Raw genomic sequence first — 113,119 nt, forward strand, 5'->3', positions numbered from 1 at the left:
GAACCGCCGTCGGGTCTCCACCCGCTTGAACCTCCAGGCCACCCGGCCCACCAGATCCTCCAACATCGTCTGCCACCGGCCAGGGTCTACGCTGGGCCCAGCGGCCACCACGCGATCTTCGGTTGTCCTCACAAACACCCATGATCACGCGGTGGCCGTCTGCATGCTCCAGCACCCCCACCAGCAAGATCACGACTTACCGCTGGAGTACTAGGTGTCATAGTAAATTCTGCCCCACCACCGGAACGGCGTGTTCTGGGGCCCGCCGCCGAACGTGGCGCAGATCTTGAAATCCCAGGTTCCGTGAAGCAGCGCGACCTGCCTGAAACCGCTGTTCGGAACCGAGAACCAGCCCGAATAGCCGTCGGCCTTGCCGGTGCTCGGATCGATGACCTTGAACTGCATCGTCTGACCCTGCCCGTTGAAGTCAGAACCCTGGACCCAGATATAAACCCACCCTGATGACGTCGGTGTACCGGGCATCGTCTTGATGGCCGAGTCTGGTTCACACCAGTAATTCCCACCGGCATAGCCGTACCCCGAGATCGGGCCTTCGTCAGCATGCGCGGTGCCAACGCCCGAGGCCGTGAGGCCTGCGGTCATAGCCGCGACCGCCACGGCGTTGACGAGCGTGCGTACGCGTTTCACATGATCCTCCAGCTGGCGGGCCCGTCTGCCGATGTCCCGTGGGCCATTTGCGTCCTGAGTACCTGGATCGGACTATCGGTCCGCTATCAGGCACCTGTCAGCCCAGGTCACCGCTAAGGCACCACGAGCCGGGCCACGTCGCGCAGTCGCTGTCTTTCTCAGCCGAGGAAGTTTCGTCTGGAGGCCCGCGACACCTTCGACCCGGCGACACCCGCGTTCCAGGATCGGCTCGCCGACCGGTCGCACAAATCCCGCCAGTCCGGTGATGGCGACCAACGTCCAGTGCTTCGGGCTCGCTTCCTGGACGCGCCGGATGGTCAGAACCTGGTGCGGCACGCCATCCGGCAGATCGCCGGACGGCACGGAGGACGGGACGCCACTCGGCGTGCAGACGATCGTCGTGGCGCACGCGATCGCGACGGCCGGCCACACCCGGGGACCCCTTTCACCTTCGTCACCGAAGGCGGCGTCTCACCTTCGTCACCGAAGGCGGCGTCGAGTCGGCCGTGGAATCGGCCCTCTCGGGAACGCGGCGGGACCATCGCAAGAATGAACCACGCGCAGGGTGGCGATAAGTGCTCGCGCCCCTACAATGCGGAACCATGTCACATCCTCCTCCATACGGTCATGGCCCCCAGGGGCCTCCCCCATATGGCCAGGGCCCACAAAACCCTCCCCCATACGGCCCAGGGCCGCACAATCCTCCCCCTACCAGGGAAGCGATCCCTATCAGCAGCCCCGCCGAGGCGACTACCGCCCGCCGGCGCCGCAGCGCCGTGACGGCGCCGGTGCCGTCGCCGCGGTGGTTCGCCTGGTCACCGGCTTCGTCGCGGCGGTCTTCGCGTTGCACATCGTGTTCGTCGTCTTCGAGGCCAACCAGGGCAACGGCTTCGTCAACGGCGTCTACGACCTCGCGAAGGTCCTGGTGCTCGGCCTCGGCGACGTCTTCACCCCGGACGACGCGAAGCTCGGCGTCGTCCTGAACTACGGGCTGGCGGCGCTGCTCTACCTCGCCGTGGGCCAGTTCGTCATCCGCATGATCAGCCGCCCCTGACCACACGGAGGCCGCCGGTCCGGACGTCGTCCACCATGCCCGGACGACGCCGAGATCGGCCTTCGCGACGCCGGAGGCCACGCGCCCTAGCGCCGTTTGATCCCCTCCACCAGTGCGGCGAACTGAGCAACGGTCAGGCTGAGATGCCCACCACCCGGGTCCTTCGAGTCGCGCACCCCGATACCCGGCGCGAGTCGTCCCAGCTCAACGCACTGGTGGTCATTGGTGCCGCCGCTGTGGCTGCTCTTCCGCCAATGAACGATCATGAGTACTGCTCCAAGTAATGCTCGACGAGGGCGCGCGAGGCATCTTCGGGGAGGGCCTTCGCGCCGATACGTTCGAATCTAGTCGAAAAGTCCCTCACCTCTAGGGGGCTCTCGATCAAGCGTCCGCCGTGTTGGGCGCCGGCGTAGGCGACGTCCCGCTCTTCCAGACAGATAACTTGGAACGGCCCATCGAATCCTTGGTGAGCGCCAGCCGCAGTCGGCACGATCCGCATAATGACGTTCTGGTGGCCCGCCACGTCGAGCAGGTGCTCCAGCTGGTGCTTCATGACCTCGGGACCACCGATGGGAGATGCCAGAACGCTTTCATCCACGAGCATCCACAGCGTAGGTGCGTCTGGGCGCTCCAGGATCAAGCGCTGCCGCTCCACACGCATGGCGATCCCGGCCTCGATGTCCGTGGTCGTCTCCGTTTCAAGGAGCGCGCGGATGTAGCCCTCGGTCTGGAACGGTCGCGGGATCGCCTTCCCGTGGTAGGTCTTGATCGCCGTGGAGCGCTTCTCGTACTCCATGCACTGGCGGGCCCAGTCCGGGTCGTGCGCCATTCGGGCAAACCAGAGAATGAGCTGAAAAAGCAGACCTGTCCCGTAGTGCTTGTCGAGCAGTCGCATGTGATCGTCCTGAGGACGGCGCCTGCCCGCCTCCAGGTTGGAAACAGTGGACCGGGCAGTCCCGATGATCTCACCGCACTGAGTGAGCGACAGGCCGGCCTTCTCCCGCATGAAACGCATGAAGAAGGCCAGGAAGTGCCACATGGAGACCCGAGGGTCCAGGGGTTCGCGAACGGGGGGCACCGCGTCTCCTTGGTTTCAGATTGGGCGAGTACACCAGAAGGGTAAACATCTCTCGTGATCCTTGTCGCGGGAAATCGGAAACCGAGGCAAGGACGGGACGATGGTGACGACGGCGACCGGGGACTTGATCATCCCCCTTATGGGCACACCGGCCTCAGTGGGACTCGCGCGCACCCTTGTCGACGCGCGAATTCGCAAATGGAACTACTTTCATATTCTGGACAATGCGCTTCTCGTCGTCTCGGAGCTCGTCACCAACGCGGCCGAGCACACACCGCACAAGGAGCTGCGGCTCCAGCTCAGCCGGGACGCTCACGGGATCATCATCGCCGTCTGGGATGGCAGCCCCGAGCTGCCGCGGGTCAAGCCCAAGGCCGACCTCACCCTCGAAACCCTCGACCTCTCCGAGGACGCGTTCGACGACAACGGCGGCCGGGGCCTGCACATCGTCCGGGCGCTCTCGGCCGCCTGCGATGTGACTCGCGATCCCAATGGCGGCAAATGGGTATGGGCCCGAATCGTCCCGTGAAATGAAGTCACTTCAGTAGGTTGGCGGGATGAGCGTTGATGACAGGCTCTCTCAGGGGATCGGGCCGGCGGCAGTGATCGCGCTGAAGCAGGCGGCGGCCGAGGACGACACGAACGCCGCACCCGCCTGGTGTGCGCGGCTGGCCCGGTTCGGGCTGGTCGAGGCGGCGCAGGACCATTTCCGTCCGGCGGCCGAGAGCGGCGACCTCGCCTCGATCAAGTGCATGGTGTGGCTCGCCTGGGAGGTGGGCCAGGAGAACGACGCCGTGACATGGCTCGGCCGCGCCGCCCAGGACGGGGACCCGTGGGCGATGTACGAACTGGGACGGTCCCTGCCTCAGGAGGCCGAGCGCTGGTATCGCCGCGCCGCCGAGGCGGGCCACGCACCGGCGATGAACAACCTCGGTTCCCTCCTCAGCCGCGCCGGACACCGCGACGAGGCGATGGACTGGTATCGGCGCTCCGCCGAGGCCGGCTTCGATATCGCGATGAACAACCTGGCCATCCAGTACGTCCTCCAGGGGAGCAACACGGACGCCGAGCGGTGGTTCCGTGAGGCCGCCACCGGCGGCAGCGTCGATGGGATGGCCAACCTGGGACGCCTGAAGCTGGAGGCGGACGACCTTCCGGAGGCCGAGTCATGGCTCACCGCCGCAGCCGAGAAGGGGCACGCGGGCGCCGTGGAACTGCTCGCCGACCTGCTCACCCGGACCGGCCGCGCGGACGAGGCCGCGGCCTGGCGGACACGAACGGCCCCCGGACCATGATGATCAATGTGGATCGCGGCAGCGTCGCCATGGGCGACGATGCCCTCCCCCATGCCGAGACGATCGATCTCCCGCCCGAGACGTCGCTGGCCGACGTCGTCTCTTATCTCTTGGACCGGCACTTCCTCGCCTCGATCGCGAGCGGCCGGGCCACGTGGATTCTCGTCGCCGACCGTCCCCTCGCGGTCGTGGCGCAGCAGTGGGACGAGCCCCGCTTCCTCGTCGACGCGTCACGGCCGATCAGCTCGTTCGGCGCAGACGGGAACGGCGTCTCGCTCATGTTCCGGTACTGGAAGCAGCGCGACCCCGACCATGTCTTCGAGGAACTGGCCGCCGGACGCGAACCCGAGCGCTGAACGACCCCGCACGGCCACTCACAGTGTGCGAAGGGAAGCAAAAGGTCACTGCAATCCGGTCGGCGGCCGAGCTACGGCCGAGTGTTGTGGGTAGGGCTACAAATTACGGTGCGGCGGACCGACGGGGGGGGACGCTCGATGCACGACACCGGCGAGCGTGCGATGGGATGGCTTGCGCTGGAGGCGTTCGATCCGGCGCCGGTCGCGGTCGCACTGACCATCGGGCCGGAGCACCGGCTGGTGTACACCAACCTCGCCTACCGGGCCTATGTCGGAGACCGTCCGCTCGGCCAGCCGATCGGAGACGCGTTCGGCGGTCAGGCGCAGCGGGACTACGGCGGCCTGTTCGACCACGTGCTGGCCACCGGGGAGCCGGTCAACCTGGTCGAGGCGCCGGTGAAGCTGGCCCCCGCGGGCGCGCCCGGCGAGGAGCGGTCCTTCTCCTTCAGCCTGTCCCGGTTCGACCACGACCGGCCCGGGGTGCTGGTGATCGCGGTGGACGTCACCGAGCAGGTCGTCGCGACGCGGCGGGCGGACCGGACGACCGAGGAGCAGCGGCGCTGGCGCCGCCGGTTCGAGAGCCTGGTGTGGATGAGCGCTCAGATCGTGTGGGCGGCGGATCCGGCGGGCGGGGTGATCGAGTCGAGCGGTGGCTGGGAGCGCGTGACCGGGCAGAGCCGGGAGGAGTTCAGCGGCGACGGCTGGTCGGACGCACTCCATCCCGACGACCGCCTGCCGGCGCTCCGGTCGTGGCACCAGACGCGCCGGCAGGCCCGTCCCTGGCACTACACGTACCGGGTGCGGACGCGGGACGGCGAGTACCGGCACTTCGAGATCCATTCCGCGCCGGTGTACGAGAACGGCACGGTGGTCGAATGGATCGGCACTTCCAGCGACGTCGAGGAGCAGTGGCGGCGGCAGCAGCGCCAGGAACTGCTCGACCGGGCCGCGGGGGCGGCCACGGAGCAGGCCGGACTGGCCGAGATGTTCGCCGCGCTCGCCGACGTGCTCGTTCCCGCGCTCGCCGACGGCTGCGGCCTGCACCTGCTCCCCGATCTCATCGACCATCCCCCGGGCGCCCCGATCATCGCCCGGCGCATCGCCACCGCCGCGCGGGACGGCCTGCCCCGCCAACCCCCGGCCGGTGAGGAGCGGTTCGCCCCCGACAGCGGGTTCGCCCGCGCGCTGCGGCAGCGCCGGCCGCTGTACCGCACGTTCCCGCCGGGCCGGCCGCCGGCCGATCTGCTGCCCAGGAGCACCTCCGCCTGGCTGGCCGAAACCGAGGCCACCAGCGTCGTGCTGATGCCGGTCATCGTGGACGGCACCGCGGCGGCGGCGGTCACCGCCGCCCGGCGCGACGACCGCGCGCCCCTCGGGCCCGACGACATCGCCCTCATGAGCCAGGTCTTCGAGTACACCCACGACGCGCTGAGCGGCGCCGTCCGGTTCCATCGCACCCAGCAGGTGGCCCTGGCCCTGCAGCACGGCCAGCTCGCCGACCCGCCCGAACTCCCCGGCCTGGACATCGCCGCCCGGTACCGGGCCAGCCCCGCGGCGGCCGAGGTGGGCGGCGACTGGTACGACTCGTTCGTCCTGCCCGACGGCGCGACGGTGCTGGCCATCGGCGACGTGGCGGGCCACGACCTGGCCGCCGCCGTCGGGATGAGCCAGCTGCGCAACATGCTGCGGGCCCTGACCGCCGACCGCGTCGCCCCTCCCGGCGAGATCCTGCACCGGCTCAACACCGCCATGGAAACGGTCGCCCCCGACACCACGGCGACCTGCATCCTGTCCAGGATCGAACAGCCCGAACCCGGCCGGTGGCGGTTCAGCCACGCCGCGGCCGGACATCTCCCGCCGCTCCTGGTCACGCCCGGCGGCCGCGGCCGTTTCCTGAAGGGCGCCGCCAACCCCCTGCTGGGCGTCCCGGTCGACCAGCCGTACCGCAGCGCGACCGAACCGCTGCCGCCCGGCGCCACCCTGCTGCTCTATACCGACGGCCTCGTCGAACGCCCCGACGAACACCTGGACGCGAGCCTGGACCGCCTCCGCCGCCGGGCGTCCGCCCTCGCGCCCAGGCCCCTGGAGCACTTCTGCGACGGCCTCCTGGAGCACCGCCCGCCGGCCGGCACCGACGACATCGCCATGATCGCCCTGCGCGTCAATGGCCTCCAAGGCCGGCATGTGGTCGCCGGCAGGCGGGCTTGACCGGCCGCCCCGGCGCTCCCCCGCCCCGCGCGGGCGGGCTCAGGTGGCCGCCGTCTTCCTGCTCTGGAGGGTCCTGAGCGCCTCGATGAGGTAAGGGCGGAACGCGGCATGGTTCTCGCTCATCGGGAAGTGCCCGATCTTCTCCATCTTGATGAAGGTGCCCTTCTCGATCGCACCGGCGGTACGGGCGCTGTCCTCCGGGGTGGTCAGGTAGTCGTACTCGCCGGTGAGCATCACGACGGGACACCGCTCGCCGTCGATCTTGCCGAGATCCTCCCGCAGGTCGTGGTCGACGGAGTAGAAGTGCAGATCGCCCTTGAACGCCTCGGAGCCCTGGGAGTAGTAGAACCAGGTCTTCCAGCGGTCGGCGTCGGGCGACTGGGGCGCCATCAGGTCCCACACGCCGCTCGCGCAGACCTGGGCGGCGTTGGCGTGCGGGTGCTGCCACCAGTCGAGGTAGAACCCGGGCGAATAGTCGGCGCCCTCGACCGACAGGACGCCCGCGAACCGGTCGGGCCGCCGCAGCGCGAGCTGGAGCGCGACGTTCCCCCCGAACGAGGAGCCCATGAAGATCGGATCTTCGAGTTCGAGCGCGTCGCACAGCGCGACGATGAAGTTGACGAAGTGGTCCGCGGTGAGCTTGTACTCCTCCTTCCACCACTCGGTGTTCTCGGGCGGGTCGGACTTGCCGTGGCGGGGCAGGTCGTAGGCGATCACCCGGTAGTTCGAGGTGATCTCATCGTCTTCCAGGAGGCCGCGCCATTGGTGGTTGTGGCATCCGGCCGTGTGCTGGCAGACGAGGGGCTGCCCGGTGCCGTTCTCCAGGTAGAAGACCTTGTACTCCAGGCCGTCGGCCTCGACGGTCACGTAATGGCCGGTGACCGGGGAAATCCTGCTCACGGTGATCTCCTCTCTCAGACGGGCGGGCCGACGACGCGAAGCAGTTCGATCTGCCGGGTGAGGCAGCGCAGGTTCTGCATGAGGACCAGGACGTCGCCTTCCAGCCGCATGTCGCGCTGGAAGGTGGCCGCCCAGATCCCGTGGTACATCGGCGCCGGCACCCGCTCCCCGAAACCGCGCCATGTCTCGGCGCTCGCCCTGATCGCGAACTGGTAGGGCACATCGAGCGGCCCCGGATCCACCGTGACCTGCGTGACCCGCCCGGACTCCACCTTGACCGCGTAGCCGCGGTCGGTGGCGTCGAGGAGGTAGGTGCAGGTGAAGTACTTCCCGTGGGCCTGAATCTCAGGGTCGTCGTTGCTGGCCGCGGTGAACGCGTCGGCCCACTCCTGGGCCGGCACGGCCCGAGGTGGTGCAGTCATGATCAGAGCCCCTCTCCGCACTGGACGACTCGGCCGTCAGCGGCCGCCATACCCATTCGCCCCGGACCCATCGGATCCGCGACGGCCAATATCCGGCCAAGTCAGGCGGGACGCCGGTACGGCGTCACCGGGCGTTGCGCGGGTCGTCGCCGGCCGGCGGGTGGTGGGGGAGGAAGTCGACGTCGAGGCGGGCGACGTGCTCGGGGTCGGCGATGATGTCGATCGCGGTGATCTCGCCGCCGGCGATGGTGAAGGCGAACACCACGCGGATCGTTCCGCCGGTGGTCCAGGCGGCGCCGGCGGCTCCGTCGACCAGGGCCGGACGGGCGGCCTGGGCGTGGCCGGACAACCGCCTGGCGATGCCGGTCGCACCGCTGAGCTCGGCCTTCGCGCCCATCTGCATGGCCGTCCGGTCGGCGCGCAGGACGGCGTCGGGGTGCAGCAGTGCGAGCAGTTCGTCGAAGTCGCCGTCGCGGGAGGCGGCGAGGAAGGCGCGGACGATGTGCTCCTTGCGGACGGGATCGGTGTCCGGGATGCCGTCGGCGGACTGGATCCGGCGGCGGGCGCGGCTGGCGAGCATCTTGGTCGCGGACGGGGTCCGGTCGAGGATGGGGGCGATCTCCCGGTAGGGCACGGCGAACATGTCGTGCAGGACCAGCGCGAACCGTTCGGCGGGCGTCAGCGTCTCCAGCACGACGAGCAGCGCGACGCCGACCGAGTCGGCGAGCAGCGCTTCGTGTTCGGGGCCGTCCGCCGAGGCGCCGGCCGTCTCGGGGAGCCGGGCGTCAAGGGGCTCCTCCCGCCGCGCGGTGCGGGAACGCAGCATGTCGAGGCAGACGCGGCCGACGACCGTCGTCAGCCACCCGCCGAGGTTGTGCACGCCGGTGACGTCCGTGCGGTGGAGCCGGAGCCACGCCTCCTGGACGGCGTCGTCGGCCTCGCTGACCGAGCCCAGCATCCGGAAGGCCACCGCCCGCAACCGGGGCCGGTCCTCTTCGAAGCGCTCCGTCAGCCACTCGTCCTCCACCATCGTTACCTTCCTCCCCCGCCGCCCGTCATAACGGTGACGAACCGGATGCGGCCGAGGTAACACCGGGCCGGGCGAGGAGAACCACCGATGACGGAGCCGATCATCGAGGCCGACGGCCTCACCAAGCGGTTCGGGAAGGTCCAGGCGCTGGCCGGGCTCGACCTGACGGCGCAGCGCGGGCAGGTCACCGCCGTTCTTGGGCCCAACGGCGCGGGGAAGACGACCTTCGTCCGCGCGGTCGCGACGCTGATCCGCCCGGACACGGGACGGCTGCGGGTGGCGGGCGTCGACGTCGCCCGCCACCCGGAGCGCGTACGGCGGATCATCGGTCTGGCCGGGCAGTACGCGGCGGTCGAACCGACCATGACCGGGCGCGAGAACCTGCGCATGGTGGCGCGCCTGTTCGGCCGGTCGCGCCGGGAGGCGGCCGTGAGCGCGCGGGACGTCCTGGCGCGGCTCGGCCTGGAGGACGTGGCGGACCGTCCGGCCAAGACGTACTCCGGCGGCCTGCGGCGAAGGCTCGACCTGGGGGCGACCCTGGTCGGCGCGCCGCGGCTGCTTCTGCTCGACGAGCCGACCACGGGCCTCGACCCGCGCAGCCGCAACCACCTGTGGGAGACCATCCGCGACCTGGTGGCCGAGGGCACCGACGTGCTGCTCACGACGCAGTACCTCGACGAGGCCGACCGGCTCGCCCACCAGGTGGCGATCATCGACCACGGGAAGGTCATCGCGCACGGGCGGCCGGACGAGCTGAAGGCCCTCACCGGACGCGACATGATCGAGGTCCGCGCGCGCCGCGCCGCGGATCTGCCGGCGATCGCGCGGGCGCTGGCGCCCGTCGGCGCCGAGGAACCGCGTACCGACGCCGGCGGGAACCGGGTGACGGTGCCGGTCGCCGGGGGGCCGCCGGCGATCACGGCCGCCGTCCGGGCACTCGGCGGTCTCGGCCTCGAAGTCGACGACATCGGCCTGCGCCGTCCGACGCTCGACGAGGTGTTCCTCGCCTTGACCGGGGCGCCGGCCGAGTCCGGCCACGCCGAAGTCGCATGAGCGGACGAACCCGAGGAGGAACACCATGACCACCGACCGTGTCGTCGCCGTGAGCGTCGAGGCCCGTCCCGCCGCGCCCGGCGCGAGCGCGGCCGCCACCATCGGGCAGGTGGCCGCGCGCACTCTGCGCAAGTACACGCGCTCGCCCCAGTTGCTGGTGGCCGGCATGGCGGCGGGCGCGATCTTCATCGTGCTGTTCCGCTACATCTTCGGCGGGGCCATCGACCTCGGGACGGTCCCGTACGTCGACTTCCTCATCCCCGGCATGGTGCTGACCAGCGTGCTCATCACGGGGACCGGGACGGCGGTCGGCGTCGCGGAGGACGGAGACCAGGGGGTCTTCGACCGGCTGCGGTCCCTGCCCGTGCCCCGGAGCGCGCTGCTCGCCGGGCGGGCGCTGGGCGAACTCGTGATCGTGGCGTGGGGAACCGCCGTCACCGTGGCCATGGGGTTCGCCGTCGGTTTCCGGCTGCACGGCGGCATCGCCGAGGCGCTGGCCGCGTTCGCGCTGTGCATGGTGTGCGGCTTCGCGTTCCTCTGGATGTTCATGTGCATGGGACTGGTGTCCGCCAACGCGCAGGCCGCGCAGGGCACGTCGATGGTCGTCTATCCGGTCATCTTCGTGTCGAGCGCCTACGTGCCCGTCGGGACGCTGCCCGGCTGGATGCAGCCGATCGCCGAACACCAGCCCGTCAGCGTCATGGTGAACGCGGTGCGTTCACTCGCCCTGGGCGACCCCTCTGTGGCCAGCCTCAGCCACACCACCGGGTACTGGGTCGCGCTGTCGCTCATCTGGGCGGCCGGAATCCTGGCCGTCTTCGCTCCGCTGGCCGTCGTCCTGTACCGGCGCTCCACCTGACCGCCTGCGAGCGACCTGCTCAGAGGGTGTCGAGGTCGGCGGACGGGAGTCCTCCCGAGAGTTCCCGGTAGCCGGGGCCCCGGTCGAAGAACGGGGTGGGGGTGCGTTCGGCACGTAGGCGCGTGCGCAGGGTCGCGGTCGCTTCTTCGTCGACGTGGCCGTCTGCAAGTACGACGCCGTAGTCGGCGCGGGCGCCCTCGGGCGAGACCTTGCCGTCGCGGACGTCGTCCGCCACGCGGGACGGGTCCCGGTTCAGCGGGTCGCCCCAGCCTCCGCCGCCCGTGGTCCGGATGCGGATGATCTGGCCGGCCTTGACGGGATGGTCGTCCACCAGGCCCTCCATCTCCTCGCCGTCGATGTCGACGCGGAACGGCCGTCCCGCCCGGCCGCCGTTGACGCCCCAGCAGGACAGGATCGAGCGGTCGGCGATCGACATGTAGTGGGCGTCGCGGAGCATCCGCAGGTGCTTGTCGTAGCCGAGGCCGCCCCGGTACTCCCCCGGCCCGCCGGAGTCGACGGCCAGGCCGAGGCGTTCGACGACGAACGGCCAGCGGGCCTCGGCGAACTCGGCGGGGATGTTGCGGGAGTCGGGGACGACGTGGATGGTGTCCTCGCCGTCGGCGTAGTAGCGGCCCCCGGAGCCGCCGCCGAGGACCTCGCGCATCAGGTAGGGGCCCCGGTCGTCCTCGCCGTAGACGCCGGTATAGCGGATCGTCTCCTGGTCGGCGGGCATGCGTCCGCCCGTGGCCTTGGCCAGGACGCCCGCGAGGACGCCGAGGAGGCGCAGGATGACGAACGTGCGGGCGTTGGTCGGAGCCGGGAAGACGGGGGTGAGCAGCGTCCCCTTCTCCGGGAAGCGCATCTCGATGAGCGGCACGACGCCCTCGTTCACGTCCAGTTCGGCGGCCCGTTCGGGGGTGTCGGCCAGGTTCCGCAGGACGGGCGCCAGCCACTTCTTCAGGAAGACGCCGCCGGCGTAGTCGCCCGCGTGGTTGATGGGCCCCTTGGCCTGGGGCGACGTGCCGGTGAAGTCGATGACGAGCGGGACGTCCGCCGCCTTGTCGACCGTCAGCGTGATGCGCTGGGCGTGCAGGCGGGGCGGGTCCACGCCGTCGTGCTCGGCATAGTCCTCCCAGACGAACGTCCCGTCCGGGATCTTGGAGAGCAGTTCGCGGCGGAACGTCTCGGTGGTCTTGTCGATGACGGCGTCGAAGCACGCCTCGATGTCCGCGCGGCCGTAGCGGGCGAACAGGTCGCCCAGGCGGCGGGCGCCCATCAGGCAGGCCGAGCATTCGGCGTCCAGGTCGCCGGCGAGGGAGTCGGGCATGCGCGAGTTGCGGGTCATGATGGTCAGCGCCGCCTCGTTCGGGACGCCCCGATCCCAGAGTTTGATCGGGGGGACCATCAGGCCCTCCTCGAACGCGCTGCGGGCGTGGCTCGGCATCGAGCCGGGGACGGCGCCGCCGATGTCGTCGTGGTGGCCGAACGCCTGCACGAAAGCGACCACCTCGCCGTCGTGGAACACGGGGACGGTGACGCACAGGTCGGGAAGGTGCCCGATGCCGCCTTCCGACAGGTACACGTCGTTGTGGAAGAACACGTCCCCGGGACGCATCTCCTCCGGCGGGAAGTCGCGGGCGACCGGCTGGACGAGGGCGGAGTAGGAGCGGCCGGTCAGCTTGCGGAGGCGGCGGTCGTGGATGCCCGCGCGGAAGTCGTGCGCGTCCCGGATCATCGGGGAGCGGGCCGTCCGCGCGATGGCCGTCTCGACCTCGCGTTCCACCGACGCGAGGGTGCCCTCGACGATCTCCAGGAGGATCGGGTCGATCATCGGGTCACCACCAGGTTGCCGTAGCCGTCGAGTCTCGCGGTGAAGCCGGGGTGCAGCGGCAGCGTCGAGCCGAACTCCTCGATGACGGCCGGTCCCCCGATCGTGTCGCCGGGGGCGAGTTTCTCGCGCCGGTAGACGGCCGTCTCCTCCCAGGCGTCGAAGCAGACGGCCCGCGTGCCGGTGCGGGCGCGCGACGGGTCGCCGTCGCCGGGCGGACGTTCCGCCAGGCGGGGGCGGGCGATCGGGCCGATGCCGGAGACCCGCAGGTTGACCCATTCGACCGGGTGCCGCGGGTCGTCGCGGTAGCAGTACCCGTAGAGGGCCTCGTGGGCGTCGTGGAACCGGCGGACGACCTCGGCGCGGAACGCCTCGTCCGGCGACCCGGCGGGCGCGGGGACCCGGACCTCGAACGCCTGCCCGTAGTACCGCAGGTCGGCGGAGCGGGCGAAGCGGCGCCCGTCCTCCGGGAACCCCTCGCGTTCGAGGGCGCCCGCCGCCTCGTCTTCGAGGTCGGCGTAGACGCCGTCCAGCAGCGCGGGGTCGAGTTCGGCGTCGCGGACGACGCGCGTCCGGACGTAGTCGTTCTTCACGTCCACCGTGAGCAGCCCGAACGCCGACAGGTTGCCGGGGTTCTCGGGGATCACGGCGGCGGGCAGGCCGAGCACGTCGAGCAGCCGGCACGCGAGCAGCGGCCCGGAGCCGCCGAACGCGACGAGGGGGTAGTCGCGAACGTCCAGGCCCCGCTTCACGGTGATCTGCCGGATCGCGTTGGCCTGGTTCCACGCCGAGATCTCCAGGACGCCGGCGGCGGCCCGCTCGAAGGACAGGCCCAGTTGTTCCGCGAGGGTTTCGACGCCCCTCCGGGCGGCGTCCACGTCCAGCGGGACCTCGCCGCCGAGGAGGTGCGGCGGGATGCGGCCGAGGACGGCGTGCGCGTCGGTCACCGTCACCTCGGTGCCGCCGCGCCCGTAGCAGAGCGGGCCGGGGTCGGCGCCCGCGCTGCGCGGGCCGACCTTCAGCGCGCCCTCGGGCGACCGCCACGCCACCGAGCCGCCGCCCGCCCCGACGGTCACGATGTCGATCATCGGGATCTTGACGGGATGGCGCCCGATCGTCCCCTCCGTCGTGAGCGTCGGCTCGCCATCGAGGACGACTGCGACGTCGGTGGACGTGCCGCCGCCGTCCAGCGTCACGACGGAGCCGCGGCCCCCCGCCTCGCGGTGGGCGACGACGAACGCCGCGCCGAGCGCCCCCGCCGCCGGGCCGGACAGCACGGTCGTGATCGGCTGCCGGGCCACCTCCTCCGCCGACAGCACTCCCCCGTTGCTCTTCATCACCAGCAGGCGGGCGGCGACGCGTTCGGCGATCCGCGCCAGGTAGCCGTTCATCGCCGGTTTGACGGCGGCGTCCACGAGCGTCGTCACCGACCGCTCGTACTCGCGGTACTCGCGCAGCACCTCGCACGACAGCGACACCACCGCGTCCGGGTGCTCGCGGGCCAGCACGTCCCGCATCGCCAGCTCGTGCGACGGGTCGGCGTAGGAGTGCAGGAAGCACACCCCGATCGCGAGGATCCCCGCGTCGCGGAACCAGCGGGCCGCCGCGACCGCCGACTCCTCGTCGAACGGGCGCAGTTCCGCGCCGGTGTGGTCGAGCCGCCCGCCGACCGTCCGCACCCGGTGCGCGGGGACGATCCGCGGCGGCTTCACCCAGAAGTAGCTGTTGCCGTAGCCGTCCGGGACGCTCTGCCGCGCGATCTCCAGGATCGACTCGAACCCCTCGGTCGTGACGAACCCGAGGTCGTCGATCCGGTCCTCCAGGAGCCGGTTCGTCGCGACCGTCGTGCCGTGCGACAGCGCCGCCACGTCCTCCGGTTCCGCGCCGAGAAGCCCGAGCACCTTCCCGACGCCCGCGGCGAACCCCTCCGCGGGGTCGGCGGGCGTCGAGGGCGTCTTGGTGGTGACGAGCCCCCCGCCGTCCCCGGTCGCGTCCATGTCCAGCGCGACGACGTCGGTGAACGTCCCGCCCGTGTCGATCCCGATCCGCAGCCGCCTCGCCATGGTCAAGGGTCTACCGGACGCGCCCCACCTGCGGAACCGTCGTGATCTGCCAATGGAGGCGATGTTCTTTCGTCAGACCGCGTTGCCGCTAGGCTGGGCCGTTCCAACCGACCGACGCATTCCACGAGACCGCTGGAGCCCGTTCATGGCGCTTGAACGCCCCGAGATCGACTTCCCCGAGGGCCAGCCGCCCGCGTACCTCGACATCACCGACATCACCGAGGGTGACGGCCCCGAGGCCGCCAAGGGCTCGAACGTGTCGATGCACTACGTCGGCGTGTCATGGTCGACCGGCGAGGAGTTCGACGCGTCCTGGAACCGGGGCTCGACCCTCGACTTCGAGCTCGGCTCCGGCCGCGTCATCAAGGGCTGGGACATGGGGCTCGTCGGCATGAAGGTCGGCGGCCGCCGCAAGCTCGTCATCCCGCCGCACCTCGCCTACGGCGACCGCAGCCCGAGCCCGGCGATCAAGCCCGGCGAGACGCTCATCTTCGTCGTCGACCTGATGGCGACCAGCTGACGCTCGCGACCGGCGGGCACCCCGGGGCGATCGATCGCCCCGGGTGTGCCCGCCGTCGTTCTTCAGCGGGTGCGGGACCGGCGGCCCAGCAGGTAGCCGAGCGCCACGCCGGCTAGCGCGACGGCGCCGCCGGAGGCGAAGGCCGCCGCCATCGGCCATGCGACGGACGCCCGCTCCGGCTCGGCCGCGGCGCGTCCCGCGTAGACCGCGCCGGTCGCGGCGGGTGCGCCGGTCGCGGCCGGCGCCGGCGGCGCGGCGGACTCCGGTTCCGCGGCGGCGGCCGCCAGTGCGGCCAGGTCGCGTTCGACGGCGGCGAAGAACTCGCCGGCGGTGCGTTTGGCGACGCTGCCCAGCATCCGCTGGCCGACGCCGCCGACCATCCCGCCCACGACCGCGTCCGCGTCGTAGTCGATCTGGGTCGAGCCGTCGCCGCCGGTGAGCCGCACGCGGACCGTCGCGTCCACCGTGCCGGGCGCGCCCTGCCCGCGTGCGCGCAGGACGAACGAGCGCGGCGGATCGGGTTCGGCCAGTTCGACCCGCCCCACGTACGTGCCCTGGATCGAGGCGACGCCCGCCGTGACGGTCATGCGGTAACAGTCGGGTCCCGTCTCCTCCAGGGAACGGCACCCGGGGATCGTCCTGGCCAGGACCGCCGGATCCTGGAGCGCGTCCCACACGCGGGCGAGCGGCGCGGCGACGGTGGCACTGCCGTTGAGCTGCATGACCCGACTTTAGGTAATGGCGCCTCCGCGCCGAACGGCAACATCTGCCGAGTCCACGCCGAGGTTTGGGCGAAGCTACCCGGATGGCACCTGGAAATGGTCAGATATGTCCGGCAGGTTCCGTCGGTTGCGAACTCCCGTCGCCACCGGCGCGTCAACCGAGACGCAAGCCCCCGAACGACCTGACCCCTTCCGACCGAACGGAGTACGCGGCAGATGCGAGGGAAGACGCCCGTCATCACCATGGTGGCCGCCGGAGTGCTCGGCGTGGCCGCGGGCGGCTGGCCCGTCGCGACCGCCCTCGCGGGCGACTCCGGACCGCCGATGCGCACCCAGCTCGCCTCGGTGCTCGGCGACCAGAAGTGGGCGACGCCGAAACCCGGCTCCTGGACGATGCCCGAACCCTCCAAGGACGGGCTCCCCCCGGTCATCAAGAGCATCGAGACGCAGGACCGCGTCGTCTTCCTCACCATCGACGACGGCTACACCTACGACGCCGAGTTCGTGAACCTCGTCCGCAAGGAAAAGGTTCCCATGATGACGTTCCTGACCTCGACCTACATCAAAGGCCAGGGACAGTACTTCTGGGCCATGCGCAACGCGGGCTCGGTGATGGAGAACCACACCGTCAACCACCCCAACATGGCGACACTCGGCCCGGACGCGCAGAAGAAGGAGATCTGCCAGGCGTCCGACGAGATCCAGAAGCAGTACGGGCGCCGCCCCGAGATCCTCCGCCCCCCGTTCGGCAGCTTCAACGAGACCACCCGGCAGATGGCCAAGGAGTGCGGCATCAAGTCGATCCTGCTGTGGTCGGCGGAGTTCTACAACGGCACGTCCGGCCCCGGCGTCGGCTTCAACGGCTTCGCGCGCAGCGACGGCGGCAAAGGCTTCAAACCCGGCGACATCGTCCTCATGCACTACCGCAAAGGCCTCGCCCAGCAGCTCCAGATGATCCTGGACTGGATCGAGCAGGCCGGCTTCCGGCCCGCCGCCGTGGAGAACTACCTGCCGAGGTCCCTCGGCGGCACCGTCCCCGACAAGCCGACGCACGGCTGAAAGCCGACCTTCCCGGAGGAATCCCGGTTACGCCGAACGCGATGGCGGCCCTTCACTATCGTCAACACGCTGGCGGGGTTGAGGTCCCCCGCAACCCGAGCCAACCCCGCCAGCACCACTCGTCAACCTGCGCGGACGCCCTCCCGGAGGCGTAGCGCCGGGTCCCTCGCGGCGCGCCGCCGGAGCAGGTAGAGCTCGTCCGGGGAGATCGGCATCGAATCCACGCGGACGCCCTCCGCGTCCTCGATCGCCGAGGCGATCACCGCCGACACCGGGATGACGCCCGCCTCCCCCGCGCCCTTGATGCCGAGGGGGTTCAGCGGCGACGGCGTCTCCAGATGGTCGGTCTCGATGCGCGGGATCTCCGTCGCGTACGGCATGAGGAAGTCCATGAACGAGGCGTTGAGCAGCTGCCCGGACTCGTCGTAGACCATCCGCTCGTACAGCGCGCCGCCGATGCCCTGCGCGACGCCGCCGTGGATCTGCCCCTCGACCACCATCGGGTTGATGAGCCGCCCGCAGTCGTGGACGACCGCGTACCGCAGGACGGCGATCTCCGCCGTGTCCGGATCGACCTCCACGATCGCGGCGTGCGCCCCGGCGGCGAACGTGGACCGGACGGGCGAGTAGTAGTCGCGTCCCTCCAGCCCCGGCTCGTCCCCGGCCGCGACGGGCGGCTCGGTGACCGGGCGGCCGACCGCGAACTGCGTCGCCGCCGCGGCCTCCTCGTCGAACGCGTACCGCAGCGGGTTCGACAGCACCGCGACCGTCCGCAGCGGGACCGCCGACGACGAGTCGCCCTTCACGTGCACGACGCCGTCGGTGATGTCGAGGTCGCGGGGGTCGGCTTCGAGGGCCTCGCCGGCGATGCGCAGCGCCTTGTCGCGCACCTTCCGGGCGGCGAGCGCGATCGCGTTGCCGCTCATGACCGCCGCGCGGGACGCGAACGTCCCGACCGCGTACCCGAACCGGCGGGTGTCGCCGGTCGTCACGTGCACGTCCTCGATGGGGACGCCCAGTTCCGCTGCGGCGATCTGCGCGAACACGGTCTCGTGCCCCTGGCCCTGCGAGGTCAGCCCGGTCGAGACGTGCACCCGCCCGGCGGTGTCGATCTCGACGTGCCCGCCCTCGTAGGGGCCGACGCCCGTGCCCTCGACGTAGACGCCGAGGCCGATGCCGAGGCGGCGGCCATGGGCCCGCGCGGCGGCGCGCTCGGCCTCGAAGCCGTCCCAGCCGATCAGGTCCCGCGCCTTGCGGAGCAGCTCCGGGTAGTCGCCCGAGTCGTAGATGAGGGGGCGGCCGTCCTGGAACGTCAGGCCCTGGTCGTAAGGGAACTCGTCGGGCTGGATGAAGTTCGCGGCGCGCACGTCGGCGCGGTCGCGGCCGAGGTGGCGGGCGACGCGGTCCATCGTCCGCTCCATGCAGAACACGCCCTGCGGGCGGCCCGCGCCCCGGTACGGGGTGACGATCAGGGTGTTGGTGTAGAGGCTGACGACCTCCGCCCGGTACGCGCCGATCTTGTACGGGCCGAGGAGCTGGGTGGACGTGACGATCGGGATGATGATCCCGTACGGGGTGTAGGCGCCGTGGTCGTGCCGGATCCGGACGTCCAGGCCGAGGATACGGCCGTCGTCGTCGAACCCGACCCGCACGTCCTGGAGCTGGCCGCGCTCGTGGGCGGCGGACACGAAGTGCTCGCGGCGATCCTCGGTCCACTTGACCTCGCGGTCCAGCAGCCGCGCCGCCCACGGGACGAGGATCTCCTCCGGCCACGGGTGGACGATCTTCACGCCGAAGCCGCCGCCGACGTCCGGCGCGACCACCTCGACCTTGCCGTTCGGCAGCCCGAGCCGCGCGGCGATCGCGGCGCGCACGCTGGTGGACGCCTGCGTGGACGAGTAGACGCGCAGCGACCCGTCGTCGGCGTCCCACCGCGCGTAGACGCCGCGCCCTTCGAGGGGCATCGAGGCGCTGCGCTCGATCGCGAGGCTGAACTCCAGCACGTGCGGGGCCGCGTCGATGGCGGCCGCCGCGTCCCCGTTCTCCTGGACGAGGACGGCGCCTGCGTTGCCCGGCACATCGTCGTGGACGAGATGCTCGGCCCGGGAGGCCGCCTCGATGCCGACGACGGCGGGCAGCGTCTCGTACTCCACGCGGATGCGTTCGGCGGCGTCCTCGGCCAGGTAGCGGTCACGCGCGACGACCATCGCGACGGGCTCGCCGACGTGCCGGACGACGTCGCGGGCGAGCGGGTAGCCGGTGCGGCCGTGGGTGAGGGACGGGTGCGGGATCAGCAGCGGCAGCGGCTCCCCCACCCGGCCCGGCAGGTCCTCCCAGGTGTAGATGGCGACGAGGCCGTCGACGTCGATGGCCTCCGACACGTCGATGTCGGCGATCCGGGCGTGCGCGTGCGGGGACCGGACGAACGCCGCCGCGAGGGCGTCGTGCCCGAGGTCGTCCAGGTAGCGGCCCCCGCCGGTGAGGAGCCTGCCGTCCTCGCGGCGCTCGACCGGCTCGCCGAAGACCCGCGTCCCCATCTAGCTCTCCCCTTCTTCGGCCTGCCGGGCGAGCAGGTCGGCGGCGCGGTGCACCGACTTGACGATGTTCTGGTAGCCGGTGCAGCGGCACAGGTTCCCGGAGATCCCCTCAAGGACCTGGTCCTCCGTCGGACGCGGCGTCTCGCGCAGCAGCGCCGTGACGGTGCAGAGGAACCCGGGGGTGCAGAAGCCGCATTGCAGGCCGTGGCATTCGCGGAAGGCCCGCTGGACCGGCGACGGCGTCCCGTCCTCGGCGGCGAGGCCCTCGACGGTCGTGATCTCGTGCCCGGAGGCGGTGACGGCGAACATCAGGCACGACCGCACCGGCTCGCCGTCCAGCAGGACGGTGCAGCAGCCGCAGACCCCGTGCTCGCAGCCGACATGCGTGCCGGTGAGCCCGAGGTCGTGCCGGAGCAGGTCCGACAGCAGCCGCCTGGCGGGGACGCGCGCCGTTCGGTGCGTCCCGTTGACGGTCAACGCGACCTCGAAGGACGTCTCCATCACTCTCCCGCCTTCCGCAGCGCCTCGGCCGACGCGGTCGTCAGGGCGCGCTCGGTGAGCACGCCGGTCAGGTGCCGCCGGTACTCGGCGCCCGCGTGGATGTCGGGTTCGGGGTCGACGCGCTCGCGGACGTGCGCGGCGGCCGCCGCCCAGTCGCCGTGCGGGCCCGCCGGGCCGGTCAGGTCGAGGACGAGCGGGACCTCGCAGACGCCGAGGTATCCGGCGCGGGCGGCCGACACCCGCAGGTCCTCGTCCAGGGTGACGACGGCGGCGACTCCGGCGAGCGCGTAGTCGCCGTGCCGCCGGGCCGTCTCGGTGAACGCGGTGCCGGTGCGCGGCGGCGCGGCGGGGAAGAACGCGGAGACGGCCAGCTCGCCGGGTTCCAGCGCCGACTCCAGCGGCCCGCCGAAGAACTCGGCGGCGGGGATCGTCCGGCGTCCCCGCGCCGACGCCGCCTCGACCGTCCCGCCGAGGACCGCCAGCACGGCGGGCATCTCCCCGGCGGGATCGGCGTGCGCGAGGCTCCCGACGACCGTGCCCCGGTTGCGGATGACGGGGTGCGCGACATGCCGGAGCGCCTGCGCGAGCAGCGGCTGGACGGCGGCGGCCTCCGCCGAGCGCTCCACCCGCGCGTGCCGGGCGAGCGCGCCGACCCGCACGCCCCCGTCCCCCGCGTGGACGGTGTCGAGTTCGCCCACGCGGTTGATGTCGACGAGGTCGGACGGGGCGGCGAGCCGCATGTTGAGCAGCGGGATGAGGCTCTGGCCGCCCGCGAGCACCTTGCCCGACGGTGCGGCGGCGAGCGCGTCCAGTGCCTCGTCCAGGGTGGCCGGGGCGTGGTAGCCGAACGGCGGTGGCTTCACTGCGCGGTTCCCCTCAGCCCGCCTCGGTGCCGGGCGCGTCCTTCTTCGGGTGGCGGACCGGGCCGCCGATCTCCTTCTCCGACGGCGCGATGATGCCGCCGCCCGCCCCGCTCGGCCTCCGCATCGCGTTCAGGACGTGGTAACCGAGCAGAACGGCGATGGTACCGAGCGCGATGCCCTGCAGCGGGAAGTCGTCGGTGATCTGGAGCGTCACGTTCCCGATCGCCAGGATGATCGCGGCCGCCACCGGGACGAGGTTGACGGGGTCGGCGAAGTCGACCCGGTTCTCGACCCAGATCTTCGCGCCGAGCAGCCCGATCATCCCGTACAGCACGACGGTGATGCCGCCGAGGACGCCGCCCGGCGTCGCGGCGACCAGCGCGCCGAACTTGGGGCACAGCCCGAACAGGATCGCAACGATCGCGGCAACGTAGTACGCGGCCGTCGAGTAGATCCGGGTCGCGGCCATCACGCCGATGTTCTCGGCGTAGGTGGTGGTGGGCGAGCCGCCGACCGAGGAGGCGAGGACGGTGCCGAGGCCGTCGGCGGCGATCGCGCGGCCGAGGACGGGGTCGAGGTCGTCACCGGTCATCGCCGACACGGCCTTGACGTGCCCGGTGTTCTCCGCGATCAGCGCGATGACCGCCGGCAGCGCCAGCAGGATCGCCGAGGTCTTGAAGTCGGGGCCGTGCAGGCTCGGGAACCCGAACCAGCTGGCCGACTCCACGCTGGAGAAGTCGACCCGGTCATGCGCGAACGCGGTCGCCACGCAGTAGGGCCCCTCCGCCGCGCAGGGCTGGCCCGACGCGTCCAGCAGGTTCTGCCCCGGCAGCACCGACGTGATGGACCCGACGACCTTGTCGAGGACCCACGACAGGACGTAGCCGAACACCAGCGCCAGCAGGATCGTGATGCGCGCCCAGAACCCGCGCAGCAGCACCGCGCACAGCACGGCGAAGGCCAGCGTCGCCAGCGCCACCCACTGGTCCTGCGGCCAGTAGACGGTGGCGACCACGGGCGCCAGGTTGAACCCGATCAGCATGACCACCGCGCCGGTCACCACCGGCGGGAAGATCCGGTGGATGACGTCGCCGCCCACGAAATGGATCAGTACGCCGACCGCCCCGAGCACGAGGCCCGCGACGAGGATCGCGCCGGTCACGGTGGCGCTGTCGCCGCCCGCCGCGCGGATCGCCGCGACGGCGCCGACGAACGACGCGCTCGTGCCGAGGTAGCTCGGCACCTGACCGCCGACGATCAGCAGGAACAGCACCGTCGCGACACCGGACATCATGATGGCCAGGTTGGGGTCCAGGCCCATCACCACGGGGAACACGAACGTCGCCCCGAACATCGCCACCACGTGCTGGGCGCCGATGCCCGCGGTGCGCGGCCACGAAAGCCGCTCGTCGGGTCTGACGACCTCACCGGGCGGCGGCGTGCGTCCGTCGCCGTGCAGCTTCCAGCCGATCACCATCGGGGGCCCCTCCCTGTTCAGCCGGCCGCGTTCAACCGGCCGCGTTCATGCGGGCAAGGTAGATCTACCCTGTTGGGCGGGCATCGGCGACATCTGCCAAAGCCCGCGCCCTCGTTTGGGAGGACCGGCCCGTGCGGCGGCGGGCGCGGCCGCCGCCCCGGCGCGCCGGGGCGACGCGCCCGAGACGATGGCACTACTCTCAGATACCGCGCATGCGCAGTACGTGAAGGGCGAGGGTGAGGTTGAGCCGCAGATGCGCGTCCTCGGTGAACGCCCCGAGCATCCGTTCCAGCTTCCCGATGCGATAGCGCAGCGTGTTGTAGTGGAAGTGGAGCCGGCGCGCGGTCTCGGCGACGTTGAGGTTGGTCTCCAGCAGCACCTGCAGGGTGCGGCGCAGGTCCACCAGCTCCGGCTCGTCGTCGGCGGCCAGGTCGCCCAGCGTCTCCCGGACGAAAGCGTGCAGCTCCTCCGGGTCGGAGACCAGGCTCAGCAGCCGGTACACGCCGAGCTGGTCGAAGTGCGCCCGCGCGCCCGCGCCGTTGAGCTGGCGGCCGACCCTGACGGCCTTCACCGCCTGCTCGTACGCCTCGGGCAGTGCCGTGGGGGACGACACCATCCGGCTGATGCCGGTGGAGAACGTCCGCCGCACCGGAAGATGCTCCGCGAAGATCGACGAGGCCTCCTTGAGCATCGCCTGGACCGGTCCCGCCGTCAGCTCGGCCGGATCGCCGCCGTCGGCGCCGACGATCGCCACGACCTCGTGCGCGAAGCTCGCGACGGCCGCGCCCCGGTCGTGGCGCCGGACGGCCGTCGTCCACGCGGCGGCGAGGCGCTCCTGGGCGGAGCGTTCCTCGATGCCGCGGCCGCCGCGCGTCCCGCCGTCGGAGTCGGCTCCCTTCCCGCGGCCCTTCCCGTCGTTCTCGGGGGCCGTGGCCGGAACCGGCCCGCCGGTGCCGCGCGGGCGGCCGTCGAGTTCGGCGACGATCACCATGACCGGGCGGTCCAGGTCCCAGCCGAACCCGTCGCAGTGCGCGATGACCCGGTCGTCGTCGCCGGCGCGTCCGGCCAGGATGTCGCGCAGGAAGTCGGCGCGGTACTTGCTCTCGACGGCGGCGACGGCCTGCTGCTTGGTCACCACCAGCGCGGCGACGGTCGCGGCCCGTTCCAGGATGCCGAGGTCGGTGCCGCGCAGCGTGCCGTCCGGGCTGAACGCGACGATGCGGCCGTGGTCGAAGCCGCCCGCCATCACGGGCACGACCAGGTGGTCGCCGGTGCCGTGCGCGCCGATGATGCCGCAGCCGCCGCGCCCGCAGGCCGCGTGCCGGCCCGCGTCGAACGCGCGCATCGCCTCGACGTGCTCGTCCGGCCCGGCGCCGGCGAGCACGCGCTGCTCGCCGTCCAGGACGACGACCGCGACCTCCAGCAGCGTCGCGACCTCGTCCACGACCTCTTGGAGGCCGCCGCCGCACAGCACGATGTGCACGAGCGCCCGGTGCACCTCCTCGGTGCGCGCGAGCACGGCCGCCTGGCGGTTCAGGATGTCGGTCAGGACCTGGTTGAGGATGTCGTCGAAGCCGACGTCGTTGGGGAGCAGGATCAGGGGGAAGCCGCGCCGGTCCGCCTGCGCGATCATCTCGGCGGGCAGCGAGTCGAGGTAGCGGCCCAGCTTGATGGCCAGGGCCGCGAGGCCGCGCTCGTCCAGGTCGGCGACCAGGTTGCCGAGCGACTGGGGGGTGTTGCGGAGGGGGTAGCCGGTGGTCAGGAGCAGCTCGTTCGGTTTGACCCACGACAGGATGTCGGGGACCTCCATCACATTGAGCCGCTGGACGATGCGCTCGAGTCCGGCCCGTCCCGCGATGAGGCGGGCGCCGTTGAGGGTGCTGACGCCGAGGACCTCGCCGACCGACAGGCCATAGGTCAGTGTTCCGGTGCTCGCGAGCCTGAGAGCCGGTGGGCCCGGGTCCGCGCTGGTGTAACTCATGCCAGGGGTCACCTCGCCTTTTGGTGCGTACATCGCCCGTTACGGCGTGATCGCTACCTGTTCCTGATCAACACTGACAACAAAGACGAACGATGACAACCATCCTTGGCAGCTTTCCCCATACGTCCGCCGCGGGGGCCGTTCTAACGTCTCCGCAGAGGCCGGTCCGACCGCGTGCCGGACGGCAACCCCAACCGGCCTCGGGAGGATCCGTGACTGCCCTCGTCCGCGACCCGATCCCGCTCCCGGCACGGCCCGGCGGGCGGCCGCCCGCCGCCGGCGCGGCGAGCCTCGCGCTGCGGCCGCTGCTGGACCCGCCGCGCCGCGCGGCGCGGGTCATCGCCGTCTTCCCGTCGGCGCTGTACCTGGAGATGCGGGGCGGCCCCGAGCCGCGCGTGCTCGCCGTCGTCAGCTCCGACGCGCACCGGCTGCCGAACGCCGTGGTGGTCGTCGCGACGCGCCGCGAGCACCCGTTCCGCTCCGTCCGCGAAGGCGGCGACGCCTTCGTCGGCGACGGCCGGGTCGAGGCGGACGGGCTGCGGGTCCGGATCCGCCGCTGGTGGGACCCGTCGCCGGCGCTCGGCGCGTTGCAGCCCGCCGCGCTCGCGGCCGGCCTGCGGTCGCTGGAGGCCGCGTTCGCCGACGCCGGGATGACGGGCGGCGGCCTCGCCGGCCACCCCGACCCGGACGCGCTCGCCGCGTGCTGCGCCGCCGGCGACCTCGCGGGCGCCGTCGAGGCGGCGGAGCGGATCGTGGGCCTCGGCCCGGGGCTGACGCCGAGCGGCGACGACATCCTGTGCGGCCTGCTGGTGTCGCTGCGGCTGGTCGGCGACGCGGTCCGGCACGGCCGGGCGGCGGCGCGGCTGGCCGACTGGCTCGGCGCCGCCGTCACCGCCGACGCGGGCACCCGCACGACTGCGCTGGCCGCGACGCTGCTGCACTGCGCGGCGGCGGGCGGCGCGGGCGCCGAGGTCGCGGCGGTGCTGCGCTGCGTCGCCGGGCACGAACCGCCGACCGCGGCCGTCCGCCGTCTCCTCGCGGTCGGCCACACCTCCGGAACCGACCTCGCGCACGGCGTCCTCGCCGGCTGCCGCGCCACCCTCGCCCTCACCGAGCATGCCGCGCGCACTCGCCGCACCCCGAGGGTCTCTGCATGAGCGCAGCGAACCGGGGGGTGTGGGGGGTCGTCCCCCCACAAAGGACAGGCATGAGCGCAGCGAACCGGGGGGTGCCGGGAGTCGTCGTCCCCCCACAGAGGACGGGCATGAGCGGCGCGAACCGGGGAGTGTGGGGAGTCGTCGTCCCCCCACAGAGGACGGGCATGAGCGCAGCGAAACGGGGGGTGTGGGGAGTCGTTCCCCACAGGAGGCGGGCATGAGCGACTGGGTCGAGGTGCGGCGGGGGAGCTACCACGATTCGGTCACGCTCATGCGGGTGAGCCGGTCGTTGTCGGAGCGTCCCGGGGTGGCCGGGGCGATGGTGGCGATGGGCACCGAGCTCAACCGCGAGATGTTCGGGCGGATGGGCTTCGAGGTGCCGGCGGACGCGGGGCCCGACGACCTGGTCGTGGCGATCCGGGTGGACGTGCCCCGGGAGGACGGGCGGGGCGTCGACGAGGCGCGCGAGGCGCTGGACAAGCTGCTGCGCGACGCGTCCCGGCCGCCCGCCGGGACCGGAGTGCTGGGCGCGCCGGCGCCGGCGCGGACGACCGGGTCGGCGGCGGCCCGCGCGGACGCGACCGTCGCGCTGCTGTCGGTGCCGGGACCGCACGTGTTCCCGGAGGCGATGGACGCCCTGGACGCCGGGCTCAACGTGATGGTCTTCAGCGACAACGTGCCGCTCGCCCAGGAGATCGCGCTGAAGGAGGCTGCGGCGCGGCGCGGCCTCATCGTGATGGGGCCCGACTGCGGGACGGCGATGATCGGCGGCGCGGGCCTCGGGTTCGCGAACGCGGTGCGCCCGGGGCCGGTGGGGATCGTCGCGGCGTCCGGAACGGGCGCGCAGCAGGTGATGTGCCTGCTGGACGCGGCCGGCGTCGGCGTCACCCATGTGCTGGGCGTCGGCGGCCGGGACCTGTCGCCGGAGGTGAGCGGGCGGTCGGCGCTGGCGGCGCTGGCGGCGCTGGACGCCGACCCGCGCACCGAGCTGATCGTCCTGGTGTCCAAGCCGCCGGCGCCGCAGGTCGCGGACCTGATCCGGGAGGCGGCGCGGCGGCTGGACACCCCGGTCGTGTTCGCGCTGCCGATGGCCGGCGAGGACGATCTCACGCAGGCCACGGAGAAGACGCTGAAGATGCTCGGCCGGGCCGTCCCGGAGTGGCCGCGCTGGGCGGCGGACCGGCGTCCGGTCCCGGTCGCCGGGCGGGCGCTGCGGGGGCTGTTCGCGGGCGGGACGCTGCGCGACGAGGCGGAGATGATCGCGCGGGGCGCGCTGGGCTGGGATCTGGAGGCGCGGGGCGCGCACGCACGCGGTCACCGGTTTACCGACTTCGGCGACGACGCCTACACGCGGGGCCGCGCCCACCCGATGATCGACCCGACGCTGCGGCTGGAGGCGCTGGCCGCCGAGGCGTCCGGCGGCGAGTGCGGCGTCCTGCTGCTGGACGTGGTGCTCGGGCACGGCGCCGAGCCCGATCCGGCGGCGTCGCTGGCCCCGGCCGTCGCCGCCGCGGTGAAGGACCGTCCCGACCTGGCCGTCGTCGTGTCGCTGTGCGGGACGCCCGCGGACCCGCAGGACCGCGACCGGCAGGCCGCGGCGCTGTGCGGCGCCGGCGCGGACGTGTTCGCCTCCAACGCCGAGGCGACCCGGCACGCCCTGTCGATGGTGGAAGAGGGGCCCGGATGAACGACCAGCGGCACCTGCTCGGCGGGCTGCTCACGCGCGACCCGGCGGTCGTCGCCGCCGGGGTGGAGATCCTCGCCGGCGCGCTCGCCGAACAGGCCGTCCCGGTGGAGACGGTCGACTGGCGGCCGCCGCCCGCCGGGACCGAGCAGGCGCTCGCGGCGGTCCTCGGCGACCCGGGGCACGCCGCCGCCAACGCCCGCGCCGTGCGGCGCATGCTGACGGCCCGCCCCCACCTCGTGGACGTGCGCCCGGCCCGCGAGGTGCTCGGCCTGGACGCGGGAACGTTCCTGCACGCGGGCCCGCCGCTGGAGTGGGAACGCGCGTCCGGTCCGATGCGCGGCGCGCTCATCGGCGCGATGCTCCTGGAAGGGCTGGCGGAGACGCCGGTCGGCGCGGAACGCGAACTGGAGCGCGGGGCGGCGACGTTCGAACCGTGCCATCACCACGCCGCCGTGGGGCCGATGGCCGGTGTCGTCAGCCCGTCCATGTGGATGTGGGTGGTGGAGGACACCGAGCACGGCGGCAGGTCGTACTGCTCGCTCAACGAGGGTCTCGGGAAGGTCCTGCGGTACGGGGCGTACGGGCCGGAGGTCATCGAGCGGCTGACGTGGATGGGCGAGGCGCTCGGGCCCGCGCTGCAGGCGGCCGTGCGCCGGCACGGCCCCCTCGACCTGATGTCGGTCATCGCGCAGGCGCTGCAGATGGGCGACGAGCTGCACAACCGGAACCGGGCGGCGACGTCGCTGCTGCTGCGCGAGCTGGCGCCCGACCTGGCCGCCGCCGAGGACGTGCCGCGCCGCCGGGCCGCCGAGGCGCTGCGGTTCGCGGCGGGCAACGAGCACTTCTTCCTGAACCCGGGGATGGCGGCGGCGAAGGCGTGCGCGGACGCGGCCCGCGACGTCCCCGGCTCCAGCCTCGTCGTGGCGATGGCCCGCAACGGCACCGACTTCGGCATCCAGGTGTCGGGGACGGGCGACCGCTGGTTCACCGCCCCGGCCGGGGTGCCGGACGGCCTCTACCTGGGCGACTACGGCCCCGGCGACGCCAACCCCGACATCGGCGACTCGACGATCACCGAGACGGCCGGGATGGGCGGGTTCGCGCTCGCCGCCGCGCCCGCGATCGTCCGGTTCGTCGGCGGCGAGGTACCGGACGCGGTGGCCGCCACCCAGCGGATGTACGAGATCACGCTCGCCGAGCATCCGTCGCTGCAGATCCCGCTGCTGTCGTTCCGGGGCACCCCGGCCGGGATCGACGTCGCACGCGTCGTCCGCACCGGGATCCTGCCGGTCATCGACACGGGTATCGCGGGACGGGAGGCGGGCACCGGCCAGGTCGGCGCCGGCCTGGTCGAACCGCCGGCGGAGATCTTCACCGACGCCCTGCACGCCCTGGCGGAGAGCGCGCGCGGGCCCGCGTAGCGGGCATGGCAGCGGGTAGCGTCCCGGACATGAGCGAGTCGATCACCGGGGAGCAGTACGCCCTCAGCGCCGGGCCGTACCAGGCGGTCATCACCGAGTCGGGCGCGAGCCTGCGCGAGCTGACGCACGAGGGGCGGCCGCTCGTGCTGTCGCACGGCGCCGACGAGCCCGCCCCGGCGGCGTTCGGGCATCTGCTGATCCCGTGGCCGAACCGCATCGACCGCGGCCGCTACGACTACGGCGGCGTACCGCACCGGCTCGACATCTCCGAGCCCGACCGTGACTGCGCCATCCACGGCCTCACCCGCTGGGCGCCGTGGCGGGCCGCCGTGCACGAGCCGGACCGGGTGAGGCTGACGCACCGGCTCCTCGCGACGGCCGGGTACCCGTTCCGCCTCGACCTGGAGGCCGAGTACTCCCTGGACGCGGCGGACGGCCTGCACGTCCGCGTCACCGCCCGCAACGCGGGGACGGCGACCGCCCCGTACGGCCACGGCGCGCACCCCTACCTGACGGTCGGCGAGCCCATCGACGCGTGCGAGGTCATGCTCGGCGCCGACCGGTACGTCCCGGTGGACGAGCGGATGATCCCGTCCGGGCCGTCCCTGGACGTCACCGGCACCAAGTACGACCTGCGCGCCGGCCCGGTCCTCAGCGACCGGCGGATCGACACCGCGTTCACCGGCCTGAACCGCGGCGGCGACGGCCGCGTCTGGGTGACCCTGGCCGGCAACGACCGGACGGTGCGGCTCTGGGCCGACGAGGCACACCCCTGGATGATGATCTACACCGCCGACAACGCCCCGTCCCCGCGCGAGGGCCTCGGCGTCGAACCCATGACATGCCCGCCCAACGCGTTCGCGACCGGCGAGGGCGTCATCGACCTGAAGCCCGGTACCGGCTGCACCGGCACCTACGGCATCGTCGCGGGCTCCTGACCCTCGGCGGGTTCCCTAGCCGGGGCGGGTTGGGGGATCATGGCCGGGTGAACTTCAGCGTCTCCTCGTTCGACGACCTGTCCGCGCGCATCGCCGCCGTCCGCGACGAGCACGGCGAGCGCCATCCCGGCGGCGCCGACGGCCGGCAGCCGGTCCACACGGTGTACGTGCCGGCCGACCGGTTCTCCCGCTCGACGCCGGCCGACTTCGGCGCCGAGGCGCTGCGGCTGCTGAACACGCACACGCCGGGCGCCGGGTCGTTCGGCGCGGCGTTCGGGCTCGATCCGGAGATCGCCGGGCTGGTCCGCGAGCGGGTCGCGGCGAAGCTGTCCGCCGAGCCGGTCGAGGACGTGCGGATCGACTTCGAGGACGGCTACGGCGTGCGGCCCGACGCGGAGGAGGACGCGCACATCGAGCAGGTCGTCGAGGCCGTCGCCGCGGCGTACCAGGTCAAGGGCCTCCCCCACTACTGGGGCGTGCGGATCAAGTCGTTCGCCGACGGCGGGCACGATCGTGCGATGCGGACGCTCGACGGGTTCCTCACCGCGCTGCGCGACCGCCTCGGGCGGCTGCCCGGCGGGTTCACCATCACGTTCCCGAAGGTGGTCGCGGCCGAGCACGTCGCGCTGTTCGTGGAGTACCTGGACCGGCTGGAGACCGCGCTCGGCCTGCCGTCCGGCATCCTGCGGTTCGAGATCCAGGTCGAGACGCCCGAGGCGATCCTGGACGGCGAGGGCCGGACCGCGCTGCGCGGCATCGCGGCCGCCGCCGGCGGCCGTCTCACCGCCGCCCACTTCGGCGTGTTCGACTACACCGCCGCGCTGGGGCTGCCGCCGCACGAGCAGCGCCTCGACCATCCCGCCTGCGACTTCGCCCGGCACGTCATGCAGGTCACGTTCGCCGGCACCGGGGTGCGGCTGTCGGACGGCTCCACCAACGTCATCCCCCGCAACGACGGGCCCGACGAGGTCAACGCGGCCTGGGCGACGCACGCCGCGCACGTCCTGCACTCGCTGCGGCACGGCTTCTACCAGGGCTGGGACCTGCATCCCGCGCACCTGCCGAGCCGCTACGCCGCCGTGTACGCCTTCCACCTGAGCGGCGTCGACGACGTCATCGGGCGGGTCCGGGCGTGGCACGAGCAGGCGGCGGGCGACCCGGGCGTCCTGGACGAGCCCGCCACCATCAAGGCCCTCACGTCCCGCCTCCGCCGCGCCGTGGACTGCGGCGCCCTCGACGAGAGCGTCCTGCCCGCCTCATGAGCGCGGGCGGGGCGACCGGCGGCTGAAGGCGTCCCGTTCGTAGCTCAGCAGGTCGTCGGGGGTGTCTATGTCGTCGGGCGCCGCCACGTCGTCGCAGGGGACGTGGGTGATCCGGTCGGGGTGGGCGCGCAGGTAGGCGCGTGCGCCCGTGTCGCCGACCGCGGTCTCGGCGACGGCGGCGAAGTGCCCGGCGCGCAGGAGGACGGGGTTGCGCGGCGCTCCCCCGTAGGTCGCGACGGCGATCTCGGCGCCCTCCTCGTAGGCCGTGATCAGCCGCGTCACCGCCGCCGAGGTGACGAGGGGCTGGTCGACGAGCGCGACCACGACGGCGGGGCAGGCGGGCGGCAGCGCGGCGAGCCCGGCGCGCAGCGACGAGCCCATGCCGACGCGCCAGTCCGCGTTGGGGACGACGACGGCGCCGATGACCTCGACGGGTTCGGCCCCGGCCACCACGAGGACCGGGGAGCAGCCCGCGTCCCGCAGCATCCGCACGCCCCGGTCGACCAGCCGTTCACCGTCCAGTTCGAGCGTCGCCTTCGGACGCCCGAGCCGCCTGCCCTCCCCCGCCGCGAGCAGCAGGCCCGCCGGGGACTCCGCACCGTGCCCAAAAGACCGCACCGTCATCCCGTGAGGGTAGTCCGGTCACGGCGCGTCGGCGTGGATCCTGCCGGAGGTGTCGGTGAGCGGGCGCCCGGATCCGCCCCAGCGGAGCTGGACGAGCTCGGCCGCGATCGAGACCGCCGTCTCCTCCGGGGTGCGGGCGCCGAGGTCCAGGCCGATCGGCGAGCGCAGCCGCCCGAGCTCGGCCTCGGTCATCCCGGCCTCGCGGAGCCGGGCGAGACGGTCGTCATGGGTGCGGCGCGAACCCATCGCGCCGACGTAGCCGGCGTCGGTGCGCAGCGCGACCTCCAGCAGCGGGACGTCGAACTTGGGGTCGTGGGTCAGGACGCAGATCGCCGTCCGCTCGTCGATGTCGGCCGCCGTCTCCTGCAGGAACTTGTGCGGCCACTTCACCACGACCTCGTCCGCCTCCGGGAACCGCTTGGGCGTGGCGAACACGGGCCGCGCGTCGCACACCGTCACGCGGTAGCCGAGGAACTTCCCGACCCGGGCCACGGCGGCGGCGAAGTCGATCGCGCCGAACACCAGCAGCCGGGGCGGCGGGGCGTAGGAGTGCACGAAGACGGTCAGGTCGTCCAGCCTCCGCTCCCCCGCGGGCCCGTAGTGGCGCTGCCCGGTGACCCCCTGGGCGAGCATGCCGCGCGCGTCGTCGTCGGCCGCGGCGTCGAGGCGGGCGGCGTGCGGGGCGCCCGGCGCGAGCGACCCGGACGCGCGGTCGGTCCAGATGACGCGGCGGGCGCCGATCCGTCCCGGTCCGGCGACGACGGTGGCGACGGCGACGGGTTCGTGCCGCTCGATCGACGCGGCGACGTCGGCGAACTCCGGGAACGTGGCGGGGCCGACCGGCTCCACCAGCACGTCCAGGATCCCGCCGCAGGTCAGGCCGACGGCGAACGCGTCGTCGTCGCTCACCCCGTACCGCTGCACGACCGGCTCGCCGGACTCCAGCACCGACTGCGCCAGCTCGTAGACGGCGCCCTCGACGCAGCCGCCGGACACGCTGCCCGTCACCTCCCCGCCCGGCGACACCGCCATCGCCGCGCCCGGCGGGCGCGGCGCGCTGCGGAAGGTGTTCACGACGGTCGCGAGCCCGAACGTCTCCCCCGACGCGTACCAGCCGGCGATGTCGCCGAGGACGTCACGCATGTGCGTTCCCCTTCCCGGAGTTCCTTGGTCGCCGCCCGCCGCCGGCCACGAGACGGGCCAGCTCTTCCAGGGCCGCGAGGCTGTGCCCGGACGTGAAGTCGTCGACGTGCGGGAGCGCCGCGGCCATTCCCGCGGTCAGCGGCTCGTACCCGGGACGCGCCTTGTGCGGGTTCGCCCACACGACCCGGTGCGCGAGCCGGTGCAGCCGTGCCATCTGCTCGCCGAGCAGCGCCGCGTCGCCGCGCTCCCAGCCGTCCGACGCGATCACCACGATCGCGCCGCGGGCCAGGCCGCGCTGCCCGAACCGGTCGAGGAACTCCTTCAGCTCCTCGCCGAGCCGGGTGCCGCCGCTCCAGTCCGGGATGGCAGCGGACGCCGCCGCCATCGCCGCGTCCGGGTCGCGGTGGCGCAGTTCCCGGGTGAGGCGGGTCAGCCGGGTGCCGGCGCTGAAGACCTCCACGTCCCGTCCGCCGGAGCGGGCGGCGGCGTGCGCGAACCGCAGCAGCGCGTCGGCGTACGGGCTCATGGAGCCGCTGACGTCCACGATCAGGACGACGCGGCGCGGACGGGTGCGGTGCGTGCGGTGGCGCAGCAGGGACGTCTCACCGCCCCGGCGCAGCGTCTCCCGGACCGTCCTGGCCGGGTCGAGGCGGCCCGTCGACGACGGCGCGAACCGCCGGGATCTGCGCCGCTCGGCCCCCGCGTTCAGCACCGCGATCAGCCGGGCGACCTCGGCGCGCTCGGCGGCGCCGAGCCGCGCCATGTCGCGGTCGCGCAGCACCTCGACCGCGCTGGCGGTGACGGCCTTCAGCTCCCCCGCCTCCTCAGCGCCCGCCTCCGCGCCCGGGTCGGGCATCGTCATCCGGCGGACGACCACGGGCGGCGGCGTGCGGCGCCCCGCGCGGGCGGTCGCGCCGGAGAAGTACGCGGCGAAGCACCGGTCGTAGCGGGCGAGGTCGTCGGGGTCGGCGCACAGCGTCAGGCGCCCCGCCCAGTACACGTCGGACGGGTCGAGGACGTCGAGGTGGTCGAGGGCCGCCAGCATCGCCTGCACCCGCTCGGGGTCGGCGGCGCCGCCCGCGGCGCGCACCGTCCTGGCGAAGCCGACCATCGTCTCGGTGACGTCCCGCTCCACGCCGGCTCACCCCCCGTTGAGCAGGGCCTCTAGGCCGCCGCCGAGCACCCGCTGCTGGTCCTCGCGGTACTTCAGGACGGCGCCGAGCGTCACCGCCGCGGTCCCCGGGTCCAGCTCGCGGACGCCGAGCGCGACGAGGGCCTCGGTCCAGTCGAGGGTCTCGGCGACGCCGGGCGGCTTCAGCAGGTCCGTCTCGCGCATCCGCTGCGCGGCGCGGGCGACCTGCCCGGCGAGCCGTTCCGCCGCACCCGGCAGCCGCCGCCTGATGATGGCGACCTCGCGGTCGAACGACGGGTGCTCCAGCCAGTGGTACAGGCAGCGCCGCTTCAGCGCGTCGTGGACCTCGCGGGTGCGGTTGGAGGTGACCACGACGACCGGCGGGCGCTCCGCCCGGATCGTGCCCAGCTCGGGGACGGTGATCGTGAAGTCGCTGAGGACTTCGAGCAGGAACGCCTCGAACTCGTCGTCGGCGCGGTCGAGCTCGTCCACCAGCAGGACGCTCGGCGAGGTTTCGAGTGCCTGGAGCAGCGGCCTGGCCAGCAGGAACCGCCGGTCGTACAGCTCGCCCTCCAGCCGGGTCACGTCGTTGACGCCCGCGGCCTCGGCGGCGCGCAGGTGCAGGAGCTGGCGCGGGAAGTCCCAGTCGTACAGGGCCTGGGACGCGTCCAGCCCCTCATAGCACTGCAGCCGGATCAGCGGCGCGCCGAGCCCCCGCGCGAGCGTTTTGGCCAGCTCGGTCTTGCCGACGCCCGCCTCTCCCTCCAGGAAGAGCGGCCGCCCCATGCGCAGCGCGAGGAAGCACGCCGTCGCGAGCCCCTCGTCGCACAGGTAGGCGTGCCTGTCGAGCAGGCCCGCGAGATCCGCGGGCGATCCGACCTGGTCCATCGTCATCGGCGCCGTCTCCCCCACGGCTCTCAGGCTACTCAGCCCGAGGCGCAACTCACATGCCCGGAGCCCTTGCGTTTTCGCGGTCCCCCTCCCGTGAGGACCATTTTCATGTTAAGACGGTAGGGAATGCCTTCTATGCCGTGTCACCGGACGGCGAGCAAGCCATGCCGTTCTGTAACGGCCCGTGGACATTCCGCCGCTCCGGTTGGACGCTGGCCATGTCTCGGCATCGGCCGCTCATCGCCTGAAGGGACCACCATGGCACTGTGGAAGCCAGACCCGACGTTCTACGCTTCCCCCCGCGACGCCGCCTCCGCCCCGCCCGAGAAACTCGCGTACGTGGCCGCGTTCGACCGCGCCGCCGAGAAGCCCGACGCGATCGCGGTCCTGGACGTCGACCCTGACTCGGGCTCCTACGGCTCCGTGGTCGGCTGGACCGACCTCCCCCACCTCGGCGACGAACTGCACCACTTCGGATGGAACGCGTGCAGCAGCGCCCTGTGCCCAGGCTCCCCGCATCCCCACGTCGAACGCCGCTACCTGATCGTCCCCGGGCTGCGGTCGTCCCGGGTCTACGTCATCGACACCAAGGACGACCCCACCTCACCGCAGATCATCAGGACCCTGGAACCGGACGAGCTGGCCAAACGCGCCGGATACTCGCGTCCGCACACCGTCCACTGCGGGCCCGAGGGGCTCTACCTGACGGCCCTCGGCGGCGCCGACGGCGAGGACGGGCCAGGCGGGATCGCCCTGCTCGACCACACCTCGTTCGACGTGCTCGGACGCTGGGAGGTCGACCGGGGCCCGCAGTACTTCGCCTACGACGCGTGGTGGCACATCGCCCACGACGTCCTCATCACCTCGGAGTGGGGCACGCCGTCCATGGTCGAGGACGGCGTCGTCGCGGAACTGCTGCTGGGCCGCAAGTACGGGCATTCGCTGAACTTCTTCGACCTGCGCAAACGCAAGCACGTCCAGACCGTCGACCTCGGCGACGAACACCAGATGGTCCTGGAACTGCGCCCCGCGCACGACCCGACCAGGCTGTACGGGTTCGCCGGCGTGGTCGTCAACGTCGAGGACCTGTCGGCGTCCGTGTGGGTCTGGCACCGCGACGGCGACTCCTGGGCCGCGAAGAAGGTCATCACCATCCCCGCCGAACCCGCCGACGCGTCCGGCCTGCCGCCCGTCATCCAGCCGTTCGGGGCCGTCCCGCCGCTGGTGACCGACATCGACCTGTCCGTCGACGACCAGTGGCTGTACGTGTCGTGCTGGGGCACCGGTGAGCTGAGGCGCTACAACGTCGGCGACCCGTTCAACCCCGTCGAGGCGGGCTCGGTGCGCATCGGCGGCATCGTCGGCCGGACGCCGCACCCCGCCGCCCCGGACCGGCCCCTCGCGGGCGGCCCGCAGATGGTGGAGATCAGCCGCGACGGGAAACGCGTCTACGTCACCAACTCGCTCTACGGCTCGTGGGACGACCAGTTCTTCCCCGACGGCGTCGGCGCGTGGATGGCCAAGCTCGACGCCACCCCGGACGGCATCGCGTTCGACCGGCGGTTCTTCCCGAACGGCGACGCGTTCCGGGGGCGCCGCCCGCACCAGACGCGCCTGCAGGGCGGGGACGCCTCCTCCGACTCCTACTGCTACCCGTGACGTGAACGACGGTTCGCTCGCCGCCCTCGTGGCGCTCGGCGCGTTCCACGGCCTCAACCCCGCGATGGGCTGGCTGTTCGCGGTGGCCCGCGGCCTCCAGGAGCGCAGCAGGTCTCCGGTCCTGCAGTCGCTCCCGGCCATCGCCGCGGGCCACGCCGCGTCCGTCGGCGCCGTCGCCGTCCTCGTCGCGCTGACCCGCTCCGTCGTCGCGACCCGGGCGGTCGCGATCGGCGGCGGCGTCGTGCTCGTCGGCTTCGGCCTCTGGCGGCTGCTGTCCCGGCGCCACTTCCGCTGGGTCGGCATGCGGATCTCGCTGTGGCAGCTCGCCGGGTGGTCGTTCCTGATGTCGTCGATGCACGGCGCCGGGCTCATGCTCCTGCCCATTCTCACCGCGTCGGGGACGGCCCCGGCGGGCCACGATCACGGGCTGGCGGCGTCCTCCGGAGGCGCGCTGTCCACCGGCGTGTTCGTCACCGCCGTCCACACCCTGTCGATGTTCGCCGTCGCGGGCGTCATCGCGGTGCTGGTCTACGAGATCGTCGGCCTGGCGATCCTCCACCGCGCCTGGTTCAACCTCGACCGCCTCTGGGCCGCCGCCCTCATCACCGCCGGCACCGTCACCCTTCTCACCTCGCTCTGAAACCCGCGGCGGCTCTGCGCCGGGCACCTTCCCGGCCTCCGCCGCGGCGTTCAGCGGGGGTCGGGCGCTTCGCCTCGGGCGTGGAGGAGGGTTTTGAGTTCGGTGAGCTGGCGGGTGGCCAGGGTCTTCTCGGCGCCGTTGATGCCCATCGCGCCGATGGACGTGCCGTCGGCCAGGTCGAGGGTGGGCCAGGGTTCGCCGACGGACATGGAGACGTCCACGACCTCCGCCCATTCGAAACGGCGGGTGCGGAACGCGTTGACCACGGTGAGGCCCGCCTCGTCGGCGACGACGCGGCAGCGGGCGAGCATGTGCAGGATCCACGCGATGAGGGCGCCGAACGCGACCATGAGGACGCGGTCGGACAACTTGAACTGGGGCGCCACCACCACGGCGAGCACGATCAGGCCCAGCACGATCACGCCCGCCGTGATGTAGGCGACGATCCGCGTGGTGCGCGGGCGCCACACGGTCGGCAGTGCCGGAACCTCAGTCAACGATCTTCGCGATCGGGATTTCGAGGATGTCGTGGGCGCCGGCGGCCTTCAGCGCCGGGATCAGCGTGTTGACGCCGCGCTTGGCGACCACGGACTCCACGGCGTTCGACTCGCCGCCCGCCAGGGACGTCACGGTGGGCGACGCCATCGCGGGCATGATGTCCAGGACCTTCTGCAGGTCGCCCTCGGCGACGTTCAGCTTCAGCAGCACCTTGCCGCGCGCGCGGATCGCGCCCTGCAGCAGCAGGGAGACGTCCTCCATCGCCGCGCGCTTCTCCGCGTCCTCGTAGGCCTCGCGGTTGGCGACCAGCTCGGTGTAGCTGGTCAGGAGCGTGTCGAGGATGCGCAGGCCGTTCTTGCGCAGGGACGAGCCGGTCTCGGTGAGGTCGACGATCGCGTCCACGATGTCGGGGACCTTCGCCTCCGTCGCCCCGTAGGACGGGACGACCGTGGCCTTGACGCCGTGCTGGTCGAGGAACCGCTTGGTCATCGCCGGGAACTCGGTGGAGATCCGGACGCCCTCCGGCAGGTCGGACACCGTCTGCCAGGGCGCGCCGTCCGGCACCGCCATGATCACGCGGACGGGGTTGGACGTCGCCTTGGAGTACTTCAGCTCGCCGAGGCTCACGACGTCCGCGTCGGTCTCGGTGATCCAGTCGCGGCCGGTGATGCCGAGGTCGAACAGGCCCTGCTCGATGTAGGTCGGGATCTCCTGCGGGCGCAGGACGCGGACCCGGTCGATGCGGGGGTCGTCTATGGAGGCGCGGTAGTCGCGGTCCGACGCGCGCTGGACGGTGAGGTCGGCGGCGTCGAACAGCTGCATGGTCGCCTTCTCCAGCGACCCCTTGGGCAGGACTAGTGACAGCACGGAATTGCCTTTCGGTTGAGATGAGAGTGAGGTACCGAGTCGGTTCAGGAGCCCGAATGCGCGAGTCGCTTCAGGGGGCGGAGCCCCTGGACCCCTACATATGCTCCGGGCCGTGCCCGGCGTGACCGTGATGCCGCAGACCTCGCAGGGTCAGTGCCGTGTCGAGTGCGGCCACAGTCGCCTCCCATCCCTTGTCCTCGGAGCTGTCGGGCAGCCCGCTGCGTTCCAGTGCCTGTTCAATGGTGTCACATGTGAGGACCCCGTTGCCCACCGGAGTCGCCTCGTCGAGCGCGACGCGGGTCACACCCGCGGTGACGGAATCGCAGACGTAGTCGAAATGGGCGGTCGCGCCCCGGATGACCGCGCCGAGGCACACGACGGCGTCGAGGTCGCGGGCGAGCTGCTGCGCGATCACCGGCAGTTCGAGCGCGCCGGCGACGCGGGTGACGACGGGCTGGTCGATGCCGCAGGCCTTCGCCGCCGCGAGCGCGCGGTCCAGGAGCTGGTCGGTGACGCGCCCGTGCCAGCGGGTGCAGACGATGCCGAGCGTGACGCCGGCGGCGTCGACGGTGATGTCCTCGGGGCGTCCTGCGCCGCTCATGAGAGTCCCTCGATCTGATGTCCGAGACGGTCGCGCTTGACCGTCAGGTAGCGCCGGTTGTGCTCGGTGACGATGACGGGCATCGACTCGCGTCCCCGCACGTCCAGGCCGAAACCGTCCAGCCCCCGGAGCTTTTCCGGGTTGTTGGTGAGCACCCTTACCGAGCGTACGCCGAGGTCACGCAGCATGTGGGCCGCGTTGGAGTACTCGCGCGCGTCGGCGGGGAGCCCGAGCTCCAGGTTGGCGTCGACGGTGTCGGACCCGTTGTCCTGGAGCGCGTACGCCCGCAGTTTGGCGAGCAGGCCGATACCGCGCCCCTCGTGGCCGCGCAGGTACAGGACGATGCCGCGTCCCTCTTCCGAGATGCGCTCCATGGCGGCGTCCAGCTGCGTCCCGCAGTCGCAGCGCTCGGAGTGCAGGACGTCTCCGGTGAGGCATTCCGAATGCGCCCGGATCAGGACGTCCTCGCCGTCGCCGATGTCCCCGAGGACCAGCGCGACGTGCTCGCCGCCGTCGATGGCGCTGGAGAACCCGACCGCGCGCCACGTCCCGTACCGGTTGGGCAGGCGGGTCTCCACGACGCGCGTGACCATCGCCTCGTGGCGCCGGCGGTACTCGACGAGCTGCTCGATCGAAATGAGCTTGAGCCCGTGCTCCTTGGCGAAGACCTGGAGTTCCGGCAGCCGCGCCATGGTGCCGTCCTCGTTCACGACCTCGGCGAGGACGCCCGCCGGGGTGAGCCCCGCCATCCTGGCCAGGTCGACGGCGGCCTCGGTGTGCCCCCGGCGGCGCAGGACGCCGCCCTCGCGGTAGCGCAGCGGGAAGATGTGGCCGGGCCGGACCAGGTCGCGCGGCTCCGACGCCGAATCGCACAGCGTGCGGATCGTGTGGGCCCGGTCGGCGGCGGAGATGCCGGTGCTGACGCCGAGCCGCGCGTCCACGCTGATCGTGTAAGCGGTGCGCATGCGCTCGGTGTTCTGCGCCGTCATCAGCGGGATCTGCAGCCGGTCGAGGTCGTCGCCCTCCATCGGGACGCAGATGACGCCGCTGGTGTAGCGGATCGTGAACGTCAGCAGCTCGGGCGTCGCCTTCGCCGCCGCGAAGATGATGTCGCCCTCGTTCTCACGGTCCTCGTCGTCGACGACCACGACGGCGCGTCCCGCCGCGATGTCGGCGACCGCCGCTTCGATGGAGTCGAAGATCCCGTTGTCGTTGCCGCTCATGCGTGCCTCCTGTCGGGGGACCCGGAGCGGTCACCCAGCATGCGTTCGACGTACTTGGCGACGACGTCCACTTCGAGGTTCACCGGGTCGCCGGGCTTCTTGTGGCCGAGCGTGGTGAGCGCGAGCGTCGTCGGAATGAGGGCGATGCTGAACCGGTCTGCGCCGGCCTCGACGACCGTGAGGCTGATCCCGTCCACGGTGATCGAGCCCTTGTCCACGAGGTAGCGGCTCAGGCCGGGGGGCAGGGACACGGTGATGACGTCCCACCGCTCCCCCGGCTCCCGGGAGATGATCTCGCCGACGCCGTCCACATGGCCCTGGACCAGGTGGCCTCCGAGCCGGTCGGAGAGCCGCACGGGACGTTCCAGATTGACCTTGGAGCCGGTCTCCAGCGCGCCGAGGCTGGACTTGTCCAGGGTCTCCTTGATGGCGTCGGCGGTGAAGACCTCGTCCGCGACGTCCACGACGGTGAGGCAGACGCCGTTGACGGCGATCGACGCGCCGTGCACGGCGTCCTGGGTGACGAGCGGCCCGCGGACCGTCAGCTTGACCGAGTCACCCTGGGGTTCGACCCCCACGATTTCGCCGAGTTCCTCGACGATGCCGGTGAACATCCTCTCCCGGGCCTCCTAGATCAGGGCTCCGGGGGACGTCCGCACATCAGCGCACACCCCTGGTCAGGGGCGTGCCGCGCGCTGCCTCCCATCCGGACTTTAACCGTCGGTCCCGGAGTTTCACCGGGTCAACCGGCCGATGGCTTCGGCCGGGTCGCGGACTGTCACCGCCGGTTCGGAATTTCACCGACCCCGGAGCACGCGTTCATGCTTGGCAACCAGTGTGCCACGCCTTCCATTCCCGCCCGATGTGACCATCGCCACGAAGCCCGCCCGCGCCGGGCACATCGCAGTTGATTCAACGTTCAACGATCTTGAATCTGGGTAGATCACGGGACGCAAGTGACGCATGACGACATTCCCCCAGGAGGCAGTCATGGACGTCGTCGCACTCATCGCCCGCATCATCTTTACCGCGATCTTCATCGGCGCCGGCATCGGCCATCTCACCGCCACCGACGCCATGGCCGGCTACGCGGGAGCCAAGAAGCTCCCCCAGCCGAAGCTCGCCGTCCAGGTCTCGGGCGTCTACATCATCCTGGCCTCGGTCCTGCTCATCCTCGGCATCTGGCCCGACCTCGCCGCCATCGCCCTCGTCCCGTTCCTGCTGATCACCGCGTTCGTCTTCCACGACTTCTGGAAGCAGGAGTCCCCCGAGGCGCGCCAGCAGGAGCAGCTCCAGTTCCTGAAGGACGTCTCCCTCGCGGGCGGCGCCCTGGCCCTGTTCGTCCTCTACGCCTCCGACTCCCACCCCGGCCTCAACCTCGTGGGCCCGCTCTTCGCCTGACGCCGCGCCTCTTCACGTGACACCGCGCGCCGACCGGCCCGTCCGGTCGGCGCGTACGTGAAGTCCGGTTCGCGGTAGGTCTTGCCGGACCGAGGGGGGCGGGTGAAACTCGTTTGCGAAAGCATGCCGCCTGCCGGGGAAGGCCCATGGCCAAGTTGAGCTTGTCGCCGAAGATCTTGGACGTTCTCGACTTCGGGACCCCCTCCGCCGAGCGGGACATCTCGCGCGGGCTGGAGAAGTACTTCGTCGAATCCGACGCCTACCAGCGGGTCCGGTCGGGGGCGAAGACGATCCTGATGGGCAACCGCGGGGCCGGCAAGAGCGCCATCTTCAAGGTGCTGGCCAAGCGGGAGCGCGCGGCGGGCAGCCACGTCATCGAACTGAGCCCCGAGGACTACTCCTACGAGCTGCTCAGCTCGACGATGGCGGCGGAGGACGCGGGGTCGTGGGCGAAGCACGGGGCCTACGCCGCGGCCTGGAAGTACCTGATCTACATCCTCGTCATGAAGGCGCTGGCGAGGAAGGGCATGCGGCTGACCAAGGGCGGCGGCCGGGAGATCCACAAGTACATCCGCGACAACCACGGCGCCGGCCAGCTCGGCACGCTGTCGCTGCTGGTGTCGTACCTGAAGCGGCTGGAGGCCATCAAGATCGGGCCGATCGAGGCCGGTCTGCGGACCCGCGAGCTGGACCGGCTCTACAAGCTGGAGGAGATCCAGAACCTGCTGCCGGCGCTGCGGAAGGTGCTGGACGGCCAGCGGGTCGTGGTGCTCGTCGACGAACTGGACCGCGGGTGGGACTCGTCCGAGGACGCGAAGGCGTTCGTCTCGGGGCTGTTCCAGGCGTGCGTGTCGATCAACGCGCTGCACGACAACCTGCGGGTCTACGTGTCGCTGCGGCAGGAGCTGTACGACGACATCCCCGCCCTGTACGAGGACGCGCAGAAGCACCGGGACCTGCTGGAGAAGATCTACTGGTCCGAGGAGTCGCTGCTGGAGCTGATCGCCAAGCGGATCCGGTACTCGGCCCACGAGAAGGGCTTCGACGCGGAGGCCCTCGAACGGGCCGGGGACCGGGCCTGCTGGTCGGCGGTCTTCGCCTCGCCGCCGGGCCGGGCCAGGGACGAGTCCTTCCGCTACATGGTCGACAGGACGCTGTACCGGCCGAGGGAGATCATCCAGTTCTGCTCGGAGGCGCTGGCGCAGGCCAGGGGACGGACGTCCAGGCTCCCGGTGCCGTACTCGGCGATCGAGCGCTGCGAGTACGGCTACTCGGCCGAGCGGACCAAGGACATCGCCGCCGAGTACCGCTCCCAGTACCCGGGCCTGCTGAGCGTCTTCGAGATATTCCGCAGCCGGCCGCACACGTTCGGCCGCGACGAACTCGAACTCCTCTGCCTCGAACTGGCCGTCGGCGACATTCCCACCCACGGGACGGAGACGTGGCTGCCGTTCTGCAACCCCGGCGACCTCATCGAGGTTCTCTGGCGGGCGGGCCTGCTCACCGCGGAGGCCAACGCGAACGGCAGGTTCCTGGGAAGCCACCAGGTGCAGCACCTCAACCTCGGGGCCGCCAAGCGCTTCCAGGTCCACGAGATGTTCCGCTCCTCCCTCGGCATCGCCACCGAGACCGGCTGAGCGCGCACTCCCGTGTCAGCCGGTGAGGCGAAGTCCTGTCCGGGTCGCGGTCACCACCGTCAGGTCCCGGATGATGCGGTGAGCCTCGGTCAGAACGGCGGAATCGTGGCTGGTGGTCACCGCCAGGACGGTGGCGCCGGCGGCGCGGCCGGCCGCTATGCCCGCGGGGGCGTCCTCTATGACGATGCAGGCGGCCGGGTCCACTCCCAGGCGCCGGGCCGCCTGGAGGTAGCCGGCCGGGTCCGGTTGCGTTGGAGAGGAACTCGCCGGCGTCGATGCCGTATTCGGCGGCCCATTCGCGGGCCGCCCGTTCGACGAGGGGCGTCGAGTCGACGAGGGTGCCGTCCACGTCGAACAGGACGGCGGCGCAGGGCAGGATCACCAGTCGGCCTTGGCGGTCGCCTCCTCGGCCTGGCCGCGGAGTCTGCGGACGGCCTCGGCGGGATCGTCGGCTCCGTAGACGGCGCTGCCCGCGACGAACACGTCGGCTCCCGCTTCGGCGCAGCGTTCGATGGTCTCCGCGCTGACCCCGCCGTCGACCTGGAGCCAGACGGGGAGGTCGCGGCCCTTGATGAGCTCGCGGGCGCGGCGGACCTTCGGCAGGACGACGTCCAGGAACTTCTGGCCGCCGAAGCCGGGCTCGACGGTCATGAGGAGGAGCATGTCGATCTCGCCGAGGAGGTCTTCGAAGCCGTCGACGGGGGTGGCCGGGTTGACGCCCAGTCCCGCGCGCGCGCCTGCGGCGCGGATGGTGCGCAGGGTGCGGATGGGGGCCTTCGCGGCCTCGGCGTGGATGGTGACGCTCTTCGCGCCGGCCTCCGCGTACTCGGGCGCCCAGCGGTCCGGGTCCTCGATCATGAGGTGGCAGTCGAGCGGCAGCGCGCTGTGCTTGAGCAGTGCCTGGACGATGGGCAGCCCCAAGGTGAGGTTCGGGACGAAGTGGTTGTCCATGACGTCGACGTGGACCCAGTCGGCGGAGTCGGCGATGCGCGCGACGTCGTCGGCCAGGCGGGCGAAGTCCGCGGACAGGATGCTGGGTGCGATCTGAGGAGCCATGATGTCCGAGTCTATTGGCGCAGTCCCGCCCGCTCCTCACCCGGCCGGGTGAGCGCGGGGGTGGGACGGCGGGCCAGCCGGAGGCGGACGAAGGCCTCCGGCGCGCCGGCCGTGACCCAGAGGCCGAGCACCGCTTGGACGATGAACGACTGGACCACGTCCGTCCCGGCGAAGGGGTAGACGACGGCGGCGCCGACGAGGCCCACCGGGACCCGTGCCAGGCGTTGCCAGGGCCTTCCGCCAGGGTCGAACCAGCCGCGGGCCGCAAGCAGGGAGATCCCGGCCAGGACGCCGCAGAACCCGCCCGCGGCTCTGGCCGATTCGACCAGGTTGACGGGATCGATGTCGCCCCCGGCAGCTCGTATGGCGCGTGCCCAGGTGCTCGGCCACTGCCAGTCTTGGAGCGGTTGCAGCGCCCCCCAGGCCGCGCCCAGCAGCAGCAGAGAGATCCCGAGGGCAAGGGCCATCTGGACGGCCAGATGACGGCGTTTCCACCACGGGACGACGATGGGTTCCAGCCCGAGTGCGGCCACCAGGAGAGTCAGGCCGATGGCTCCGCCGCCGAGGACCTGGCCGATCGAGTGGACTCCCAGGCGGACGCGGGAGACTCCGACCAGGACGACGATGACCACGGCGGCCGCCCAGAGGAGCCGCCGCCGTGTCTGGGCGGCGAAGAAACCCCAGGCCACCGGTGCGTTCTGGGCATGGCCGGACGGCATCCCGAACGACGAGTGCGACTGCTCGCCCTCGACCGCGGGATCCGTCCAGTAGGGGCGGGGGTCGTGGAAGACCAGCTTGAGGAGCGTGTTGAGGAACGCGCCGAACAGCAGGATCACCGCTGCCCGGGCCGCCAGGCGCGGGGCCGCGCACCAGAACAGGACGACTATCAGGGGAACGTAGAAAGCCGCGCTTCCCAGAAACGACATGACATGCCAGAAGCCGGTCAGCACAGAACCCCCAGAGGCTAGGTGCGACGCAGCAGGGCCAGGAACATCGCGTCCGTCCCGTGGCGATGCGGCCAGAACTGCGCGTAAGGGCCCTTCCCCAGGCCCGTGAGGTCATGCGCGAGCGACGCCAGAACGGCCGGGGTGTCGAGCCGTTCTACATCATCGCGGCCGCGCAGGACGTCGTCCACGACGACCCGGGTCTCGGCGAGATGGGGTGAGCACGTGACGTAGGCGACCACGCCGCCGGGGCGGACGGAGTCGAGGGCCGATGCGAGCAGCCCCCGCTGGAGGGGACCGAGTTCGGCGACCGACTCGGGGCCGCGGCGCCAGCGGGCCTCCGGGCGGCGGCGCAGCGCGCCGAGGCCGGTGCAGGGCGCGTCCACCATGACCCGGTCGAAGGACCCGGGGCGCCAGGCGGGCGCGGTCCCGTCGGCGGCGACCACTCCCGCACGGCCGTCGACCGCGCGGCGGACCAGACCGGCGCGGTGCGGCTGGATGTCGGCGGCAAGGAGCCGCGCATCGCGCCGGGTCGCGAGGCCGGACAGAAGCCCCGCCTTGCCTCCGGGCCCCGCACAGAGGTCCGCCCAGCGCTCGTCTGGGCCGTCCAGGGGCGCATCGGCCAGGGCGAGGGCGACCATCTGGCTGGCCTCGTCCTGAACGGCGGCGCGCCCATCATTGACGGCGGCGACGCCCGCCGGGTCACCCTCGGGCAGAAGGGCCGCGTAGGGCGAGTACGGAGCGGGCTCCGCGCCCGCGTCGTACAGCTCTTGGACGGTGGCCCGGCCTGGGCGGGCGACCAGGGTGACGCGCGGGCGGGCGTTGTCCGCGGCGAGGAGTTCTTCGATCTCGTCTGCGCCGACGGCGTCACGCAGAGCGGTGACGATCCACTTCGGGTGGCTGTGGGCGACCGAGAGGCGGGTCGTCGTGTCGGCGTCGGCGGGCGCCACGATCTCCAGCCACTCGTCCATGTCGCGGCCGGCGACCTTGCGGAGCACCGCGTTGGCGAACTTGGCCTGGCCGGGGCCGGAGACCGAGCGCGCCAGCTCGACCGTGGTCCCCACCGCGGCGTGCGGCGGGATTCGGGTCGCGAGGATCTGGTGAGCGCCGAGGCGCAGGACGTCCAGGAGCGGCGCGTCGATGCGGCGCAGTTCGCGGTCGCTGCACAGCGCGAGCACCGCGTCGTAGGTGCCCCGGCCGCGCAGCGTGCCGTAGGTCAGTTCGGTGGCGAGGGCGGCGTCGCGTCCCGAGAGGCCGCGGTCGCGCAGGCGCGCGGGCAGCAGGAGGTTGGCGTAGGCGTCACGTGTCTCGACCGCGCGGATCACGTCGAACGCGGTGCGCCGGACGAGGTCCTGGGGACGGCCCGTACTCCGGGGGCCGCCCGGCCTGCGGTTCGGGGTGCGTCGGCGGTTACGGGCGGGCGGCATCAGTGCAGGGCGTCCTTGTCGTTGGGGTGGACGCCGTCGTTGAGGTCGACGCCGTCGTTGAAGTGGGCGCCGTCGTCGAGGTCGATGCCGCGGGTCCAGTCGGCGGCGGCCATGCGGCGCTTGCCCTGCGGCTGGACCTCGCCCAGTGCGACGGGGTGCGTCGCCGTTCCCACCAGCACCTCGTTCTTCCCCGGGCGCAGTTCGCCGGGCGACAGCTTCTCCGCGCCGGGCACCGGACGGACCGGCCCCAGCTTGACCCGGGTGCCGCGGAAGTCCGTCCACGCGCCGGGAGCGGGTGTGCATGCGCGGATGAGGCGGTCGATGTGCAGCGCCGGGCTGCGCCAGTCGACGTGGCCGTCCTCGGGCGTCAGCTTGGCCGCGTGGGACACGCCCTCCGTGGGCTGTGGCCGGGGCTCCAGCACGCCTTCCTCGATTCCGTTCATCGTGTCCAGAAGGAGGCTCGCTCCGGCGACGGCCAGCCGGCCCAGCAGTTCACCGGAGGTGTCGGCCGGGCGGATCGGCTCGGTGAGGACGCCGTAGACGGGGCCGGTGTCCAGCCCCTCCTCGATCTGGAACGTGGCCGCGCCGGTCATGTCGTCGCCGTGCAGGATCGCGCGCTGCACCGGGGCCGCGCCGCGCCAGGCGGGCAGCAGCGAGAAGTGCAGGTTCACCCAGCCGTGCCGGGGGATGTCCAGGGCCTCGCGGGGCAGCAGGGCGCCGTAGGCGACGACCGGGCAGCAGTCGGGCGCGATCTCCCGGAGCCGGCCGAGGAACTCCGGGTCGCGGGCCTTGGCGGGCTTGAGCACCTCGACGCCCGCCTCGGCCGCGAGTTCCGCGACCGGGCTGGCGCTCAGACGGCGCCCACGGCCCGAACGCCCGTCCGGACGGGTCACGACCGCGGCGACCTCGTGCGAGGACTCCAGAAGCGCTCTCAGGGACGGGAGCGCGGTCTCGGGAGTTCCGGCGAAGACCAGCCGCACCTAGATCGCCTTCCCGAAGGTGCGGTGCGGAGACTCCCTGACGACCGGGGCCGGGTCGCCGAACCACTCGGCCTCCCTGATCGCCTTCATCGCGGCCTTGCGCTGCTCGGGGTCCATCCGGTCGATGAAGATGACGCCGTCGAGGTGGTCGGTCTCGTGCTGGACGCAGCGGGCCAGCATGTGCGTGCCCTCCAGCGTGATCGGCTCCCCGTGCATGTTGAAGCCCTTCGCCACGGCCCGGACGGCGCGCGCCGTGGGAAACGCCAGGCCGGGGAGGGACAGGCAGCCCTCGTCGTCGGTCTCCTGCTCGTCCGACAGGTCCAGGGTCGGGTTGACGACGTGGCCCAGCCGGTCGTCGACGTAGTAGGTGAACACCCGCAGGCCCACGCCGAGCTGCGGCGCGGCCAGGCCCGCCCCCGGAGCGTCGATCATCGTGTCGGTGAGGTCCTTGACGAGCTGCCGCAGCTCCTTGTCGAAGTCCTTCACCGGATCCGCGGGCGTGCGCAGCACGGGATCGCCGAAAAGGCGGATGGGCTTGACGGCCAACGAGGACTCCGTTTCCTGCGAGGTTCCTACGAGGTTCCCGCGTTCGTGCACAGTGGGATGCTCCGTCCAGTCTACGGAGGCGTCCCGTCGACATTCACACGCTGCGACGTGCCCCCTGGTTCGCCGAACGCGCCTTGTAGGCGGCGGTGCGGGCGGCCTTGGCGGTCGCCTTGTCGGGGTGGTGCGCGCCCAAGGCCTCCAGGACGTCGGCCACACCGGGATGGTCGGTGCGCCAAAGGTCGTCGACCATCAGCCCCATCTCCGCTCCCGCCGGAGCGTCGATGAGGGCCGCCTCGACCGCCTCACCGGGCTCGGCGGTCTCCAGCATCCCCGCGACGGTGTCGACGAACACCCACAGGTACTCCTCCCGGGCCAGCTCCCGCCCGGACGGGTCGCCGATGGCGTTCAGCCAGAGCGCGGCGTAGGGCGAGACCAGCGGATGCTCCTGCGCGGCACGGACCACGGCGGCGGCCTCCGGGCCGATCCTGTGCAGGACGGCCGCGGCCAGGTTGCGTGCGCCGGGGCCGCCGGTACGCATGACGTCCAGCAGGTCGGCGGCGGCGTCCTTGGGGTCGTGGCGCGCCAGCCACCCGTCGATCTCCTCGTCGGCGGCGTCCGGCCGGTACCAGGTGAGGCCGGCGATCAGGTCGGACGCCCTGGACCCGGCCAGCTCGCCGATGACGGGCGCGGTGAACCCGTCCGCGAGCAGCAGTTCCCGGACGGCCCACACGCCCAGCGGCGTCAGGGCCCGCCCCTCGCCGGACGTCTCGACGACGCCCCATTCCTCGAGCACCGCCAGTTCGAGGAAGAACGCGTCCGACACGAGCGCGGGCATGGTCTCGGCGTCGGTGAGGTCGTAGGCCTCCTCGACGTGGTCGAGCAGAGCGCCGACGAGAATTCCGGGCTCGGTCGGCTCCTCCTGCTCGTACAGGTGGATGAGGACGCCGGTCATCTCGTTCTGGACGAGTTCGACCGCGTCCAGGCCGTCCGCGTAGTCGTGCCCGGGCACGACGAGCGCGTCGAACAGCGGCAGCCAGGCGGCGAGAAGTGCCGCGTCATCGCCGGAACGGAGGCCGTCCAAGGCGGGTCCCGGGGCGGCCTTGCCGTGCTCGGCCGTGATGACCTCCGCCTCTACGGCGGCCCACCAGACCCGCTCCAGTTCACCCGCGTCCTCCATCTTCCCGTGGCGCCGGGGAGTCTCCATGCCGAGGGCGAGACCCGCGGCCTCGGCGTCGGCCTTGGTGAGCGCGTCGTGCTCGCTGAGGTCGCGCTCGCCCGTCCACTCGGCCAGGGCGAGGACGTTCCGGGTCAGGCGGGAGCGGCGGACGGCATCGGCCAGCTCCGCCTCGGGGGCGAGCCGCACGGGCGGGACGACCAGTTCCTCGACCTGCCGCAGATACCCCTCGGTGCGGGCGTACCGCTCCTCTTCGGGGAGCGCCTCGAAATCGCGGAGCCACGCGTCGACCGCCTCCTGGTCGTCCAGGGAGACGCCGTCGGCCCGCATCAGCCCGCCGATGACCTCGGCGGCCGCCTGCCGCTCCTCGGTGTCGACCTCGGCGACCAGGTCCGCGAACTCGGGGCCGGTCCGTTCGATCTCGGCCACCAGGCCCGCGGCGGCGCCGCCGGGGAGGGCGCCGGTGTCGTCCAGGTACGCGACGACCGTGCGGAGGTCGTCCAGGATCATGGGGACGTCGTCGCGCCCTGCGACCACCGACTCGGGGAACACCTCCAGCAGGAGTTCACGGAGGCGCTCCGGGGTCAGCGCGTCCGGGCCGGTCAGGCCCATCTCCTCCCGCGCGAGTTCGAGCAGGAGGCGCGCACCCGGCTCGTCCAGCGCCTCGCCGCGTTCGTCCGCCCACCGCCGCAGGTCGCCCACGGTGGTCTCCACCCAGTTGTCGGCCACCCGAGAACCCTATTGGTCAGATCAGCTCCAGGGGGTCGATCTGCACGCGTACGGTCTCCGCCGCCTTGCGCGCACTGCGCACACCCTGGGCTTCCTTCAGCGCGCGCGCCAGGGCGTAGCCCGCCGCCCGGGGCACCCGGATCAGGGCGCGTTCCTTGTGCGGCGTGTCGCCCCCCGCCTGCGGGCCGGGAGCCTGCGGGACGGGGACGGGCCCGAGCACCTCCGCGCCCTCGGGCAGCCGGGCGTCGGCCAGCAGCTCCCGGATCGCCGCAGGGGTCGCGGTCAGGGACGCCATCCGCGCGGCGGGCGGAAAACCCACGTCCCTGCGCTCGGCCAGTTCCCGCTCCGCATAGGTGACGGGATCCCACCGGACGAGGGCCTGGACGGGCGGAAGGGAACCCTCGGCGGCCACCACGACCGGCCCGTGCGGCCGGACCAGCGCCGCCGCGTTCATCCAGCGGCGCAACGTCTCCTCTCCGGCACGCAGATCCGGCCGCCCGAGCAGGACCCAGCCGTCCAGCAGCAGCGCCGCCCTGTACCCGCCTTCTGCGGGCGGTTCGGCCCCCGGCGTGGACACCACCAGGGCACGATCCGGACCGACCTGTTCGAGGATCGCGTCGCGTCCGGAGGTGCGGACCGCAACGCCGGGGAACGCCCTGCCCAGCTCCTCCGCCGTGCGTTTGGCGCCGACCACCACCGCGCGCACCTGGAAGAAGCCGCATTCGGGGCAGTGCCAGTCACCCGCGATGCGTCCGCACCACCGGCAATGGGGGGCGGCGTGGGACGAGGGGAGCGACAGCGGCCCCTGACAGGCCGCGCACTGGGCGGGTGTGCGGCAGCGCCCGCACGCAATGCCCGGGACGTATCCGCGCCGTGGAACCTGCACGAGGACGGGCCCGTCCTCCAGCGCCTGCCGTGCCGCTTCGAACGCGACGTTCGGCAGGCGCGCGGTACGGGCGGCGGCGTCGCGGGCGAGCTGGGCGTCCTCCCCCACGTAACGGACGCGGGGCATCGCCGTCCGGACACGTCCCCGGTCTGCCGCCAGCGTGTGCGCCCAGCCGGACTCGACGAGCTGGGTGGCGTCGGTGGTTCTGGTGAATCCGCCTATCAGAGCCGCCGCACCCGTTCTATGGGCGCGCAGGGCGAGGACGTCGCGGGGATGCGGGTACGGGGCATGGGGTTCGGCGTGGACGTCGTCGCCGTCGTCCCACAGCACGGCCAGCCCGAGATCGGCCACGGGCGCGAACATGGCGGCGCGCGTTCCGACGACGGCCCGTGCGGAGCCGCGCAGGACGGACAGCCACCTCCGGTAGCGCTCCGCCGGGCCCAGTTCCGCCGTCAACGCGACGTGGAGGCCCTCCCCCAGTTCCGCCTTCAGCGCGGCGTCCACCCGTGCCACATCGCGGCCATCGGCCACGACGACCAGCGCGCCGCGCCCGCTCCCGAGGGTCGCGGCGACGGCGCGCGCTATGGCGGCCGTCCAGTCATGGCCGGGCAGGGCCGTCCACACCGCCCGCGGTGCCCTGCCGTCGGCCAGCGCGCTCAGGAACGACGCCCCCGCCGGATAATCACGCCACGCGCCGATGTCGGCCGCATCGCCGTCCCCGGTGGGCCCGGACTCCACCATGGATTCGGCGTCGCCGGGCGCGGCCACCGGCTCCGCTTCGACGCGGGCATGCCGTGGCGGGACCGCGAGCCGGAGCACGTCCGCGAACGTTCCCGCGTACCGGTCGGCCACCTCCCGCACCAGCGCCGCGACCTCCGGGGTGAGGACCGGCTCGGACGACGTGACCCGCTCCAGGTAGAGCAGCTTCCCCTCGTGGTCGCTCTCGGTGACCCGCTCCAGCAGGAAACCGTCGACGAGCTGGCCGGCGAAGCGCACCCTCACCCGGCACCCGGGAACGGCCTTGGCGTCCATCTCGGCCGGCACCAGGTAGTCGAAGGGACGATCCAGATGCGGAAGGGACATGTCGACCGCGATCCGCGCGACGGGCCGGTCCTCGGCCGGACGGCGCGCCCCCTTCTTCCCGGCCTTTCCGGATTTCCGAGACTTCCCCGGACCGCCCGGCCTTCCCGGTCCGCCCGGCTTCTCCGCGGGTGCCGCCGGCAGCTCGCCCAGCCCCGGGATCAGGTCCGTGCCCCCGCCGTCCTTCGTCACGCCCCCGTCCTACCAGATCAGCCCGACAACCGACCGTGCACGCTAGGGTTGATCCTTTGAACGGGGTGCGCACCCGCCGGCCCATTGCCCGATGCCTTCCGCGCCCTCGCCGTCCGACGAGCCCGTGCAGGCGATGACCACAGCGCATACTCAAGAGCGGCCGGACGCCCCTGTCCGTCAAGGGCGGTCGCGCCGCCCCAAGGGCCCGCGGGCCCGTCCGCCCTGGAGAAAGTGGGCCAATCCACGCCATCCGGTGGTGGCGGCCACGTTCGCGGCGGCCGTCCTCCACCTCGTGTGGGGGCTCTTCCTGGCGACCGAGGGCGGCGACCTCGCGGCACAGGCCGCCTGGACGGACTTCGCCTGGAAGCACCCCGACGCCGCCTACAGCTTCGCCTGGTACGGCGGCATGCACCCCGCCTCCTACAGCGTCATGTCACCGCATCTGATGGCGCTGTTCGGCATACGCACGGTGGCCGTGGTGACCGGCACGGTCTCGGCCGCCCTCACCGCGCATCTGCTGAGGCGGTTCAAGGCGCCCGTGGCCCTGCCGGCCTCCCTGTGGGCCGCCTTCGCGCTGTCGTGCAACGCCGCGTCCGGCCGGGTCACGTTCGGACTCGGGCTGATGTTCGCGCTCATGGCGACGATCGCCGCGTTCACCCCGCGCGGCACCCCCGCCCTGCGCGCGGCCGGGATGGTCGGGTTCAGCCTGCTCGCCTCGCTCGCGAGCCCGGTCGCGGGGCTCTTCCTCCTCGTGCTGGCCGCCGCGATGATCCTGACCGGACGCCGCCGCGCCGGGATCTGCGTCGCCGTCGGCCTCCCCGTCGTGGTGGGGACGACGAGCCTGCTGTTCCCCTTCGACGGCATCCAGCCCATCTCGTTCACCGCCATCGTCCTGCCCGCTGTCACCAGCGTGATCGCGGTGCTGACATGCGCGCCGAAGAGCTGGCGGTTCATCCGGATCGGAGCGGGGGTGTACCTGGCCGGGATCGCCTTGACGTGGCTGATCCCCTCGCCGGTCGGCAGCAACGTCGAACGGCTCTCCCTGCTGTTCGGCGGGATGTTCCTGTTGTCGGCCGTTGCGCGCGCGCACGGGCGGCTCCGGATCGCCGTGCTGTCCCTGGCGTTCATCGTCACGGCGTCCTGGCAGGTCGTGAAGCCCGTCGACGACGTCATCCACACCGAGCCCGCCGACGCGGCCGCCGAGCACGCCAGCGGTCTGATCGCCGAACTGAAAGCCCTCGGCGCCGACAAGGGCCGCATCGAGGTCGTCCCGCTGCGCTCCCACTGGGAATCGTCCGGCATGAGCCGTCACTTCACCCTCGCGCGCGGCTGGAACCGCCAGGTCGATGCGGAACGCCACGGGCTGTTCTACGAAGAGGGCGCGCTGACGCCCGGCTCCTACCGCGACTGGCTGAACGAGTGGGCGGTGCAGTACGTCGTCCTGCCCGAGCAGGAAACGGACTGGTCGGCGCAGGAGGAGGAGGCGCTCGTCGAAGCCGGCCAGCCGTACCTGACGGAGATCTGGCGCGACGAGCACTGGCGGCTGTTCCGCGTCCTGCGCGCGACGCCGCTGGTCGACCGTCCGGCGTCCGTGCACCGGCTCGACTCCGGCGAACTCGTCATCGACATGCCGTCCAGCGGCTCGGTCCTGGTGCGCGCCTACTGGTCCCCGTGGCTCAGGGTGACGGGCGGGGACGCGTGCCTGAGGCGCGACGGCGACTTCGTCCGGCTGGAGGCGGGCACGCCCGGCCGCTACACCCTCGCCGCCCGCTACGGTCTCCAGCGCGGCAACCACTGCGAATCCTGACCGGCCGCAGCATCCCGCGCACGACGGAGCCCCGGGGAGAACGCCCCCCGGGGCTCCGTCGTCGCAGGCGGCTCGCCGTTACAGGCCGGCCGCCGAGGCCAGGTCCTTGGCGCGGTCGGTCGACTCCCAGGTGAAGTCGGGCTCCGAGCGGCCGAAGTGGCCGTACGCGGCGGTCTGCTGGTAGATCGGGCGGAGCAGGTCGAGGTCGCGGACGATCGCGGCCGGGCGCAGGTCGAAGACCTCGGAGATCGCCTTCTCGATCTTCTCGGGGTCGACCTTCTCGGTGCCGAACGTCTCCACGAACACCCCGACCGGGTGCGCCTTGCCGATCGCGTAGGCGACCTGCACCTCGGCGCGGTCGGCGAGCTGCGCGGCGACGATGTTCTTGGCGACCCAGCGCATCGCGTACGCGGCGGACCGGTCGACCTTGGACGGGTCCTTGCCGGAGAACGCGCCGCCGCCGTGCCGGGCCATGCCGCCGTAGGTGTCCACGATGATCTTGCGGCCGGTGAGCCCGGCGTCGCCCATCGGGCCGCCGATCTCGAAGCGGCCGGTGGGGTTGACCAGCAGCCGGTAGCCCTCGGTGTCGAGGTCGAACTCGGCGAGCACCGGGTCGACGACGTGCTCCTTGACGTCCGGGCTCAGCAGTTCCTTCAGGTCGATGTCGGGGGCGTGCTGGCTGGACACGACGACGGTGTCGAGGCGGACGCCGCGGTCGCCGTCGTACTCGATGGTGACCTGGGTCTTGCCGTCGGGACGCAGGTAGGGCACGTCGCCGCTCTTGCGGACCGCCGACAGCCGGTGCGCGAGCCGGTGCGCGAGCGTGATCGGCAGCGGCATCAGGTCGGGCGACTCGTTGGTGGCGTAGCCGAACATCAGCCCCTGGTCGCCGGCGCCCTGCCGGTCCAGGTCGTCCACGCCCTCGCCCTCGCGGGCCTCGTAGGCGTCGTCGACGCCCTGGGCGATGTCGGGCGACTGCGCGCCGATGGACACCGACACGCCGCAGGAGTGGCCGTCGAAGCCCTTCTTGGACGAGTCGTAGCCGATCTCCAGGATCTTCTCGCGGATCACACCGGGGATGTCCACGTAGGTCTCGGTGGTGACCTCACCGGCCACATGCACCTGACCGGTCGTGATCATCGTTTCGACGGCGACTCGGCTCTTCGGGTCGTCCTTGAGCATCGAGTCGAGGATCGCGTCGCTGATCTGGTCCGCGATCTTGTCCGGGTGTCCTTCGGTGACGGACTCGGAGGTGAACAGGCGGCGAGGCACGTACGTGAACTCCTTGCAGCGGCTGCTGACTGGCGTCGCAGGACGGATTTCTTGTCGAGTTCGGCAGGGGACCGCTCCCCCGCCGGGGCTACCCACGGGTGTTGGCCCGAAGTCTAGCGGGATCGTCGTCCAGCACCGCTAGCGCGACGGTGGTGGGCACCTCCGGTCAGTCGGTCGGCGGGAGGCCGAGGCGGGCGGCGACGAGGTCCCAGACGACCTCGGCGAGCGCCTCCTTGGCGCCGCGCGGGACCTCGGTCTGCGAGCCGTCCGCGCCGAGGATCACGGCGGCGTTGTCGGGGCGCCCGAACGTCAGGTTCTCGCCGACCTGGTTGACGACGAGCAGGTCGCTGCGCTTGCGGGCGAGCTTGGCGCGGCCGTTCTCCAGGACGTCGTCGGTCTCGGCCGCGAAACCGACGATCACCTGCCCGGGACGGCGGAGCTCGCCCAGCTCGGCCAGGATGTCGGGGTTCTTGACCAGCCGGATCGGCTCCGGCTCGCCGCCCTCGGTCTTCTTGATCTTCGAGCCCTGGTAGCCGGACGGGCGGAAGTCGGCGACGGCGGCGGCCATGACGACCGCGTCGGCCTTGGCCGCGGCCTCCAGGACGGCCTCGCGCATCTCCTCGGTGGACCCGGTGGGGACGATCTCGGCCCCGGCCGGGTCGGGGAGGGCGACGTTGGCGGAGACGAGCGTCACCCGGGCGCCGCGGGCCACGGCGGTGCGGGCGAGCGCGTAGCCCTGCAGGCCGGACGAGCGGTTGCCGATGAAGCGGACGGGGTCGATGGCCTCCCGCGTCCCGCCGGCGGAGACGACGATGTGCCGCCCGGCGAGGTCGCGCCCGTCGGCGCCGCGGGCCAGGACGTGCCGGGCGACCTCGAACAGCTCGGCCGGGTCGGGCAGCCGCCCGGGGCCGGTGTCCTTGCCGGTGAGACGTCCCGAGGCCGGTTCGATCACGACGGCGCCGCGGGCCCGCAGCGTCGCCACGTTCGCCCGCGTCGCCGGGTGCTCCCACATCTCGGTGTGCATCGCGGGCGCGAACACGACCGGGCAGCGGGCGGTGAGCAGGGTGTTGGTGAGCAGGTCGTCCGCCAGCCCGTGCGCGGCCCGCGCGAGCAGGTCGGCGGTGGCGGGCGCGACGAACACGAGGTCGGCGTTCTGCCCGAGCCGGACGTGCGGGACCTCGGCGACGTCGTCCCAGACCCGCGGGGAGACCGGTTTGCCGGACAGGGCCGCCCAGGTGGGCTCGCCGACGAAGCGGAGCGCGTCCGCGGTCGGGACGACGGTGACGTCGTGACCCGACTCGGTGAGCCGCCGGAGCAGCTCGCACGCCTTGTAGGCGGCGATGCCGGCGCTCACGCCGAGCACGACGCGCGGCTTGGGGGAGGTCATGTCGGCCACTGTCCCATCAGGCCCCCGACGCGTCCGCGCCGGGGTCGCCCGAGGTTCCGCGGGCTCAGCCCTCGATGGGCTCGGCGTTCAGGAGGCCCTCGCGCGTCTCGCGCAGCGCGATCGACAGCGGCTTCTCCTGGACCTGCGTCTCGACGAGCGGGCCGACGTACTCCAGCAGGCCCTCGCCCAGCTGGGCGTAGTAGGCGTTGATCTGCCGGGCGCGCTTGGCCGCGATGCTCACGAGGCCGTACTTGGTGTCGACGACTTCGAGGAGCTCGTCGATCGACGGGTTGGTGATGCCTTCATTGCTGGCTGCCACTCGGTGGCCTTCCCCTGGGAACGCGTGTTAACGAACAACCATCAAGGCTAGCAGCTCATCGCACACGTCCCGGACGGACGTGTTGACGAGCGTGACGTCGAACTCCTTCTCGGCGGCGAGTTCGACCCGGGCCGCCTCCAGGCGGCGCTCGATCACCTCGGCGGGCTCGGTGCCGCGGCCGGTCAGCCTGCGGACGAGCTCCTCCCAGCTGGGCGGCGCGAGGAACACCAGCAGCGCCTCCGCCATGGACCGGCGGACCTGCCGGGCGCCCTGCAGATCGATCTCCAGGAGCACCGGCTCGCCGCGGGAGAGACGCTCCTCGACGGGCCGCCGCGGGGTCCCGTAGCGGTTGCCCGCGAACTCGGCCCATTCGAGGAGCTCCCCCTCGCCGACGAGCCGGTCGAAACCGGCGTCGTCGACGAAGAAGTACTGCACACCGTGGGTTTCACCCGGCCGGGGGGGCCGGGTGGTCACCGAGACCGACAGCCACACCCGGGGGTGTGATCGCCGGATCTCGGCGACGACCGTGCTCTTGCCGACGCCCGACGGCCCGGAGAGGACCGTCAGCCGCCGCGCGAGCGGGTCATGCGGCTTGGAGCCGTCCGGCGCGGGGATGGACATCTTCATCCGGCCTGTCCGCGGAGGCGTGGCCTGCGCGGGCCTGCCGGGGATGAAGAGCGTCCTCCCGGTGCGCCGGAGCCGGACGGGATGGAGCCGGATTCGGGTCGCCCCGAGCCGGCCGCGGCGGTCTGGCCGCCGCGCCCGCCCGTGAGTCGCGCGTCAGCGGTTCGCACTTCCGCCGAACTCACGCTCCAGGGAGGCGCGCTGGTTGGCGCCGAGGCCCCGCACACGGCGGGACTCGGCGATGCCCAGACGCTCCATGATCTGCTTCGCACGGACCTTGCCCACACCGGGCAGTGATTCAAGAAGGGCCGACACCTTCATCTTTCCGATGACGTCGTCGGACTGACCCTCTTTGAGAACCTCGGCGAGCGAGGTTCCCCCGTGCTTGAGCCGGTTCTTAACCTCGGCCCGCTCCTTGCGAGCCTTGGCAGCCTTCTCCAGGGCTGCGGCGCGCTGTTCGGGGGTTAGGGGCGGAAGAGCCACGCCGGGTCACCTCAGGTTTCCACTCGACGGAGTCGGACGGGTTGGGAAACTAGCGAGTTCACCGCCCATTAGGCAACGTGAAGTGCCGTTTAGCCCGCCACAAATTCATGAAAATCACTCCCCGGAGTGTCCTGAATACAGAGTGTACACAACTGCGGGCCCTCAACCGCCCATCACCCTGCCTTGCTGGGACTTTCGCATGATCGTGAAAATCCCCCCTTTCCGACCCCAAATGCGGCACTCGATACCGCTTTGCCGCTACGGTCCGCGCCCCCGGCGGGCCGCCGCGCCGCGCTCCCGTCCGCCGCCGGCGGGCCCCCGCGGCGCCCCGTTGTGAGGTCCCCCACAAATGATCCCGACCGAGTGACACTCGTCACGCCACGCCGTTCCGCACGTCGCGGGGGGACCGTTACTGTCATCCTCGACAGCACTCCGACCCGCCAAGACCGCTCCCACTCCGGAGGACCCGCCGCCCCACCAGCTCCCCCGCCCGCCGCCAGGGCATCGAACAGGACGCGGAACCGCCGGCGGTCAGCCGGAGACGTTCCCCGGTGTGAATCGTCGGCCCGCGTGAACGAGTTCATCGTTCGCCACGTATCCCAATGTGGACGAGACCGTCTCCGCATTGGCATACGAACAAAACCACAAAGTGCGATACCGCACGCCCCGAGAACCCCAAAACCCGCCCCGAAAGCAGATCTCGCCATAGCGACCGCGCGCACCATTGGGCGCCCGCCTACCCTCGCCATGGGCTCGCTCAGGGCGTCCCGGCCGACTTCCTGCGCAGAGCGGCGGCTATGGCGGCCGCGGCGGCGCCGGGGTCGGGGGCGGCGGTAATGGGGCGGCCGATGACCAGGAGGTCGGCGCCGGCGGCAAGGGCGTCCTCGGGGGTGGCGACGCGGGCCTGATCCTGGTTGGCGGAGCCGGCGGGGCGGACGCCGGGCGTGATGAGCGTGATGCCAGGGCCGACCTCGGCACGGACGGCGGCGGCCTCCTGCGGGGAGCAGACGAGGGCCTGCGCGCCCGCCTCGACGGCCAGGGCGGCCAGCCGGCGGACGGCGTCCGGGGCGGGGCCGGCGAGGCCGACGGCGGTGAGGTCGGTCTCGCTGAGCGACGTCAGGACGGTCACCGCGGCGATCCTGGTGGCGGGGACCGCCTCGACCGCCGCGCGGATCATGGCGGGGCCGCCGGCGGCGTGCACGGTCAGGTAGGACGGCTTGAGGCGGGCGACGGCGCGGGCGGCGCCGCGGACGGTCGCGGGGATGTCGTGCAGCTTCAGGTCCAGGAAGACCTGGACGCGGCTGGCGCCCCGGACGCTGGCGACGACGTCCGGCCCGTACCGCAGGTAGAGCTCCAGGCCCACTTTCACGGTGGAGACGTGCGGAGTGACCAGGGTGGCCCAGCGCGCGGCCGTCTCCAGGTCGGGCGCGTCCAGCGCGACGGCGATGGGGGCGGTCACAGCTTCTCCTTCTCGGGCTCTTGCGGGCGCACCTGGGGCGGGACGTACCCGGCGGGCTTGTGCGCGAGGCCGACGGCGTCGGCGAGACGTCCGATGCGGCGGGCCGCGAGGGCCTCCTCCAGCTCGCGCAGGACGCGGGGCCCGGCCGCGGGGTCGTGGAAGACCGCGGTGCCGACGGCGACGGCGGAGGCCCCGGCGAGGATGAACTCCAGCGCGTCCAGGCCGGTGGCGACGCCGCCGACGCCGATGATGGGCGTGGAGGGCAGCGCGGAGTGCACCTGGTAGACGCAGCGGACCGCGATGGGGCGGACGGCCGGCCCGGACAGGCCGCCCGACACGCCGGTGAGGGCGGGGCGGAGCGTCCGCGGGTCGATCGCCATGGCCTCGATGGTGTTGATGAGGGTGAGGCCGTCGGCGCCGGCGTCGACGCAGGCCAGGGCGATGGTGACGATGTCGGTCACGTCGGGGGCGAGCTTGGCGAAGATGGGGACGCCCGGCCGGGCGTTGTCGCGGACGGCCCGGACGACGGACCTGGCGGCGGCGGGATGCCAGGCGAACATGCGGCCGCGGTCCTCGACGTTCGGGCAGGCGATGTTGACCTCGATGGCGGCGATGCCCGGGACGTTGCGGAGGCGGCGCCCCAGTTCGCCGTACTCCTCGACGCTGTTGCCCGCGACGGAGACGATCGTGCGGACCTCCTGCTCCATGAGCCATGGGAGGTCGCGTTCCAGGAACGACTCGACCCCCGGGCCGGGGAGCCCCATGGCGGTGAGGAGGCCGCTGGGCGTTTCGGTCACGCGGGGTGTGGGGCGGCCCGCGCGCGCTTGGGACATCACCGACGTGGTGACGAAGGCGCCCAGGCGGGAGAGGTCGAAGAACTGGGCGAGTTCCCGTCCCGACCCGCCGCACCCGGAGGCCGTCATGACGGGATTGGGCAGCTCCAGAGGCCCGAGCACGGTCTTGACCCGGTCGCTCACCCGGTCGCTCACTGGGAGCCCCCTTCCGAGACGCTCAGGACGCGCGGAGCACCGAGCGCGTCGAACGGGATGGTTCCGAGGTCGCCCCACCGGACGCGGTCGCCGCGCAGGACGGGACCGTCCGCGCAGGCGCGGACCATGCGGGTCACGCCGTCGTCGCCGTGGACGGGCAGCATGCACGTCATGCACACGCCGATGCCGCACGCGCCCGTCCGCTGGAGGAACTCCTCGACCGACACCTGGGAGGGCAGGCCGAAGTCGCCGGCGACCTGCGTGACCGACCGGAGCAGGTCCGTGGGGCCGCACCCGTAGACGACGTCGGCGCCGGTCTCCTCGATGACGCGGGGCAGGACGTCGCGGACGGTGCCCTTCTCCCCCATCGACCCGTCCTCGGTGGCGACGGTGGAGCTGTCGCCGATGCGCTGCGCCATGCGGGAGCCGAAGACCTGCCGGGTGGACGGCCCGCCGAGCACGAAGTGCACCTTGCAGCCGCGCCGCAGCAGGGCGTCGGCGAGGGCGAACACGGCGGCTGCGCCGGGGCCGCCGCCGACGAGCAGGCAGGTGACCGGGTCGCGGGGCAGCCGGAACGGGCGTCCGAGCGGCCCGACGAGGTCGATCTGGTCGCGGGAGCGGCGTCCGGCGAGCCAGGCGGTGCCGGGCTCGGTGTCGGCGAACACCAGCTCGACGGTGCCGCCGTAGTCGGACTTGACCTCGTGCACCCCGAAGCAGCGGCGGATCAGCCGGGACGTGTGCTCGCCGCCGACGGCGAGCGCCACGAACTGGCCGGGCCGGAACCGCTCGGCGATGGCCGGGGCCACCAGCGTCAGCGCGTGGTAGTCCTGCACCTGGCGGACCGTCAGAACCGTCCCCGACGTCTGCACCGGTGTGTCGGACACCCGTCTCCCTCTCCTCGTCGCGTGCGCCGGGCGGGCCGGGGCGCGGCGTCCCGCGACCTGCCCCGCCCGCCCGGCTCCTGTCACCCGGGCGTCATGCTCCCTCACCGTCCGGTGCGGGCCCGCCGGCGCGCCCGTGGGCGCCGCCGAGCCGCTCGGCGTGCTCCTGGAGGGAGCGGACGCCGACCTGGCCGCCCGCGACGGCCTCGATGCCCTGCACGGCCGCCGCGAGCCCCTGGACGGTCGTCACGCACGGTACGCCCCGCAGCACGGCCGCGGTGCGGATCTCGTAACCGTCGAGCCGCGGCCCGGACTGTCCGGGGCTGCCGAAGGGAGTGTTGACGATGAGGTCGACCTCGCCGTCCAGGACGCGCCGCACGATCGTGGGCTCGCCGGACGGGCCCGGACCCTCGCTGTGCTTGCGCACGATCTTGGCACGCACGCCGTTGCGGCGCAGGACCCCGGCGGTCCCTTCCGTGGCAAGAATCTCAAAGCCCAGGTCAGCGAGGCGCTTGACGGGGAACACCATGTGCCGTTTGTCCCGGTTCGCCACGGAGACGAACGCGCGTCCCTTGGTCGGCAGCGAACCGTAGGCGGCCTGCTGCGACTTGGCGAAGGCGGTGCCGAACACCTCGTCGATGCCCATGACCTCCCCGGTCGAGCGCATCTCGGGACCGAGGACGGTGTCGACGCCCTGGCCGCGCTCGTTGCGGAACCGGTCGAACGGCAGGACGGCCTCCTTCACCGCGATCGGCGCGTCCGGCGGCAGGGTCCCGCCGTCGCCCGCCTCGGGCAGCATCCCCTCGGCGCGCAGTTCGGCGATGGTGGCGCCCATCATGACGCGGGCGGCGGCCTTGGCCAGCGGCACCGCCGTCGCCTTGGACACGAACGGGACGGTGCGGGACGCGCGCGGGTTGGCCTCCAGGACGTACAGGACGCCCGCAGACAGCGCGTACTGGACGTTCATGAGCCCGCGCACCCCGACGCCGCGTGCGAGCGCCTCCGTCGATTCCCGGATGCGGCGGATGTCGTCGTTCCCGAGGGTGATCGGGGGCAGGGCGCACGCCGAGTCGCCGGAGTGGATGCCGGCCTCCTCGATGTGCTCCATGACACCGCCGAGGTACAGGTCCTCGCCGTCGTACAGGGCGTCGACGTCGATCTCGATGGCCTCGTCCAGGAAGCGGTCGACCAGGATGGGATGTTCCGCCAGCGCGGTCGCGCCGAGCGCCTCGGTGGCGCGGGTCATGTACGACTCCAGCGTCGCGTCGTCGTACACGATCTCCATGCCCCGCCCGCCGAGGACGTACGAGGGCCGGACGAGAACGGGGTAGCCGATCTCGTCGGCGATCTCGCGGGCCTCCTCGTAGGACGTGGCGGTGCCGTGCTTGGGCGCGAGCAGGCCGGCCCTGTGCAGGACGCGTCCGAACGCGCCGCGCTCCTCTGCGAGGTGGATGCTCTCCGGCGAGGTGCCCACGATCGGGACACCGGCGTCCTTGAGCTTCTGGGCGAGCCCCAAGGGCGTCTGGCCGCCGAGTTGGACGATGACGCCCGCGACCTCACCGGACTGCTGTTCCGCGTAGACGACCTCTAGGACGTCCTCCAGCGTCAGGGGCTCGAAGTAGAGCCGGTCGGAGGTGTCGTAGTCGGTGGAGACCGTCTCCGGGTTGCAGTTGACCATCACGGTCTCGTAGCCCGCCTCGGCCAGCGTGAACGACGCGTGGACGCACGAGTAGTCGAACTCGACGCCCTGGCCGATGCGGTTGGGTCCGCTGCCGAGGATGAGCACCTTGGGCTTGGTGCCCGGCGGTACCTCGGTCTCCTCGTCGTAGGCCGAGTAGAGGTACGGGGTCTGCGCTTCGAACTCGGCGGCGCACGTGTCCACGGTCAGGTAGACGGGGCGGATGCCGAGGGCGTGGCGCACTTCCCTGACGACCTCCTCGGAGAGGTTCCGCAGCTCGCCGATCTGCGCGTCGGAGAACCCGTGCCGCTTGGCGCGCAGCAGCTTGTCCCTGGTGAGCGCGTCGTCGGCGGTGCGGATCTCTTCGGCGACCTCGTTGATGGCGACGATCTGGTCGAGGAACCAGGGATCGATGCCGGTCGCCTTGTAGAGGTCGTCGATACCGGCGCCGGCCCAGAGCGCGCGCTGCACGTCCTTGAGCCGTCCGTCATGCGGGCGCCTGGCCGACTCGACCAGCTCGGCGGCGTCCGCCGAACCCGCCCAGCTGAACGACGAGCCCTTCTGCTCCAGCGACCGCAGGGCCTTCTGCAGCGCCTCGGTGAAGCAGCGCCCGATGGCCATGGCCTCGCCCACGGACTTCATGTGCGTGGTGAGGGTGCCGTCCGCGCCGGGGAACTTCTCGAAAGCGAACCGGGGCACCTTGACCACGACGTAGTCGAGCGTGGGCTCGAACGACGCGGGCGTCTCGCGGGTGATGTCGTTCGGGATCTCGTCCAGGGTGTACCCGATCGCCAGCTTCGCCGCGATCTTGGCGATCGGGAAGCCGGTGGCCTTGGACGCCAGCGCCGACGACCGCGACACCCGCGGGTTCATCTCGATGACGATCATCCGGCCGGTGCCGGGGTGCACGGCGAACTGGATGTTGCAGCCGCCGGTGTCGACGCCGACCTCGCGGATCACCGCGATCGCGACGTCGCGCATGTTCTGGTACTCGCGGTCGGTCAGCGTCAGCGCGGGCGCGACCGTGATCGAGTCGCCGGTGTGCACGCCCATCGGGTCGAGGTTCTCGATCGAGCACACGATCACCACGTTGTCGTTGCGGTCGCGCATGACCTCCAGCTCGTACTCCTTCCAGCCGAGGATCGACTCCTCCAGGAGCACCTCGGTGGTCGGGGAGGCGTCCAGGCCCGTGCCGGCGATGCGGCGCAGGTCGTCCTCGTCGTGGGCGAACCCGGAGCCGGCGCCGCCCATCGTGAACGACGGCCGGACGACGAGCGGGTAGCCCAGCTCACCGGCGGCGGCGAGGCAGTCCTCCATCGAGTGGCAGATGAGCGACCGGGCGGACTCGGCGTTCAGGCCCCGCTCGCGCGCGACCTTGGCGACGACCTCCTTGAACTTCTCCCGGTTCTCCCCGGCCTGGATCGCGTCCACGTCGGCGCCGATCAGCTCGACCCCGTACTTGGCGAGGACGCCGCCCTCGTAGAGCGCGATGGCGGTGTTCAGGGCCGTCTGGCCGCCGAGCGTGGGCAGCAGCGCGTCCGGCCGCTCCTTCGCGATGATCTTCTCGACGACCTCGGGGGTGATCGGCTCGACGTAGGTCGCGTCGGCGAACTCGGGGTCGGTCATGATCGTGGCGGGGTTGCTGTTGACCAGCGTCACCCGCAGGCCCTCGGCCTTCAGCACCCGGCACGCCTGGGTCCCGGAGTAGTCGAACTCGCACGCCTGGCCGATGACGATCGGCCCGGAGCCGATGACCAGGACGGACTTCAGATCTTCCCTGCGCGGCATTACTTCGACGCCTCCATCAGTTCGCAGAAACGGTCGAAGAGACCCGACGCGTCGTGCGGGCCGGCCGCGGCCTCCGGGTGGTACTGGACGCTGAACGCCGGACGCTCCAGGAGTCTCAGTCCTTCCACACAGCCGTCGTTGAGGTTGACGTGCGTGACTTCGGCGGGGCCGTAGGGGGTGTCGAACGGGCCGTCCTTGGGGGCGTCCACCGCGAACCCGTGGTTGTGGGCCGAGATGTGCACCCTGCCCGTCGCCAGGTCCTGGACGGGCTGGTTGACGCCCCGGTGCCCGAACCGCAGCTTGTACGTCCCGAGCCCGAGCGCGCGGCCGAAGATCTGGTTGCCGAAGCAGATGCCGAAGAACGGGGTTCCGGCGTCGAGGACGCCCTTCAGCGCGTCCACCGCGTAGCCGGCCGCGGCGGGGTCGCCGGGGCCGTTGGAGAAGAACACCCCGTCCGGGCCGAGCGCGAGGATCTCCTCGGCGGTGCTGGCCGCCGGCAGGATGCGCACCTCGCAGCCGCGGATGGACAGCCGGTTCGGCGTCATCGCCTTGATGCCGAGGTCGACGGCGGCGACGGTGTAGCGCTTGTCCCCCTGCGCCTGGACGACGTACGGCTCGGTGGTCGACACGTCCCGCGCGAGGTCGGCGCCCTCCATCGAGGGGCTCTGCCGCACGCGCTCCAGCAGCGCGTCCTCGCCGGGCGCGACCGCCGCCTCCCCGCTGAAGACGCCCGCGCGCATCGCGCCCCTGTCGCGCAGGTGCCGCGTCAGCGCACGCGTGCCGGGGATGGCGATGCCCACCACGCCCTGCTCGCGCAGCGCGGAACCCAGCGACCCGGTGGCGCGCCAGTTGGACGCCACGCGGGCGGGCTCGCGCACCACGTAGCCCGCCACCTGGATACGGCGTGACTCGGGGTCCTCGCCGTTGATGCCGGTGTTGCCTATGTGGGGGGACGTCATGGCCACGATCTGGCGCGCGTACGAGGGGTCGGTGAGGGTCTCCTGATAACCGGTCATCCCGGTGTTGAAGACCATTTCGCCGAAGGTCTCCCCCTCGGCCCCGTACGCGGCCCCGTGGAACACCCTGCCGTCTTCCAGAACGAGCAGAGCAGGGTTCATTGGAGCTTCCCTTCCAGGACGGTCGGCTTGCCTCGCAGGAACGTGGCGACGACCCGTCCGGGCAGCTCCAGCCCCGCGAACGGGGTGTTGCGGCTCTTGGACGTCATGGCCGACGGGTCCACGGAACGGCGGGGCGACGGGTCGTACAGCGTGATGTTGGCGGGCGAACCTGCCTCCAGCGGACGACCCTGTCCGGAAAGGCGGCCGATGCGCGCGGGACGGGCGGACATCCGGTCGGCGACCCCGGCCCAGTCGAGCAGCCCGGTCTCGACCATGGCCTCCTGGACGACCGGCAGCGCCGTCTCCAGGCCGATCATGCCCATCGCGGCCACCGCCCACTCGGTCTCCTTGGCCTCGACCGGGTGCGGGGCGTGGTCGGTGGCGACGCAGTCGATCGTCCCGTCCGCGAGGGCGCCGCGCAGCGCGGAGACGTCGTCGGCGGTGCGCAGCGGCGGGTTGACCTTGAAGATCGGGTCGTAGGACCCGGCGAGCGCGTCGTTCAGCAGCAGGTGATGCGGGGTGACCTCGGCGGTCACCGGGCAGCCCCGGCTCTTGGCCCAGCGGATGATCTCCACCGAGCCGGCCGTGGAGACGTGGCAGACGTGCAGCCGCGACCCGACGTGCTGGGCGAGCAGAACGTCCCGGGCGATGATCGCCTCCTCGGCGACGGCGGGCCAGCCGCGCAGGCCGAGCGCGGCGGACATCTCGCCCTCGTTCATCTGCGAGCCCTCGGTGAGGCGTGGCTCCTGCGCGTGCTGCGCGACGATGCCGTCGAACGCCTTCACGTACTCCAGTGCCCTGCGCATGATGACCGCGTCCGACACGCAGTGCCCGTCGTCCGAGAAGACCCGTACCCGGGCGGCCGAATCGGCCATCGCACCCAGTTCCGCGAGCTGCTCCCCGGCGATGCCCCGCGTGACCGCGCCCACGGGCTGGACGTCGCAGTATCCGGCTTCGCGCCCCAGGCGCCACACCTGCTCGACCACACCCGCCGTGTCGGCGACCGGGTCGGTGTTGGCCATCGCGTGGACGGCGGTGTACCCGCCCATCGCGGCGGCCTTCGTCCCGGACTCGACGGTCTCGGCGTCCTCGCGGCCCGGCTCGCGCAGATGGGTGTGCAGGTCCACCAGGCCGGGCAGGGCGATGAGCCCGTCGGCCTCGATGGTCTGCGCCCCGGCATCGTCCAGCCCGGACCCCACCTCGGCGATGACGCCGTCACGGACCAGGATGTCGGCGCCCTCAGCGCCGAGCACGCGCACGCCCTTGATCAGAAAACTCACTGGGTGACCTCCTGGCCGATTGCGGGCTCGGAGCCCCCGAGAAGCAGATAGAGGACGGCCATGCGGGCGCTGACGCCGTTGGCGACCTGCTCGACGATCGTGGAGCGGACGGAGTCGGCGACCTCCGCGGCGATCTCGACACCGCGGTTCATCGGCCCGGGATGCATGACGATGGCGTGGTCGGGCAGCTCGGACATCCGCTCGGCGTCCAGGCCGTAGCGGCGGCTGTATTCGCGCACGGTCGGGAAGTACGCGGCGTTCATCCGCTCCTGCTGGACGCGCAGCATCATGATGACGTCGCTCTTGGGGAGCACCACGTCCAGGTCGTAGGAGACCGAGCACGGCCACGTGCCGATCGCCACCGGCAGCAGCGTCGGCGGCGCGACCACGGTGACGTCGGCGCCGAGCGTGTCCAGCAGCAGGACGTTGGATCGTGCCACGCGGCTGTGCAGGACGTCGCCGACGATCGTCACCTTGCGGCCCTCGAGGTCGCCCAGGCGCTTGCGCATCGTGAACGCGTCCAGGAGGGCCTGCGTCGGGTGCTCGTGCGTGCCGTCGCCGGCGTTGACGACGCTGCCCCGGACCCAGCCCGCCAGCCGGTGCGGGGCGCCCGAGGCGCCGTGCCGGATGACGACGCCGTCCGCGCCCATCGCCTCCAGCGTGAGGGCGGTGTCCTTCAGGCTCTCGCCCTTGGAGACGCTCGACCCTTTGACGGAGAAGTTGATGACGTCCGCGGACAGCCGCTTGGCGGCCGCCTCGAACGAGATGCGGGTGCGGGTGGAGTCCTCGAAGAACAGGTTGACGACCGTCCGGCCGCGCAGCGTCGGCAGCTTCTTGATGGAGCGGCCCGCGATCTGCGCGAGCTCCTCGGCCGTGTCGAGGACGAGCAGCGCGTCGTCGCGGCTCAGGTCGGCGGCGGAGATCAGATGGCGGTTCATGAGGCACCCCCCGTCGGGCTCGTCAGCACGGGCCCCAGCAGCACCGCGTCGCGCCCGTCGTTCTCGTCCAGCAGGACCTTCACGGTCTCGCGCATCGAGGTGGGCAGGTTCTTGCCCACGTAGTCGGCGCGGATCGGCAGCTCCCGGTGCCCGCGGTCGACGAGCACGGCGAGCTGGACGGCGCGGGGCCGCCCGAGGTCGTTCAGCGCGTCGAGCGCGGCGCGCACCGTCCGCCCGGAGAACAGCACGTCGTCGACCAGGACGACGACCCGGTCGTCGACGCCCTCGGAGGGCAGCTCGGTGCGGCCGAGAGCGCGCGCGGGCCGCATCCGCAGGTCGTCGCGGTACATGGTCACGTCGAGCGAACCCCACGGCACCGGGCGTCCCTCGACCTCGCGCAGCGCCTCCGCCAGCCGCTCGGCCAGCGTCACGCCGCGGGTCTGGATGCCGAGCAGCAGGACGTCGTGGCCGCCTTTGGTCCGCTCGAGGATCTCGTGCGCGATCCGGGTCAGCGCGCGTCTGATGTCGGGTCCCTCCAGAACGGCCTTGGGCCGGAGGTCACCGTCCGCCACGCGCGCCCCGGAAGGCCGTTCCGGCCTGGAGGCAGCATTCACCACCGAACCTCCTTTCCCGCCTCACTGGACGGGCCTTAAAGGACGTCTTGTCTCCCCCACGTTAGCAGCAGGCCGAAACCGCCCCGCATCCGGACCGCTCCATGTCTTCGCAGGTGAGAGGGGTCACATCCGAGCGGCCGCCGGACCGCGGACCGGCCGCGTGACCGGCCGTGCACGCCGTGCCCACAGGGGTTGCGGACGATCCGGACCGTCCGGATGGAGTCCGGCGGATTCGACCGCTTTTTTCCAATCAGCTTGACCTAGGGCCTTCTCCGTTTTACCGTCACTGTCCGTAACCATCCCTGGGGACAGGCTCCTGTGGCGCAAAGGCCCCGCAGAACTGTCCCCCTCCGGCGACCGCCGGAGTCCGACGACGACGAAAGTGAGCCTGGGGGCCGCACAATGCCGTCTGAATACGCTAAGGCTCTCGGCGCGCGCCTGCGCGCCATCCGCACCCAGCAGGGCCTGTCCCTGCACGGTGTGGAGGAGAAGTCACGTGGCCGCTGGAAGGCCGTCGTCGTGGGTTCGTACGAGCGGGGCGACCGCGCCGTCACCGTTCAGAAGCTGGCCGAGCTCGCCGATTTCTATGGCGTGCCGGTTTCCGAGTTGCTGCCCGGCGGAGCCGCGCCGAGCCCGCTCGGGCCTACACCCAAGCTCGTGATCGATCTAGAGCGGTTGCAGCAGCTTCCGAAAGACAAGGCCGGTCCTCTCGCCCGTTACGCCGCGACGATTCAAAGCCAGCGGGGCGACTACAACGGAAAGGTCCTGTCCATACGCCAGGAAGACCTGCGTTCACTCGCGGTCATCTACGACAAGTCCCCGACGGAGCTGACCGAAGAGCTCATCGGCTGGGGCGTCCTCGACCCGGAGGCGCGCCGCGCCGTCGAGTCGTTCTGATATAACCCGCACCACCGCGACGGGGCCCGGCGTGCACGCCGGGCCCCGTCTCGCGTCACGGCGTCCGGGGTCCCCGCCCTATTTCTCGGCTTGGGACATCATGAGCGCGGAGCGCGGCTCGTCCGCGAAACGCGGCGCCGCCGCGCCTCGGCGCCTCCTCCGCGGGACGAGGAGGGCGAGGGGGACGACGAGGGTCATGACGGCGGCGCTCATGGCGAAGCCCGCGCTGTAGCCGCCGTCCCCGGGGACCATCACGAGGATGACCGCGCTGATCTGGGGCCCGAGGGACGCGCCGACCGTCCGGAGCAGGGTGTTGACGCCGGTGGCGACGCCGGTCTCGCTCGCGGGGACGGCGGCGACGACGAGGTTCGCGACGGCGGCGTAGGCGAAGCCCAGGCCGATTCCGCGGGCCAGGCCGCCGGTGTAGAGCTGCCACATGGTCTCGTGCTGGGCGGCCACGAACGCGTAGCCGAGCCCCGTCATCAGCGCGCCGCCGAGAAGGACCATGCGGGACCCGATCCGCCGGTCGAGGAGGCCCGCCGTCATTCCCGCGACGGTCATGCCGATGCTGGCGGGCAGTTGCAGCATGGCCGCCTGGGTGGCCGTTCCGCCGAAACCGTAGCCGGTGTCCTCCGGGAGCTGGACGAGGAGGGGGAACAGAAGCCCGCCCGCCATGAGCGCGTAGCCGGACAGCAGCGACGCGGCGTGCGCCGTCCAGACGCCGCGTGCCCGCATCTGCCGCAGGTCGATGAGGGGTTCGGAGACGCGGCGCTCCGCCCACAGCCAGGCGGCGGCCGTCACGAGGGAGACGGCGAGCAGGCCGAGGACGCCCGGCGACGTCCAGCCCCACTCGACGCCCTGGGTGAGGGCGGTGAGGGCGGCGACCAGCCAGGCGGCGAAGAGGACGGCGCCCCACCAGTCGACCTTGGCGGCCTCCCGGGGCGCGGCGCGCGGAACGATCCACCAGGCGAGGACGACCCCGGGCACCAGGCCGGCGACCGGCACCCACAGCAGCCACCTCCAGCCGAGGAAGTCGATGATCGGCCCGGCCAGGCACCAGGAGACGGCGCCGCCGAGGCCCAGCATGGACGACATCAGCCCGACCGCCGAGGCCCTGCGGGCGGCCGGGATGACGTCCCGGATGATCGTGTAGGCCAGCGGGAAGACCCCGCTGCCGATGCCGCCGAGGGCGCGCCCGGCCAGCATGACCGGCACCGTCGTCGCCAGGGCGGCGACGACCATTCCCGCGGTGGCGACCGTGAGCACGGCGAGCAGGACGCGCCGCGGCCCGTACAGGTCCCCCAGGCGGCCGACCACCGGCGTGGCGACGGCCGCGGAGAGGGTCATCGCGGTCAGCGCCCACGCGGCGCCGGCGGGCGTCGTGTCCAGGCCCTCCTGGATCTGCGGCAGCGCGGGCGTCACGACGGCCATGGACAGCGAGTAGGCCATCACGCCGAGGAACGCCAGCAGCGGCACAAGCCCCCGCCCGCCCCGCGCCGACACCATGATCTCCCTTAGTTCGCCAGCCTAACAATCTCATATGTCGACAAAGCGCGACCGACGTGGCCGGGTTCCACAACCGGTCAGTACCTGCACCGACGCTCACAAGAAGGACGCGGTACCGTGTCCGACGTCACTGAGGCGTTCAGCCGGTCCCGTGCGGACGCCGTCCCGCCCGTCACAGGAATGATCCACCGCACGGGGGAGGCGGCTCGGCCGCCGGCGGGAGGCACCGGCCGCACCCGGTGGGCATGATCGTGTCCATGACGACCGCAGCCGCCCTTGAGAACGCCTCCACCGGACTCGGCGCGCCCGTCCCCCGCGCCCCCCGCTGGGCTCACAGGGCCGCGCACGCGATCACGCTGCTCGCGCTGCCGTCCGCCCTGTGGCGGCTCGGCCTCGCCATGGGCTTCCACCTCGGCTACACCGAGAGCGGCTTCCAGGGAGTGCGCCCGCCCGGGTTCTCCGGAGCCTTCTACCTGATCATGCTCTCCGTGCTCACCGAGGTCGCCGCGCTGCTGGCGCTCGGCCTGGTCCAGCGGTGGGGCGAGGTGGTCCCCCGCCGGGTCCCGTTCATCGGCGGCAGGAACATCCCGCCCAGGACGGTCCTGATACCCGCCTGGCTGGGCGTCGCCGTCCTCGCCTTCCTGTGGACGCCTCTGCTGGCCTGGTGGGCGATGCCCCATGACGGCATGACGCCGACCGGCCACGCGCTCGTCGGCATCCTCTACCTGCCCATGGTGGCCTGGGCGCCCCTCCTCGCCGCCCTGGCGGTCTCCTACCGGCGCCGCCGCCGCTGACCCGCCGGGCCCGTCCGGTCACGATTCGCCGGCGATGCGGCGAGTGCGCAGATCCTTCACTCGGTCCCGGGAAAGGGCCAAGACGTTCTGGAGGACCTCGTCCGTGTGCTCGCCCAGGGTCGGGGCCGGGGCGGGGGGCGTGGACGTCTCACCGAGGCGTAGCGGGGAGCCTGGGGCCAGGTGGGGGCCTATCCCCGGCTGGTCCAGTGGGGCCATGAGGGGTTCGGTGTCCAGGTCGGCTGTCAGTTCTGTGAAGTCGCGGTAGCGGGAGTAGAGGACGGACGTGCCCTTCAGGCCGTCCTCGATCTGCGCGCAGGTGCGGGACGCGAACCAGGGGGCGAGGACGCCGGCGAGGGTCTCGCGGTAGGTGTAGCGGTCCCCGGCGCTGCGGAAATCGGCGCCGAGGGCGCGTTCGAGGGCGGCGGTGACCTCGCCGAACCCGGTGGCCTCCACCAGGTCGCGCCAGTGGCGGGGGGTGAGGGTGACGACCATGACGCGGCCGTCGGCGGTGGCGAAGTCGCGGCCGAAGTCGCCGAAGAGGCTGTTGCCGAGGCGGGGTCGGACCCCGCCGAGCTGGGCCTCGGCGAGGTACCCGAGGTTCCCGGCCGTGGCCAGGGCGACGTCCTGCAGGGCGACGCGGAGGCTCTGGCCTTCACCCGTGCGCAGGCGGTGCCGTTCGGCCGCCAGCAGGCCGACGGTCAGGTAGAGGCCGCACGCGATGTCCCAGGCGGGAAGTACGTGATTGACCGGGCCGGTCTGCTCGGGCGGACCCGTGACGGCCGGGAAGCCCACGGCGGCGTTCACCGTGTAGTCGACGGCGTTGCCCCCGTCCCGGCGGCCCTGGAGCTGGACGTGGATCAGGTCGGGACGCGTCTCGCGCAGCACCTCGTAGGTGAGTCCGCCGCGCGGCGGCGCGTTGGTCACGACGGTGCCGCTCTCCGCGACAAGGCCCGCGACCAGTTCGCGGCCTTCCGGGGAACGCAGGTCGACGGTGACGGACCGCTTGCCCTTGTTGAGCCCGGCCCAGTACAGGCTGCGGCCGGACGGGGCGAGCGGCCGGCGGTCGATGTCGGGGCCGCCGCCGATCTGGTCGACGCGGATCACGTCCGCGCCGAGCTGGGCGAGGGTCATCCCGCCCAGCGGCACGGCGACGAAGCTGGACAGCTCGATCACGCGCATCCCGGCGAGCGGGAGGGTCATCGGGCGACCTCGATGAGGGAGCGGGCGCCGTGGCCGGCCCGCATCCGGTCGAACGCGCCGGCGACGCCGTCCAGGCCGATGCGATGGGTGACCAGGGTGGACAGGTCGAGCCGCCCCGCGTCGATCTCCTGGACGAGCAGCGGGACGTCCCGGTCGGGATCGGACGAACCGTAGACGGAGCTGGTCAGCCGCCGGTTGAAGTGGAACAGCTCCAAGGCGTTGAAGGTGGTGGCGTCGTCGCGGGCCCCGACGCCGACGACCGTGCACTGCCCGCCGCGCCGCACCGACTGCCAGGCCGTCCGGATGAGGTCCGCCTTGCCCACGCATTCGAAGGCGTGGTCGGCGCCGCGTCCTTCCGTCAGGGCGCGGACCTGCTTGGCCAGCTTGGGGTCGCCTTCCAGGTAGTGCGTCGCACCCGCCGCCCTGGCGAGGTCCTCCTTCTCGGTCCCCCGGTCCACGGCGATGATGGTTCCGGCGCCGGCGAGGCGTGCGCCCATCACGGTCGAGAGCCCGATACCGCCGAGACCGATGACGAGCACCGACTGCCCTTCACGGACCTGCGCCGTGTTGCGGACGGCACCGAACCCCGTCAGCACGGCGCAGCCCAGCAGCGCGCTCAGGTCGAGCGGGGCGGACGCGGGCAGCGGCACCACCGAGCGTTCCGGGGCGACCAGCTCTTCGGCGAACCCGCCGACGCCCATGCACGCGTAGACCTCGGCGCCGTCCAGCGTGGCGCCGGACAGGGGGCTCACGGCCCCTTCCACGGCGCTGCACAGCCACGGCTCGCCCTGGCCGCAGAACCAGCACTCGCCGCAGGCGGCGGCCCAGTTCAGCACGACGTGGTCGCCGGGCCGCACCTTCGTCACGTCCGCGCCCACCTCGGCGACCGTCCCCGCGGCCTCGTGGCCGAGGACGAGGGGGAACTTCGGCGTGAGCGTGCCGTTGATCATCGACAGGTCGGAGTGGCACACCCCCGCCGCCGCCACCCGGACCCGGACGTCCCCGGGGCCGACCGGGGGCAGTTCGATGTCGCGGACCTGCAACGGAGCATCCGGCTCGGTGGCGACGACGGCCTTGACCATGGGTGTTCTCCTCCGCTGGGGTTCAGAGCTGGATGGACTTGATCTCGGTGAACTCGTCGAGGCCGAAGCGGCCCATCTCGCGGCCGAGCCCGGACTGTTTGTAGCCGCCGAACGGGGCCATCGGGTTGAAGGCGCCGCCGTTGACGTCGATGGAGCCCGTCTTCACCTGACGGGCGAACGCGACGGCCCGGTCCTGGTCGGCCGCCCACACACCCCCTGCGAGGCCATAGCGGGAGTTGTTCGCGATCTGGAGCGCCTCGTCCTCGTCCCGGAACGGGATGACGGACAGGACCGGCCCGAAGATCTCCTCTTGCGCGACGGTCGCGTTCTGGTCGACGTCGGCCAGAACGGTCGCCGAGATGTAGTGGCCGCGGTCGAAACCGTCCGGCGTGGCGGTACCACCGGTCACGACACGCGCGCCCTCGGAGACACCGGTGTCGATGAAGCCGCGCACCCGGTCGAGCTGCGCCTTGGACACCATCGGGCCCAGCTTGGTGGACGAGTCGAGCGGGTCCCCCGGCGCGAAACCCTCCGCGAAGCCCTTGGCCAGATCGAGGGCCTGGTCGTAGAGGTCCTGGTGGACGAGCATCCGCGTCCAGGCCGTGCACGTCTGGCCGCCGTTGAGGAACGCGTTGGACACGCCGACCTTCACGGCGGTCTTGACGTCGGCGTCGTCCAGGATGACGTTCGCGGACTTGCCGCCCAGCTCCAGGGCAACCTTCTTGATCGTCCCGGCGGCCAGCTCGGCGACCCGGGAGCCCGCCCGCACCGACCCCGTGAACGACACCATGTCGACCTCGGGGTGGGTGGCGAGGGCCTCGCCGACGACCGGGCCGTATCCGGGGACGAGGTTGACGACGCCGGCGGGCAGCCCGGCCTCGTGGACGGCGTCCAGCAGCTCGTAGGCGACCAGCGGAGCGATCTCGCTCGGCTTGATCACGATCGTGCAGCCGGCCGCGAGGGCGGGGGCGAGCTTGCAGGTGATCTGGTGCAGGGGGTAGTTCCACGGCGTGATCGCGGCGACGACGCCGGCCGGCTCGCGGACGATCAGGGAGTTGCCGACGCGCTCGTCCGGCATTCCCCCGGCGATCATCTCGGCGTACCCGGCCACCACCGTCCGCGGCAGCCCGGCCTGGATGCGGGTCGCGATGCGCATCGGCGTGCCGACCTCGCTCGCGATCGTCCGCGCGATGGCCTCCTCGCGGCTCGCGAGCGCGTCGTGGAGGCGTCCGAGGAACTCCGAACGCTCCTTGTACGACGTCGCCGACCAGGCGGGCAGCGCGGCCCGGGCGGCCCGGACGGCGCGGTCGACGTCCTCAGCCGTCCCCTCGGGCACGGTGGCGAGGGTCTCCTCGGTCGCGGGGTTCTCGACGGCGATGACCCCGCCGCCCAGCGGGCTGGTCCACGCTCCGTCGATGTAGAGGGCGTCTCGGTCGCGCACAGCGGCTCCTCGGGGTGGATGTCGGCGGATTCTATAGAATATTGCACCGGCCTCCCGGTGATGTCCGCACCCCCGCGCGACATCGCGGGCGGCGCGGTCACCCGACGATATGCTCACGTCGTTCCGGCAAGGAGAGCGGGGGAGATATGCCCGTCGGCCAGGCGCCGCGCACCGGGCGCCGTCCCGTCCCGGCCGTCAGGCACCAGCTCAGCGAGATGGTCGCCTCGCACGTCCGCGAGGCCATCATGATCGGCGAGTTGCGCGCCCCGGACTACATCCGGACCGAGCACCTGGCCGCCGAGCTGGGCATCAGCGCGACTCCCGTGCGCGAGGCGCTGATGATCCTGCACAGCGAGGGCGCCGTCCGCTGGGAGCCGCGCCGCGGCTTCCGGGTGCTGCCGATCACCGCGCAGGACGTCGCCGACCTGTTCGCCGTGCAGGCCCACATCGCCGGGGAACTCGCCGCCCGCGCCGCCCGCGCGCTGGACGACGCCGAGATCGAGCGTCTCCAGCGGATCCAGACCCGCCTGGAGGCCGCGGCCCGCGACCGCGACGCCGAGCAGGTCGACCGCCTCAACCACGAGATCCACCGGACGATCAACCGCTCGTCGGCCTCACACCGGATGACGTCCCTGCTCAGCCTGACGGTCCACTACGTCCCGCTGGGCTTCTTCGGCACCATCGAGGGCTGGGCGGAGGCGTCGGCGCACGACCACTCCGCCGTCTTCGACGCCCTCCGCGCCCACGACGCCGACGCCGCCCGCGACGCCATGGCCGAACACATCAGGCACATCGGCCGCCTCTTGATCGACCACCTGAAGTCCCACGACGTCCTCAGCGAGCCCACCTCCGGCAACCGCCCCGCCCACCAAACCTGACCCCACCGCCGAGACCCCCGAACGACTGGACGGACACCGCCGACCACGGCACCACACGGCGGCTATAGGACGGCACGACGGCAGGGTGGTGGCAGGGCGGCACGACGGCAGAGTGGCGGCAAGACGGCACGCGCGGCGGCGTGGGTCGGGTGGCCGGGGAGCGGCGGTTCTGCGGGCGGGATCGCGCCGGCGGGGCCGGCTCGGGGGGTTGCGGCCGTCGCCGGCGCGATCGCCCGGGGCCGCCGGAGGCCGGAGCGGCCGCCCTGTGACGGGACGGTCGCCCGGGCCTCCGGCGGTGGGCCGTCCCGGGGAGGTGGGACGGCCTCCGGAGTGGTCAATGCGTGTTTCCTGGATCCGGCCTCAGCCACCGCGCGAGCGCGTTACCTGACCGGTGAGGCGATGCCGCAGGCGAGCCTCACCGGGCAGATCGCGAAGCGATGCCGCGCTCGCACAGGCCCGGTCACGGTGCGCGCCGCAAGGCGAGCTCCGTGGGCCGGGACTGCTATGACAAAGTCGGCTGGCCGATGATGCCGAGGGTGTCTTCGACGAGGGTGACGAAGACCTCGGCGTCGTGCAGGAGTTCCTCGGCCTCGCGCGGGGTGGCGGCGCGCGGCAGGCCCGCCTCGGCGGCGGCGCGCTTGTCGGCGCCGGCGGCGAAGAAGGCGGCCCACTCGCGCAGTGCGGGCTCGGCCTCGGGCAGCAGCACCCAGACGCTGCGGGGACGCCCGCGGCGGTGGGTCTCCAGCGGTTCCTTGGACGCCAGCACCGCGGCGGCGGCGCGCAGCGCGGCCAGGTGGGCGCAGACGTAGCGGACGGCGGGCGAGGTGGCCTCGGCGGCCTCTGCGAGGCCCATGCGGGCGGCGTGCAGCTGGCCGACCGCCGTGTGCGCCGGGCGCGGCGCGGGCAGCGGGCGGTGGCGTGGGCTAGGTGGCGGGACGGACTGGGCGGCGGAGTGGACTCCGCGTGCGGTCATCGTTCCGGACATTTCTGCCTCCTTCCGGGGCTCGGGCCGGCCGGGCGGAGAGCTTCCCCTCACTCCGCCCGGCCGTCCGTCCCGCCGAAACACCGCGATCGGCGGGGACGTCGCCCTGGCGCGGGCCGCGAGTCCCGCACCACGTCGAACATAAGTTCGACGCATGACCCAGTAAAGCGCCCTGACGGCGATTCGTCAACGTGTTCGAACGTGTGTCGCATCCCGCAGGTCAGCGGGCATGACACCAGTGGAACAGCGGGGTACGACAGTTCCGCGGCGAGGCCCTAGCGAGGCCGCCTGACGTGCACGGGGACGTTCGCTCCGAGCAGGTCCGGGAAGTACTCGGCGATGTGCATCGGCATCCGGACGCAGCCGTGCGAGGCCGGGTCCCTGGGCACGCTCAGGGCGCCGTGGAAGGCGATGCCGCCGTTGAAGTAGATCGGGTTGTAGAGCCGGCCCAGGGGCGAGGTCTCCCAGCCGGAGAAGCGCCGTCCCGTCCGGAAGTCGCCCGTGCTGGTCGTGGCATAGCGACACCCGCGGTCCTCGGTGCAGAAGAGCTCGCCCGAACCCGACGAGATGTGCGTGATGAGGCGCGGCGCGCCGTCCTTGTAGACGACGAGGTACTGGCGTTTCAGGTCCACGTCGACGCGGTCCTTCTCACGCTTCTTGGCCATCGGGCGAGGTTCCTCGGGGTCGGCCAGGGCCTCCCAGAACGACGTGCCGAGCGTGCCCTTCTGCTTCATGCGGTTGACCGCCTGGAACGCCCAGACGGCCATCTGGGTGGACGGCCCGTACTTCCCGTCGATCTTGCCCGGGTCGTAGTGCAGCTGCTTGAGGCGACGCTGGAGTTCCTCCACGTCGGGGCCCTTCGCGCCCGGCTTCAGCTTGCGGTGCGTGGGCGTGGGAGTGGGAGTCGGTGTGGGCGTCGCCGGTTTCGCGACAGGCGAGCTCGCCGGCGGCGGGGCCGCTTCGTCCGTCCCGCTGCAGCCCGCCAGGAGGACGGCCGAAATCAGCAGAACCGCGCTCTTCCGCATGCCCATAGGTCTCCCACGCATGCGCTGAGCTTAAAGTGCTTTCCATGCACCCGAATGCCGAACGTGTCGCGAAGGCCCTGCTCGATCAGGGCGCGACCGGAGTCATCGTCGAGCTGCCCGACTCCGCGCGGACGGCGCAGGCCGCCGCGGAGCAGCTGGGCTGCGAGGTAGGGGCCATCGCCAACAGCCTGCTGTTCGACGCCGACGGGGCGCCGCTGCTGGTGATGACGAGCGGCGCGCACCGTGTCGACACGGCGAAGGTCGCGTCGCTGGTGGGGGCGGCGAAGGTGAGGCGGGCGTCGCCGGAGTTCGTCCGGGAGGCGACGGGACAGCCGATCGGCGGCGTCGCGCCGCTGGGCCACCCCGCGCCGGTCAGGACGCTCGTGGACGTCTGGCTGGACAAGTACGACCAGGTCTGGGCGGCCGGCGGGCATCCGCACACCGTCTTCCCCACGTCGTACGAGGAACTGCTGAGGATCACCGGGGGGACCCCGGCGGAAGTGGAGTGACGCGAGAATGAGCGACATGGAGCTTTGGCACAACCCGCGCTGTTCGAAGAGCCGGGCCGCGAAGGCGGCGCTGGACGAGGCGGGCGTGGAGTACATCGAACGCCGTTACCTGGACGAGCCGCCCACGGCGGACGAGCTGGACGCGGTGCTCACCCGGATCGGCGCCGAGCCGTGGGATGTGGCGCGCCTGAACGAGCCGGTCGCCAAGGAACTCGGGCTGAAGGACCTCGAACGCGATCGCGCCCGGTGGATCGAGATCATGGTGGCGAACCCCGTGCTGATCCAGCGGCCGATCGTCCTGACCGGCGGGGCCGCCGTCGTCGCCCGTGACGACGAATCGGTGCGCAAGGCACTCGACAGCCAGTGACCGGGGTGTGATTCTGGGGAGTCGAGGCACGTCGGCCGGTGACCTCCCGGAGGGGCGATGACGGCGGGGATGCGGACGGGCCCGGCGGCGCGGGACCCGGAGTTCCGGGGAATCGATCCGCCGGCGCTCAACCAGGTCGTCAAGCAGCTTCAGGACGCGCAGAACGCGATCCAGAGCTGGCTGAACACGCACCGCCCGCCGCCGGGGGTGCCGGCGGCGGGGTACCGGCAGGCCGACCAGGTGGCGCGGTGGGCCGCCGAACAGGTCGGGATGCTGACACGGCGGTACAACTACGCGATCACTCATCCGGCCCCCGGCGGCGGGGTGGACGCGCCCCCGCCGCCGACGCCGGGTGGGCCGAGCGGCGCACCGGTGGGAACGCGCCAACCGCCCCGCAAAGCCGCGCCCCCGGCGGCACCGCCTCAGAAATCGCCTCAGAGGACGTCACCGCCGAAGGCGGCACCGCCGAGAACCCCGCCCGGGACGCCGGGGCGGCTCACGCCGAGCGGCGCCGGGGACATCGGCAACTTCCCGGACCGGCGGGCCGCGGCCAAGGCCGCCAAGGGCGACGCGCTCGCCGTGGCGGCGTCGATCCAGGACGGCAGGCCCGTCCCCGATCCGGTGTGGCAGCATCTGAAGGCCAATGCCGACGACCCGGACTACACCTGGGAGCTGTACGAGCGGCTCGGTCCGGCGGGAGCGTCCGGCCTGCTCGACGCGGCGGACGGGGACGAGGCGAAGCTGGCGGCCGTCCGGGAGTCGCTCGGCGTTTCCAGCCACCATCTGACGATGGACGTGAAGTGGCTGCGCGCGTTCCTGGCCGAGGCCGACCGCGCCGGAGTGCGTCCCGTCGCCGTGCGGGTGCTCACGGGCGCCGACATGAGCCGGCGGACGCGTGAGGCCGTCGGGAGGCTCGATCTGCGCACGCCCGGCGGGAGGGAGTGATGGCCGCTCCACCGCCTCCCGGAAGCCTTCCGCCGCCGCTCACCGGCGCGGCGGCCGCCCGGCTGTCGCCGAACGAGCAGCCCAATCCGGAGTACCGGCGGCTCCATCAGGCGTACGCGGACGCCTACGGCGGCATCGACCGGCTGCGCCAGGCGCTCGACGCGCCGGTCAAGACCCTGCGCGGGACGGACGCGTGGCTGGGCCCGGAGGCGCGCCAGTGGGGCGGACGGCTCGACGCCAACCGGGAGACGCTGAAAAAGGCCGCCGACCGTATCCTCTGGGACATCTACGATCGACTCTCCGCTACCCGGCGGACCGTCCCCCGGGTCTAGTCTCTGTCGCGTGAGGGACCCGAAGCTGCGCGAGATCGACGAACGCGCCTTCCTACGCAGGCTCAGCCCCATGCTGGACGTCTACGCGGCCGCGATGGAACCGCCGAACGAGCAGCTTCCCGGCCGCCACACCATCATGGAGCGGCACGCGTCGCATCCCGGGTTCCGGGCGTTCGTGGTGGAACGGCGCGGCGCGCTGCCCGTGCTGGCGGGCCCCGTCCAGGGGTTCGCGTACGGGTTCCACGGGACGCGCGGCCAGTGGTGGCATGACGTCGTCTACCAGGCGCTCAGCGATCTGGAGGGGCCCGGGCACGCGGAGGCGTGGCTGGGCGACACGTTCGAGGTGGCGGAGCTTCACGTCCACCCCGACTCACAGGGCAAGGGCCTCGGACGGGGCCTGCTCAACGCGCTGTGCGAGGGCAGGCCGGAGCGGACCGTCGTGCTGTCGACGCTGGACAGGCGGCCGGACACGCCGGCCCGCTCCCTCTACCGCTCGGTCGGCATGGTCGATCTGCTGACCGACTTCGAGTTCCCCGGCGGCGGGCCCCGCTACGCGGTCATGGGCGGGGCGCTGCCTTTGACGCCGTACGCGTCGGCGCCCAGGAGCCCGTAGACCTCGCGCGTCGCCGTGGACTTGTTGAACGTGATGAAGTGGATTCCTGGCGCGTCCTGGTCGAGCAGTTCGCGGCACAGTTCGGCGGCGTGTTCGACGCCGAGGCGGCGCACCGCCTCCGGGTCGTCCGCGACGGCCTCGAAGCGGGCCCTGACCTCGGGCGGGAACGGCGCGCCCGACAGCTGCTCGGACCGTTCGATCGTGCTCATCTGGGTGACCGGCATGATGCCGGGCAGGATCGGCACGTCGCAGCCGGCCGCGGCGACGCGGTCGCGCAGGCGGAAGTAGTCCTCGGCGCGGAAGAACATCTGGGTGATGGCGTAGTCGGCGCCGGCGCGGCACTTCTCGATGAAGTGCCGGGTGTCGCTCTCGATGTCGGGTGAGCGCGGGTGCTTGTAGGGGAACGCGGCCACGCCCACGCAGAAGTCGCCGTAGGAGCGGATCATCCGGACGAGGTCGGAGGCGTACTCGACGCCGTCGGGGTGCTTGACCCACTCCCCCGTCGGGTCGCCGGGCGGGTCGCCGCGCACGGCGAGGATGTTGCGGACGCCGACGGAGGCGAACCGCCCGATCAGGTTGCGCAGCTCGGCCTGGGAGTGGTCGACGGCGGTGAAGTGGGCGACGGGGGTGAGCGTGGTGTCGGTGGCGATCCGCTCGACGATGTCGACGGTCTTGTCGCGGGTGCCGCCGCCGGCGCCGTAGGTCACGGACACGAAGGTCGGGTGGAGGGATTCCAGTTCCCGAATGGTGCGCCAGAGGTTCCTGGCGCCCTTGTCGGTCTTGGGCGGGAAGAACTCGAACGAGAAGGACCTGCCGCCCGACGCCAGGAGCTCCCGGACGGTGGGGGGACGGTTCGGCCGCAGACGTCGCATTCCCCAAGCCTACAGAAGCCCGGCGGACCCGCCGATCGGAGTGATGCTCGGCACACCGTGCGGGTGATATGCACGCATTTCCGAAGATCTAGTGACATCTCACGTTTCTGGCGGACGGTTGGATCCCCCCAGGTGGATACGATCTCGGCATGTCGACCAGCCGCATCCGCAAGGAGGTCGACGAGGCGCTCCTGGCCTTCGTCGACCGGCAGCGCCCGGCCCTGCTGACCATCAGCGACGACCTGACGCCCATGCTGTCCGCCCTGGACGCCCTGCTGGGCGGCGGCAAGCGGCTGCGTCCCGCGTTCTGCTACTGGGGGTGGCGCGCCGCGGGGGGCGAGAACGGCCCCGGCATCGTGGCCGCCGCCGCGTCCCTGGAGCTGCTGCAGGCGAGCGCGCTGATCCACGACGACGTCATGGACTCCAGCGACACCCGCCGCGGCCAGCCGTCCGTCCACCGCAGGTTCGAGGCGCTGCACCACGCGCAGTCGTGGCCGGGCGACGCGGAGGCGTTCGGCGCCGGCACCGCGATCCTGCTCGGCGACCTGTGCCTGGCCTGGTCGGGCGAGATGTTCGAGACGTGCGGGCTGGACGGCGAGCGCAGGCGGCGCGGCCGGGCGGTCTACGACCTGATGCGCACCGAGGTCATGTGCGGCCAGTACCTCGACATGCTGGAGGGCACGCGCGGCGAGGCGACCGTCGGCACGGCGCTGCGGGTGGTGGAGTACAAGAGCGCCAAGTACACGATCGAGCGTCCCCTGCACCTCGGCGCGGCGCTCGCCGGGGCCCGCCCGGACGTGACCGCCGCCCTCACCGGCTACGGCCTGCCGCTCGGCATCGCGTTCCAGCTGCGCGACGACGTCCTCGGCGTGTTCGGCGACCCCGCCGAGACCGGCAAGCCCGCGGGCGACGACCTGCGCGAGGGCAAGCGGACCGTGCTGGTCGCCCTGACGCTGGAACGCGCGTCCGCGGCGCAGGCGTCGGCGGTGCGGCGCCGCCTCGGCGACCCGGACCTGGACCGTGCCGGCGTGGACGAGCTGCGCGCGGTCATCGAGGAGACCGGCGGCCTCGCCGCCTGCGAGGAGATGATCGAGCGCTACCTGGCCGAGGCGGAGGCGGCGCTGCGCTCGGCGCCCGTGGACGAGGAGTCCCGCGGGGCCCTCTCGGAACTCGCGGTTGCGGCCACCACACGCAGCACCTGAGCACTCAAGTGACACAATCCGGTCAATTTTCCCCGGTGGACTAGAACTTTCCCACCGATTGGTGGCAGAAATGTCGCCATGTGTGCCGACACCCCGGGCAACCGCGTCCCGCGCTTCGACCCGCTCCCCGAACGGGAGTGGGACGACCTGCTCAAGGCCGTGGCCGCCAGCACCGGGCCCCTGAACATCTTCACCACCCTGGCCAGGCATCCGGCGCTGTTCCACTCCTGGATCGGGTTCGGCTCGATGCTGCTGATGAAGGGGACGCTGAGCGCCCGGGACCGCGAGCTGGCGATCCTGCGGACGGCGCACCACAGGTCCTGCGCCTACGAGTGGGACCACCACCGCGGGCTCGCGCTGGCCGCCGGGCTCACCGAGTCCGAGATCGCCGCGCTCCGGCTGGACCCGGACGCGCACGGCTGGAGCGACGACGACCTCATGGTCCTGACGACCGCGGACGAACTCCACGCACGCGGGACGGTGAGCGACGCGACGTGGACCGAGCTGTCCACGCGCTTCGGCGAGCGCGAACTGATCGAGCTGGTGATCCTCATCGGCCACTACCACATGGTCGCCTTCGCCTTGAACGCCCTGCGTGTGCAGAACGAGGGGCCCGTGCCGGACGAGGGGCACGCGGAGACCGAGGAGTCCGCGCGGAACGAGCAGCGCGTGCAGAAACTGGAGGAGCACTGATGCGGGTGGGGAGATGGCTGCCGGCCGCGGGCGCGCTCGCGTCCGTCCTGGCGCTGGCGGCGGTGTCGGCCCCCGGGGACGCGCGCGCGGACACCGGACGGTGCGGCGACCCGGCTCAGCGGCCGTGGTGCGACACGTCGCTGACGCCGGACCAGCGGACGGACCTGCTGCTGCCGCGGATGACCGCCGACGAGAAGATCGCGATGCTCGCGTCCGACGACCCGTTCGGCGGCCCGCTCGGCGGGTTCTTCGAGACGGCGCACGCCGACACCAACGACGGGATCGAGCGGCTCGGCATCCCCCCGGTCTACATGGCCGACGGGCCGGCGGGCGTCCGGCAGGGCAAGGCCACGGCGCTGCCCGCGCCGATCGCGATGGCGGCGGGCTTCGACCCGGAGACCGCGGAGCTGTACGGCCGGACGGTGGCGTGGGAGGCCAGGCACCGCGGCAACGACGTCGTCTTCGGGCCGACCGTGGACGTCCTGCGCACCCCGCGCAACGGCCGGACGTTCGAGGGCTTCGGCGAGGACCCCCACCTGTCGGCGACCCTCGGGGTGCCCTGGATCAAGGGCGCGCAGGCCCAGGGCGTGATGACGTCGGTCAAGCACCTGGCCGTCTACACGCAGGAGACCGACCGCCTGTCGCTGGGCATGAACGTGGACCCGCGCACGCTGCGCGAGATCTACCTGCCGCCGTTCGAGGCCGCCGTGAAGCAGGGCGGCGCGGCGACCGTCATGTGCGGGTTCGGCAAGCTGAACGGCCGGTGGGCCTGCCAGGACGACGCCGTCCTCAACAAGATCCTGCGGTCGGAGTGGGGCTTCAAGGGGTTCGTGGCGTCCGACCACACCGCGGTCCACGACACCGCCGAGGCCGCCAACGGCGGGCTCGACATGGAACTGCCGGTCGGCATGAAGTACAACGCGTTCCTGCTGAAGATGGCCGTCGCGCAGGGGAAGGTCACGCAGGCGACCATCGACGGGCACGTCCGCAACGTCCTGCGGACCATGTTCGAGTTCGGGGTGTTCGACCGGCAGGCTTTCCCGAACGACCTCACCCGCGTCGACCGGACGGCGAGCGAGACGGCGGCCAGGAAGATCGAGGAAGCCGGGATCACGCTGCTGAAGAACGACGGCGCCCTTCCGCTGAAGGCACCCAAGTCGATCGCGCTGATCGGCCGGGCCGCGCAGGAGAGCCCCAGCGGTTTCGGGTCGGCGAAGGTCGTCCCGTTCACCGCGGTCAGCGCACAGGACGGCATCGCCCGCCGCGCGGGCTCCGGAACCCAGATCACCTTCAACAACGGTGACGACCATGCTGCGGCGGCCGGCGCGGCGCGTGCTGCGGACGTGGCGATCGTGTTCGCCACCGACAGCCAGGGCGAGTTCTTCGACAAGTCGTGCCTGACGCTGGAGTGCGGCGAGCCGCTCAGGGGCGACCAGGACGGCCTGATCTCCGAGGTCGCCAAGGCCAACCCGAACACCATCGTCGTGCTCAACACCGGCGGTCCGGTCCTGACGCCGTGGGCCGGGCAGGTGAAGGGCATCGTCGAGGCCTGGTATCCCGGTCAGGAGGCCGGGAACGCTCTGGCCCGCGTCCTGTACGGGGACGTGGACCCGGGCGGACGGCTTCCGGTGACGTTCCCCGTCAACGAGAACGACGCGCCCACGTCCGGGAACCCTGCGCAGTACCCCGGTGTCGACAAGACCATCACCTTCTCCGAAGGCGTCATGGTCGGCTACCGGCACTACGACGCGAAGGGCATCACGCCGCGGTTCCCGTTCGGGCACGGGCTGTCCTACACCACGTTCCGCTACAGCGGCCTGGAGGCCGGCACGAAGTCGGTTCAGGTGACGGTGACGAACACCGGTCAGCGCGCCGGCATCGCCGTCCCGCAGCTGTACATCGGCATGCCGTCGCCCGGTGTGGACGTCCCGCAGCCGCCCAGGCAGCTCAAGGGCTACACGAAGGTCACGCTCGCACCCGGTGAGAGCGCGAAGGTGACGTTCCCGCTGTCCTCGCGTTCGTTCGCCTACTGGAACGAAGGCGCGAAGGCGTGGAAGGTCGCGGACGGCTGCTACCGGGTCATGGTCGGCTCCTCCTCACGGGAGATCGCCCAGACGGGGACACTCGGGGCGTGCCGGTAAAGGGAAAGATCGTGGTTCCTCTGCCGTACACCCCGGTTACGCGGTACAAATGAGGAAATCTTCGTCCGTCCCCGCCGAGTCGGAGTCCCCTTTTGTCGCACGACACCTCCCGCGGGAGGACGAATGCCCATCCCGCGCGTCCCGCCTCCCGCGCCGCGCGGGCCGGCCAGGCGCACGCCGGTCACTCCGGCCGCCCGCCGTGCCCCGCCCTGGCTGCGGACGGGGCGGGGCGGGGCGGCGCGACCCGTCCGCCGCACGGGCCGGACCGGCGGCCCGAGACGCCGCTCGGCCCCGACGACCCGCGCGGCCTCGGCGGCTACACGCTGCTCGGGCGGCTCGGCGAGGGCGGGCAGGGCGTGGTCTACCTCGGGCGGGACGGCGACGGCGAGCTCGTCACCGTCAAGCTGCTGCGGGGCGGAACAGCGGCCGGGGACCGGGCGCGCAGCCGCTTCGTCAAGGAGGCGGACGCGGCCCTGCAGGTGTCCGGGCGGCACACCGCGCGCGTCCTGGACGCGGACGTGACCGGTGACCGGCCCTACATCGTCAGCGAGTTCGTCGAGGGGCCGCCGCTCCAGCACGTCGTCGAGGACGGCGGTCCGCTGTCCGCGCCGCAGCTGCGCAAGCTCGCGCTCCGGACGGCGGCGGCGCTGGCCGCGATCCACCGCGCCGGAATCGTGCACCGCGACTTCAAGCCCGGCAACGTGCTGCTCGGCCCGGACGGCGCGAAGGTCATCGACTTCGGCATCGCCCGCACCGCCGACGCCGCGCTCGACACGCCGCTGACGACGGGGCCGGTCGGCACGCCCGCGTACATGGCGCCCGAGCAGATCGAGGACGAGCCGGTCGGGCCGCCCGCGGACGTGTTCGCCTGGGGCGCCACGATGGTGTTCGCCGCGACGGGCCGCCCGCCGTTCGGCACCGGCCCGAGCGCGGCCGTCATGCGGCGCGTCACGTCCCGCAGGCCCGAGCTCGGCGACATGGCGGGCCCGCTGCGCGACCTCGCGGCCCGCTGCCTGGACAAGAACCCCGCCGCCCGGCCGACCGCGCCGCAGATCGTCCGCGCGCTACGCGAAGGGCAGGGACCGATGGCGAAACCGCGGCCGACCAGGATCCCGCGCTACCGGTGGCGGATGATGGTCGCGCTCGCGGCCGTGGTCGTCTCCGGGTTCGTGCTGGGCATGCTCTTCTAGCCGGCGCCCGTCCGGCCTGCGCCCGGCGTCACCAGTGCGACCGGCGTCACCAGTGCGGCGGGCGCTCCTCCAGCAGGCGCGAGTCGTCGTCGCCGCCGCGCCACTCGCCCCATCCGACGTCGGTGTCGTCGGAGGTCTGGTCGGGCAGGATCTCCAGCTCGTCGCCGAGATCCACCGTCCGGTCGTCGTCGGGTCCAACGCTCATGATCCCATTGTCCGCGATCGGACCCCGGCCCGCACTGTGATCCAGGTCAAACGCTGACAAGGAGGGTCAGCCGGCGAGCCGGCGGGCGAACTCCGCCGCGGCGGCGCCCGGATCGCCCGCCTCGGTGATCGCCCGTACCACCACGACCCGGCTCGCGCCCGCCGCCGTCACCGCGCCGAGGTTGCCGAGGTCGATCCCGCCGATCGCGAACCAGGGCCGCGCGACGCGCTGCGCCGCGACGTACTCGAGCAGCTTGGGGCCGGGTGCGGGACGGCCCGGCTTGGTCGGGGTCGGCCACACCGGCCCCGCGCAGAAGTAGTCGACGCCCGGCTCGGCGGCGGCCGCGGACGCCTGCTCGCCCGAGTGCGTGGATCGGCCGATCAGCATGTCGCCGCCGACGATCGCGCGGGCGGCGGCCACCGGCAGGTCGTCCTGGCCGAGATGCAGCACGTCGGCGCCGACGGCGTGCGCGATGTCGGCCCGGTCGTTGACCGCGAGCAGCGCCCCGTGCCGGTCGCAGGCCGCCCGGAAGATCTCCAGGTACTCCATCTCCTGCCGCGCCTCCAGGCCCTTCTGGCGGAGCTGGACGAGGTCGACGCCGCGCGCGAGCACGGCGTCCAGGAAGGCGGGCAGGTCCCCCTGGCGCTCTCTCGCGTCCGTGCAGAGGTAGAGGCGGGCCCGGCTGAGCCGGGCGCGCAGTGCGACGGCGCGTTCGGAGGGGAGATGCCTGGACACGGCCGGAGTCCGTCCTTTCACAGAGAGATCGCGGGGTCGCGCGGCGGTCACGTCCCGTCGCGCGCGACCCCGCGATCGTGTCACGTGCGCTGTCTTCGGTTGGATCCCGGGCCGGCCCTCGGCGGGCGGGCCGGAAGGCGCGGACCGGAAGGCGCGGGGGGCGCCCTAGAAGGCCAGCGCCTGGGCGCGGCGGCGGACCTCGGTCCCCCGGTTCTCGGTGAGCGCGTCCACGGGCGTCCCCGGCAGCGTGTCGTCGGCGGTGAACAGCCAGCGGATCGTCTCCACGTCGTCGTAGCCCGCGTCCGACAGGAGCGTCAGCGTGCCCGGCAGCCCCTTGATGACCTGACCGTCCTTGATGAAGGCGGCGGGCACCATGGGGCTTCCTTCCCGGCGCACCGCCAGGAGCCTGTGCTCGCTGATGAGCTGCTTGATCCGGTTGGGCTTGATCCCGAGTCGCTCGGCGGCCTCCCGCAGGGAGAGCCATTCGCCCGCGAGGGCGTCGGTCCGGGGGTCGAGTGCGCTGTCAACGGTTGCGTGCATCTGCGTCACGCCCCCTTGCTACCACTCCTTCGGAACCCTCAAACCCCCTGCACAGCCGTAACGTTCCGGCGGCGATCGCTATTGGCGAACGGCCTGCCGGACGGGCACGTCGGGGTCGGCGATCGCGCCGGGGTCCACGGGCGTACCGGCGGCGATGACGCGCCGCGCCTGCACCAGGTCGCGGGGGCGGTCGACGGTGAGGACCGCGTCGAGGCGGTCGCCGGTCAGCCACGCCACCGCCCATTTGCGGCCGGACGGGTCGCCGCGGCGGACGATCCGCTCGGACGCGCCGTGGCTGCCCGTGTACTGCACCATGCGTCCGAACTGCTCGGACCAGAAGTACGGGACGGCGTCGTACAGTGCGTCCTCGCCGAGGAGGGTCGCGGCGGCCACCTCGGGGGCGTTGAGGGCGGTGTCCCAGTGCTCGATGACGAGCCGCCGCCCGTACCGCCGCGACCACCACGCCGCGCAGTCGCCGACCGCCACGACGTCGGGGCGGAGGGAGCCGGGCTCCTCCTCGCCCTGGTAGGCGCGGAACGAGCCGTCGGTCACGACGCCGCGCTCCAGCAGCAGCCCCGAGCCCTCCAGCCAGGACAGGGCCGGCCGGACGCCGATGCCGACGACGACCTCGTCCGCCTCGATCGCGGTGCCGCCGGCCAGGAGGAGACCGCCGTCCTGCACCGCCGCGACCTTGACGCCGGTGCGCAGTTCGACGCCAGCCTCGGCGTACCAGGGGGCGGTGAGCGCGCCCACCTCGGGGCCGATCGCGCCCGCGAGCGGGGTGTCGGAGGCCTCGACGACGGTCACGGCGCAGCCCTTCCGGGCGGCGGTGGTCGCGACCTCGGCGCCGATCCAGCCCGCCCCGACGATGACGATCCGCGCGCCCTCGGTGAGCCGGGACCGCAGCTCGCGGGCCTCGTCGACGGTGCGCAGGACGTGCTGGCGCCCGTCCCCGGGCAGCGTGACCGGGACGGCCCCGGTCGCGATGACCAGCCCGTCGAACGGAAGGTCGCCCGCCGTGGACGCGACGACGCCGCCGCGCCCCGGATCGTCCAGGCGCAGGCCGGTGGCGCGCTCGCCGAGGAGCAGGTCGCAGCGCAGGGCGTCCCAGTCGACGTCGACGGTCGTGTCGTCGGAGTCGCCCGCGAGGACGGCCTTGGACAGCGGCGGCCGGTCGTAGGGCCGGTGCCGCTCGGCCGAGACGAGGGTCAGCCCGCCCTCGTACCCCTTGTTCCTCAGGACCTCGACGGCGCGCACGCCCGCCAGCCCTCCGCCCACCACGATGACCCTCTCCATAAGGTCAGCCTAACGGGGCCCGATCGAGGATTGGACGAGTGTCCAGACAGCTGCGCACTTTACCGAGGTCGTAGAGTGGCTGGACAGAGCGCGGGAGTCCGGTGCGACCGGGCTGAGAGGGCGGCTGGAACGGGCCGCCGACCGCCACGACCTGATCCGGATCATGCCGGCGAAGGGAGCGCGCATGGAGATCGTGATCATAGGCGCCGGGGTCATCGGACTGGCGACCGCCTGGCGGGCGGCGGCGGGCGGCGCCCGCGTCACCCTCGTCGACCCCGAGCCGGCGAGCGGCGCCTCGTCGGTGGCGGCGGGCATGCTGACCCCGGTCAGCGAGGTGACCTACGGCGAGGAGCCGCTGCTGCGGCTCGGCCTCGCCTCCCGCGACCGGTACGGCGCGTTCGTCGCCGAACTGGAGGAGCTGACCGGCCTGGAGACCGGCTACCGCACCGACGGGATCCTCCAGGTGGCCTTCGACTCCGACGACCTGAAGTACCTGGACGACCTGCGCCGCTTCCAGGAGACCCTCGGCATTCCCGCCGAGGCGCTGACCGGACGGGAGTGCCGGAGGCTGGAGCCGATGCTCGCCCCCGGCGTCCGCGGCGGCCTGCACGCCCCCGAGGACGGCTCGGTCGACCCGCGCAGGCTGACCGCCGCCCTCCTCTCCGCGGCCGGGAGGACGGGCGTCCGGCTCGTCCGTCGGCGGGCCACCGGCATCGCCGTGGCGAACGACGCGGCGACAGGGGCACGGCTGGACGACGGGACGGTGATCCCCGCCGACCGGATCCTGCTGGCCGCCGGTTCCTGGTCGGGCGACCTCGAGGGCCTGCCTCCCGGGACCGTTCCACCCGTCCGCCCGGTGAAGGGCCAGGTGATCCGGCTCCGCACCCGCACGCCGTTCCTGGGCCGCGCCACCCGCGGGCTGGTGAGGGGCTCGTCGGTCTACCTGGTGCCGCGCACGGACGGCGAGATCGTCCTTGGCGCCACGCAGGAGGAACTCGGCTTCGACATGCGCGTCACCGCCGGCGGCCTCTGGGAGCTGCTGCGGGACGCCCGTGAACTGCTGCCCGGCATCACCGAACTGGAGTTCGCCGAGGTCTCGGCCGGGCTGCGCCCCGGCTCCCCCGACAACGCGCCCGTGATGGGCCCGTCCGCGCTTCCCGGCCTCGTCGTCGGCACCGGGCATTTCCGCAACGGCATCCTGCTCACCCCGGTGAGCGCCGACATCCTGTCGGCGATGCTGCTGGGCGGGTCCGTCCCCGGCGTCGCCGTGCCGTTCTCCCCCGACCGATTCTCCGCCGAGGTGCACTGATGAAGGTGTTCGTCAATGGTGAGCCGCGCGAGCTGCCCGAGGGCGCCAGCGTGGCCGAGGTGGTCGCGTCCGTCACCGCCGCCCGGACCGGCGTGGCCGCCGCGCTGAACGACGAGGTCGTCCGCCGGTCCGCGTGGGAGTCGACGGCGGTGCGCGACGACGACCGGCTGGAAGTGCTGACCGCCGTACAGGGAGGGTGAGCGGCGCATGGAACGGAGCGCAGCGAAGTGGAATGGGCCGCTCACCCCCCGCTCCGGGGGGTGTGGGGGGTCGTCCCCCCGCAAAGACGCCGTACAGGGAGGGTGAGATGGACGGTGACAGGCTGGTCATCGCGGGCGAGGAGCTCGGGTCCCGGCTGATCATGGGGACCGGGGGCGCGCCCAGCATGCGGGTGCTGCGGGAGGCGCTCACCGCGTCCGGGACGGAGCTGACCACGGTCGCGATGCGGCGGGTGGACCCGTCCGCGCGCGGCTCGGTGCTGGACGTCCTGAGCGAGTGCGGGATCCGCGTGCTGCCGAACACGGCCGGCTGCTTCACCGCGGGCGAGGCGGTCCTCACCGCCAAGCTCGCCCGGGAGGCGCTCGGCACGAACTGGGTCAAGCTGGAGGTCATCGCGGACGAGCACACGCTGCTGCCCGACCCGATCGAGCTGGCCGACGCCGCGGAGCAGCTCGTCGACGACGGGTTCACCGTGCTGCCGTACACCAATGACGACCCCGTCCTCGCGCGTCGCCTGGAGCAGGCCGGGTGCGCCGCCGTGATGCCGCTCGGCTCCCCGATCGGGTCGGGGCTCGGCATCCGCAACCCGCACAACATCGAGCTGATCGTCGAGCGTGCGGGCGTCCCGGTCATCCTGGACGCGGGGCTCGGCACCGCGTCCGACGCCGCCCTGGCCATGGAGCTGGGCTGTGACGCGGTGCTGCTCGCGACCGCCGTCACCCGCGCGCAGTCGCCCGCGCGGATGGCCGCCGCGATGCGGCACGCGGTCGAGGCCGGGCGGCTCGCCCGGCTGGCCGGGCGGATCCCCAAGCGCCGCTACGCCCAGGCGTCGTCGCCGTTCGAGGGCCTCGCAACGTCGTAGCAGCGCTAAAGATTCGGTTATAGAAATATTCGCTGGACCTGAAATGTTCGCACCGTGAGACTGATGCGATGCACCGGGCCGTGCGCCGCAACCCGGCACGTTTCCTCGGTGTTCATGGAAACGTCCCATACCTAAGGTGCGACACATGCAGCAGGACAGCCCGCAGGCGGCCGCGCCGGGCATCGACAGGCTCGCGGTGGCGGCCGCCACGGTCACGGTGGTGCTCTGGGCCTCCGCGTTCGTCTCCATCCGCAGCGCCGGCGCCGAGTACAGCCCCGGCGCCCTCGCCCTCGGCCGCCTCCTCTCCGGGACGGTCGTGCTCGGCGCGCTGTGGCTAGTCCGGCGCGAAGGACTTCCGCCCAAGGGCGCATGGCCCGGCATCATCGCCGCGGGCATTCTGTGGTTCGGCGCCTACATGGTCGCTCTGAACTGGGGCGAGCAGCTCGTGGACGCGGGCACCGCCGCCCTGGTCGTCAACATCGGGCCCATCCTCATCGCCCTCCTCGGCGGCTGGCTGCTGAAGGAGGGGCTGCCGCCCCGGCTGATGGCCGGCCTGGTGGTGTCGTTCGCCGGCGCCGCCGTCGTCGGGCTGTCGATGTCCGGCGAGGGCGGCTCGTCCGTCCTCGGCGTCCTGCTCTGCCTGTTCGCCGCCGTCACCTACGCGGCGGGCGTCGTCAGCCAGAAGCCCGCCCTCCGGCACGCCTCGGCGCTGCAGTTCACCACGTTCGCCTGCGCGATCGGAGCCCTCGTCTGCCTGCCGTTCTCCTGGCAGCTCGTCTCCGAGGCCGCCGAAGCCCCGGCCGGCGCCACCCTCAATATGGTCTACCTGGGCGTCTTCCCCACCGCCATCGCGTTCACCACCTGGGGATACGCGCTGGCCCGCACGTCCGCCGGGAAGATGGGCGCCACCACCTACGCCGTCCCGGCCATCGTCGTGCTGATGTCGTGGCTGTTCCTCGGTGAGGTCCCCGGCCTGATCACCCTCGGCGGCGGTCTGCTGTGCCTCGCCGGAGTGGCCGTCTCCCGCAGCCGCCGCCGCGTCCCGCCGAAGCCGGCCGGCGCGCAGGAGTCACCCTCCGTTCTCGTCGAGGCTCATACTCGGGACTGATGGGATCCACGGGGATTCGCCCGTAAACTCGCATCGATGGACACGACGGTTGCTGATCCACTCGTCGGGCGGGTGCTCGACGGGCGCTACCGCATTGAGTCCCGCATCGCGCGCGGCGGCATGGCCACGGTCTACGTCGCGCGCGACATCAGGCTCGACCGCATCGTCGCGATCAAGGTGATGCACGCCGGACTCGCCTCCGACGAGGACTTCGTCGCCCGCTTCATCGGTGAGGCCAAGGCCGCGGCGGCGCTGTCCCACCCGAACGTCGTCGCCGTGTACGACCAGCGCACCGACGGCGAGCACGTCTTCCTGGTGATGGAGTACGTCGCCGGGCAGACGCTGCGCGACGCGCTGACCTCGCTCGGCCGGCTCGGCCCCCGCGCCGCGCTGGAGATCATGCAGCCGGTGCTCGCCGCCCTCGGCGCGGCGCACCGGGCCGGTCTCGTGCACCGCGACGTCAAGCCCGAGAACGTGCTGATCACCGAGGACGGCCAGGTCAAGGTCGCCGACTTCGGCCTCGCCCGGGCCGAGACCGCGAGCAAGATGACCAAGACCGGGATGATCATCGGGACGGTCGGCTACCTGGCGCCCGAGCAGGTGCTGGCCGGCAACGCCGACGTCCGCTCCGACGTGTACGCCGCCGGCGTCATGCTGTTCGAGCTGGTCACCGGGCATCTCCCCCACCGGGGCGACACCCCGCTCGCCGTTGCGTACAAGCACGTCAACGAGACCGTCCCGCCGCCGTCCAGCGTCGTCCCCGGCCTGCCGCCGCAGGTGGACGCCCTGGTCACCGACGCGACGAGCCACGACCCGGCGCGCCGCCCGGTCGACGCGAACCAGTACCACGCCGAGGTCGCCGAGGTGTTCGGCGGCCTCCCCCGCGACTTCGACCGGCGCCTCGAGGAGGCCTCCCGCAACGCCACGAGCGTGCTGGAGGCCCCCCTCGGCGGGCGCACGGCCGTCCTGGACCGCAGCACCCTGCCCCCCGACTACCCGCCCGAGCACATCCCCGGGCGCACCAGGGCCGACCGCGCCATCGGGGCGCTCACCGGCCGCTACGTCCTGGTCGCCATCGGCGCGATCGCGGCGCTCATCCTCGGCTGGGCCGTCTGGTACCAGACGTCCGGGCAGTACGAGCACGTCCCGCAATCGATCATCGGGATGAAGGTCTCCGACGCCCGCGACCAGCTGGAGAGCGCCGGCCTCGACGTGCGGACCGCGGAACCCGTCTACGACGACCGGGTCCACAAGGGCAACGTCGTCAAGTCCGACCCGCCCGCCGGCGCCCGCATCGCCCAGGGCGAGACCATCACGCTGACGCCGTCCAAGGGCATCACGCCCCGAGAGGTGCCGGACGTCGAGGGCAAGACCCTGCCCGAGGCCAAGCAGGCCCTCGAGAACGAGGGCTTCAAGGTCGGCCGGACGAGCACCACGCCGTCCCAGACCGTCGCCAAGGACAGGGTCATCGGCACCGACCCGGAGGCCGGGGAGAAGCAGTCCCCCGACGACCCGGTCGCCGTCATCGTCTCCACCGGCATGTCCATGCCCGGCCTCATCGGCGAGAACGGCGACGCCGCCGCCAACCAGCTGCGTTCGATGGGCCTCAACGTCAAGGTGGAGAAGAGGCAGGTCGAAGGCAAGGAACCGAACTCCGTGATCGACCAGGCCCCGTCCGAGGGCACCGGCGTCTCCCGCGGCGACGAGGTCACGATCGTCGTCAACAAGCGCGACTGCCTCGTCGACGCGGGCCCGTTCCAGTTCGGCTGCGACGACGGCAGCGAACAGAACGTCCCGGTGCCGAACATGACCGGCCGCACCGTGGGCGACGCCAAGAAGGCCCTCAAGGAATCCGGCTTCAAGGTCAATGTGACGGGCTTCGGCGGCGACATCGTCCGGTTCCAGTCCCCGAGCAGCGGCGAGGCCCCGCGGGGCTCCACCGTCACCATCGTCAAGGGGCCGTGACCGGATAGGCTGAGCCGGTCATGACCTCACCTCAGAGCCCCGTCGGGGCCCATGTCCCCGTGGCCGGTGGCCTGGCCACCGGCGGCCTGAAGTACGCCGCCGAGATCGGCGCGGAAGCCGTCCAGGTGTTCGTGGCGAACCCGCGCGGCTGGGCCCTCCCCGAGGGCAAGCCCGCCGAGGACGAGAAGCTGCGCCGCGCCGGCGTCCCCGTCTACGTCCACGCCCCGTATCTGGTCAACTTCGGCTCGCCGTCCGAGGAGACCCTCGCGAAGTCGATCGCGACGGTCCGCCACTCCCTGGTCCGCGGCCGGGCCATCGGCGCCCGCGGCGTCGTCGTCCACACCGGCTCCGCGGTGACCCAGACCTACGACGAGGCCATGGCCCAGGTGCACGACCAGGTCCTCCCCCTCCTGGAGGAGATCCCCGACGACGGCCCGGACCTGCTCCTCGAACCCATGGCCGGCCGGGCCGGGATGCTCTGCCGGAAGGTCCAGGACCTCGGCCCGTTCTTCGAGCGCCTCGAACACCATCCGAAGCTCGGCGTGTGCTTCGACACCTGCCACGCGTTCGCCGCGGGCCACGACCTGGCCGCCCCCGGCGGCGTCAAGGACACCATCGACGCCCTGGTCGCCACGGTCGGCGAGGGCCGCCTGAAACTCGTCCACGCCAACGACTCGATGGACCCCTGCGGCTCCACCCGGGACCGCCATCAGAACATCGGCGCCGGCATGATCGGCGAACAGCCCTTCGCCGACCTGTTCCGCCACCCCGCCGTGACCGGCCTCCCCTTCATCATCGAAACCCCGGGCCGAGCCCCCGCCCCCCACGCCAAAGACATAAAAACCCTAAAACACCTACGCGACACCCCCCACTGACACAGGTGCGCACAGACCGGAACCGTCTGCTGCGGCGGCACCGGCCACCAGCGCACCACGCAACGACCAGAACCGTCGCGATCGCGTCCGAAGGCAGGTTTCGAGCGAAGCGAGAAACCTGATCGCGCAGCGAGCCGCAAGGCGAGTTCGGAGCGATGCAGCGATCGCACGCAGTGCCCGCCGAAGGAGGGCCCCCAGGGCCCGACGCCAAGGGCACTGCAAAACAAACACGACTCGGGCGCCGATGAACAACCCCCCGACTGTTCAGCGGCGCCCGAGCCACAGGCCACCGGATCCCACCCCCCCGGTACGGGATCCAGCGGCGCATGATCCGGCGTTCGACTGGCGTGCGCCGGATCTCCGGATTTGCTGTTGTGGGAGGTTCGCGGTGGTGCGGCGGTGTGGGCCGCTTTCCGGCCGCCCGCCCTCCGGGAGCGGTGTGGCGTGTGGTGCCACTGAGAACACTAGGGGTCCGGTGCGGTCGATCGGCACCAGGAAAACGCGGCTCTCGATAAGCGGTACGTAGTCAGAGATGTACGTAGCGTGTTCATACGGTGAGCGGTCGATGTTCCGGGACGAGCGGTCGGTGGGAACGGTCCACGGCGGGCGGCGAGCGGTCGTCGACGATTTACGGACGTTCAGCGTGCGGTCGTGTCCTCCGGGAGGTGCAGTTTCATCAGCGCCCGGTCGGCGCGGCGGGGCACGCGGCGGCGGGTCAGCAGCGACACGGCGACCATGACGGCGAAGACGGCCGGTGCGAGGACGAGGGTGGGCTGGGTCAGGACGGCGGCGGACCAGCCCGTCCAGCCGCCGGAGAACAGCCGGGTGACGCCCGCGGTGGCGGCCAGGCCGCCGCCGGTGAGCAGGCCGGCGGCGGCGCCCGCGGCGGTGAGGCCGCGCCACCAGATGCCGAGGACGAGGAGCGGGCACAGGGAGCACGCGGACACGCTGAGCGCCATCGTGACCAGGGTGGCCGCGCCGTGCGTCCCGATCGCGGGCAGGACGGCGAGCGGTGCGGCCAGGGCGGCGACGACGCCGGCGCGGAACGCGGTGACGCCGCCGGAGCGGCGTGTGCACTGGGAGAGCGTCCCGGCGAGGGCCACGACGATTCCACAGGACGTGGAGATGAACGCGGCGAAGGCCCCGGCGGTGATCAGGCCGGTGAGCAGCGCACCTGCGGGCCCGGGGAACATCCGCTGCGGGAGCAGCAGGAGGGTCGCGTCGGTGTCGCCGGTCATGAGCAGTTCGGGGGCGTAGAGGCGCCCCAGCGTCCCGTACAGGACGGGGAACACGGAGAACAGCGCGAGCAGGCAGGGGACGAACGCGGCGGTGCGGCGTGCGGCGCTTCCGGAGGTGCTGGTGTAAAAGCGCATCAGGATGTGCGGCAGCCCCATCGTGCCCAGGAGGATGCCGAGCAGCGCCGAGCAGGTGCGGAAGAGGTCGTGTTCCTCGCCGCGCCCGAACGGGGTCACCCATGCGGCGCCGTCCTGCACGGGCAGCCGTCCGGCGTGCGGCACCGCCGTCCCGGCGGGGAAGACGACCTCGGTTCCCCGGCCGATGGTGTGGCGGCCGGGCGCGAGCGGCACCGGGTCGCCGTCGTGGACGGTGCCGTCGACCCGTCCCCGGGCGGTGACGGTGACCGCCGCCGGCACGGTGACGGTGGCGTCGGTGTGCACCTGCACCCGGGTGGTCCGCTCGAAACGGGGTGTGCCGTCCGTCACCGGGTCGGGCCGGCCGTCGAGGTTCCACAGCGCCAGCAGCGCCACCGCGGGGACGGCCAAGGCGACCAGCTTCAACCAGAACTGGACGGCCTGGACGGCGGTGATGCTGCGCATTCCGCCGGCGGCGACGGCGAGCAGCACGACGGCGACCACGACGGCCCAGCCCGTCCAGGCGGGCGCGCCGGTCAGCAGGTGCAGCGTCACTCCGGCGCCCTGGAACTGCGGCAGCAGGTAGAACCAGCCGATGAAGCAGACGCAGGCGGTGACGATCCGCCGGACGGCCCGCGAGCCGAGCCGCCATTCGGCGAAGTCGGAGACGGTGTAGGCGCCGGACCTGCGCAGCGGGGCGGTGACGAACGCCAGGAGCAGCACGTATCCGGCGGTCCCGGCGATGGGGAGCCACAGCATGTCGGCGCCGTAGGCGAGCACCAGCCCCGCGGTGCCGAGGTAGGCGGCGGCGGAGAGGTATTCGCCGCTGACCGCCGAGGCGTTCCACCAGGGGGTGACGCCCCGCGAGGCGACCAGGAAGTCGGAGGTGGTGCGGGCGGAGCGGCGGCCGTACAGGCCGAGGACGGCCGTCATCCCCAGCACCGCCACCAGCGCGATGAGGGCGGCCGCCACGGCCAGCACGGTCACGGATGGCCCACCGGTCTCGCCAGGTCGCGTTCCGCCCGCTCGGCACGCCGCAGCTGCCACTGCGAGACGGCGATCCAGAGGGGCTGGACGCCGAGAGCGAGGACGAGCCACCACAGCGGGACGCCGTGCACGCGCGCCCGCGCGACCGCCGGGACGGTGGCCAGCAGCACGGGCAGGCCCGTCACCGTGATCATGACGATCGCGCAGGTCCCCAGGGCGATGCGCAGCTGGGTGCGGATGAGGGCTCGCACCTCGCCCGCCCCGCGACCACCCCCGACGAAGACCGGCGGCCCGGTGTCGGCCGTCCCGATGTCGGGTGAGCCGGAGACCGGCGGGCCGGGGTCGGCCGGGGCGGGGGCCGGGACGGGGCGGGGCGGGACGAGGTGGGGCGGGCCGGGGCCGGGTGTTCCCGGGACCGCGACGGGGCGGTCATCGGTCATCGCCGTCGTCCTCCGCGGCGTCGTCGTCTCCGCACGGCCGGTGGAACTTGCGGACCAGGCGGTCCCGTACCTCGCGGGTGTGGCGGCGGCTGACCTGCAGCAGTTCGTCCCCGATCTGGACGGCCGCGCGGCCGCCGTCGAAGCGCAGCTCGGTGACGTGCGCGGACGCGACCAGGGTGCTGCGGTGGATCCGGATGAACCCGGCGTCCTCCCACCGCTTGGTCAGCGCCGAGAGCGGCATGCGGACCAGGTAGCCGCCGTCGGCGGTGTGCAGCCGCACGTAGTCGCCCTGTGCCTCGACGTGGGTGACCGACCGGCGGGAGACGAGCCGGGTGCGCCCGCCGAGCTCGACGGGGATCATCTCGTCCTCGGGGTCGCGGCCGTCCTCGTCCGGCGGGGCGGTCCGCCGGGCGGCCACGGCGACCCGGCGGACCGACTCGGCGAGCCGCTCGGGCCGGACGGGCTTCAGCAGGTAGTCGAGGGCGCCCAGCTCGTAGGCGGTGACGGCGCAGTCGTCGTGGGCGGTCACGAAGACCACGTGCGGGGGCGCGGCGAAGCCGGTCAGCAGGCGGGTGAAGTCGAGCCCGTCGAGCCCGGGCATCCGGATGTCGAGGAACACGGCGTCGAGGCGCTCGCCCTCGACGAGCATCCGGCTCAGGTCACGCAGCGCGGACGACGCGTCGCCCGCGCAGCTGACCTGGCCGATGCGCGGATCCCTGCGGAGGAGATAGGTCAGCTCCTCCAAGGCGGGGCGTTCATCGTCGACGGCCAGGACGTGAAGCATGAGGGCGACTTTGCCGCGATTACCGTCTGTCCGCAATCGATTCCGAAAAGTGAGTGGCGTGTCGCGGGGGCATCGGTCAGTCCGGAAACACTCCCGGACGGTACTTCGGGACGCGCAGTTTGACCTTCGTCCCGGCGCCCAGCGCGGTCTCCACGGTCAGCCCGTACTCCTCTCCGTAGACCTGCCGCATGCGCTCATCGACGTTCGCAAGGCCGATTCCGGCCCCGGACCCGGGGCCGGACCCGTCCCGCCGCGACCGGGTCGCCACGCTCCCCCAGCCGGTCGGCCCGGGCCCGCCCACCGGGGCGGAAAGGATCTCCTGGAGACGTTCGGGATCCATGCCGACGCCGTCGTCCTCGACGCTGATCGCCGCCTCGGCGCCGGAGTCGCGCGCGACGATCGAGATGTGGAACTCCCCGCCCGCGCCCGCCATGCCGTGCCGGACGGCGTTCTCGACGAGCGGCTGCAGCGCCAGGAACGGCACCGCGACCGGCAGCACCTCGGGTGCGATCTCGACCCGGCATTTCAGCCGCTCGCCGAACCTGGCCCGTTCCAGCAGCAGGTAGCGGTCGATGGAGCGCAGCTCGTCGGCGAGGGTGGTGAAGTCGCGCGGGTTGCGGAAGGAGTAGCGGGCGAAGTCGGCGAAGTCCAGCAGCAGCTCGCGGGCGCGCTCGGGGTCGGTGCGGACGAACGAGGCGATCGTGTTCAGCGAGTTGTAGACGAAATGGGGGGAGATCTGGGCGCGCAGCGCCCGCATTTCGGCCTCGGCGAGGCGGATGCGGGCGGTGTCGAGCCCGGCCAGCTCGAGCTGCCCGGTGACGAGCCGGGCGGCCTCGCCGACCGCTTTGACCCGCGCCGCCGACGGGTGCCGCCAGTAGGCGGTCAGCGTCCCCTCGACGCGTCCCTCGACGGTGAGGGGCGCGACCGTCGCCACCTGGACGCCGCACAGCGGGTCGCCGCAGGCGAGCGCTTCGGGGGTCATCACCCTGGGCCGTCCGGAGGCCAGGACCGGCAGGGCGTGCTGGACGGCCTCCGCCGCGTGGGCGCCGCGCCCCGCGCCGTCCCACGCAAGCAGCCGCGGCGCCTCCAGGACCGGCTCGGGGGCGACGTCGCCGGGATCACCGGCGTCGCCCGGACGGCCGGTCTCGTCCGGGGGCAGCACCCCGATCAGCGCGACGGCCTCGGCGCCCAGCAGCGATCTGAGCCGCCGGGCGGCCGTGCGCGCCGATTCCTCGGTGAGCCCGGCGCGCAGCGGCGGCGATGCCCGCGCGATCGTGTGCAGGGCCGCGAACGCCGCCTGTTCGGCGGGATCGGCGGGCGCGCGGCGCGGGACGCGGAGCCGGCGGCGCAGCGCCCACGCTCCCGCGGCGGCACCGGCGGCCATGGCGCACGCCACGACGTCCACGACGGACGGTAGGACCATGACGACTTACGGTAACGTCTGTCTTCCATGCGGGTCGGTGTGTTGACCATTTACGAACCTCTTCGGTGGCCACACACGGCCACACGCGCACCGAGGGGCCCTGACGGGCACGCGGGTCACAGGGGCGGGGCTTCGCCCTCGTCCTCCTGGTAGGAGTACCGCTGCTCCCGCCACGGGTCGGCGACGTTGTGGTAGCCGCGCTCCTCCCAGAAGCCGCGGCGGTCCTTCACGAGGTACTCCACGCCCCGAACCCACTTCACGCTCTTCCACGCGTACAGGTGCGGGACGACGACGCGCAGGGGGAAGCCGTGGTCGGGGGTGAGCCGCTCACCGTCGCGGTGGGTGGCGAACATCGTGGTGTCGGCGAGGAAGTCGGTCATCCGGATGTTGGCGCTGTAGCCGTACTCGGCCCAGACCATCACGTGCGTGGCGTCCGGCGCGGGAGGCGCCAGTTCCGCGATCGCGGCGCCGGGGACGCCCTCCCACTCGTTTCCGGGGATGGTGAACTTGGTGACGCAGTGGAAGTCGGCGACCGCCGTGGCCGTGGGCAGCGCCTCGAACTCGTCCCAGGTCCAGCGGTGCTGCTCCCCCGACGCGGTCGCGCCGAAGACCCGGAAATCCCAGTCCTTGGGACGGAACTTCGGCACGGGCCCGTAGTGGAGCACGGGCCAGCCCCGGGGGACGTACTGGCCGGGCGGCAGATCCCGCGGCTGCGGCGCGGGCTGTTCGGGGTGGGACATGACGCGGCCATCCTGCCATCCGGGGTGAGCTGAGCCATATTCGGGGTCGCGTGGGCGCACCATCGGGAAATTCGGCTACGCTGACCACATGCGCAACGTCGTCTATTTCTTTTGGTTCGACCAGCCCGGGCGGCTGGTCTGCCACGCGCTGCGCTGACAGACCACGAAACGAAAGCCCCGGGCCGGCTGGCCCGGGGCTTTCGCCGTTTCAGGGGTAAGCCGCGAGGTCACCGGGATCCCGGGCGTACAGGAGAGGCAGCACATCAATGGTCGTCGTCATGGCCCAGGAGGCCAACGAAGCGGATATCAAGGCCGTCGTCTCACTTGTCGAGACGGCGGGGGGTGACGCCTTCGTGAGCCGCGGCGTGGAACGGACCATCGTCGGGCTCGTCGGCGACGTGCAGCAGTTCGGCTCGCTGAATCTGCGGGGGATGCGCGGGGTCACCGACGTCATCCGCATCTCGGCGCCCTACAAGCTGGTGAGCCGCGAGAACCACGGCGAGCGCTCGATCGTCCGGGTCGGCGGCGTGCCGGTCGGCCCCGGCACCATGACGCTGATCGCCGGCCCGTGCGCGGTGGAGACCCCCGAGCAGACCCTCGGCGCCGCGCAGATGGCGCAGGCCGCGGGCGCGACGCTGCTGCGCGGCGGCGCGTTCAAGCCGCGCACCTCCCCGTACGCGTTCCAGGGCCTCGGCGAGGCCGGCCTGCGCATCCTCGCGGACGTGCGGGAGGAGACCGGCATGCCGATCGTCACCGAGGTGGTGGACGCCGGCGACGTCGACCTCGTCGCCTCCTACGCGGACATGCTGCAGATCGGCACCCGCAACGCGCAGAACTTCTCCCTCCTGCAGGCCGCCGGCGAGTCCGGCAAGCCGGTCATGCTCAAGCGCGGCATGAACGGGACGATCGAGGAGTGGCTGATGGCCGCCGAGTACGTCGCCCAGCGCGGCAACCTCGACATCGTGCTGTGCGAGCGCGGCATCCGCACGTTCGAGAAGGCCACCCGCAACACCCTCGACATCTCCGCAGTGCCGGTGGCGCAGCGCCTGTCGCACCTGCCGGTGATCGTGGACCCGTCGCACTCGGGCGGCAGCCGCGACCTCGTCCTGCCGCTGACCCGCGCCGCGATCGCGGTCGGCGCCGACGGCGTGATCATCGACGTGCACCCGCACCCGGAGACCGCCCTCTGCGACGGTCCGCAGGCTCTCGTGGACGGCGACCTGCGCGAGCTCGCCAAGCTGGTGCGCGACCTGCCCCCCATCGTCGGCCGCTCCCTCACCCGGGCACCCGACACCGACACCGTCCCCGCCTGACCGGCTATCGTTCTGGACCATGGCGTACTGGACCCCTGACTGCGGCCCGCCGCGCTCCTGACGGGGCGCGGCGACCGCACTCTCCACCCGAGTCCTGACACGGCCCGGCACCGACCTGTGCCCAGGGCCGTGCACTCCTGCGCCCCGAATCCGGATTTCCTCTCTCCGATTCGAGCTCAGGAGCTTCTCCCGTGTCACAGCGCACGTTCATCCGGCGCGCGTCCGGAACAGACTCGTCCCCCCGCGTCCGCCAGGGCGGCGCCGGCATTCTCGTGGCGGCGTCGCTGTGGGGGACGACGGGGACCGTCCAGGCCTTCGCGGACGGGTCGTCCCCCTACTCGATCGCCGCGGTCCGCATCATCATCGGCGGACTGACGCTGCTCGCCCTCGCCGCGGCGACCCGCCGCGGCGCCGGGCTGCGGCGGCTGGTCGCCGACCGGCGCAACCGGCCGCTCATCGCCGTCGGAGCCGTCGCCATCGCCGTGTACCAGACCGCGTTCTTCGTCGCCGCCGGCCGCACCGGCGTGGCCGTCGGGACCGTCGTCACGATCGGCAGCGCACCCGTCTTCACCGGGCTGATCGGGCTGGCCGCCCGGCGGACCGTCCTCACCGGGCGCTGGGCGCTGGCGACCTCCGGCGCCGTAGCGGGCTGCGCCCTGCTCATCGGCGGCGGGCTCGCCGGCGGGGGCCGGGACGCGAGCGCGGAACCCGCCGGGATCGCGCTCGCGCTGCTGTCCGGCCTGTCGTACGCGGTGTACGCGACGGCGGCGTCCGTCCTCATCACCCGCGGCGAGGAGGACCGGGCGGTCGCCGGGGCGCTGTTCGGGGCGGCGGCCGTCCCGCTGATCCCGGTGCTGCTCGCCGGGCCGGCGGGATGGCTGCTCACCGGGTCCGGCGCGCTGATCGCGCTCTACCTCGGGGTGATCACCACGGGCGGCGGCTATCTGCTGTTCGCCCGGGGGCTGCGGACCACGCCCGCCACGACCGCGACGACGCTGACCCTGGCGGAGCCCGCGGTGGCCGCGGTGCTCGGTACCGTCCTGCTGGACGAAAATCTGGGCGCGGCCGCGCTGGGCGGGTTGGCCCTGGTGGGGGCGAGCTTGATCGTCCTCCTCGCACCGGCGGGGCCGCGGGCGTCCTGGCGGAGACGCGGGAAAACGCGAACGGCGCGGTAACAAATTGGTCTGAACCATTGGCCGCGGCGGACGCGGCGAGGATGATGTCCGGCATGACAACCGGCGATGGTGACGCCGGGGGGCGGCTGTTCCCGGAGGACCTGGACGGCGTCGACCCGGTCGCCGCGGTGATGCTCGCGGACGCGTGCCGCGCCATCTCCGCCTACCCCGAGCTCGTGGTCGTAGGCGCGCTGTTCACGGCCGCCGAGCACGTCGCGGGCGGGTGGCAGATCGTCTGCCCGTGCGACCCGCTGCCGCAGGGCGCGCGTGAGCTCCTCGCCGTCCATCTGGCGGACATGGCCGTGTCCGCGGACCGCGCGGAGGCGCGTGAGCTGCGCGCCGCCGCGCGGACGCTGCAGGACGAACCGACCGACGCGGTGACCGCGGGCGAGCGGCGGTTCCGGATCGTGCGGATCGAGCAGCTCGTCCGCACCGGCCCCGACGGGCCCGAACCGCCCCGCCCGACGGACCTGGACCCGCTGCCGTCCGGCCCCCGCACCGGGCCCGGCCGCCGCCATGAGCTGCTGCCCGACGACGGGCCCGCGTCCGACCTCGCGACCTCCGAACTGCTGTGCCAGGTGCTGGACGCGGCCGCGGCCACCGGGAACGAGCCGTCCGGCGCGTTCCTCACCCCGGTCGCGCTGGCGCCCGCGTTCACGGTCGCCGAGCGGAGCGAGCGGCGCTGGCGCCCGGTCGGGCGGCTGCACGACGCCCCGCAGCGGGCCCGCGACTCGCTGGTCACCTACTTCCGGCACGTGGTGCCCGCGGTGGAGAGCCCCGGCGACGCGGACCTCGCCCAGTTCGCCGAGGCGGCGGAGCTGATGGAGGACGAGACGCGCCGCAACGGCATCGCGGTCGCGGGACGCCGGTTCCGCATCGTCCGCGTCGAGCGCATCACGCTGATGGGCCCCGACGGGCCCGAGCCGCCGCGCCCCACCGACTTCGACGCGCGCTAGGTGCGGCCGGGCGCCCGCCCTCAGGAGGCCGTGTCGCCGTAGACGGGACGGTGCTCCTGGACGGAACCGGCGAGCTGGTCGGCGAGTTCCCCGGCGTCGAGGCGCTTCTCGATCTGCCGCAGGTCGTCGATCCTGGCCTTGGTCTCGGCGCGGCGCGGCGCCAGCACGGTGCAGCAGTCCTCGTCGGGCAGCTCGGAGATCGTCAGGGTGCGGATGCGCCGCGCCTGGTCCATGATCTCGACCTTGTCCATGCCGACGAGGGGCCGCAGGATCGGCAGCTCGACGGCGTCGTCCAGCGCGGTGATGTTGGTCAGCGTCTGGCTGGACACCTGGCCGAGCGCGTCCCCGGTGATGAGCGCGGCGCCGCGCAGCCGGCGGGCGAGGACCTCGCCGGTGCGCAGCATCAGCCGGCGCTGCGCGATCACCGCGAGCCGGTCGGCGCCGGACGACTTGATCTGCTGCTGCGCCTTGCCGAACGGGACGACGAACAGCCGGGAGCCGCCCTGGAACCTGTCCAGCTCGCGGACCAGCGCGTACGCCTTGTAGATCGACTCCGGGCCGGTGAACGGCATGCCGGAGAAGTGCAGGTAGTCGACGCGCAGGCCGCGGCGCATCATCCGGTAGGCGGCGACGGGCGAGTCGATGCCGCCCGACATCAGCACGAGGGCGCGGCCGCTCATGCCGACGGGCAGGCCGCCCTGGCCGGGCAGGCCGCCGGAGTACACGAACACCTCGTCGCGGTCGACCTCGATCGACAGCGTGTGCTCGGGGTCCTTGAGCCGGACGGGCTGCCCGTACCGGGCGGCGACGAGGGCGCCGATGTGGCGGTCGAGCTCCATGGACGTCATCGGGAACCGCTTGTCGCGGCGGCGGGCCCGGACGGCGAACGTGCCGGTCCGCCCGTCCATCAGCTCCAGCGCGGCGCGTTCGACGCTGGCGAGGTCCTTGCCGACCCGCCAGGCGCGGTGCGCCCACACGATGCCCATGACGTCGGTGACCCGCTGCGCCACCCGTTCCATGGTGGCCAGATCCGCGTCGTGCTTGCGGAGGATGAAGACGCCGTGCCGGCGGATGACGTCCACCCGGGCGACCGGCCGGACGGCGGCGCGGACGTTGTCGGCGAGGCGCCGCTCGAACTGCTCGCGGTTCTTGCCCTTGAGGACGACCTCGCCCAGTTTGAGCAGCACGCACGGCTCGCCGTCGACCGGTGACTGCTCCCGGACGGGTGCCTGCTCCCGGACGTCCGCGGGCGCGGGCGCGGGGTCGAGCGTGGTCATGCGTGATCCTCCTGGCGGGAACAGGTCGACGGGGGCGTTTCCAGTGTGGCTCAGTGGAGCCAACACCGCGACCCGATACCGGTGTTCCCGCCAGGCGGGACGGTCAGCCGAAGAAGACCTCGGCCTCGGCGTAACGCTCCAGCGGGACGGTCTTCAGCTCCTTGGTCGCCTCGTCCAGGCCGACCCGGATGATGTCGGTGCCCTTGAGCGAGACCATCTTGCCGTAGTCGCCGTCGTGGACCGCGTCGATCGCCTGGAGGCCGAAGCGGGTGGCGAGGACGCGGTCGAACGCGGTCGGGGTGCCGCCGCGCTGGATGTGCCCGAGCACGGTGGCGCGGGCCTCCTTGCCGGTGCGCTTCTCGATCTCGTTGGCGAGCCGCTGCCCGATGCCGCCGAGCCGGACGTGCCCGAACGCGTCGCGCTCACCGGTCTGCAGCTGCATCTGCCCGTCCACCGGGTGGGCGCCCTCGGACACCACGATGATCGGCGCGTAGCGGGTCTTGAACCGGCTCTCCACGTACTCGCAGACCTTGTCGATGTCGAAGGGCCGCTCGGGGATCAGGATGACGTTGGCGCCGGCGGCCATGCCGACGTGCAGCGCTATCCAGCCCGCGTGCCGCCCCATGACCTCGCAGATCAGCGCGCGGTGGTGGCTCTCGGCGGTGGTGTGCAGCCGGTCGACGGCCTCCATGCCGATGTTCACCGCGGTGTCGAAGCCGAACGTGTAGTCGGTCGCGTTGAGGTCGTTGTCGATCGTCTTCGGGACGCCGACGACCTTCACGCCGTTGGCGTACAGCTCGCGCGCGACGCCGAGGGTGTCCTCGCCGCCGATGGCGATCAGCGCGTCCACGCCGAGGCCGGCGAGGTTGTCCTTGATGCGCTCGACGCCGCCCTCGACCTTGACCGGGTTCGTCCGGGACGAGCCCAGGATCGTCCCGCCGCGCGGCAGGATCCCGCGCACGGCCTGCACGTCGAGGGCCACGGTGTCGCCTTCGAGCGGGCCGCGCCAGCCGGCCCGGAAGCCGACGAACTCGTAGCCGAAGACCTGGACGCCCTTGCGCACGACCGCGCGGATCACCGCGTTCAGACCGGGGCAGTCACCGCCTCCGGTCAGCACTCCGACGCGCATGCCCTCTCCTTGTCCCGCCACCGGGCTCCTCCCTCGATTCACATGGCCAGAGCCAGACTAGTCGTCCGGATGCGGCCGCACGGGGCATTCACCGCCGGCCCCGGCGTGCCGCCATTGGTCTAGACCATAGCCGCTCGCGGGAGCTGATGGGACGTCGTCCGGCCGAAGGGTGAGATCAGTGCGGCGGGCGCCGGCCGAAGACGCGGATCCGCCCGCCGACCTGGATCGCCACTCCCCCGGGGACCCGGCGCACGGCCGCCCTGCGGGGACGCGGCGGCGCCGCGCCGGCATGGCGCCACCGGGCCTCGGCCACCGCCAGTTCCCGCCCGGCCTCGCCGGCCAGGTCGTCCCGGTGGGCCCGCGCGAAGTCCCAGCCGTCCCGGAACGAGCCGAGCGTCGGGCGCCCGGCCGCCCAGCCGGCGAACTCCGTCCTCCACGACGTCCCGTACGACGCGGCCAGCGCGGGCCAGGCGAGGGCGACCTCACCGGCCCGCTTGAGCAGGATGCCGTGCACGGCGGCCCGGACCGCCTCGGCGTCGAAGCCCCCGGGCACCGGCCCGCCCGCCGTCATCGCCCGGACGAGGGCCTCCTGCGCCGCCGCCAGCCCCGTGTCGAACGGACCTGTGTCGAACCGCCCAGTGTCGAACGGCCCGTGGTCGAACGGCGCGCTCATGTGACGGGCGGGAGGCCGGAGGCGGCGGCGATGGCGTCCAGCTCGGCCTGAAGCTCGCCGGCCGGCGGGTAGCGGCCGTCGCGCTCCAGCAGGAACCCCGGCGGGCGGTGCCGCCCGCACAGCTCCCCGATCAGGTCCAGGACCTCGGACGGCACGGGCGCGGCGTGCGTGTCGTGGTAGCGCCCGCCCTCCTCGGCCCCGCCGGCGACATGGCAGTACGCGACGCGCTCCAGCGGCAGGCGGTCGAGGAGGGCGGCGGGGTCCTCGCCGCGGTTGCGCGCGTTGGCGTACACATTGGCGACGTCTAGCAGGAGGAGGGCGCCGGTGCGTTCCAGCAGCTCGGTCAGGAAGTCGCCTTCGGTGTACTCGGCGTCCGGCCAGTCGAAGAGCGCGGCGATGGGCTCGACGGCCAGCGGGACGGGCAGCTCCGCCTGGGTCCGGCGGATGTTGGCGGTGAGCGCGTCCAGCGCGGCTCGCGTCCGCGGTACGGGCAGGAGGTGCCCGGCCTCGATCCCGCCCGCCCGCACGAACGCGACGTGCTCGCTCACCAGCGGCGCGTCCAGCGCCCCGGCGCAGGCGGCGAGGTGCGCGACCCGCTCGGCGGCCACCGGCTCGGCGCCGCCGAGGGACAGCCGCACCCCGTGCGGGACGACCGCCACTCCGCGGTCGCGCAGTTCCAGCAGGCCGGGCGCCGGATGGCCGGGATGCACGGATTCGGCGATCACCTCGGTGAAGCGCAGCCCCGGCAGCGCCCCGACGAACCCGGCGATCTCCGGGCGCCAGCCGATTCCCACTCCCGGTTCCGGCAGAGCCATGTCAACCGCCTCCGCAGCCACCGCCGCCTCCTCCGCCGCCCCCGCCTCCGCAACCGCCGCCACCACCACAGCCGCCACCGCCGCCTCCTCCACACGATCCCCCGCCACCGCATGAGCCGGACGAGCACACCGTGGCGGTCGACGAGCAGACCGTCCCCGTGAACCCGCCGGAGGTCGCCGCGACCCCGGTCAGCTCCAGGTAGCGGCCGAGCCCGGCGGTCAGGGCGAACATCGGGTCGAACGCCATCAGCGCCGCCGTGCCGAAGAGCGCGACGCCCAGCAGGACCGTGGGACCGGCGGCCCCGGCGTAGGACGGGGCGTTCCCCGGGTCGAGATGCGGGTTCGACGTTCTCAGCCGCTCCACGGCCAGCTCGCCCTCCCGCGTCTTCTCGGTGCCCGTGCCGTAGATGAGCGCGGCGGCGCCGATCCCGCCGAACAGCGCGATGGGGATCAGCTTGGCCGGGAAATCGAGGGAGCCGTCCACCATGGTGAAGATGATGAAGCCGGCCCACACCCACACCAGCAGGATCAGCTGAGCGGCCCGCAGCCGGCGCCGCCGTCGCGGATCGGCCACCATGCCCTGCGCGACCAGCCCGTCGCGGAGCCGGTCGAGTTCCGCCCGTACGCCGGGCTCGGTGGTGAGGTGGGCCAGCGCACCGGCACGGCCGCCGGCGATCGCGCCGAAGACCGCCGCGTCCAGCAGCGTGCCGGCCGCGCGCGGGCGGCCGGGGGCCGGCCCGGCCGCGATGAGCCGGCCGTCGGAGTAGGCGTCGACCGCGCCGTCCAGCCGCAGCGCCGTCATCGAGGCCACGATCGCATGCCGCCCCCCGCCCTGCAGGTACGCGACCTCGTACGGGTGCAGGTCGCGCGACGGAGGGCGGCCCCGCCGCAGTCTCGCCCGCAGGTTCAGCTGCGCCGCGAGGACGACGAGCCCGGCACAGAGGTAGCCCGCGAAGAACACGAGATCGGCACCTGACATCTCGTCCGGCATGGCGTGCTCCCGTCCAGATGCGCTTTGGGCGTCAGACGCCCGCATTCTGGCCGGGGTTCATCGCGTTCCGGTCCGCTGTCCACTACCGGTCTTGGTCGAGACCCTTCTCGATGGCGTAGCGGACGAGTTCGACGCGGTTGTGCAGTTGCAGCTTGCCGAGCGTGTTCTGCACGTGGTTCTGCACCGTCCGGTGGGACAGGACGAGCCGCTGCGCGATCTGCTTGTACGTCAGGCCCTTCGCGACGAGCCGCAGGACCTCGGTCTCGCGGTCGGTCAGGCGCGGCGCGTCGTCGTCCGGGCGGGCGGGCGCGGCGGCGAGCCGGCGGTACTCGCCCAGCACCAGCCCGGCGAGACCGGGGGTGAACACGGCGTCGCCCTCGCCGGTGCGCCGGACGGCGTCCAGGAACTCCTCGCGCGCGGCGGACTTGAGCAGATAGCCGGTGGCGCCCGCCTTCACCGCCTCCAGCACGTCCCGCTGCTCGCCGCTCGCCGACAGCACCAGGACGCGGGCGGGCGGGTCGGCGGCGGCCAGGTGGCGGGTCACCTCGACGCCGCTGATGTCGGGAAGCTGGAGGTCGACCACGGCCACCTGCGGGCGCGCGGCGGCGGCGATGCGGATCGCGGCGCGTCCCTCGCCGGCGGTCGCGACCACGTCGTGACCGGCTTCGGCGAGGTCGCGTGCGACCGCCTCGCGCCACATCGGATGGTCGTCCACGACCATGACCCTCAGAGGGACGTAGCTCACGGGACACACCTTAAGCCGACATCAGGGCCGGACGACCCCGTCCGCCGCGGCTCACCGTACGGCGGGGCGGGGGACGGTCAGCTCGATCTCCGTGCCCTCCCCCTCGGCCGAGACGATCGTGACCTCGCCGCCGAGGTCGGCCACGCGGCCGCGGATGGACTGGGCGACGCCGAGCCGGCCGTCCGCCGCGGCCTCCTCCAGCCGCCCCGCGGCCATGCCGGGTCCATCGTCGCGGACGCTCACGGTGATCTCGCCGCCGCCGTCCTCCAGCAGCACCCATGCGCGGGCGCCGGAACCGCAGTGCCGCCGGACGTTGTCGAGCGCCGCCGCGACCGCCGCCTCGACCTCCCGGGCGGCGTGCCCCGGCAGGAGCACCTCCGTCGCCGGCGTCGAGACCGTCACCGACGCGGACGCGCGGCGGGTCAGCAGCGGACGGAGATCGACCCCGGCCCCGGCGCCCGGCGAGGGCGCGGGCCCTGGCGGGGCGGCGCCGATGAGGGACCGCAGCGCCGCCTCCTGCTCCCCCGCCAGCCGCCCCAGCTCCGCCGCCTCGCCGCCCAGCTCGCCGCCGCGCCGCTGCACCATCGCCAGCACCTGCAGCACCGAGTCGTGGATGCGGCGGGCCAGCCGCTCCCGCTCCCGGGTGGCCGACTCCAGCTCCACGGCCCGCGCCAGCCGCGCCTCCGCCTCCAGCGCCAGACGCACGACGTGCCCGACGACGAGGCCCGCGAGGAACAGCAGGACGATGCCGTTGAACGTCCTGGACCCCAGCCCGCCCGCCGTCCCGGCGATCGCGTGCACCGCCAGGTTCGCGGCGGCGAGCACGAGCGCCGCGGTGACGCCGAGCCGCCGACCGCCCGCCACCGCCCACGACAGCACCGCGGCCGCCACCCACGACACCGGCAGCGTCGGCCGCCCGGCGGCGATGTTCTCCGCCGTCTCCACCCATGCCGTCGCGAGCAGGCATCCGGCCGCGACCGCGAGGTCGGCGCCCAGCAGCGTCCGCCCCCGCCGCCGCGGGTCGGCGAACGCCCGCACCGCGTACGCCGTCCAGGCGGCCATGACGCCGAGGACGGCCCAGCCGGCCGCCGGATGGGCGTAGCCGCCGAAGTTCATCGCGATCACGAGCGCGGCGTAGACCAGCGCCAGGCCGCGGTAGGCCGCCACCGCCCGCCACAGCGCGACCTCAAGGCCCATTCCCCGAGGCTCGACCCCGCTCATCGGTGCCAGCTCATCCGTGCCAGCTCATCCGTGCCAGCTCATCCGTGGTCGCTCAGGCCCCCGTCGTCCTCCACGGGCCGCACCGGCTTACCGGCCATCTCCGCCTTCACCTCGGCGGCGTACCGGTCGACGTACTCCTGTCCCGACAGCTCCCGGATCGCGTTCATGATCTCGTCGGTGATCTCCCGCAGGACCTCTTTGTCGTCCTCGCGGCCGTAGTGGCGGGAGAAGTCCATCGGCTTCCCGAACCGGACGCCGGGCCGGACGCCGAGCCGCGGGTAGGCCTGGCCGGGCGGCATCAGCTCGAACGTGTTGATCATCGCCATCGGGATCACCGGGACCCGCGACTTCAGCGCCAGCCGCGCGACGCCCGTCTTGCCGCGGTACAGCCGGTTGTCGGGGGCGCGGGTT

Annotated in this window: 108 protein-coding genes and 2 riboswitches (1 of these 110 cut by a window edge); of the genes, 40 read left to right on the top strand and 68 right to left on the bottom strand. The window is 72.5% G+C overall.

Annotated features, from left to right (window positions below; all coding sequences use genetic code 11):
- Positions 1-210: 210 nt before the first annotated feature.
- The gene (locus tag AB0C35_RS03075) at positions 211-648 is read right to left on the bottom strand and encodes a hypothetical protein (protein WP_358449881.1); all 438 of its coding nucleotides are present in this window, start codon (positions 646-648) and stop codon (positions 211-213) included.
- Positions 649-1,450: 802 nt separating this feature from the next.
- Here AB0C35_RS03075 and AB0C35_RS03080 point away from each other — a divergent pair.
- Complete coding sequence (locus tag AB0C35_RS03080) at positions 1,451-1,702, top strand: hypothetical protein (protein WP_358449883.1); 252 nt, start codon at positions 1,451-1,453, stop codon at positions 1,700-1,702.
- 86 nt (positions 1,703-1,788) lie between these two features.
- Here AB0C35_RS03080 and AB0C35_RS03085 read toward each other — a convergent pair whose 3' ends face one another.
- Positions 1,789-1,968, bottom strand: coding sequence for a DUF397 domain-containing protein (locus tag AB0C35_RS03085; protein WP_358449885.1), 180 nt, complete (start codon positions 1,966-1,968; stop codon positions 1,789-1,791).
- Complete coding sequence (locus AB0C35_RS03090; RefSeq protein WP_358449887.1) at positions 1,965-2,741, bottom strand: helix-turn-helix transcriptional regulator; 777 nt, start codon at positions 2,739-2,741, stop codon at positions 1,965-1,967. The genes AB0C35_RS03085 and AB0C35_RS03090 overlap by 4 nt, the downstream gene beginning before the upstream one ends.
- 139 nt (positions 2,742-2,880) lie before the next feature.
- Here AB0C35_RS03090 and AB0C35_RS03095 point away from each other — a divergent pair, with 139 nt between their 5' ends.
- The 4 genes from AB0C35_RS03095 to AB0C35_RS03110 all read left to right on the top strand — a co-directional run bounded on the left by AB0C35_RS03095 (position 2,881) and on the right by AB0C35_RS03110 (position 6,639).
- A complete protein-coding gene (locus tag AB0C35_RS03095) occupies positions 2,881-3,309 on the top strand; it encodes an ATP-binding protein (RefSeq protein ID WP_358449889.1) in 429 nt (142 codons plus the stop codon).
- 28 nt (positions 3,310-3,337) lie between these two features.
- Entirely contained in the window at positions 3,338-4,075 is a 738-nt protein-coding gene (locus AB0C35_RS03100; RefSeq protein WP_358449891.1) for a tetratricopeptide repeat protein, read from the top strand.
- Between the two features lie 8 nt (positions 4,076-4,083).
- Complete coding sequence (locus AB0C35_RS03105) at positions 4,084-4,431, top strand: hypothetical protein (RefSeq protein ID WP_358449893.1); 348 nt, start codon at positions 4,084-4,086, stop codon at positions 4,429-4,431.
- A gap of 138 nt (positions 4,432-4,569) precedes the next feature.
- The gene (locus AB0C35_RS03110; protein WP_358449895.1) at positions 4,570-6,639 is read left to right on the top strand and encodes a SpoIIE family protein phosphatase; all 2,070 of its coding nucleotides are present in this window, start codon (positions 4,570-4,572) and stop codon (positions 6,637-6,639) included.
- A gap of 39 nt (positions 6,640-6,678) precedes the next feature.
- Here AB0C35_RS03110 and AB0C35_RS03115 read toward each other — a convergent pair whose 3' ends face one another.
- From AB0C35_RS03115 to AB0C35_RS03125, 3 genes are all read right to left on the bottom strand, one after another.
- Positions 6,679-7,539, bottom strand: a complete 861-nt coding sequence (locus AB0C35_RS03115) for an alpha/beta hydrolase (protein ID WP_358449897.1) — start codon at positions 7,537-7,539, stop codon at positions 6,679-6,681.
- Positions 7,540-7,553: 14 nt separating this feature from the next.
- Positions 7,554-7,961: a hypothetical protein gene (locus AB0C35_RS03120; RefSeq protein ID WP_358449899.1), complete on the bottom strand. Its 408-nt coding sequence runs from the start codon at positions 7,959-7,961 to the stop codon at positions 7,554-7,556.
- 124 nt (positions 7,962-8,085) lie between these two features.
- Positions 8,086-8,991: a sigma-70 family RNA polymerase sigma factor gene (locus tag AB0C35_RS03125; RefSeq protein ID WP_358449901.1), complete on the bottom strand. Its 906-nt coding sequence runs from the start codon at positions 8,989-8,991 to the stop codon at positions 8,086-8,088.
- A gap of 87 nt (positions 8,992-9,078) precedes the next feature.
- Between AB0C35_RS03125 and AB0C35_RS03130 the strand changes: the two genes are divergently transcribed.
- Positions 9,079-10,044: an ATP-binding cassette domain-containing protein gene (locus AB0C35_RS03130; protein WP_358449903.1), complete on the top strand. Its 966-nt coding sequence runs from the start codon at positions 9,079-9,081 to the stop codon at positions 10,042-10,044.
- A gap of 25 nt (positions 10,045-10,069) precedes the next feature.
- Positions 10,070-10,903 (top strand): ABC transporter permease, encoded by an 834-nt coding sequence (locus AB0C35_RS03135; RefSeq protein ID WP_358449905.1) that lies wholly within the window; start codon positions 10,070-10,072, stop codon positions 10,901-10,903.
- 19 nt (positions 10,904-10,922) lie between these two features.
- Here AB0C35_RS03135 and AB0C35_RS03140 read toward each other — a convergent pair whose 3' ends face one another.
- Both AB0C35_RS03140 and AB0C35_RS03145 read right to left on the bottom strand, forming a co-directional pair.
- On the bottom strand, positions 10,923-12,734 hold the full coding sequence (locus AB0C35_RS03140) for a hydantoinase B/oxoprolinase family protein (protein WP_358449907.1): 1,812 nt from the start codon (positions 12,732-12,734) through the stop codon (positions 10,923-10,925).
- Positions 12,731-14,794: a hydantoinase/oxoprolinase family protein gene (locus AB0C35_RS03145; protein ID WP_358449909.1), complete on the bottom strand. Its 2,064-nt coding sequence runs from the start codon at positions 14,792-14,794 to the stop codon at positions 12,731-12,733. The genes AB0C35_RS03140 and AB0C35_RS03145 overlap by 4 nt, the downstream gene beginning before the upstream one ends.
- Positions 14,795-14,939: 145 nt before the next feature.
- Here AB0C35_RS03145 and AB0C35_RS03150 point away from each other — a divergent pair, with 145 nt between their 5' ends.
- Entirely contained in the window at positions 14,940-15,314 is a 375-nt protein-coding gene (locus AB0C35_RS03150; protein ID WP_358449911.1) for an FKBP-type peptidyl-prolyl cis-trans isomerase, read from the top strand.
- Positions 15,315-15,376: 62 nt separating this feature from the next.
- On the opposite strand, the gene AB0C35_RS03155 is transcribed toward AB0C35_RS03150, so the two are convergent.
- Positions 15,377-16,036: a carbon monoxide dehydrogenase subunit G gene (locus AB0C35_RS03155; protein WP_358449913.1), complete on the bottom strand. Its 660-nt coding sequence runs from the start codon at positions 16,034-16,036 to the stop codon at positions 15,377-15,379.
- 216 nt (positions 16,037-16,252) lie between these two features.
- On the opposite strand from AB0C35_RS03155, the gene AB0C35_RS03160 reads away from it, so the two are divergent.
- Entirely contained in the window at positions 16,253-17,095 is an 843-nt protein-coding gene (locus tag AB0C35_RS03160) for a polysaccharide deacetylase family protein (protein ID WP_358449915.1), read from the top strand.
- A gap of 122 nt (positions 17,096-17,217) precedes the next feature.
- On the opposite strand, the gene cutA is transcribed toward AB0C35_RS03160, so the two are convergent.
- The 5 genes from cutA to AB0C35_RS03185 all read right to left on the bottom strand — a co-directional run bounded on the left by cutA (position 17,218) and on the right by AB0C35_RS03185 (position 24,454).
- On the bottom strand, positions 17,218-19,632 hold the full coding sequence (cutA, locus tag AB0C35_RS03165) for an aerobic carbon-monoxide dehydrogenase large subunit (RefSeq protein ID WP_358449917.1): 2,415 nt from the start codon (positions 19,630-19,632) through the stop codon (positions 17,218-17,220).
- Positions 19,633-20,133, bottom strand: coding sequence for a (2Fe-2S)-binding protein (locus AB0C35_RS03170; protein ID WP_358449919.1), 501 nt, complete (start codon positions 20,131-20,133; stop codon positions 19,633-19,635). It abuts the gene before it with no gap.
- Complete coding sequence (locus AB0C35_RS03175; RefSeq protein ID WP_358449921.1) at positions 20,133-20,996, bottom strand: xanthine dehydrogenase family protein subunit M; 864 nt, start codon at positions 20,994-20,996, stop codon at positions 20,133-20,135. Before AB0C35_RS03175 ends, AB0C35_RS03170 begins: the two co-directional genes overlap by 1 nt.
- A 13-nt stretch (positions 20,997-21,009) precedes the next feature.
- On the bottom strand, positions 21,010-22,473 hold the full coding sequence (locus AB0C35_RS03180) for a solute carrier family 23 protein (RefSeq protein ID WP_358449923.1): 1,464 nt from the start codon (positions 22,471-22,473) through the stop codon (positions 21,010-21,012).
- Between the two features lie 199 nt (positions 22,474-22,672).
- Positions 22,673-24,454 carry a PucR family transcriptional regulator ligand-binding domain-containing protein gene (locus tag AB0C35_RS03185; protein WP_358449925.1) on the bottom strand — a complete coding sequence of 594 codons (1,782 nt, stop codon included), beginning with the start codon at positions 24,452-24,454 and terminating at the stop codon, positions 22,673-22,675.
- A 212-nt stretch (positions 24,455-24,666) separates the two neighbouring features.
- Here AB0C35_RS03185 and AB0C35_RS03190 point away from each other — a divergent pair, with 212 nt between their 5' ends.
- From AB0C35_RS03190 to AB0C35_RS03210, 5 genes are all read left to right on the top strand, one after another.
- The gene (locus AB0C35_RS03190) at positions 24,667-25,611 is read left to right on the top strand and encodes a DUF2877 domain-containing protein (RefSeq protein ID WP_358449927.1); all 945 of its coding nucleotides are present in this window, start codon (positions 24,667-24,669) and stop codon (positions 25,609-25,611) included.
- Positions 25,612-25,828: 217 nt separating this feature from the next.
- Positions 25,829-27,298, top strand: a complete 1,470-nt coding sequence (locus AB0C35_RS03195; protein WP_358449929.1) for an FdrA family protein — start codon at positions 25,829-25,831, stop codon at positions 27,296-27,298.
- The gene (locus tag AB0C35_RS03200) at positions 27,295-28,719 is read left to right on the top strand and encodes a DUF1116 domain-containing protein (RefSeq protein WP_358449931.1); all 1,425 of its coding nucleotides are present in this window, start codon (positions 27,295-27,297) and stop codon (positions 28,717-28,719) included. Before AB0C35_RS03195 ends, AB0C35_RS03200 begins: the two co-directional genes overlap by 4 nt.
- Positions 28,720-28,748: 29 nt before the next feature.
- Entirely contained in the window at positions 28,749-29,657 is a 909-nt protein-coding gene (locus tag AB0C35_RS03205; RefSeq protein WP_358449933.1) for an aldose 1-epimerase family protein, read from the top strand.
- Positions 29,658-29,704: 47 nt separating this feature from the next.
- Positions 29,705-30,919 carry an aldolase gene (locus AB0C35_RS03210; protein WP_358449935.1) on the top strand — a complete coding sequence of 405 codons (1,215 nt, stop codon included), beginning with the start codon at positions 29,705-29,707 and terminating at the stop codon, positions 30,917-30,919.
- On the opposite strand, the gene AB0C35_RS03215 is transcribed toward AB0C35_RS03210, so the two are convergent.
- From AB0C35_RS03215 to AB0C35_RS03230, 4 genes are read right to left on the bottom strand one after another with little or no spacing between them, the layout of a single operon-like run.
- A complete protein-coding gene (locus AB0C35_RS03215; RefSeq protein ID WP_358449937.1) occupies positions 30,914-31,543 on the bottom strand; it encodes a nucleotidyltransferase family protein in 630 nt (209 codons plus the stop codon). The two genes, AB0C35_RS03210 and AB0C35_RS03215, sit on opposite strands and share 6 nt — an antisense overlap.
- 18 nt (positions 31,544-31,561) lie before the next feature.
- Positions 31,562-32,686 (bottom strand): XdhC family protein, encoded by a 1,125-nt coding sequence (locus AB0C35_RS03220; RefSeq protein ID WP_358449939.1) that lies wholly within the window; start codon positions 32,684-32,686, stop codon positions 31,562-31,564.
- Positions 32,679-33,821, bottom strand: coding sequence for a VWA domain-containing protein (locus AB0C35_RS03225; protein WP_358449941.1), 1,143 nt, complete (start codon positions 33,819-33,821; stop codon positions 32,679-32,681). The genes AB0C35_RS03220 and AB0C35_RS03225 overlap by 8 nt, the downstream gene beginning before the upstream one ends.
- 6 nt (positions 33,822-33,827) lie before the next feature.
- Entirely contained in the window at positions 33,828-34,712 is an 885-nt protein-coding gene (locus AB0C35_RS03230) for a MoxR family ATPase (protein WP_358451092.1), read from the bottom strand.
- A gap of 255 nt (positions 34,713-34,967) precedes the next feature.
- Between AB0C35_RS03230 and AB0C35_RS03235 the strand changes: the two genes are divergently transcribed.
- Both AB0C35_RS03235 and AB0C35_RS03240 read left to right on the top strand, forming a co-directional pair.
- On the top strand, positions 34,968-36,368 hold the full coding sequence (locus tag AB0C35_RS03235) for a selenium-binding protein SBP56-related protein (RefSeq protein ID WP_358449943.1): 1,401 nt from the start codon (positions 34,968-34,970) through the stop codon (positions 36,366-36,368).
- Between the two features lies 1 nt (position 36,369).
- Positions 36,370-37,008: a hypothetical protein gene (locus AB0C35_RS03240; RefSeq protein WP_358449945.1), complete on the top strand. Its 639-nt coding sequence runs from the start codon at positions 36,370-36,372 to the stop codon at positions 37,006-37,008.
- Between the two features lie 50 nt (positions 37,009-37,058).
- On the opposite strand, the gene AB0C35_RS03245 is transcribed toward AB0C35_RS03240, so the two are convergent.
- The 5 genes from AB0C35_RS03245 to AB0C35_RS03265 all read right to left on the bottom strand — a co-directional run bounded on the left by AB0C35_RS03245 (position 37,059) and on the right by AB0C35_RS03265 (position 40,811).
- Positions 37,059-37,505: a PH domain-containing protein gene (locus tag AB0C35_RS03245; protein WP_358449947.1), complete on the bottom strand. Its 447-nt coding sequence runs from the start codon at positions 37,503-37,505 to the stop codon at positions 37,059-37,061.
- On the bottom strand, positions 37,498-38,373 hold the full coding sequence (hisG, locus tag AB0C35_RS03250) for an ATP phosphoribosyltransferase (RefSeq protein WP_358449949.1): 876 nt from the start codon (positions 38,371-38,373) through the stop codon (positions 37,498-37,500). Before hisG ends, AB0C35_RS03245 begins: the two co-directional genes overlap by 8 nt.
- A gap of 94 nt (positions 38,374-38,467) precedes the next feature.
- The gene (ribH, locus tag AB0C35_RS03255) at positions 38,468-38,974 is read right to left on the bottom strand and encodes a 6,7-dimethyl-8-ribityllumazine synthase (protein WP_358449951.1); all 507 of its coding nucleotides are present in this window, start codon (positions 38,972-38,974) and stop codon (positions 38,468-38,470) included.
- Positions 38,971-40,197 carry a bifunctional 3,4-dihydroxy-2-butanone-4-phosphate synthase/GTP cyclohydrolase II gene (locus tag AB0C35_RS03260; RefSeq protein WP_358449953.1) on the bottom strand — a complete coding sequence of 409 codons (1,227 nt, stop codon included), beginning with the start codon at positions 40,195-40,197 and terminating at the stop codon, positions 38,971-38,973. Before AB0C35_RS03260 ends, ribH begins: the two co-directional genes overlap by 4 nt.
- Positions 40,194-40,811, bottom strand: a complete 618-nt coding sequence (locus tag AB0C35_RS03265; RefSeq protein WP_358449955.1) for a riboflavin synthase — start codon at positions 40,809-40,811, stop codon at positions 40,194-40,196. Before AB0C35_RS03265 ends, AB0C35_RS03260 begins: the two co-directional genes overlap by 4 nt.
- Positions 40,812-40,885: 74 nt before the next feature.
- Positions 40,886-41,016: riboswitch (FMN riboswitch) on the bottom strand.
- A gap of 171 nt (positions 41,017-41,187) precedes the next feature.
- Between AB0C35_RS03265 and AB0C35_RS03270 the strand changes: the two genes are divergently transcribed.
- Positions 41,188-41,598, top strand: coding sequence for a DoxX family protein (locus AB0C35_RS03270; RefSeq protein WP_358449957.1), 411 nt, complete (start codon positions 41,188-41,190; stop codon positions 41,596-41,598).
- 146 nt (positions 41,599-41,744) lie between these two features.
- Complete coding sequence (locus AB0C35_RS03275; protein ID WP_358449959.1) at positions 41,745-43,235, top strand: hypothetical protein; 1,491 nt, start codon at positions 41,745-41,747, stop codon at positions 43,233-43,235.
- A gap of 15 nt (positions 43,236-43,250) precedes the next feature.
- Here the strand turns inward: AB0C35_RS03275 and AB0C35_RS03280 are convergent, their stop codons facing one another.
- The 8 genes from AB0C35_RS03280 to AB0C35_RS03315 form a co-directional block, all read right to left on the bottom strand.
- Complete coding sequence (locus tag AB0C35_RS03280; RefSeq protein ID WP_358449961.1) at positions 43,251-43,439, bottom strand: hypothetical protein; 189 nt, start codon at positions 43,437-43,439, stop codon at positions 43,251-43,253.
- 174 nt (positions 43,440-43,613) lie between these two features.
- Entirely contained in the window at positions 43,614-44,291 is a 678-nt protein-coding gene (gene rpe / locus AB0C35_RS03285) for a ribulose-phosphate 3-epimerase (protein ID WP_358449963.1), read from the bottom strand.
- An 11-nt stretch (positions 44,292-44,302) separates the two neighbouring features.
- On the bottom strand, positions 44,303-45,217 hold the full coding sequence (locus AB0C35_RS03290; protein ID WP_358449965.1) for a phosphatase PAP2 family protein: 915 nt from the start codon (positions 45,215-45,217) through the stop codon (positions 44,303-44,305).
- A 38-nt stretch (positions 45,218-45,255) separates the two neighbouring features.
- On the bottom strand, positions 45,256-46,662 hold the full coding sequence (locus AB0C35_RS03295; RefSeq protein WP_358449967.1) for a transcription antitermination factor NusB: 1,407 nt from the start codon (positions 46,660-46,662) through the stop codon (positions 45,256-45,258).
- Positions 46,662-47,642: a methionyl-tRNA formyltransferase gene (gene fmt, locus AB0C35_RS03300; RefSeq protein ID WP_358449969.1), complete on the bottom strand. Its 981-nt coding sequence runs from the start codon at positions 47,640-47,642 to the stop codon at positions 46,662-46,664. Before fmt ends, AB0C35_RS03295 begins: the two co-directional genes overlap by 1 nt.
- Positions 47,643-48,188 carry a peptide deformylase gene (def, locus tag AB0C35_RS03305; protein WP_358449971.1) on the bottom strand — a complete coding sequence of 182 codons (546 nt, stop codon included), beginning with the start codon at positions 48,186-48,188 and terminating at the stop codon, positions 47,643-47,645. It abuts the gene before it with no gap.
- A 94-nt stretch (positions 48,189-48,282) separates the two neighbouring features.
- The gene (locus AB0C35_RS03310) at positions 48,283-50,091 is read right to left on the bottom strand and encodes a hypothetical protein (protein WP_358449973.1); all 1,809 of its coding nucleotides are present in this window, start codon (positions 50,089-50,091) and stop codon (positions 48,283-48,285) included.
- A 16-nt stretch (positions 50,092-50,107) separates the two neighbouring features.
- Positions 50,108-52,249, bottom strand: a complete 2,142-nt coding sequence (locus tag AB0C35_RS03315) for a primosomal protein N' (protein ID WP_358449975.1) — start codon at positions 52,247-52,249, stop codon at positions 50,108-50,110.
- 256 nt (positions 52,250-52,505) lie between these two features.
- On the opposite strand from AB0C35_RS03315, the gene AB0C35_RS03320 reads away from it, so the two are divergent.
- The gene (locus AB0C35_RS03320) at positions 52,506-54,056 is read left to right on the top strand and encodes an MFS transporter (RefSeq protein WP_358449977.1); all 1,551 of its coding nucleotides are present in this window, start codon (positions 52,506-52,508) and stop codon (positions 54,054-54,056) included.
- 78 nt (positions 54,057-54,134) lie between these two features.
- On the opposite strand, the gene metK is transcribed toward AB0C35_RS03320, so the two are convergent.
- The 13 genes from metK to pyrR form a co-directional block, all read right to left on the bottom strand.
- Complete coding sequence (metK, locus tag AB0C35_RS03325; RefSeq protein WP_358449979.1) at positions 54,135-55,328, bottom strand: methionine adenosyltransferase; 1,194 nt, start codon at positions 55,326-55,328, stop codon at positions 54,135-54,137.
- Between the two features lie 166 nt (positions 55,329-55,494).
- A complete protein-coding gene (gene coaBC, locus AB0C35_RS03330) occupies positions 55,495-56,715 on the bottom strand; it encodes a bifunctional phosphopantothenoylcysteine decarboxylase/phosphopantothenate--cysteine ligase CoaBC (RefSeq protein WP_358449981.1) in 1,221 nt (406 codons plus the stop codon).
- Positions 56,716-56,779: 64 nt separating this feature from the next.
- Positions 56,780-57,034 (bottom strand): DNA-directed RNA polymerase subunit omega, encoded by a 255-nt coding sequence (gene rpoZ / locus AB0C35_RS03335; RefSeq protein ID WP_021597645.1) that lies wholly within the window; start codon positions 57,032-57,034, stop codon positions 56,780-56,782.
- Positions 57,035-57,061: 27 nt separating this feature from the next.
- Positions 57,062-57,655 carry a guanylate kinase gene (gene gmk / locus AB0C35_RS03340; RefSeq protein WP_358451094.1) on the bottom strand — a complete coding sequence of 198 codons (594 nt, stop codon included), beginning with the start codon at positions 57,653-57,655 and terminating at the stop codon, positions 57,062-57,064.
- A 159-nt stretch (positions 57,656-57,814) separates the two neighbouring features.
- Positions 57,815-58,141, bottom strand: coding sequence for an integration host factor, actinobacterial type (mihF, locus tag AB0C35_RS03345; RefSeq protein WP_026405770.1), 327 nt, complete (start codon positions 58,139-58,141; stop codon positions 57,815-57,817).
- Between the two features lie 757 nt (positions 58,142-58,898).
- Positions 58,899-59,600, bottom strand: coding sequence for an orotidine-5'-phosphate decarboxylase (gene pyrF / locus AB0C35_RS03350; protein ID WP_358449984.1), 702 nt, complete (start codon positions 59,598-59,600; stop codon positions 58,899-58,901).
- The gene (locus AB0C35_RS03355) at positions 59,597-60,577 is read right to left on the bottom strand and encodes a dihydroorotate dehydrogenase (RefSeq protein ID WP_358451096.1); all 981 of its coding nucleotides are present in this window, start codon (positions 60,575-60,577) and stop codon (positions 59,597-59,599) included. Before AB0C35_RS03355 ends, pyrF begins: the two co-directional genes overlap by 4 nt.
- An 8-nt stretch (positions 60,578-60,585) precedes the next feature.
- On the bottom strand, positions 60,586-61,473 hold the full coding sequence (locus tag AB0C35_RS03360; protein WP_358449986.1) for a dihydroorotate dehydrogenase electron transfer subunit: 888 nt from the start codon (positions 61,471-61,473) through the stop codon (positions 60,586-60,588).
- Between the two features lie 91 nt (positions 61,474-61,564).
- Positions 61,565-64,936, bottom strand: a complete 3,372-nt coding sequence (carB, locus tag AB0C35_RS03365; RefSeq protein WP_358449988.1) for a carbamoyl-phosphate synthase large subunit — start codon at positions 64,934-64,936, stop codon at positions 61,565-61,567.
- Positions 64,936-66,054 (bottom strand): glutamine-hydrolyzing carbamoyl-phosphate synthase small subunit, encoded by a 1,119-nt coding sequence (carA, locus tag AB0C35_RS03370; protein ID WP_358449990.1) that lies wholly within the window; start codon positions 66,052-66,054, stop codon positions 64,936-64,938. Before carA ends, carB begins: the two co-directional genes overlap by 1 nt.
- Entirely contained in the window at positions 66,051-67,334 is a 1,284-nt protein-coding gene (locus AB0C35_RS03375; protein ID WP_358449992.1) for a dihydroorotase, read from the bottom strand. Before AB0C35_RS03375 ends, carA begins: the two co-directional genes overlap by 4 nt.
- A complete protein-coding gene (locus AB0C35_RS03380) occupies positions 67,331-68,272 on the bottom strand; it encodes an aspartate carbamoyltransferase catalytic subunit (RefSeq protein ID WP_358449994.1) in 942 nt (313 codons plus the stop codon). The genes AB0C35_RS03375 and AB0C35_RS03380 overlap by 4 nt, the downstream gene beginning before the upstream one ends.
- Entirely contained in the window at positions 68,269-68,844 is a 576-nt protein-coding gene (pyrR, locus tag AB0C35_RS03385) for a bifunctional pyr operon transcriptional regulator/uracil phosphoribosyltransferase PyrR (protein WP_358449996.1), read from the bottom strand. Before pyrR ends, AB0C35_RS03380 begins: the two co-directional genes overlap by 4 nt.
- 444 nt (positions 68,845-69,288) lie before the next feature.
- On the opposite strand from pyrR, the gene AB0C35_RS03390 reads away from it, so the two are divergent.
- Positions 69,289-69,783: a transcriptional regulator gene (locus AB0C35_RS03390; RefSeq protein WP_021597992.1), complete on the top strand. Its 495-nt coding sequence runs from the start codon at positions 69,289-69,291 to the stop codon at positions 69,781-69,783.
- Between the two features lie 78 nt (positions 69,784-69,861).
- Here the strand turns inward: AB0C35_RS03390 and AB0C35_RS03395 are convergent, their stop codons facing one another.
- Positions 69,862-71,289 (bottom strand): MFS transporter, encoded by a 1,428-nt coding sequence (locus AB0C35_RS03395; RefSeq protein WP_358449999.1) that lies wholly within the window; start codon positions 71,287-71,289, stop codon positions 69,862-69,864.
- A gap of 257 nt (positions 71,290-71,546) precedes the next feature.
- Here AB0C35_RS03395 and AB0C35_RS03400 point away from each other — a divergent pair, with 257 nt between their 5' ends.
- Positions 71,547-72,083, top strand: coding sequence for a hypothetical protein (locus AB0C35_RS03400; protein WP_358450001.1), 537 nt, complete (start codon positions 71,547-71,549; stop codon positions 72,081-72,083).
- Positions 72,084-72,101: 18 nt separating this feature from the next.
- Here AB0C35_RS03400 and AB0C35_RS03405 read toward each other — a convergent pair whose 3' ends face one another.
- Genes AB0C35_RS03405 through AB0C35_RS03415 form a run of 3 tightly spaced genes read right to left on the bottom strand, consistent with a single transcriptional unit; the run spans position 72,102 to position 75,806 of the window.
- Positions 72,102-73,283 carry a CoA transferase gene (locus tag AB0C35_RS03405; RefSeq protein ID WP_358450003.1) on the bottom strand — a complete coding sequence of 394 codons (1,182 nt, stop codon included), beginning with the start codon at positions 73,281-73,283 and terminating at the stop codon, positions 72,102-72,104.
- Positions 73,280-74,365 carry a Zn-dependent alcohol dehydrogenase gene (locus AB0C35_RS03410; RefSeq protein WP_358450005.1) on the bottom strand — a complete coding sequence of 362 codons (1,086 nt, stop codon included), beginning with the start codon at positions 74,363-74,365 and terminating at the stop codon, positions 73,280-73,282. Before AB0C35_RS03410 ends, AB0C35_RS03405 begins: the two co-directional genes overlap by 4 nt.
- 22 nt (positions 74,366-74,387) lie before the next feature.
- Positions 74,388-75,806 (bottom strand): aldehyde dehydrogenase family protein, encoded by a 1,419-nt coding sequence (locus AB0C35_RS03415; protein ID WP_358450007.1) that lies wholly within the window; start codon positions 75,804-75,806, stop codon positions 74,388-74,390.
- 146 nt (positions 75,807-75,952) lie between these two features.
- Here AB0C35_RS03415 and AB0C35_RS03420 point away from each other — a divergent pair, with 146 nt between their 5' ends.
- On the top strand, positions 75,953-76,684 hold the full coding sequence (locus AB0C35_RS03420; RefSeq protein ID WP_358450009.1) for a GntR family transcriptional regulator: 732 nt from the start codon (positions 75,953-75,955) through the stop codon (positions 76,682-76,684).
- Positions 76,685-77,186: 502 nt separating this feature from the next.
- Here AB0C35_RS03420 and AB0C35_RS03425 read toward each other — a convergent pair.
- On the bottom strand, positions 77,187-77,669 hold the full coding sequence (locus AB0C35_RS03425; RefSeq protein ID WP_358450011.1) for an SAV_6107 family HEPN domain-containing protein: 483 nt from the start codon (positions 77,667-77,669) through the stop codon (positions 77,187-77,189).
- A 272-nt stretch (positions 77,670-77,941) separates the two neighbouring features.
- Positions 77,942-78,712, bottom strand: a complete 771-nt coding sequence (locus AB0C35_RS03430; RefSeq protein WP_358450013.1) for a peptidoglycan-binding protein — start codon at positions 78,710-78,712, stop codon at positions 77,942-77,944.
- 23 nt (positions 78,713-78,735) lie between these two features.
- Here AB0C35_RS03430 and AB0C35_RS03435 point away from each other — a divergent pair, with 23 nt between their 5' ends.
- The 5 genes from AB0C35_RS03435 to AB0C35_RS03455 are packed head-to-tail and all read left to right on the top strand — an operon-like array spanning position 78,736 to position 81,457.
- Complete coding sequence (locus AB0C35_RS03435; RefSeq protein WP_358450015.1) at positions 78,736-79,200, top strand: YbaK/EbsC family protein; 465 nt, start codon at positions 78,736-78,738, stop codon at positions 79,198-79,200.
- Between the two features lie 16 nt (positions 79,201-79,216).
- Positions 79,217-79,567 carry an arsenate reductase family protein gene (locus tag AB0C35_RS03440; protein ID WP_358450017.1) on the top strand — a complete coding sequence of 117 codons (351 nt, stop codon included), beginning with the start codon at positions 79,217-79,219 and terminating at the stop codon, positions 79,565-79,567.
- 57 nt (positions 79,568-79,624) lie between these two features.
- Complete coding sequence (locus AB0C35_RS03445) at positions 79,625-80,512, top strand: hypothetical protein (RefSeq protein ID WP_358450019.1); 888 nt, start codon at positions 79,625-79,627, stop codon at positions 80,510-80,512.
- Positions 80,512-80,844, top strand: coding sequence for a hypothetical protein (locus AB0C35_RS03450; RefSeq protein ID WP_358450021.1), 333 nt, complete (start codon positions 80,512-80,514; stop codon positions 80,842-80,844). The genes AB0C35_RS03445 and AB0C35_RS03450 overlap by 1 nt, the downstream gene beginning before the upstream one ends.
- Before the next feature lie 10 nt (positions 80,845-80,854).
- Positions 80,855-81,457, top strand: coding sequence for a GNAT family N-acetyltransferase (locus AB0C35_RS03455; RefSeq protein WP_358450023.1), 603 nt, complete (start codon positions 80,855-80,857; stop codon positions 81,455-81,457).
- Here the strand turns inward: AB0C35_RS03455 and metF are convergent.
- The gene (gene metF / locus AB0C35_RS03460; protein WP_358450025.1) at positions 81,394-82,329 is read right to left on the bottom strand and encodes a methylenetetrahydrofolate reductase [NAD(P)H]; all 936 of its coding nucleotides are present in this window, start codon (positions 82,327-82,329) and stop codon (positions 81,394-81,396) included. The genes AB0C35_RS03455 and metF overlap by 64 nt on opposite strands.
- A 149-nt stretch (positions 82,330-82,478) precedes the next feature.
- Here metF and AB0C35_RS03465 point away from each other — a divergent pair, with 149 nt between their 5' ends.
- The 4 genes from AB0C35_RS03465 (at position 82,479) to AB0C35_RS03480 (ending at position 87,555) form a co-directional block, all read left to right on the top strand.
- Positions 82,479-83,531, top strand: coding sequence for a polyprenyl synthetase family protein (locus AB0C35_RS03465; protein WP_358450027.1), 1,053 nt, complete (start codon positions 82,479-82,481; stop codon positions 83,529-83,531).
- 78 nt (positions 83,532-83,609) lie between these two features.
- Positions 83,610-84,224, top strand: a complete 615-nt coding sequence (locus AB0C35_RS03470; protein WP_358450029.1) for a carboxymuconolactone decarboxylase family protein — start codon at positions 83,610-83,612, stop codon at positions 84,222-84,224.
- Positions 84,224-86,365, top strand: a complete 2,142-nt coding sequence (locus AB0C35_RS03475; RefSeq protein WP_358450031.1) for a glycoside hydrolase family 3 C-terminal domain-containing protein — start codon at positions 84,224-84,226, stop codon at positions 86,363-86,365. Before AB0C35_RS03470 ends, AB0C35_RS03475 begins: the two co-directional genes overlap by 1 nt.
- 92 nt (positions 86,366-86,457) lie before the next feature.
- Positions 86,458-87,555, top strand: a complete 1,098-nt coding sequence (locus AB0C35_RS03480) for a serine/threonine-protein kinase (protein WP_358450033.1) — start codon at positions 86,458-86,460, stop codon at positions 87,553-87,555.
- Positions 87,556-87,601: 46 nt separating this feature from the next.
- On the opposite strand, the gene AB0C35_RS03485 is transcribed toward AB0C35_RS03480, so the two are convergent.
- From AB0C35_RS03485 to AB0C35_RS03500, 4 genes are all read right to left on the bottom strand, one after another.
- On the bottom strand, positions 87,602-87,760 hold the full coding sequence (locus AB0C35_RS03485; RefSeq protein ID WP_358450035.1) for a hypothetical protein: 159 nt from the start codon (positions 87,758-87,760) through the stop codon (positions 87,602-87,604).
- A gap of 66 nt (positions 87,761-87,826) precedes the next feature.
- A complete protein-coding gene (gene thiE / locus AB0C35_RS03490) occupies positions 87,827-88,495 on the bottom strand; it encodes a thiamine phosphate synthase (protein ID WP_358450037.1) in 669 nt (222 codons plus the stop codon).
- Positions 88,496-88,660: 165 nt separating this feature from the next.
- Positions 88,661-89,035: an Rv2175c family DNA-binding protein gene (locus AB0C35_RS03495; RefSeq protein ID WP_358450039.1), complete on the bottom strand. Its 375-nt coding sequence runs from the start codon at positions 89,033-89,035 to the stop codon at positions 88,661-88,663.
- A 78-nt stretch (positions 89,036-89,113) separates the two neighbouring features.
- Positions 89,114-90,331 carry an FAD-dependent oxidoreductase gene (locus tag AB0C35_RS03500; protein WP_358450041.1) on the bottom strand — a complete coding sequence of 406 codons (1,218 nt, stop codon included), beginning with the start codon at positions 90,329-90,331 and terminating at the stop codon, positions 89,114-89,116.
- Positions 90,332-90,411: 80 nt separating this feature from the next.
- Positions 90,412-90,526: riboswitch (TPP riboswitch) on the top strand.
- Here AB0C35_RS03500 and thiO point away from each other — a divergent pair.
- The 6 genes from thiO (at position 90,516) to AB0C35_RS03530 (ending at position 96,669) form a co-directional block, all read left to right on the top strand.
- Positions 90,516-91,640, top strand: a complete 1,125-nt coding sequence (thiO, locus tag AB0C35_RS03505; RefSeq protein WP_358450043.1) for a glycine oxidase ThiO — start codon at positions 90,516-90,518, stop codon at positions 91,638-91,640. Its footprint overlaps the riboswitch before it by 11 nt.
- The gene (gene thiS / locus AB0C35_RS03510; RefSeq protein ID WP_358450045.1) at positions 91,640-91,840 is read left to right on the top strand and encodes a sulfur carrier protein ThiS; all 201 of its coding nucleotides are present in this window, start codon (positions 91,640-91,642) and stop codon (positions 91,838-91,840) included. Before thiO ends, thiS begins: the two co-directional genes overlap by 1 nt.
- A gap of 107 nt (positions 91,841-91,947) precedes the next feature.
- Positions 91,948-92,721 (top strand): thiazole synthase, encoded by a 774-nt coding sequence (locus tag AB0C35_RS03515; protein ID WP_358450047.1) that lies wholly within the window; start codon positions 91,948-91,950, stop codon positions 92,719-92,721.
- 145 nt (positions 92,722-92,866) lie between these two features.
- On the top strand, positions 92,867-93,829 hold the full coding sequence (locus AB0C35_RS03520) for an EamA family transporter (RefSeq protein ID WP_358450049.1): 963 nt from the start codon (positions 92,867-92,869) through the stop codon (positions 93,827-93,829).
- A gap of 36 nt (positions 93,830-93,865) precedes the next feature.
- On the top strand, positions 93,866-95,794 hold the full coding sequence (gene pknB, locus AB0C35_RS03525; RefSeq protein WP_358450051.1) for a Stk1 family PASTA domain-containing Ser/Thr kinase: 1,929 nt from the start codon (positions 93,866-93,868) through the stop codon (positions 95,792-95,794).
- A 20-nt stretch (positions 95,795-95,814) separates the two neighbouring features.
- A complete protein-coding gene (locus AB0C35_RS03530) occupies positions 95,815-96,669 on the top strand; it encodes a deoxyribonuclease IV (protein WP_358450053.1) in 855 nt (284 codons plus the stop codon).
- A 638-nt stretch (positions 96,670-97,307) separates the two neighbouring features.
- On the opposite strand, the gene AB0C35_RS03535 is transcribed toward AB0C35_RS03530, so the two are convergent.
- From AB0C35_RS03535 to AB0C35_RS03555, 5 genes are all read right to left on the bottom strand, one after another.
- Entirely contained in the window at positions 97,308-99,026 is a 1,719-nt protein-coding gene (locus AB0C35_RS03535) for a cation acetate symporter (protein WP_358450055.1), read from the bottom strand.
- Complete coding sequence (locus AB0C35_RS03540; protein WP_358450057.1) at positions 99,023-99,466, bottom strand: hypothetical protein; 444 nt, start codon at positions 99,464-99,466, stop codon at positions 99,023-99,025. Before AB0C35_RS03540 ends, AB0C35_RS03535 begins: the two co-directional genes overlap by 4 nt.
- Positions 99,456-100,250, bottom strand: coding sequence for a LytTR family DNA-binding domain-containing protein (locus tag AB0C35_RS03545; protein WP_358450059.1), 795 nt, complete (start codon positions 100,248-100,250; stop codon positions 99,456-99,458). Before AB0C35_RS03545 ends, AB0C35_RS03540 begins: the two co-directional genes overlap by 11 nt.
- Before the next feature lie 76 nt (positions 100,251-100,326).
- Positions 100,327-101,673 (bottom strand): histidine kinase, encoded by a 1,347-nt coding sequence (locus AB0C35_RS03550; RefSeq protein ID WP_358450061.1) that lies wholly within the window; start codon positions 101,671-101,673, stop codon positions 100,327-100,329.
- A 116-nt stretch (positions 101,674-101,789) separates the two neighbouring features.
- On the bottom strand, positions 101,790-102,413 hold the full coding sequence (locus AB0C35_RS03555) for a sulfite oxidase-like oxidoreductase (RefSeq protein WP_358450063.1): 624 nt from the start codon (positions 102,411-102,413) through the stop codon (positions 101,790-101,792).
- A gap of 266 nt (positions 102,414-102,679) precedes the next feature.
- Between AB0C35_RS03555 and aroF the strand changes: the two genes are divergently transcribed.
- The 3 genes from aroF to AB0C35_RS03570 all read left to right on the top strand — a co-directional run bounded on the left by aroF (position 102,680) and on the right by AB0C35_RS03570 (position 105,857).
- Entirely contained in the window at positions 102,680-103,726 is a 1,047-nt protein-coding gene (gene aroF / locus AB0C35_RS03560; protein WP_358450065.1) for a 3-deoxy-7-phosphoheptulonate synthase, read from the top strand.
- 191 nt (positions 103,727-103,917) lie between these two features.
- Complete coding sequence (locus AB0C35_RS03565; RefSeq protein ID WP_358450067.1) at positions 103,918-104,901, top strand: EamA family transporter; 984 nt, start codon at positions 103,918-103,920, stop codon at positions 104,899-104,901.
- 53 nt (positions 104,902-104,954) lie between these two features.
- A complete protein-coding gene (locus tag AB0C35_RS03570; RefSeq protein WP_358450069.1) occupies positions 104,955-105,857 on the top strand; it encodes a DUF5954 family protein in 903 nt (300 codons plus the stop codon).
- A 20-nt stretch (positions 105,858-105,877) separates the two neighbouring features.
- Here AB0C35_RS03570 and thiI read toward each other — a convergent pair whose 3' ends face one another.
- The 8 genes from thiI to AB0C35_RS03610 all read right to left on the bottom strand — a co-directional run.
- Positions 105,878-107,134, bottom strand: a complete 1,257-nt coding sequence (thiI, locus tag AB0C35_RS03575; RefSeq protein WP_358450071.1) for a tRNA uracil 4-sulfurtransferase ThiI — start codon at positions 107,132-107,134, stop codon at positions 105,878-105,880.
- 103 nt (positions 107,135-107,237) lie between these two features.
- Positions 107,238-108,263 carry a 6-phosphofructokinase gene (locus tag AB0C35_RS03580; RefSeq protein WP_358450073.1) on the bottom strand — a complete coding sequence of 342 codons (1,026 nt, stop codon included), beginning with the start codon at positions 108,261-108,263 and terminating at the stop codon, positions 107,238-107,240.
- Between the two features lie 175 nt (positions 108,264-108,438).
- Positions 108,439-108,936, bottom strand: a complete 498-nt coding sequence (locus tag AB0C35_RS03585) for a hypothetical protein (protein ID WP_358450075.1) — start codon at positions 108,934-108,936, stop codon at positions 108,439-108,441.
- The gene (locus AB0C35_RS03590) at positions 108,933-109,751 is read right to left on the bottom strand and encodes a DUF692 domain-containing protein (RefSeq protein WP_358450077.1); all 819 of its coding nucleotides are present in this window, start codon (positions 109,749-109,751) and stop codon (positions 108,933-108,935) included. Before AB0C35_RS03590 ends, AB0C35_RS03585 begins: the two co-directional genes overlap by 4 nt.
- A gap of 1 nt (position 109,752) precedes the next feature.
- The gene (locus AB0C35_RS03595; protein WP_358450079.1) at positions 109,753-110,742 is read right to left on the bottom strand and encodes a TIGR04222 domain-containing membrane protein; all 990 of its coding nucleotides are present in this window, start codon (positions 110,740-110,742) and stop codon (positions 109,753-109,755) included.
- Positions 110,743-110,824: 82 nt separating this feature from the next.
- Positions 110,825-111,463 (bottom strand): response regulator transcription factor, encoded by a 639-nt coding sequence (locus tag AB0C35_RS03600; protein ID WP_358451098.1) that lies wholly within the window; start codon positions 111,461-111,463, stop codon positions 110,825-110,827.
- 75 nt (positions 111,464-111,538) lie between these two features.
- Positions 111,539-112,684, bottom strand: a complete 1,146-nt coding sequence (locus AB0C35_RS03605; protein WP_358450081.1) for a DUF5931 domain-containing protein — start codon at positions 112,682-112,684, stop codon at positions 111,539-111,541.
- A 62-nt stretch (positions 112,685-112,746) separates the two neighbouring features.
- Positions 112,747-113,119, bottom strand: the 3' portion of a protein-coding gene (locus tag AB0C35_RS03610; protein WP_358450083.1) for a lysophospholipid acyltransferase family protein. The gene runs 362 nt beyond the window's last position; the window shows 373 of its 735 coding nt (coding positions 363-735); its start codon lies off the right edge, out of view; the stop codon is at positions 112,747-112,749.

Origin of the sequence: Spirillospora sp. NPDC048819, from assembly GCF_040650055.1 — a bacterium.
Taxonomy (GTDB): Bacteria; Actinomycetota; Actinomycetes; order Streptosporangiales; family Streptosporangiaceae; genus Spirillospora.

Coding starts and splice junctions, on each gene's coding strand:
- AB0C35_RS03425 (WP_358450011.1), bottom strand. CDS start 77,669: ATGTCCGGAACGATGACCGCACGCGGAGTCCACTCCGCCGCCCAGTCC.
- AB0C35_RS03500 (WP_358450041.1), bottom strand. CDS start 90,331: ATGGAGAGGGTCATCGTGGTGGGCGGAGGGCTGGCGGGCGTGCGCGCC.
- AB0C35_RS03100 (WP_358449891.1), top strand. CDS start 3,338: ATGAGCGTTGATGACAGGCTCTCTCAGGGGATCGGGCCGGCGGCAGTG.
- coaBC (WP_358449981.1), bottom strand. CDS start 56,715: ATGACCTCCCCCAAGCCGCGCGTCGTGCTCGGCGTGAGCGCCGGCATC.
- AB0C35_RS03555 (WP_358450063.1), bottom strand. CDS start 102,413: ATGTCCCACCCCGAACAGCCCGCGCCGCAGCCGCGGGATCTGCCGCCC.
- AB0C35_RS03125 (WP_358449901.1), bottom strand. CDS start 8,991: ATGGTGGAGGACGAGTGGCTGACGGAGCGCTTCGAAGAGGACCGGCCC.
- AB0C35_RS03235 (WP_358449943.1), top strand. CDS start 34,968: ATGGCACTGTGGAAGCCAGACCCGACGTTCTACGCTTCCCCCCGCGAC.
- aroF (WP_358450065.1), top strand. CDS start 102,680: ATGGTCGTCGTCATGGCCCAGGAGGCCAACGAAGCGGATATCAAGGCC.
- thiI (WP_358450071.1), bottom strand. CDS start 107,134: ATGACCACGCTCGACCCCGCGCCCGCGCCCGCGGACGTCCGGGAGCAG.
- AB0C35_RS03545 (WP_358450059.1), bottom strand. CDS start 100,250: ATGCTTCACGTCCTGGCCGTCGACGATGAACGCCCCGCCTTGGAGGAG.
- AB0C35_RS03260 (WP_358449953.1), bottom strand. CDS start 40,197: ATGAGCGGCAACGACAACGGGATCTTCGACTCCATCGAAGCGGCGGTC.
- AB0C35_RS03605 (WP_358450081.1), bottom strand. CDS start 112,684: ATGGGCCTTGAGGTCGCGCTGTGGCGGGCGGTGGCGGCCTACCGCGGC.
- AB0C35_RS03110 (WP_358449895.1), top strand. CDS start 4,570: ATGCACGACACCGGCGAGCGTGCGATGGGATGGCTTGCGCTGGAGGCG.
- AB0C35_RS03470 (WP_358450029.1), top strand. CDS start 83,610: ATGTGTGCCGACACCCCGGGCAACCGCGTCCCGCGCTTCGACCCGCTC.
- AB0C35_RS03265 (WP_358449955.1), bottom strand. CDS start 40,811: ATGTTCACCGGCATCGTCGAGGAACTCGGCGAAATCGTGGGGGTCGAA.
- AB0C35_RS03435 (WP_358450015.1), top strand. CDS start 78,736: ATGCACCCGAATGCCGAACGTGTCGCGAAGGCCCTGCTCGATCAGGGC.
- AB0C35_RS03295 (WP_358449967.1), bottom strand. CDS start 46,662: ATGCCGCCCGCCCGTAACCGCCGACGCACCCCGAACCGCAGGCCGGGC.
- AB0C35_RS03600 (WP_358451098.1), bottom strand. CDS start 111,463: ATGGTCGTGGACGACCATCCGATGTGGCGCGAGGCGGTCGCACGCGAC.
- AB0C35_RS03440 (WP_358450017.1), top strand. CDS start 79,217: ATGGAGCTTTGGCACAACCCGCGCTGTTCGAAGAGCCGGGCCGCGAAG.
- AB0C35_RS03160 (WP_358449915.1), top strand. CDS start 16,253: ATGCGAGGGAAGACGCCCGTCATCACCATGGTGGCCGCCGGAGTGCTC.
- AB0C35_RS03590 (WP_358450077.1), bottom strand. CDS start 109,751: ATGGCTCTGCCGGAACCGGGAGTGGGAATCGGCTGGCGCCCGGAGATC.
- AB0C35_RS03090 (WP_358449887.1), bottom strand. CDS start 2,741: ATGTGGCACTTCCTGGCCTTCTTCATGCGTTTCATGCGGGAGAAGGCC.
- AB0C35_RS03530 (WP_358450053.1), top strand. CDS start 95,815: ATGACCTCACCTCAGAGCCCCGTCGGGGCCCATGTCCCCGTGGCCGGT.
- AB0C35_RS03540 (WP_358450057.1), bottom strand. CDS start 99,466: ATGACCGATGACCGCCCCGTCGCGGTCCCGGGAACACCCGGCCCCGGC.
- AB0C35_RS03085 (WP_358449885.1), bottom strand. CDS start 1,968: ATGATCGTTCATTGGCGGAAGAGCAGCCACAGCGGCGGCACCAATGAC.
- AB0C35_RS03155 (WP_358449913.1), bottom strand. CDS start 16,036: ATGCAGCTCAACGGCAGTGCCACCGTCGCCGCGCCGCTCGCCCGCGTG.
- AB0C35_RS03270 (WP_358449957.1), top strand. CDS start 41,188: ATGGACGTCGTCGCACTCATCGCCCGCATCATCTTTACCGCGATCTTC.
- ribH (WP_358449951.1), bottom strand. CDS start 38,974: ATGAGCGGCGCAGGACGCCCCGAGGACATCACCGTCGACGCCGCCGGC.
- AB0C35_RS03095 (WP_358449889.1), top strand. CDS start 2,881: ATGGTGACGACGGCGACCGGGGACTTGATCATCCCCCTTATGGGCACA.
- AB0C35_RS03130 (WP_358449903.1), top strand. CDS start 9,079: ATGACGGAGCCGATCATCGAGGCCGACGGCCTCACCAAGCGGTTCGGG.
- AB0C35_RS03405 (WP_358450003.1), bottom strand. CDS start 73,283: ATGACCCTCCCGCTCGCCGGGATGCGCGTGATCGAGCTGTCCAGCTTC.
- AB0C35_RS03400 (WP_358450001.1), top strand. CDS start 71,547: ATGACGACCGCAGCCGCCCTTGAGAACGCCTCCACCGGACTCGGCGCG.
- AB0C35_RS03430 (WP_358450013.1), bottom strand. CDS start 78,712: ATGCGTGGGAGACCTATGGGCATGCGGAAGAGCGCGGTTCTGCTGATT.
- AB0C35_RS03195 (WP_358449929.1), top strand. CDS start 25,829: ATGAGCGACTGGGTCGAGGTGCGGCGGGGGAGCTACCACGATTCGGTC.
- thiS (WP_358450045.1), top strand. CDS start 91,640: ATGAAGGTGTTCGTCAATGGTGAGCCGCGCGAGCTGCCCGAGGGCGCC.
- AB0C35_RS03485 (WP_358450035.1), bottom strand. CDS start 87,760: ATGAGCGTTGGACCCGACGACGACCGGACGGTGGATCTCGGCGACGAG.
- AB0C35_RS03420 (WP_358450009.1), top strand. CDS start 75,953: ATGCCCGTCGGCCAGGCGCCGCGCACCGGGCGCCGTCCCGTCCCGGCC.
- metF (WP_358450025.1), bottom strand. CDS start 82,329: ATGCGACGTCTGCGGCCGAACCGTCCCCCCACCGTCCGGGAGCTCCTG.
- AB0C35_RS03390 (WP_021597992.1), top strand. CDS start 69,289: ATGCCGTCTGAATACGCTAAGGCTCTCGGCGCGCGCCTGCGCGCCATC.
- AB0C35_RS03185 (WP_358449925.1), bottom strand. CDS start 24,454: ATGAGTTACACCAGCGCGGACCCGGGCCCACCGGCTCTCAGGCTCGCG.
- AB0C35_RS03145 (WP_358449909.1), bottom strand. CDS start 14,794: ATGGCGAGGCGGCTGCGGATCGGGATCGACACGGGCGGGACGTTCACC.
- AB0C35_RS03120 (WP_358449899.1), bottom strand. CDS start 7,961: ATGACTGCACCACCTCGGGCCGTGCCGGCCCAGGAGTGGGCCGACGCG.
- AB0C35_RS03220 (WP_358449939.1), bottom strand. CDS start 32,686: ATGCGTGACGTCCTCGGCGACATCGCCGGCTGGTACGCGTCGGGGGAG.
- AB0C35_RS03450 (WP_358450021.1), top strand. CDS start 80,512: ATGGCCGCTCCACCGCCTCCCGGAAGCCTTCCGCCGCCGCTCACCGGC.
- AB0C35_RS03205 (WP_358449933.1), top strand. CDS start 28,749: ATGAGCGAGTCGATCACCGGGGAGCAGTACGCCCTCAGCGCCGGGCCG.
- AB0C35_RS03170 (WP_358449919.1), bottom strand. CDS start 20,133: ATGGAGACGTCCTTCGAGGTCGCGTTGACCGTCAACGGGACGCACCGA.
- AB0C35_RS03580 (WP_358450073.1), bottom strand. CDS start 108,263: ATGCGCGTCGGAGTGCTGACCGGAGGCGGTGACTGCCCCGGTCTGAAC.
- AB0C35_RS03215 (WP_358449937.1), bottom strand. CDS start 31,543: ATGACGGTGCGGTCTTTTGGGCACGGTGCGGAGTCCCCGGCGGGCCTG.
- AB0C35_RS03290 (WP_358449965.1), bottom strand. CDS start 45,217: ATGTCGTTTCTGGGAAGCGCGGCTTTCTACGTTCCCCTGATAGTCGTC.
- gmk (WP_358451094.1), bottom strand. CDS start 57,655: ATGTCCATCCCCGCGCCGGACGGCTCCAAGCCGCATGACCCGCTCGCG.
- rpe (WP_358449963.1), bottom strand. CDS start 44,291: ATGGCTCCTCAGATCGCACCCAGCATCCTGTCCGCGGACTTCGCCCGC.
- carA (WP_358449990.1), bottom strand. CDS start 66,054: ATGAACCCTGCTCTGCTCGTTCTGGAAGACGGCAGGGTGTTCCACGGG.
- AB0C35_RS03465 (WP_358450027.1), top strand. CDS start 82,479: ATGTCGACCAGCCGCATCCGCAAGGAGGTCGACGAGGCGCTCCTGGCC.
- AB0C35_RS03475 (WP_358450031.1), top strand. CDS start 84,224: ATGCGGGTGGGGAGATGGCTGCCGGCCGCGGGCGCGCTCGCGTCCGTC.
- AB0C35_RS03395 (WP_358449999.1), bottom strand. CDS start 71,289: ATGGTGTCGGCGCGGGGCGGGCGGGGGCTTGTGCCGCTGCTGGCGTTC.
- AB0C35_RS03200 (WP_358449931.1), top strand. CDS start 27,295: ATGAACGACCAGCGGCACCTGCTCGGCGGGCTGCTCACGCGCGACCCG.
- AB0C35_RS03515 (WP_358450047.1), top strand. CDS start 91,948: ATGGACGGTGACAGGCTGGTCATCGCGGGCGAGGAGCTCGGGTCCCGG.
- AB0C35_RS03595 (WP_358450079.1), bottom strand. CDS start 110,742: ATGCCGGACGAGATGTCAGGTGCCGATCTCGTGTTCTTCGCGGGCTAC.
- AB0C35_RS03180 (WP_358449923.1), bottom strand. CDS start 22,473: ATGGTGATCGGCTGGAAGCTGCACGGCGACGGACGCACGCCGCCGCCC.
- AB0C35_RS03585 (WP_358450075.1), bottom strand. CDS start 108,936: ATGAGCGCGCCGTTCGACCACGGGCCGTTCGACACTGGGCGGTTCGAC.
- pknB (WP_358450051.1), top strand. CDS start 93,866: ATGGACACGACGGTTGCTGATCCACTCGTCGGGCGGGTGCTCGACGGG.
- AB0C35_RS03445 (WP_358450019.1), top strand. CDS start 79,625: ATGACGGCGGGGATGCGGACGGGCCCGGCGGCGCGGGACCCGGAGTTC.
- AB0C35_RS03230 (WP_358451092.1), bottom strand. CDS start 34,712: ATGACGATGGACCAGGTCGGATCGCCCGCGGATCTCGCGGGCCTGCTC.
- AB0C35_RS03380 (WP_358449994.1), bottom strand. CDS start 68,272: ATGAACCGCCATCTGATCTCCGCCGCCGACCTGAGCCGCGACGACGCG.
- thiO (WP_358450043.1), top strand. CDS start 90,516: ATGGAGATCGTGATCATAGGCGCCGGGGTCATCGGACTGGCGACCGCC.
- AB0C35_RS03135 (WP_358449905.1), top strand. CDS start 10,070: ATGACCACCGACCGTGTCGTCGCCGTGAGCGTCGAGGCCCGTCCCGCC.
- cutA (WP_358449917.1), bottom strand. CDS start 19,632: ATGGGGACGCGGGTCTTCGGCGAGCCGGTCGAGCGCCGCGAGGACGGC.
- AB0C35_RS03150 (WP_358449911.1), top strand. CDS start 14,940: ATGGCGCTTGAACGCCCCGAGATCGACTTCCCCGAGGGCCAGCCGCCC.
- AB0C35_RS03570 (WP_358450069.1), top strand. CDS start 104,955: ATGACAACCGGCGATGGTGACGCCGGGGGGCGGCTGTTCCCGGAGGAC.
- AB0C35_RS03520 (WP_358450049.1), top strand. CDS start 92,867: ATGCAGCAGGACAGCCCGCAGGCGGCCGCGCCGGGCATCGACAGGCTC.
- AB0C35_RS03275 (WP_358449959.1), top strand. CDS start 41,745: ATGGCCAAGTTGAGCTTGTCGCCGAAGATCTTGGACGTTCTCGACTTC.
- AB0C35_RS03550 (WP_358450061.1), bottom strand. CDS start 101,673: ATGGTCCTACCGTCCGTCGTGGACGTCGTGGCGTGCGCCATGGCCGCC.
- AB0C35_RS03495 (WP_358450039.1), bottom strand. CDS start 89,035: ATGCACGCAACCGTTGACAGCGCACTCGACCCCCGGACCGACGCCCTC.
- AB0C35_RS03140 (WP_358449907.1), bottom strand. CDS start 12,734: ATGATCGACCCGATCCTCCTGGAGATCGTCGAGGGCACCCTCGCGTCG.
- carB (WP_358449988.1), bottom strand. CDS start 64,936: ATGCCGCGCAGGGAAGATCTGAAGTCCGTCCTGGTCATCGGCTCCGGG.
- AB0C35_RS03410 (WP_358450005.1), bottom strand. CDS start 74,365: ATGGTCAAGGCCGTCGTCGCCACCGAGCCGGATGCTCCGTTGCAGGTC.